We start from the raw sequence: 113,655 nt of genomic DNA on the forward strand, positions 1-113,655 counted from the left end.
TGTCGAGGCGGCGCTGGCTGGCGGCGAAGTCGGCGGCCCCGCCTCCCTCTATGCCGAGGCAGTGCTGCGAGGTGACGAAGTCGGCGGTGGTGCCACCCGTCGTACCGAGGCGGCGCCGGGTGGCGGCGATATCGGCTCCGGCCCTGCGACTCAGCGCCCGCCTGCTCCCGACGACCGAACACCCATTACCAGCGTCGCGCAGATCGCCGAGATCGCGGCCCGGGCCGAAATCCCGATACTCGAACTGTCCGCCGGCCATGTAATGCAGTTCGGCCCAGTCGAACTGACGGTCCTCTCACCCTCCGCCACGCACCCCCGCCCAAGACAACCCGCCGACGAACCCAACGACCGCTCCCTCGTCCTCACCGCCACCACCCCCGCCGGTCGAATCCTCCTCACCGGCGACATCGAGGCCCCAGCCCAACTCCGCCTACTCCGCAACCCACCCGCCTTGCGCGCCGACATCCTGAAAGTCCCCCACCACGGATCCCAAACCACCACAAAAGAATTCCTCACCGCCGTCCACCCCCGCCTAGCCATCATCAGCTCCGGCGCGAACAACACCTTCGGCCACCCCCACCCCAAAATCCTCACCACCCTCCACGCCCTCGGCACCACCATCGCCCGCACCGACCACCACGGCGACATCCTCATCACCGGCACCCCACCCCACCTGCACATCCTCACCCGCCGCCCGGGTTGATGCCGAATCGTCCACGGCGGCTGTATTCGGCTAGGGCACTCGGTCGGCCGCTTCCTCCCATCGCCGTCCGGATGCCGCGGTTCAGCGGGCGGTATCCGATTTGCATCGGCTCGATTGGATTCCGTAGAACTGCGTGGTCGCACTCGTAATCTGCGCCCTGCCAAGGCATCAGGAGGTCCGGTGGCGTCGGTTGGTCCCAGGAGAGCGGATATCGCTCGTTTTCGCGAGTACCGCGAGTACGAGGCTCGCAAGATCGATGCGAACAATGCGATGATGGCGCTGCTGGCCGGTGCCCAGCTGGCCGCCCACCTCCTGAAGCTGACCGAGGGCTCGGATCACCTACTGCCGCAGGTGTTCCCGGGTGTCGAGCACATCAAGCGTTTCAACCTGAGAACCGCGCAGGCTACCGAAATCCTTCTCGCCGCCGACCCACACTTGGGCATGATGGGCGTGCCCTACGTCCTCGCCCTGCACGAAGACTATTTGCGGACGTGTGTACGGTTGCTCGCAGGGGAAGGATTGTGCCGGGCGAAGGATGTGAAGGCCAACCTCGTAGACCTGCACGGAATCATCGAAATCACCACGGGCTACAAGTATTCGGCCGACCTTATCGCCTACATCGACACGTTACGGCTGATGCGCAATTGCGTCATCCACAACGGAGGGCTGCTGAGTCAACCCCTATACGACCAGCTGAAGTCCTGGACGCCCGCGCAGGAGCTGGGCTGGGAAGCGGTCGCCGTTCGAAACCCGCGGCATCTTCGGCTGGGCGACCGCCTCCTGCTCGGTCACGGAGAGATGCTTGCGGCGTTGGCTTTCACCAAGCGGCTCGACCGCGAAACCAATCTCGGCTTACAGCTGGCGCTGCCGCGCAGCTGCTGGGCAAAGCTGGTAGTCGACGAGGTTGCGGGTCAGCATCCGTCGTTGGTCAAGGATCGGAACCAGGCCCTGCGTAAGGCGCGGGGAGTGGCTCGACATCACTACGGGGTGCTGAAACTGACCGACGCAGAACTCCAGTCGGAAATCAGTCTGCGCTAAAAATGGCGGGCACCTTCGAAGGTGCCCGCCATTTCGGAGATAACAAAGCGGGGCTCTACTGCTTGAGCTATCGGTTCGGCGAGCCGAACCGATCGGGATGTGAACCCCGAATCTCCACGCTTCTGTGGAACGTCCGGTTGCGAACCGGTAGGACCAAGTCCCGCTCCTGTCGAAAACAGTATCAGATCAGCACGTGGGCGGGGGTGTCGGTGGAGGGACGTAGGATCGGGCGCGTGAGCGAACGGAGTGAGCGAACCATGACTCAGCGCGCTTCGCGCACGCCGGAGCTGAGCGCTAGCGAGGCGCAGGCGTGAGCGAACGGACCGCGGCGGTGCATCTCGTCCTCGGGGAGGAAGAGTTGTTGATCGAGCGCGCGGTGGCGGGGATTACCGCGCAGGTCAGGGCGGGGGCGCCGGATCCGGAGGCGGTGCCGGTGGATCGGATGCGGGCGGGGGACGCGAGTACTGCGGAGTTGGCGGAGCTGTTGAGTCCGTCGCTGTTCGCGGAGGACCGGGTGATCGTTCTGGAGTCGGCGGCGGAGGCGGGGAAGGACGCCGTCGCGGTGATCACGGAGGCCGCCGCGGATCCGCCCGACGGTGTGGTGCTGGTGGTGCTGCACTCGGGTGGGGGACGGGCCAAGGCGCTGGCGCCCGCGTTGCAGAAGGCCGGGGCGACGGTGCACAACTGTGCGAAGCTGACCAAGGCCGCCGAGCGGGTGGAGTTCGTGCGCGGCGAGTTCCGTGCCGCGGGGGTGCGGGTCGCGGGGGACGTCGTGCAGGTGGTGTTGGAGGCGGTCGGCTCGGATCTGCGCGAATTGGCCGCCGCCTGTTCGCAATTGGCGGCCGACACCGGCGGCAAGATCGATGTCGCCGCGGTGCGGCAGTACTACTCGGGCAAGGCGGAGGTGTCGGGGTTCGACGTGGCGGAGCTCGCCGTCGCGGGTGACCGGCCCGGCGCGATGGAGGCGCTGCGGTGGGCGAACGACCGCGGTGTTCCGCACGTGCTGCTCGCCGACGCGCTGGCGGATTCGGTGCACACCATCGCGCGGGTCGGTTCGGCGGGGCGCGGCGACCCGTTCAAGCTCGCCCAGCAGTTGGGCATGCCGCCGTGGAAGGTGAAGAAGGCGCAGGCCCAGGCGCGCGGCTGGACCCCGGCCACCATCGGCTCGGCCATGCAAGTGGTCGCGACCTTGAACGCCGACGTGAAGGGCGGCGCGGCGGACTCCAGCTACGCCCTGGAGCACGCTCTCATGAGCATTCTCGACCTGCACGGCGCGGGCTGATCATGACTGGACCCATTCCAGGCAAATAGCTAGTTGCCCGATCCGTGTCAAACTGGATTGGGTGGACGAGCCAACCGCGCGAGTTCCCCGCACCGATGTTTCCGGACGCTCCGGACGACGTCGTGCGATCGGTGGCGCGCACCGGCTACCGACGCCGCGCCGCGACATCGGCCGCACCGTGGCGAAGGTGGTCGCTGGCGGACTGTCGGCGCTCGTCCTCGCGGGCACCGCGGCGGGCTGGACCGCCGAGAACGGCTTCGACGACGGCTTCGGCCGCTCCCACGCGCTGGGTGACGACGCGCCGCGATCGCTGGACGGCGCGCTGAACATCCTGCTGATCGGCCTCGATACCCGGAAAGACCAGAACGGCAACGACCTCCCGCAAGAAGTTCTCGATCAGCTGCACGCGGGCGACAGCGATCAGGGCGGCTACAACGCCAACACGCTGATCCTGGTGCACATCCCCGCCGACCTGAAGAAGATCACCGCAGTCTCCATCCCGCGCGACAACTACGTGGCGGTCTCCGGCATCCCGGGCTACACCCACATGAAGATCAAGGAGGCGTACGGGCTGAAGAAGGCGGTGGTGCAGGAGCGACTGGAGGCCAGGGGCGTGACCGATCGAGCGAAGCTGGAACGCGCGGGCCGGGAGGCGGGCCGCGCCGCCATCGTGCAGGCCGTGCGCAATCTGACCGGTGTCCCGATCGACCGGTTCGCCGAAATCACCCTCGCCGGTTTCTACGATCTGGCCAAGGCGCTCAACGGCGTCGACGTGTGTCTGCGCAAGCCGGTCCAAGATCTCGAATACTCCGGCGCCGATTTCCCCGCCGGTCGTCAGCGCTTGGATCCTGCTCAGTCGCTGGCCTTCGTCCGGCAACGTCACGGGCTGGAGAACGGCGATCTGGACCGCACCCATCGCCAGCAGGCGTTCCTCACCTCGGTCGCCAAGGAGCTGCGCAACGCGGGGACGTTCACCGACGTCGGCAAGCTCTCGGCTCTGATGGACGTCGCGCACCGCAACATCGTGCTGTCCGACGGCTGGAACCTCGTCGACTTCCTGCGCACCGTCGGCTCCGCCGCCAGCCCCAGCGTCGAGTTCCGCACCCTGCCGGTGCTGCGCTACGACGTGATCAACGGGCAGGACGTGAACATCATCGACCCGGTTGCCATCCGCCGCGAGGTGCGCCGCGCCTTCGGCGAGCCCGAGCCGACCACGCCGCAGCGGCCGTCCAGCACGGTCGACGTGTTCGACGCCGGAAGCGAAGACGGTTACACCGCAAGGGTTTCCACCGCGCTGGCGGGCCGCGGCTACCGCAAGGGGACGGTCGGCCACGCCGCCTCCTCGGACGGCTGGACCTCGGCCGTGTACTACGGCCCTGGCGACGAGACCGAAGCCGCCCGTCTCGCCGACACCCTCGGCCTCCCCGCCATCGAGTCCGTGACCGTGCCCGAGGGCCGCATCAGGGTCGTCCTCGGCTCGGACTTCACCATGCCCCCGGCCCTGACCGGCGCATCGACAACCGGCACGGCCCCGCCGACCACCAGGCTCACCCCGACCACCCAGGCTCCGACCTCGACGCCGGACGTCGGCAAACCACTCGATGCCACGATCAGCGGCGACGACATCCCCTGCGTGAATTAGCCACCGCCGCAGGAGTTCTCGCTACCGCCGGTCCGGCCCGCCGCGGCCGACCGGAACGCATCGCGGCGCGAAAGGAGACCCTCAGACCCGCTCCTCGATCTTCACATCACCGAAGGTGACGCTCCTGACCATCGGCCGGGCCAGGAACTCGTGCGGAAAGCCGAGGTCGACGGCCGTGGCGCGCCCCAGGCGGTCGATCTGCTCCGCGTCGAACTCGATGTCGAGCGCGCCGAGGTTGTCCTCCAGTTGCGCGGCCGTGCGCGCACCGACGATCGGCGAGGTGACGCCCGGGTTGCGCAGCGTCCAGGCGATGGCTACCTGGGACGGTGTCCTTCCGAGCTGCGCCGCGACCTCTTTCACCACGTCGGCGATGGCGAGGCCGCGTTCGGTGAGCGCGCCGCCTGCGGCGGCCACGTTCTTGCGGGTGCCCGCGGGGGACGCCTCGACCTGCTCGCCCAGGTCAGCGCGCCGGTACTTGCCGGTGAGCACGCCGCTGCCCAGCGGCGACCACGGGATGACGCCGAGACCCAGCTCTCGCGCCATCGGGATGAGATCGCGCTCCACGGTCCGCTCGATGAGGTTGTACTCGATCTGCAACGCGATCAGCGGCGACCAGCCGCGCAGGTCGGCGATGGTCTGCATGCGGGAGATCTGCCAGGCGGGCGCGTCGGAGATGCCGACGTAGAGCACCTTGCCGGAGCGGACAAGGTCGTCCATGCCGCGCAGGATCTCCTCGACCGGGGTCAGGAAGTCCCAGGCGTGTAGGTAGAGCAGGTCGATGTAGTCGGTGTTCAGCCGCCGCAGGCTGGCTTCCACCGAGGCGAACATGCTCTTGCGGTGATTGCCGCCGGAGTTGGGGTCGCCCGGCCTGCGTAGCATGGTGTACTTCGTTGCGAGCACCAGGCTCTCGCGGTTGTCCGCGGTGAACTCGCCGAGCAGCCGTTCGGAGGTGCCGTCGGTGTACTGGTTGGCGGTGTCGATGAAGTTGCCGCCGCGGTCGACGTAGGTGTCGAAGATCTTGCGGGCCTCGTCCCGGTCCGCGCCCCAGCCCCAGTCGGCGCCGAAAGTCATGGTGCCCAGCGAGAGCGGGGACACCCGCAGGCCCGAGCGGCCGAGCAGGCGGTAGGTGTCGAGGGTCCGTGTTGCGGACATGATCGCTCCTGTCGTGATGCTTCGTTGTCGTCGAAACACAGTCTGGAGCGGGCCGAATGCCGCGGTAAGGGAAGGAATTTCCTGGGAAGGCCAGTCCCACCCTGGCCGTACCATCGAAGACGATGACCCGCACCGTGAACGCGACCCAGGAACTTGCAGCTTTCTTGCGCAGCCGCCGCGCGCGCTTGCACCCCGACGACGTGGGCTTGCCGGTGCGTCGGCAGGTTCGCCGCACGCCGGGGTTGCGCCGCGAGGAGGTGGCCGAGCTGGCCGGTGTCAGCACCGACTACATCGTCCGGCTGGAACAAGGTCGCGGACTGCGCCCGTCCGCCGAGGTCGTCGAGGCGCTGTCGCGGGCATTGCGGTTGAACGCCGACGAACGCGCCTACCTGTTCGACCTGGCCAGGCAGCGGATGCCCGACAACGGCGCCCCGGCCACCGTGCCCGCTCCTGCGCTGACCATGCTGGTCGAGCAGCTGTCCCCGCTGCCCGCCATGCTGGTCGACCACCGCTACGACATCCTGGCCTGGAATCGCGAAATGGCCTGTCTCATCACGGATTTCGAAGCACTACCGGAACACCGGCGCAATTCCATGTGGCTGTGCCTGCTGGATCCGGCGCTGCACGAGTTCTTCGCGGAGCGCGAGCGCGTCATCCGGGAGGGCGTCGCGGACCTGCGCGCGGCATGGGCGGCGCATCCCGAGGACCAGCGACTGGCCGACCTGATCGGCGAGTTCACGGCGCTCAGCGAGGAGTTCGCGCGCGCCTGGGACCGGCACGACGTGAAGGTGCAGGGACGCGGGAACAAGCCGCTGTGTCATCCCGAGGTCGGGCCGCTGGTCGTCACCTACGAGGTGCTGATGCCCGTGCAGGATCCCGACCAGCGGATCATCATCTATCGGGCCGCCGACGCCGACTCGCAGGGGGCGCTGAACCGCCTGGCGGCCGGAATCGCGGCGAGGAAGCCGCGCGCGGCGGAACTGAGCCCGCCGAGCTGAGCCTGTGGAAACGAAGAGAACTCGAGCGTCGTCCGTACGGACGAACGCTCAGTCCGCCGAGCTGAGCAGCAGCTCTTCGTCGTCCTCGTCCGACTCCTCGAATCGGCCTTCCCATTCGTCGTACACGGGAACTTCGTCTTCCCGGGTCACGATCCACTCCAGCGAGTAACCACCGTCGTCGTCGGGGACCATGACGTTCTCGATCTTCAGGCCGAGCCCGAGCACCTCGGCGGCGCGGATGACCTCCGGCAGGTCCTCGCCTCTGACCACGGTCTGATTCGCGTACACGGTTACCATGCGCGGAATCGTAGCCCCCGACACCGACATCTCGGCTACGGTCCGGTGAACTCGTCGACGAAGCTCGGATTCGAAGCGGACACGACAAAAGCCGCCGTGGTCGTCGAGGCCGCGGCGGCTGGCGTCAGAAGAATCGGTCCCGGATACCGGGAACCGGCGAATCAGCCGAGCTTGTTGTAGGCCAGCGCGAGCGCCGACTTCTTGTTGGCGGCCTGGTTGGCGTGGATGACGCCCTTCGAGGCGGCCTTGTCCAGCTTGCGGCTTGCGAACTGGAGACGCTCGCCGGCCTGCTCCTTGTCACCGGCGGCAGCGGCTTCCCGGAAGCTGCGGATCGCGGTGCGCAGCGCGGACTTGACCGACTGGTTGCGCTTGCGCGCCGCCTCGTTGGTACGGATCCGCTTCATCTGGGACTTGATGTTGGCCACGCCTGTTTCCTCGTGTTCCTGTCGCTGATTGGTATGTACTGAGAAGTCTTGCGCGTGCGACACGCCCGGTGTAAACGGGTATCGCGACGCCGAAGATCGAGGGTACCAGCCGCCGCGCGGCACACGAAATCGCCGCGTCGGGGGTCGGTTCACGGTACCGAACGCGAACGGGCCGCGGGGGTGCGTCGACGACCACGGCCGAGCAACCAAGGGGCATCCCTTCGCGCTGTCCGGTCGGAAGCGCCCGTCGAGCGTCCAGGACCTGCGAGTCGCGCGGATGCGAAGTCGTTGTAGAGACAGGCCGTCTGGCGTAGCGTCCCCACTGCAAGCACCGTTTGATCTTGAATGGTCTGATTTCGCGGCAATACCTCGTCTACCGGTAGCTCGAGATGGCGGAAGGTGTTTCTGTATGTCTCCCACGGCGCAGGAAGTCGTCGAAGAACTGGCCGAGGAAAGGCCGATTCCCGACGTGAAGAAATGGGCGGCCGAGGCGCTCGGCACGTTCGTTCTGGTGATGGGCGGTGTCGGCACCGCGGTGCTGGCCGGTGAGCGGGTCGGCGCGCTCGGGGTGGCGCTCGCCTTCGGTCTCACGCTGATGTTCCTGGTCTACGCGATCGGGCCGATCTCGGGCTGCCACGTCAACCCGGCGGTCACCCTCGGCCAGCTCATCATGGGCAGGCTGACCCCGCTCAGCGCGGGCGTCTACGTGGTCGCCCAGCTGATCGGCGCGTTCATCGCAGGCCTCGTGCTGTTCGCGATCGCGAAGAATCTGCCCTCCTACGACCGCAGGGTAGACGGGCTCGGCGCCAACGGCTGGGGCGCGCACAGCCCGTCGGCCAAGACCGGGCCGCTCGGCGAGGTCGTCGTACAGAACGGCTACGGCATGGCCGCGATGATCATCATCGAGGTGATGCTGACCGCGCTGCTGGTCTTCGTGGTGCTCGCCTCCACCGACCAGATCTCCGACGTGCCGCTGGCCGGTCTGTCCATCGGCGTCACCCTCGCGGTGATCCACCTGATCTCCATCCCGGTGGACAACACCTCGGTGAACCCCGCGCGCAGCCTCGGCGTCGCGTTCTATCAGGAGGGAGCGGCCGGGCAGGTGTGGGCGTTCATCGTCTTCCCGCTGATCGGCGGCGTGCTCGGCGCGCTGATCTACGGCCTGCTGTACGGCAGGAGCCGGGAAATGATCAGCTGAGTTCGACTTCTGCGTCCCGGAGACGGGACGCCTGATGGTCTATCGGACGAGTGGCCCCGATTCCGGCGTGTGCGGGCATCGGGGCCGCTTCGTCAGCTCCAGTGGTACTCGACGACGAGCCGATGGGCGACCAGATCGAAGGTCTTGCGGGCGAGGATGGCGCCCTCGCGGCGAATGCCCGCCTCGGGAACGTCGAGCACCCGGTCCAGGCGCACCCAGCTCGGCCTGCCGTCGTGGTCCCAGCTCCCGCTTCCGATGCCGATCCAGTTGCGGTCGTGTGCGCGTTCGGGATTCGACGAGAGCATCAGCCCGAGCAGGGTGCGGCGATCGCGGCCGACCACGAGCACCGGACGGTCCTTGCCGTTGCTCGGGTCCTCCTCGTAGGGCACCCAGGTCCACACGATCTCGCCGGGATCGGCACGTCCGTCCAGGTGCGGGCAGTAGACGATCTGCCTGGCCCGCTGCGCGGTGGGCACCGGCGTCGACGCGACGGGACGCACGGAGACGCCCCCGTTGCGGCGCTGCGCGAGCGAGCCGACCAGCCGATCCACCAGTCGAGGTCCCTGCTGCCGGACGATCTTGGGACCCTGCTCCTTCGCGATCAGGCTCAACTGCTTGCCGAGAGAGTTCCAACTTCGGGCCATCACTGGAGGATAACGGTGCGGTGACGACTTCTCATCGGACCAGTGGACCGCGCCTCTGCGGACCCATGGGACGATAGAAGGCAGTTTGCCGATACCCAGCTGAGGAGTGGAGTGCCCGCCAGCTTCGCCGACACGACGTTCACCGATCCGTCCCGGATCCGGAACTTCTGCATCATCGCGCACATCGACCACGGCAAGTCGACGCTGGCCGATCGGATGCTGCAGCTCACCGGTGTGGTCGAGGAGCGGGCGATGCGCGCCCAGTACCTGGACCGGATGGACATCGAGCGCGAACGCGGCATCACCATCAAGGCGCAGAACGTGCGGCTGCCGTGGCAGGTCGACGACACCGAGTACGTGCTGCACCTCATCGACACCCCGGGCCACGTCGACTTCACCTACGAGGTGTCGCGTGCGTTGGAGGCCTGTGAGGGCGCGATCCTGCTGGTCGACGCCGCGCAGGGAATCGAGGCGCAGACCTTGGCCAACCTGTACCTGGCCATGGAACGGGATCTGACCATCATCCCGGTGCTGAACAAGATCGACCTACCCGCCGCCGATCCGGATCGCTACGCCGCCGAGCTCGCCCACATCGTGGGTTGTGAGCCGGAGGACGTGTTGCGCGTCTCGGGCAAGACCGGAGTGGGCGTTCCCGAGCTGCTGAACAAGGTGATCGAGCAGGTACCGCCTCCGGTCGGCCAGGCCGACGCGCCCGCGCGCGCCCTGATCTTCGACTCGGTCTACGACACCTACCGCGGCGTGGTCACCTACGTGCGTGTGGTCGACGGCAAGCTGACCCCGCGCCAGAAGATCAAGATGATGTCCACCGGCGCCACCCATGAGCTGCTGGAGATCGGCATCGTCTCGCCCGAGCCCAAGCCCACCCAGGGCCTCGGCGTCGGCGAGGTGGGTTATCTGATCACCGGCGTGAAGGACGTGCGTCAGTCCAAGGTCGGTGACACGGTCACCACCGCGCGCGAGGGCGCGACCGAGGCGCTGACCGGCTATCGCGAACCGCGGCCGATGGTCTACTCCGGTTTGTACCCCGTCGACGGCTCGGACTACCCGGACCTGCGTGACGCCCTGGACAAGCTGCAGCTCAACGACGCCGCGCTGACCTACGTCCCGGAGACCTCGGTGGCGCTTGGCTTCGGCTTCCGCTGCGGGTTCCTCGGTCTGCTGCACATGGAGATCACCCGCGAGCGCTTGCAGCGCGAGTTCGGCTTGGACCTGATCTCCACCGCGCCCAACGTGATCTACCGCGTGGTCATGGAAGACGGGCGCGAGCACATCGTCACCAACCCCTCGTACTGGCCGGAAGGCAAGGTGCGCCAAGCCTTCGAGCCGGTCACCAAGTGCACCGTCATCGCGCCGAGCGAGTTCATCGGCACCATCATGGAGCTGTGCCAGTCGCGGCGCGGTGAGCTGCTCGGCATGGACTACCTGTCCGAGACCCGCGTCGAGATGCGCTACATGCTGCCGATGGCGGAGATCATCTTCGACTTCTTCGACTCGCTGAAGTCGCGCACCCGCGGCTACGCCAGCCTCGATTACGAAGAGGCGGGCGAGCAGGAGGCCGCGCTGGTGAAGGTGGACATCCTGCTGCAGGGTGAGGCGGTGGACGCGTTCAGCGCCATCGTGCACAAGGACGCGGCCCAGGCCTACGGCAACAAGATGACCACCAAGCTGCGCGAGCTGATCCCGCGTCAGCAGTTCGAGGTGCCGATCCAGGCGGCGATCGGTTCGAAGATCATTGCCCGCGAGAACATTCGGGCCATCCGCAAGGACGTGCTCGCCAAGTGCTACGGCGGTGACATCAGCCGTAAGCGCAAGCTGCTGGAGAAGCAGAAGGAGGGCAAGAAGCGCATGAAGACCATCGGTCGCGTGGACGTCCCCCAGGAAGCCTTCGTCGCGGCGCTCTCCTCGGATGCACAGTCGGACAAGCCAAAAGACAAGAAGTAAGGGGTTTCTCGGGCACGAGCCGACTGGATGTCCAGTCCGCTGTGCCCGGGAAAAGGGGGCTTCCGTTCCGGTTGGCAGGATGGCAAGGTTGTTGTGCTCGTCACCGTCATGCGCTCCGCTGTCCTGGAGAATGTGACAACTGGGTTTTCCGGAAATACTGTTGTGTGATCTTCACTCGGTCTTCCCGGTGTGGTGAGGATTGCTGGAAACCCGAGATGTGGAGCTTGCATGACGCGTGACCTGCCTTTCGACGACGACACCGAGGTTGGCGAGCCCGAGGGGGACACCGCGTACCGTGTGGCGACCGGCGTCGCGCGCGTCGCGCGGGCCGGAGCGTACGTGACCGGTGGCGCGCTGATCGCCTCCAACGGCGGCGGGGTTCCCGCCCAACCGGACGGGCAGCGGCTGGACAGCTGGAACGCGGGCTGGGCGCACACCACGGACCCGGATCCCGATGTGCCGAGCCCGGTGGTCACCTTCCCGGATCCGGACCCCGACGCGCTGCCGCCCGCGCTGCCGTTCACCGCGGGGCCACCCAACGCCGTCACCGCGCCCCTGCCGTCGGCGCCCGGGTTCGACCTCGGGCCCGCGCCCAAGCCCTCCGAGGACTACTGGACCGACAACCGCCCCGGCGAAACGGAGACCGAGTCGCCGTACGACTGGTGGGACAGTCAGGGCGCCCCCGGCCAGGGCTTCGCCCCGACGCAGGGGTTCTCCGAGACTCCGGAGTACGGGGAGTGGAACCAGAGCCCGAGCGCGCCCGCCGAGTCCGCGCCCGGTTCGGCGTCGCCGTACGAGTGGTGGGACCAACAGGGTTTCGGCCTGCCGGGACATGGGCTCGGCCAGGCGGGGCACGGTTTCGGAATGCCGGGTAGTGACGGCTTCCTCGCGCCGGGTTCCAATCCGTTCACGATGCCGAAGGTGCCCTCGGCCAAGGAGGCGAGCGACAGCGCGTCCGCCGGTGCGAGCACCTCGCCCGCCGACAACCTGTTCCGCACCGGCGACATGTTCGACGGGGTGGGGACCGCGCCGGGGGACTTCGGCGTGTACCTGGGCGTCGACGCGAGCGCGGAGATCTGGACCCACCTGGACGTCGATTTCGGCGTCACCCCCGAAGGCGTGTACCTGACCACCGATCTGCGGGTCGACGCGTCCGCGGGACTCACCGTGAAGTCGGCGGCGGGCACCAACATCGGCGACCAGCTCGACAACTTCTCGGACTGGCTGGAGGGTTCGCGCCCGGAGAGCGGCGCCGCGCGCGGTGCCGACCAGCAGCAGCCCGGTGCGACGGCCGGAGGCACCGGTCTCGCGAGCGGTCTGTCGACTTCTGCCGCGCCCGCGCCCGCGCCGGTCGCGCACGCGGCTCCCGCACTCGCGGCGCCCCAGCCGGTTGCTCCGGCGGTGGCCGCGGCTCCCGTCGCGCCCGTGGCTCATGTCGCGGCGCCCGCGCCCGTTGCTCCCGCGGTGGCCGCGCCCGCGGCCGTCGCCGCGCCCGCCGCCGTCGCGGCTCCCGTGGCGGCCACGCCGCTGCAGACCACCATCCAGCCGGAGGCCGCGACGACGCCCATCGCGAACGTCTTCGGCACGCCGGCGGGTCCGTCCCCGCTGACCGCGCCCGCGGCCGCGGTGCCCGCGCTGTTCGATCAGCAGGTGCGGCCGACCACCGGCGCGACGCCGGTGACCGACCTCCCGAAGCCGACCGACACCTACCCGGGAACAACCGCACCGACCACGATCACCGACACGGTGCCGACACCGGGCGTTCCGACACCGACCAAGCCGGACACCGGCACCGTGCCGACCCTGGAACCGGGCGTCACCAAGCTCCCGGGTGCGACCGTGGTGCCGACGCCGGGCACCGGGACCGACGTGATCACCAAGACGCCCGGCGTCACGGTGACCCCGAAGCCGTCGACGCCGGACGTCGACGTGACCACCCCGGGCGGCGGCACCGGAACCACCGGCGGAAGCACCGGGACCACCGGCGGAAGCACCGGAACGACCGGCGGCAGCACGGGGACCACGGGCGGCAACACCGGCGGCGGGACAGGGACGGGCGGCACCGGAACCGACACCGGCGGCACGACCAACCCGGGAACGACCTACCCGACCGGCGGCCACAGCACCCCCGACGTCCCCACGGTTTCGGTGCCTTCGCAGCCCCCGACGTACGACGCGCCGACGCAGGCGCCTACCGTTCCTTCCGTCGATGTCGACGCGCCGTCGGTCGTCGTGCCGACGCCGGTCACGCCGGTCAAGCCGCCGGTACTGGTCGAGCCGCCGAAGACGCGCCCGATCAGCGACGAACTCGACCACGCGAGCTACCACCAGGTGGTCGCGCAGATGCCGATCGAGCACGGCGGACTTGGTGCGGGACTGCTGCCGGGGACCACCATGACCGAGACACACCACCCGCTCGCGGGTCCGGACGTGACACTGGTCTGACCCGGATAAGCGGTCCGGGCGCACGCACGCCGCATTCGTCGAGCGCGAGAACGAGGAGTTAGGAGGAGGCTTGTCTGCCGCAGCCGGACTGGAGTCCGCGACGGTGAAACACCCGGACGCGATGGCACCGCTCATCCGGGTACTTGACGAACTGCGGGAGATGGCTCGCTCCGCGGGTCGCGACGACCTCGGCGGTCGGCTGAGCATGGTTCGCGCCAGGATCGGCGACCCGCGGGTCCGTCTCGTCGTCGTCGGCGATCCGAAGAGCGGCATGAGCACGCTGGTCAACAGCTTGGTCGGGGCGCAGGTGAGTGCGACGGAGACCGCGCTGAGCGCACCGGTGATCGTGGAGTACGGCCCCGAGCCGACCGCCACGCTGGTCAGGTCGACCGGGTCGGGCCGCACCGAGCGCCAGCCGGTGGACCCGCTGAATCCCGGCCCCGCGCTGGCCGCGCACGGCGTGATCCGGGCCGAATTCACCGAGCCGAGTTCGTTGCTCGCCGACGGCATCGTCCTGATGGACGCGCCCGGCTCCGGCGACGAGCACACCCGCTGGTCGATGATCGCGGCCGCCGACGCGGTGCTCTACGTCGCCGAGGCGTCCGCCGAACTGACCCCGGCCCAGCTCGAGTATCTGCAGCGGGTGCAGCAGCTCTGTCCGACGGTCATCTGTGTGCTCAACAAGATCGACGTGCACCCGCAGTGGTCGCACGTGCAGCAGCGCAACCGCGATCTGCTCGACGCGGCCGGTCTCGGCTTCGCCGTCGCGCCGGTCTCCGCGCTGCTGCACCGCCAGGCGGGCAACTACCAGCGCGACATCGAGTCCGGGGTGCCGCAGCTGATCGACCACCTGCGCGACTACGTGGTGGCCCGCGCCGACGCGGTGGCGCGGGACGCGGCGCTGCGCGACATCCGGCTGGTGGCCGACCATCTCGCGGTCACCCTGTACACCGAGGCCGAGGCGCTGCGCGATCCGCGCCGCCGCGCCCAGATCACCGAGCAGCTGATGGTGGCGCGTGACGAGGCCGATCAGCTGCGCCAGCGCACCGCCAACTGGCAGGTCGCCCTTGCCGACGGCGCCGCCGAGCTGATGGCCGATATCGAGCACGACCTACGTCACCGGCTACGCAGCCTGGTGCGCGACGCCGAGGCCGAGATCGCGCAGACCGATCCGGCGCGTGGCTGGAAGGATTTCGGCGCCGATCTCGACGCGCGCATCTGTGAGGCCGTCGAGGAGAACTTCGTCATGGCGCACTACCGGTCGGTGGAGCTGTGCGAGCAGGTGGCCGCGAAGTTCCCCGCCGACAACCGCACCCCACCGCTGCCCGACCTACGCCTGACCAATCCGGGCGAGGTGCTGGAGCAGGTGGCCCCGCTGGAGTCGCTGGACAGCGCGAAAGGCGGTGTGACCGAACAGGTTCTGTCCGGCCTGCGGGGTTCCTACGGCGGTATCCTGATGGTCGGTCTCGCCACAAGCCTGCTCGGCATGTCGCTGGTGAACTGGTATTCGGCGGGCGCGGGCGTGCTGCTCGGCGTCAACGCGATCTGGGACGACCGCAAGAACCGCAAGCTGCGCCGCCGTGCCGAGGCCAAGGTCGCGGTGGCCAGGCTGATGGACGACGTGATCTTCCAGGTGAGCAAGGAATCGCGAAACCGGTTGCGCGCCATGCAGCGAACGCTGCGCGACCACTTCACCGACATCGCCACGGACGCGTTGCGCACGGCCGACGAGGCGCTGCGCGTCGCGGAGGACGCCTACGGCAAGTACGGCGACCGTCGCGAGGACCGCATCGCCGAGCTCGACAGCAGTCTCGGCAGGCTGCGGGCCGTCCGCGACCGCGCCGATTCCCTCGCCGCCTGACGCGGTCCGCCGACGTTCTCGGGCGGGTAGAGCCGCTCAGACCGGGCCGATCGGCGGGGTATGGGCGGGCTGGAACTGTCCCGCCTCGCGCCGCTCCTCGGCCCTGATCACGTGCGTCACCGCGTTGATCAGCGCCAGATGGGTGAACGCCTGCGGATAGTTGCCCAGATGCCGTCCGCTGCGCGGGTCGATCTCCTCGGCGTAGAGGCGCAGCGGGCTGGCGAAGCCGAGCAGACGCTCGCACAGGTGCCTGGCCCGCTGCAGTTCGCCGATCTCGACCAGCGCGGAGACCAGCCAGAACGAGCAGATCGTGAAGGTGCCCTCCTCGCCCGACAGCCCGTCGTCGGTGGTCTCGGTGCGATAGCGCAGCACCAGACCGTTGTCGGTGAGCCGGTCGGCGATGGCGAGCACGGTGGCCCGCACGCGATGATCGTCGGGCGGCAGGAACCGGGTCAGCACCACCAGCAGCAGCGAGGCGTCCAAGGTGTTCCCGCCGTAGGTCTGGGTGAAGACGCCTCCGCTGGTCACACCGTTGGCGAGAACGTCGTCCCTGATCTCCTCGGCGATCGCGTACCACTCGGTGGCGCGCTGGAACTGGCCGTGCATCTCGGCGAGTTTGGCGCCGCGATCCAGCGCCACCCAGCACATCACCTTCGAGGACGTGAAGTGCTGCGGTTCCCCGCGCACCTCCCAAATGCCCCGGTCGGGCTCGCGCCAGTGCGCGATGGCGGCGTTGACCTGCCGCTCCAGCAGCGGCCACAGCGTTTCCGGTACCTGCTGGCGCGACTTCACATACAGGTACACCGTGTCGAGCATGGTGCCCCAGATGTCGTGCTGGTCCTGGTTGAAGGCGGCATTGCCGATGCGGACCGGCTGGGCGCCGTCGTAGCCCTTCAGGTAGTCCAGTTCGTACTCGACGATGTCGCGTTCGCCACCGATGCCGTAGAGCACTTGCAGCTCGACGGGTTCGCCGTGCGCACCGGTGGTCGCGTCGTTGAGGAAGCAGAAGAAGTCGTCGGCCTCGCGGTCCAGTCCGAGCGTGTACAGGCCCCACAGCGCGAAACTGGAGTCGCGCACCCAGCTGTAGCGGTAGTCCCAATTGCGTTCGCCGCCGGGGGTTTCCGGTAGCGACGTGGTGGCGGCGGCCATCAGCGCTCCGGTCGGCGCGTAGGTCAGGCCCTTGAGCGTCAACGCACTGCGCTGTAAGTAGTTGCGCCACGGGTGATCCGGGAAATTGCCGAGGGTGATCCACTGCCGCCAGCATTCGATGGTGGCCCACATCTTCTGCGCCGCTTCCTCGAACGTCCTTGGCGCGGGCAGATCCGACCAGGTGAGCGCGACGAAGATCTGATCGCCTTCCTTCATCCTGGTGCGCGCGCGTGCTTCGCGCCCCTCGAGTCCGAGGCGCAGATCGGTGGTGAGCACCAGGCTCGGGCCGCCGCTCGGGTCGATGGTGCGCACCGCGGTGGCCTCTTCGTAGACCTTGCCGGTGTACTCCCAGCGTGCGGTGTCGCGGTGGTAGTCGAAGGAAGGCTGGCAGCTCATCTCCAGCTCGGCGGTGCCGTTCACGCATTTCACCGTGCGCAGCAGCACGTGCTCGGCGTCCCAGTCCATCGGGGTGCGCCGGTAGGTCTTGCTGCGCTGATCGTTGTTGTGCCACGGGCCGAGCACCAGTGCGTCGCGCACGATGAGCCAGCCGGTCTCGGTCTGCCAGGTGGTCTCGAGGATCATGCCGCCGGGCAGGTAGCGGCGCGCGGCGGGCACGTTGACGCCGTACGGGCCGATCCGGAAGTGCCCGGCGCTGCGATCGAGCATCGCGCCGAAGATGCTGGGGGAGTCCGGGCGGGGCACGCACATCCACTCGATCGCGCCGTTGCTCGCGACCAGGCAGTTGGTCTCGCAGTCGGAGAGGAAGGCGTAGTCGTCGATGGGCGGATGAGCGCCGCGGTGCCTGCTCGGGGACAGCGCACTCAGCACTGGAAGGTCGTCGGGCTCGTCGATGCTCGGATCATCCGTTGACGCCATACCCCATGATGTGTGCCACGCGCGCCCGCCGTCCACCGAATGCGCCGGTCGGTTGCTCGGCTCGGGCCAGTAGGCTGGTATTCGTGCATCGCGTTGCAGGTTGGTGGGACGGTTTCGAGCTGTGGGTCGCGGGATTGCCGTTCATCCCGCAGTTCCTCGTGGTCCTCGTGGGCATGGTCCCGGTGAGCTTCGCCATCGCGTACCTGCTCGATCGCGCGCTGCGCGCCACGCTTCAGCTGCTCGGGCGCGACAGCCGGGTCGCCGAACTCGCCGACGCCGCGGTGCTCGCCGAGCCCGCCCCGATCCTGGTCGAGGAGCCGACCGCCGACCGCAGGCCCGTGCAGAGCGGAGCGCGTTGATGCCGCGCTCCCGGGTCCAGCTGGCCCTGCTCGCCCTGCTCGTGCTCGTCGTCGTCGCTTGGTTCTTCACCCGCTGACACTTCCGAGGTTTTTCGACACCTCGCAGGTCGTCCAGGCGTACCTCCGTCTGCGCTCCGGCCATGTGCGGATTGCGTCCGGCTGTGTCGTCCAGGTCTGCGAGGCGTGAAAAGGCCCACCAGGCCGGCGCTCAGTTCTGTCCGTCGCCGTTGCGCCAGTCGGCCAGCCGCTTGCCGATCTTGGACACGGTCTCGCCGACCTCTTGGCCGACCGTGCCGACGGCCGCGCCCACATCGCGGCCGAGGTTGCGCACCGTGCGGACGAGCGGATCCTCGGACTGGTCGAAGTTCTGCCGGTAGGCGCGCGCCGCCTCCTTGATCTCCGCGCTGATGCTGGCGTTCCTGTCGTGCTCGCGGCGCGGGTAGTCGCCCGCCAGCACGCGGTTGTACTCGCCGCTCTGGATCCAGCGGCGCAGTTCGGCGGCGCGCAGCACCGAGAACGGATGCGACTGGAGTTCCAGGTTCAGCAGCTTGAGCACGCCGTCGCGCAGGTCGCCGGAACGCTCGTAGTCGTCGGCCTGGGCCAGGAACGCACCGTGGTTCATCTCCCGCACCCACGCGCCGCCCGCGGTCTTCATGTGCACCCGCACCGACGCCTCGACGTCCTGACCGCACAGCAGTCCCGCCCGATCGCCGGACAACTCCGACTTGCGGCTCCACTCCATCAGCGCGGCCACGATGGCGCGCAACGCCCAGCCGCCGACCGGCATCCAGCCGACGCTCGCGCTGAGGCGAAGCAGGTGCATGAGCATGGTGCGGTACACCGCGTGGCCGGACAGCGCGTGCCCGAGTTCGTGGCCGACCACGAAGCGCAGCTCCTCGGTGTCCATCAGGTCGATCAGCGCCGTGGTCAACACGATGAACGGGCGGTCCATGCCGATGGTGAAGGCGTTGACGTGCGGGCTCTGCAGCACGAACATCTCCGGCGTGGTGCGCGCGTCCAGGATCTCCACGCAGTCGGTGCGCAGGTCGTGCAGCGTGCGGAACTGGCGCTCGTCGACCCGCACCGCGGTGGCCAGGTAGAGCAACCGGTGCTGGCGCTCTTGGAGCAAACCGGACAGGGTCCGCAAGACGGTGTCGAATCCCGCCAGCGAGCGCAGCGCCACCAGGGCGGTGCGGTCGGCGGGATGCTCCCACGCGCGGGTGCTGATGCCGGGCAGCCGCGTGCGGACCCGATCCGGGCTGATCGTCATGGGATGAAACCCCCCTCTGTTCAGTAACTCTACGATTCGAACTCGTGCGCTGAGCTCTGCTACAGTCTGCCCGTGTCTTCGAGTGCCGTCCCGCAGGTCCGCCATGAATTGGCGTTGATCGCTGTCGGCAATCTCGCGGTCGCGGACATTCTCTGTCGTTGATCGGTGACCGGGCACGTCCGCGCGTCCCTGCCCCGTAGACTGGCGTGCAATTTTTCGCAGACGTCCCCGACCCTCCCGTCGGCCGTTCCCGGCCGGTAGCCGCGCCACTGCCGCGTAATTCGGCGGCAGGTCTACCCGATCGACACGAATTCTCGACCGCCACGGTTCCTTTCGATCCGTGTGGCGGTCCGCAGGAAAGGTCCCACCCCGATGTCTCGCAACACTTGGCTGTCCTCGCGCCGACGCTATGCCGCCGCCGCACTCACCGCGGTGGCGGCGGTCGTGCTCACCGCCTGCGGCGGCGGAGCCAGCGACGTCGCGGGCGGGGGTGGAGCCGACGGCAGCGGCGGCAAGCTGAACCTGTACGCCTACGCCGTCCCGAAGCCCGGTTTCGACAAGGTCGTTCCCGAGTTCAACAAGACCGAGGCGGGCAAGGGCGTGCAGATCCAGCCGTCCTACGGCGCCTCGGGCGACCAGTCCCGCAAGGTCAAGGACGGCGCCGAGGCCGACGTGGTGAACTTCTCGGTGGAGCCCGACATCACCCGCCTCGTCGACGCGGGCCTGGTCGACGCCAACTGGAATGCCGACGCCAACAAGGGAATTCCGTTCGGCTCCGTGGTCGCGATCGTGGTGCGTCCCGGCAACCCGAAGGGCATCAAGGACTGGGACGACCTGCTGAAGCCGGGCGTCGAGGTGGTCACCCCCAACCCGTTCAGCTCCGGCTCGGCCAAGTGGAACCTGCTCGCGCCCTACGCGGCGAAGTCCGACGGCGGCAAGAACCCGCAGGCCGGTCTGGACTACCTGAGCCAGTTGATCTCCCCCGAGCACATCAAGGTGCAGCCGAAGTCGGGCAGGGAAGCCACCGAGACATTCCTCCAGGGCACCGGTGACGTGCTGCTCAGCTACGAGAACGAGGCGATCTTCTCCGAGCGCAAGGGCGACCCGATCGAGCACATCATCCCGCCGACCACCTTCAAGATCGAGAACCCGGTCGCGGTGCTGAAGAACAGCAAGAACCCGGAGAAGGCCGTCGCCTTCCGCGACTTCCTGTTCACCCCGGCCGGTCAGAAGGCGTGGGCCGAGGCCGGTTTCCGTCCGGTCGACCCGCAGGTCGCCAGTGAGTTCGCCAAGGACTTCCCGACGCCGCAGAAGTTGTGGACGATCGACGACCTCGGCGGCTGGAAGACCGTGGACAAGGAATTGTTCGCCCCCAACTCGGGCAGCGTCGCGGTCATCTACGACAACGCCACCAAGTAGCCGGGTGACCCAGAGCACACGGGATACTGGACGATTGTGACTGACAGCAGTACCGCCGAGACCGGGGCCGCCCCCGGTCCCGGCGTAACCAAGAAACCGGCACGTCCCGGGCGCTCGCCCTGGTCGTGGCTGCGGGTGAGCGGGTCGGTCGGCCCGCTCGGCATCGCGACCACGGTGCTGTGGCTCAGCATCATCGTGCTGCTGCCGCTCGCCGCGCTGACCGTGACCTCCTTCGAGGAGGGCTGGTCCGGCTTCTGGGACGCGATCACCGCGCCCGCCGCGCTCGACTCGCTGCGCATCACCGTCTTCGTCTCGGTGGTCGTCGCGCTGATCAACGTGGTGATGGGCACCCTGATCGCCTGGGTGCTGGTGCGTGACGACTTCCCCGGCAAGGGCTTCGTCAACGCGCTGATCGACCTGCCGTTCGCGCTGCCGACCATCGTCGCCAGCATCGTGCTGCTGTCGCTGTACGGCCCGCAGAGCCCGATCGACATCCACCTGAACGCCACCCAGCCCGGTCTGGTGGTGGCGCTGGCGTTCGTCACGCTGCCGTTCGTGGTGCGTTCGGTGCAGCCGGTGCTGATGGAGGCCGACCGCGAGGTCGAGCAGGCCGCGCTCTCGCTGGGCGCCGACAACTGGACGACGTTTCGCAGGATCGTCCTTCCGACGCTGACGCCCGCGATCATCAGCGGCGGCGGCCTCGCCTTCGCCCGCGCGATCGGCGAGTACGGCTCGGTGGTCCTGATCGGCGGCGCCATCCCGCGCAAGACCGAGATGGCGTCGCAGTACATCCAGAAGCAGATCGAGATCGACCGGCCGGTGAACGCCGCGGCCGTGTCGGTGGCGCTGCTGGCGATCTCGTTCGTGACACTGCTCGTGCTGCGTCTGCTCGCGGACCGCAGCGCGCGTAAGGAGCAGGCGAGCCGATGAAACCGTCCGCCCTGACCCGCATCTCGTTGCGGACGGTGGCACTGGGCTACCTGTTCGTCCTGCTGCTGCTTCCGCTGATCATCATTCTGTGGCGCACCTTCGAGAACGGCATCGGCGCGTTCATCGAGTCGATCACCACGCCCGCGGCCATCTCGGCCTTCCAGCTGTCGCTGCTCATCGTGGTGATCGTGGTGCCGGTGAACGTGGTCTTCGGTGTGGTCACCGCCATCGCGCTGGTGCGCGGCCGCTTTCCCGGCCGCAATCTGGTGCAGGGCATCGTCGACCTGCCGTTCGCGGTCTCGCCGGTCGTCGTCGGTGTCGCGCTGATCCTGTTCTGGGGCGCGGGCGGCTGGCTCGGCGGTATCGAGGACTTGGGCCTGAAGGTGATCTTCAACTTGCCCGGCATGGTGATCGCCACCATCTTCGTGACGCTGCCGTTCGTGGTGCGCGAGGTTGAGCCGGTGCTGCACGAGATCGGCGACGACCAGGAACAGGCGGCGGCCACCCTGGGCGCGTCGCGGTGGCAGACTTTCTGGCGGATCACGCTGCCCGCGATCCGCTGGGGCCTGACCTACGGCGTCGTGCTCACCGTCGCGCGTGCGCTCGGCGAGTTCGGCGCGGTCATCATGGTGTCCTCGGCGCTGCCCGGCCAGTCGCTGACGCTGACGCTGCTTGTGCACGGCCGCTACATCAACGACCACAACAGCTTCGGCGCCTACTGCGCCGCGACTCTGCTGATGGGCATGGCCCTCGTCGTTCTTCTGCTCATGACCCTTCTCGAACGCAAGCGGGACGCCAAATGATCACCGTGACCAACGCTCGAAAGAACTACGGCAGCTTCGCCGCGCTGGACGACGTCACCATCGACATCCCGTCCGGCGAGCTGACCGCGCTGCTCGGTCCGTCCGGTTCCGGCAAGTCGACGCTGTTGCGCTCCATCGCCGGGCTGGAGTCGCTGGACTCCGGCGTCGTCACCATCGCGGGCAACGACGTCACCCGGGTGCCGCCGCAGAAGCGCGACATCGGCTTCGTCTTCCAGCACTACGCCGCGTTCAAGCACATGACCGTGCGCGACAACGTGGCCTTCGGCCTGAAGATCCGCAAGCGCCCCAAGGCCGAGATCGCGAAGCGGGTGGACGAGCTGCTCGGCATCGTCGGCTTGGACGGTTTCCAGCACCGCTACCCGGCGCAGCTGTCCGGCGGCCAGCGCCAGCGCATGGCCCTGGCCCGCGCGCTCGCGGTGGACCCGCAGGTGCTGCTGCTCGACGAGCCGTTCGGCGCGCTGGACGCCAAGGTCCGCGCCGATCTGCGCACCTGGCTGCGCCGCCTGCACGAGGAGGTCCATGTGACGACCGTGCTGGTGACCCACGACCAAGAGGAGGCGCTCGACGTCGCCGACCGCATCGCCGTGATGAACAAGGGCCGCATCGAACAGATCGGCACCCCCGAGGACGTCTACGACCGGCCGTCCAACGAGTTCGTCATGTCCTTCCTCGGCGATGTCGCGCGCCTGAACGGACACCTGGTGCGCCCGCACGACATTCGCGTCGGCCGCGACTCGAGCATGGCGCTCGCCGCGCACGAGGGCACCGCGGAATCGGCGGGCGTCACTCGCGCGACCGTCGAGCGGGTCGTGCATTTGGGCTTCGAGGTGCGGGTGGAGATGCGCAACGCGGCCACCGGCGACCACTTCGCCGCGCAGGTCACCCGTGGTGACGCCGAGGCGCTGCGGTTGTCCGAGGGCGAGACGGTCTACGCCCGCGCCACTCGGATCCCGGAGCTGCCCGAAAGCTGAACCCAGCGCGACCGGTCTGTTCAGGTCCTCGCAGCCCTTCCAGCACGCTTCGCAGACCGCACAGGCCCTGCGAAGCGTGCGACGTTGAGTGCGGACACCGGGTTGGTGCGGTGCGGAAGACGCTGTCCGGGAACGGGTTCGGGGCCGGGCGGGTGAGTTACTGTGGGCTGCTGTGGTTTTGCTGACGTAGCCGGCACGCGCGATGACGCGATCAGGGCTTGGTCGAGTCGCCTGTCGCCCGGCAAACGCCGACCGGCGAGCGGCGGATCGCGACACGCCCGGTAAGCCGGGCATTTCCTGCGTGTCTCAGGGGAGATCGGGCAGGTCGCATGCCATCGGGGCCGGGGCGTCGGGCAGCGCGTCGCGGGCGGCGGGGTGCGGACAACCGGCTGTCCGGTGGTTGGCACGGCGGTCGCGGGGTGGTTGCGTGGTCGGTGTTCGAAGCACATCGGCTCGTCGATCGGGTGAATCGCGATGGCAGTTGGTCTTGGTTTGAGCATCGGCACGGTCAATTCGGTGACCGCGCTGGCGGACACGGCCTCGGCCAAGGCGCCGCCGGGTCTGCTCGGTCACCGACGGCACGCGCGGCCAACGCCCTCCGTCACCCGACGCACCACCTTGAGCTTCGACAGCACCGGTTCGGCGCGCGTCGGCCTGATTCCCCGGCACGGCCGAGCCATCACTGAATTCGCCGACCTCGGCCGCCGCGACGGCACCACGGCGAGGGTCGGACACCGCACGCTCCGGCCCGCCGATCTCGTCGCGGTGGTGACCGACTGCCTCATCACCGAGGCGATGAGCGACCGGAGGGCGGTCGGGGCGGAGGTCGCGCTGACCCACCCGGCGAACTACGGGCCGGACGAGCTGGCCGAGCTGCGCGGCGCGCTGGACGCGATCGGCCTGCACCACGTCGCGCTGGTCGCCGAGCCGGTCGCGGCGGCGGCCTGGCTGGAGGAGGAACGCGGTCCGCTGATGCCCGGCCTCGCCCTGGTCTACGACCTCGGCGGCGCGAGCCTGGATGTCACGCTGGTCCGGGTCGGTGCTGGCAGGCCGCGCGATCCGATCGTCGGGGTCCCGCTGCGCTCCGCGGACTTCGGCGGACGGGCCTTCGGTGCGCTGCTCGCGGCGCGGGGGAGCGGCGCGTCCTCGATGGCGGGAAGCGCGAACGAGCTCGCCGACGAGTCGCGCGCCGAGCACGCACGCGCCTCGCTGGAATTGGTCTACCGCTGCCTGCGCACGGCCGACGTCACCATGGCCGACGTCGACTGCGTGCTTGTGGTGGGCGGTGCGGCCCGGCCGCCGGAGGTCTCCGGCGTGCTCGCCGCGCAATTGGCGCGACCGGTGGTGGTCGCGCCCGATCCGGAACGCACGACCGCCGACGGCGCCGCGCTGCTCGCGCGGACGGCGGCGTTCGCGGCGGAGTCCGCGCAGCGCAGGAACAAGGGCCTGCTGCGCACGCGGCGCAAGCTGACCAGGGTGGCGTCCGCCGCGGCATTGTCCGCAGGTGGTGTCGCGCTCGCTTTCGCGCCGACCGCAGACGGTGCGGTCGCGGGCTCGGCACCCCTCGGGCTGTTCTAGCCCTGGTCCCACGGCGGCGGTCGGGTGCGTCACCCGGCCGCCGCCGTTTCGTCTCCGGAGACGACTTCCGGGGGTGCGAGTTGACGTCACTCGTCGTAGGTGTAACTATGGGGTACAGGTAATACGTCCCCCGAGGAAGGCAGTGACGACGATGTCGACAGCCGAGAAGCACGCTATCGATCCCGATCTCGAGCAGGCGCAGAAATACGCCGCGAAGCTGCTGCTGCTGTCCGAGGGCTCGGTGAACAAGCACTTCGACCCGTTCGAGGACATCGACTGGGACAACCCCGACTACGCCGCCGACGCGGGCGAAGAGCGCTGGATCCTGCCGCGGTCGGCCGACCCGCTCGGCCGCCACCCCTGGTACCTGGCCCTGCCGAAGCACAAGCAGATCGAGCTCGGCAAGTACCGCCAGGCCAACGTGGCCAAGGTCGGTCTGCAGTTCGAGTCGATCCTGATCAGCGGCATGGTCATCCACAACTTCGGACTGCCCAACGGTTCGCCCGAGTTCCGGTACTGCTCCCACGAGATGATCGAGGAGCACAACCACACCCTGATGTTCCAGGAGATGGTGAACCGGATCGGCATCGACGTGCCAGGCATGGGCCCGCTGGTGAGCATGTTCAAGTACCTCGCCGCGCCGGTCGCCGCCAAGATGCCGAACCTGTTCTTCATGGCCGTGCTCGCCGGCGAGGAGCCGATCGACCACATCCAGAAGGAGATCCTGCGCTCCGGCGAAGAGGTCCACCCGATCATGCTCGGCGTGATGGCCATCCACGTCGCCGAGGAGGCGCGCCACATCTCCTTCGCGCACGAGTTCCTCAAGAACCACGTGCCCGAGCAGGGCAAGCTCAACCGGTTCGTGCTGTCGATCGCGATGCCGATCATCATGTGGATCCTCGGCCGTTCCATCGCGACCCCGCCGAAGACGTTCTTCGAGGAGTTCGACATCCCGGACAAGGTCCGCAAGGAGCTGTTCTACGGTTCCAAGGAGGCCAAGCAGGTCTTCGCCGACTACTTCGTGGACGTGCGGGCGCTGGCCAAGGACCTCGGCCTGATCAACCCGATCTCCAAGCGGGTGTGGAAGCTGCTCGGCATCGACGGCCCGATGAGCCGCTACCGCTCGGAGCCGCTGCGCGTCGTGCACGCGAGCTGAGCGGCGGACCACCATGCCCTACGTCGTCACCCAATCCTGTTGCAGCGACGCGTCTTGCGTGTACGCCTGCCCGGTCAACTGCATCCATCCGACGCCCGACGAGCCGGACTTCCTGACGGCGGAGATGCTGTACGTCGACCCGAAGGCCTGCGTGGACTGCGGCGCGTGCGCCACGGCCTGCCCGGTCGACGCCATCACCTCGTCGAAGAAGCTGACCGAGGAGCAGAAGCCCTTCATCGAGATCAACGCCGACTTCTACCGGCAGTCCCGGCCGCGTCCGCTGCTTGCCCGGCCGGTGCCCGCGGCGGAGATTCGCGCGGAGCGCGCGCCGCTGCGGGTGGCGATCGTCGGTTCGGGGCCGTCAGCGATGTACGCCGCGGACGAGCTGCTGACCCAGCCGAACGTGTCCGTCACCGTGTTCGATCGGCTGCCGGTGCCCTACGGTCTTGCCCGGCACGGCGTCGCGCCGGACCACGCCAAGACCAGGCAGGTCAGCAGGCTGTTCGACGTGATCTCGGCGCAGCCCGGCTTCGGTTCGTACCTGAATGTCGAGGTCGGTTCGCACGTGACGCACGAGGAACTGCTCGGTCACTTCCACGCGGTGGTCTACGCCGTCGGCGCGTCCTCGGACCGCAAGCTCGGCATCCCCGGTGAGGGCCAGGCGGGCAACGTCTCGGCCACCGACTTCGTCGCCTGGTACAACGGTCATCCCGATCACGTCGACGCCCGGTTCGATCTGTCGCAGAAGCGCGCGGTGATCGTCGGCAACGGCAATGTCGCGCTGGACGTGGCCCGCATTCTCGCCAGCGATCCGGAGACGCTCGTCGGCACCGACATCGCGCCGCACGCGCTGCGGGCGTTGCGCGAGAGCAAGATCGAAGAGGTGGTCGTGCTCGGCCGCCGCGGTCCGTCCGAATCCGCGTTCACCGTCCCGGAATTCGTGGGTCTGCTCGGCTCCGACGTGGACATCGCGGTCGAGGGCGAGCTGCCGGAGATCACCGCGGACCTGCCGTACAAGATCGAGCAGAAGCTGCGCCTGCTGCACAGCGTCGCCGATCGGCCGTTCGGCGAGCGGAAGCGAATCGTGTTCCGCTACCTGGCCGCACCCACCGCCGTGCTCGGCGACGACCGGGTGACCGGTCTTGAGATCGGCCGCAACGAGCTCGTCACCGACGCCGACGGGCGCGCCAAGGCAGTCGCCACCGGCGAGACCGAACGGATCGAGGCCGGGCTCGTGCTCACCTCGGTCGGCTACCGCGGCGTGCCGCTGCGCGGGCTGCCCTTCGACGAGCGGGCGGGTGTTATCCCGAACGAGAACGGCAGGGTGCTCGGCGAAGCGGGTGGCGCGGTGCTGCCCGGCGCCTACGTCACCGGCTGGATCAAGCGCGGTCCCACCGGCTTCATCGGCACCAACAAGTCCTGCGCGCAAGAGACCGTGCGGCAGCTGGCCGACGACTACAACGCGGGTCGCCTGCCCGAACCCGCGGGTGGCGCCGCCGATTTCGATCGGCTGGTGCGTGGACGCAGGCCCGAGGTCGTCGCGGGTGGCACTGTGGTTCCGCAGCAGAAGCCGTTGCGCAAGCTGCTCGCCCGGGTATGAGAATCCGCGGTCTCGGTCGCTGAAGAGTACGTCCGGCAGACGCCGGTAGGGCCGAGTCGAGTTTCCGTCGAACGCCACGGAGATGCGTTGTGCATCCTCGTGGCGTTCGGCGTTCGGCGTTCGGCTTTGCCCGTTGTCGCGTTCGGGCGTCGCCGTTAGGCGTCGGCGTTGCGCGTTGCCCGCTGCGCGTCGTGCGTTCAGCGTGCGGTGAAACCGCCGTCGATCGCGAGGGCCGCGCCGGTGACGAAGCTCGCCTCGCTGCTGAGCAAGTACGCGCAGAACGAGGCGATCTCGTCCGGCGCGGCGACCCGGCCGATCGGATGCAGCGCCACGACAGCCGCCTCGCCTTCGGGCGTCGCGCCCATCGAATTCCGAAACGCCGGGGTGTCCACCGCGCCGGACACCAGGGCGTTCACCCGAACGCCCTGCTCGGCGGACTCCAGCGCGACGGCCTTGGTCAGCCCGACGACGCCGTGCTTGGCGGCCACGTAGGGCGCCACCGACGCCATGCCGACCACGCCCAGGTTCGACGCGTTGTTCAGGATCGCGCCGCCACCCGAGGCGGCGAGCGCAGGAACCTGGTGGCGCAGGCCGTAGAACACGGCCGTGAGGTTGAGTTCCAGGTCCGCGCGCCAGCCCGCCTCGTCGATCTCGGCCACCGGACCGAACGCCCGGACCGCGCCCGCGTTGTTGAACGCCATGTCCAGACGGCCGTATTCGCCGACGGCGGCCTCGGTGAGCCTTGCGACGTCGGCCTCCACCGTGACGTCGGTCGGGACGAACAGCGCGCGCCCGCCCGCCTCGCGAATCTCCTCGGCGACCCCCTCACCGGCGTCCTTGCCGCGCGACCCCAGAACCACCGCGGCGCCCTCGGCGGCCAATCGCATCGCCACCGCTTTGCCGATGCCCGAGCCTGCGCCCGTGATCACCGCGACCTGCTCCGCGAACCGTGTCGACATCTGTGCCACTTTCCTTCCCGTTCTTGCCTTTTCGGTGTGGCGGACGTTGCCGCCGTATTCAGTCAACCGAGTGCGCTGCGGCATCGCTGGCGGTAATCGGACTCGGCATTTGATGTGTCATCTATTCGGCCACGATGCGGTGTTTCACGGAATCCGTGACTCTGGCTAAATATTGGTTACCGACCAGTCGGTGTGTGCTGACCGATATGCCGGTCGCGCCCGATGGCTCGTTTCAGCTACCCGCGGACGGGGAAGCGAAGTCGCTGCGCGGTAGCGGAAGCGGGTGCCCCGCAGGTGTTCTCCGGCGTGTCGAGGGGGCTGAACCGCGTCCTATGGCACGATCTACCAGGTCATTCGAAGCATTGTTGCCGAAATCCAAACGTTCCATATCAATTCGGCATCCGGAAAGTGCTAGCAGCAGCTAACCTGTGGGGGCTGTTTGGAAGACGACCGCGGCCACACGGCTCGACTGTGTGCTGGACGTGGTCACGGTGCGTTGACGGGATAGCAAATGACTACATGTCTGGGCTTCAGCATCGGTTCAGTGAACTCCATAGCGGCTTCCGTGACCGAAGGTCTGATTCGACCCACGGTGCGCACCAGGCGCACGGCACTCACGTTCGACAACGCGGGCGGCGCCCGCATCGGCGGCATTCCCCAGTTCAGCTCGGCCATCACCGATTTCGCCGACCTGGCGCGCGACCCGGAACCCCTGGTCGTCGGCGGCAGGATCTTCTCACCGGCGAACCTCGTCGCCGCGGTGGTGACCGGATTGCTGGAGGCGGCCGAGCCCAGCGCCGGCGTGGTGGCCACCTACCCGGCGATCTACACCGACAAACAGCTCGCTCTACTACGTCAGGCGCTCGACCTCAACGGCGCCCGACACGTCATGCTGATACCCGAGCCGGTGGCCGCGGCCGAATGGCTCGAATACGAGCATGGTCCGCTGGAGACCGGTTTCGTCCTGGTCTACGACCTCGGCGGCACCAGCCTCGACGTGTCCGTCGTGCGCGTCGGTTCGGACTGGGCCAACCATCCGATCGTCGGAAAGCCCCAGCGCTCCTACGATTTCGGCGGTCGCCCGCTCGGCGACATGATCGCGCGATACGCCCGCGTACCCGCCGCCACGGTCTCGATGACGTCCATCGTCGACGTCGACGGCCTGCGCGCCGAACACATCAGGGACTCCTTCGAAGTGGTGCGCGCCTGTTTGCGTCCCACCGGTCTCAGCCTCTCCGACATCGGACGCGTCCTCGTCGTCGGTGGCGCGTCCCGGCCCGGCGAGGTGGCCGGGACACTGGCCGAACTCGGCCGTCCGGTGGTGCGGTCGGCCGATCCTGGCCAGGTGATCGCCGTCGGGGCCGCGCGGTTCGCCGCCCGCACCTTCGCCCCGGCGAGCACCGGGGAACGACCCGCACCGCGCGTGGCCGTATTCTCCAGCGCCGCAGTGGCTTCGGCGCTCGCCATGTCGGCGGCCACCGTCTTCGGCGGCTCCGGCGACACCGGTCTGCTCCCGGTGCTCGACCGCTTCCCTGTCGCCTCGCCGCTGCCCGGCGACACGCTGCTCTACGAGCCCAACGGCGGGACCGCCTTCGACCGAGCCGTGCGGCAGGGGCTGCCGGTGCCCGCGGCCCAGTACGCCTTCTCCGGCGGTGGTTACGACCGGTTCGTCTCTTCGGTCGGCCGCAGCGCGCCGCTCGGACCGTCGATCGATGAATCACGCGGCGGGTCGCACAACGACTCCCGAACCTGCTGCGGCGACGGACGATACGCGGGGACGCAGTATGCCAACCCCGCCCAGTTCACCAACCCGCTGCCCTTCACCAAGCGCGTGCCGCGGGTCAGCCTTCCGTCGTGGGAGCGGCTCAACCCGTCGCTCCCGGGCATCGGCCTGCCGTCGGAACCCAACACCAACCCGGCCCCGAATCCGCCCGCTCCGAATCCTTCGGCGCCGGTGGATCCCTCGGCCCCCGGCAACACTCAGCCCGGCTCGGGTACGCCATCCGCGCCCGGCTCGAACACCGGTGGCGCGACGACACCCGGTGGTACCGATACGCCGACGGGCGGTGCCGGTTCCGATGGGACGGGCGGAAATTCGACACCGGGCGGAGATGCGTCCGGCGGCACGGGTGGGGCGCCTTCGGGTGGAACGTCCGGCGGCACCGGTGGCGCGTCGGACGGCGCAGGCGGTGCGGCGGGTGGCGGTGCCGACGGTAGCTCCGGCGGTTCATCGTCGGGTGGGTCGTCCGGTGACGGTGATTCGAGCGGCGGTTCTTCCGACGGCGGTTCTTCCGGTGGCGGGGGAGCATCGTCCGGCGGTGACTCTTCCGGGGGCGGCGCATCGTCCGGAGGTGGCGCGTCCTCGGGTGGCGGTGCTTCCGCTGGCGGAGGCGGTGATTCGTCCGGCGGCGCGTCTTCCGGCGGTAGCGGTGCGTCCGGTGGAGCTTCCTCGGGCGGCGGCGCCTCCTCCGGTGGTGGTGCGTCGTCCGGCGGTGCCTCCTCGGGTGGCGGCAATTCCACCGGCGGTGGCACCACGTCCGGCGGTGCGTCTTCACATGGTGGCGCCTCCTCCGGCGGCGGCACCTCCTCCGGCGGAGCCTCGTCCTCCGGCCGCTCGGGCGGAACCTCCTCCGGCGGTTCGACTTCCGGCGGCTCCGGCGGAGCGGGCGGTGGCTCGAAGGTCGGCGGCGGCTCGAAGGTCGGCGGCGGCGCAGGCGGCGGTGGTGGTGCCGGTGGCGGCGCAGGCGGCGGGGGCGCGCGCCGCTGAGCAGCTCGGGCCGCCACGACCAGCCGATGTCGTTGTGAGCGGGCGAAATACCGGGCTGCGGTGTCGATGGGGCCAGCTGGTGCCGTCGATCAGCCGGGGCGGCCACCGCGAGGCGTTGTCGTCGCCATCGGCCGAAATAGCTGTCGGCGGGGTCGATGAGGCCTGATAAAGCGAGTCGGCTCTCGGTCCGGCGGCGGCTCAGGTGGTTCCGGCGATGGCTGGTGCCGTCCATCAGCCGGGGCGGCCATGACGAGGCGTTGTCGTCGCCATCGGCCGAAGTACCAGTCGCCGGAAACGACGGGACTGTTCCCACCGTGTGTGGCCTTGCGTGGCAACGGCTGTCGCCGTGTCGTCGCGGACCGGCGGGCGTCCGACCGTGCTCGAACCGCGAACGGGCGGTCGGCCCACGGGGCACAATGGGCAGGTGAAAGCGCTTGGGGGAGGGCCGCGGCTGATCGCGTTGGATGTGGACGGCACGCTGCTCGAGACAGGAGAGCCGATCAGTGCGCGAGTGGCCGCGGCGGTGGCGGCGGCCGTCGCGGCCGGGGCGCACGTCGTGGTGACGACCGGACGCACGCTGCTGACGACGCGTCCGGTGCTCGCCGAACTCGGACTGGTCGAGGGGCACGCGCTGTGCTCCAACGGCGCGGTGCACATCGATGTGGCCAAAGGTGTGCCGGTGGCGGTGCAGGCGTTCGATCCGGCGCCCGCGGTCGCCGCGTTGCGCGCCCTGTTCCCGGAGATGATCTTCGCCGTGGAAAAGGTCGGCGTCGGCACCTGGGCGACCGGTGACAGCCCCGGCGAATTCTCCATCGGCGAATACCTTCTCGTCGATCACGGCGCGCTCAGCAGCGAGCCGACGCCGCGCCTCAACGGCTGGTGGCCGGACGGAACGCTTGACGAGATGCTGGCGCTGTTGCGGACCTTCCAGGTACCCGACGCGAGTTGGGTGCACGGGGAGTTCGGCCCGTGGCTGACGGTGTCGCGGCGCGGGGTCTCCAAGGGCTGGGCGCTGGAACGACTGCGCGTGTCCCTCGGCATTCCGCACGCCGCGACACTGGCCATCGGCGACGGCTACAACGACCGCGAAATGCTGCGCTGGGCCGGGTATTCCGTCGCCATGGCCAATGCGGCGGACGAGGTTCGCGCGCTGGCCGACGAGGTGACCGGCGACGTCGCCGCAGACGGTGTCGCCACCGTGCTGGAGCGCTGGTTCCGCTGACCTACACGCCGCCGGTCTTCGCGACGACCTCGCGGTAGTGCGGGTTCGACATGATCCCGATGATGTTGCCGAACGGGTCGACCACCGCGGCGGTGACGAAACCTTCGCCGTTGCCGCGCGGGGTGATCGGGTCGTACTCCTCGGCGCCGAGCTCGAGCAGCCGCTGGAAGGTGGCTTCCAGATCGTCGACGTGCCAGTTCAGGATGCCGCCGCCGCCCGGCTCGTTGCGCGCGCCCCGCGGCGCGTATGCCCGGTTCACGATGCCGAGCTCGGCTTGGTAATCGCCGATGCGGAACTCGTAGTACCCGTTCGGCACGTGGTAGTACGGCGCGACGCCGAGGAATTCGGCGTACCAGTCCTTGGCGGCCTCGAGGTCGTCGGCGTAGTAGGTGACGGTGGCCATTCCGCGCAACATGTCGGTGCTCCTTCGGTTCGGGCGTTTGTGTTCTTGCTGGTGAAACCATTCTCGCGGTCAAAGTGCTCACCAACTGAGCACTTTTTGCGGCAGAATTTCCGGTATGCGAGCGGATCGTCTGGTGGCCACATTGCTGCTCATGCAGGCCCGCGGCCGGGTGACCGCCGCCGAGGTCGCCGAGGAGTTGGAGGTCTCGGTGGCGACGGCGCGGCGCGATCTCGAGGCGCTGTCGGCGGCGGGCATCCCGGTCTATCCGCAGCCGGGTCGGGGCGGCGGCTGGTCGCTGATCGGCGGTGCGCGCACGGATCTCAGCGGTCTGTCCGAACCCGAGGCGCGGGCGCTGTTCCTGCTGGCGGGCGCGTCGGCGAGCGCGAACCCGGAGGTGAAATCCGCGCTGCGCAAGCTCGTTCGGGCCCTCCCGCAGACCTTCCGCGCCGACGCCGAGGCGGCGGCCGACGCGGTGATCATCGATCCCGCGCGGTGGGGGCAGCGCGACCGGAACCGGCCCGGCGTGGTGGATTTGTTGCAGCGCGCGGTCGTTCAGCGGCGTCGGGTGCGGCTGGAGTACGAGCGGGCGGGCACGCGCACCACTCGGATGGTCGACCCGTGGGGTTTGGTCGACAAGGACGCCATCTGGTACCTGATCGCGGGCACCGAGCGGGGCAGCAGGACCTTCCGGGTCGACCGGATCGTGAACGCGACCCGCACCGACGAAACCTTCGACCGCCCGGCCGATTTCGACCTGTCCGGTGCATGGGAGGAGGTCGTCGGGGAGATGGAGCAGCGGCGCGCGGCCACCGCGGCGACGGCCCTCATCGCGCCCGTGCTGCTCCCGGTGCTGCGTGATCAGCAGGGCAGGCACTGCGAAGTCGACGGTCCGGTGTCCGACGGGCGGGTCCGGGTTCGGGTCACCGCGCCGACGCCGCGAATGATCGCCCAGCAGCTGGCGGGGTGGGGTGCGGACATCGAGGTCCTCGGGCCGCCGGAGGTGTGCGAGGAGCTCGCGCTGATCGGTGCGGAGTTGGTTCGGCGATACGGGGCGACGCGGTAGCCGAAACCGCTTGCAGCCGAGTGCTTTCAGGCAAAGCCATCGCTGCGATGGGCAACCCGCCGAGGCGCACTAGGGGCCCCGCCGTTCGGTCACTCGGCGCAGGTACGGGCGCTCGCGCCGGTCGTCGGGCGGATCGCCGACCCGGTGCGGTTCGTCGCGACACCGCGTGCCGCCTTCGTCGGCGACTCGCCGTTGCTGTACGGTTACCAGCGCTGCACCGATCGATTGCGTGCCCTCCGCACACGCCGAAGACGATCCGCGGTCGTTGTGCGAGTTCGTTTGTGAAAGTTCCGTTTCGATGACGTTCGACTGGAGCACGATGAACCGCAAGCATTCACATGTCCTGGCTGGAATCACCGCGGTGATGATGGCCGTCGCCAGTGCTTTCGCCGTTTCCGGCAGCGCGGCCCACGCCGAACCGGGGGAAGCCAGCGGAGGCGGGATGCGGCTGGTCGCGTCGGTGGACACCAATGCCGTCGTGTCCACCGGTGATCTCGCCTTGGGCGTGCCCTTCGCGCATTCCGCCAAGGTCTCGGGAAACTTCACGGCCACCCTCGACGGAGCCTCGTCGCTGCGCGGCGGGCTGCTCGTGGCCGGATACCTGGTCGGCTGCGCGGTCGACATCTCCGAAGGCATCGATATCAGCATCGCTGCGGCCACCGGCGCCAACGTCGAGGTGACGCCCGAGCTTCTCGGTCTCGGTGTCGGTCTCGGCCTCGACCTGGACATGCCGCCCGGTGTAGCTGTCGATCTCGCTCTCGATCTCGGTGGGGACGTCACCTTCGGGGTCTTCGGGGAAGTCGGCGGTGAGATCACCGTGAGCATCAACCCGGGCAGCGTGACCGTCGTGGCGATCGCCGAGGCGGAGCTGGACGAGGATTCGATTTTCCCCTTCACCTTCGCGCACTCCAACACCGCGCTGAATGTGAACGGATGTCTCTCCCCGGCATCGGCCATACCGTTCCTCACCGTTCGCGCCGACGCCCGCAACGGCATCGTGCAAACGACAGGCTACGGCCCGCACTTCGTGTTCTGAGCCGCCTCGGCTCGGGTCGTATTCACCGAAAGTGGCTATCCCTAAACCTCCCCCAATTGTGATCTGCGCCACTGTTTTTGCGCTCCCGAGATCACAGCGAGAAGGATGATCTTGCTCCGCCTCGACTCTCGTCGAGGCGGAGCGGTCATGTACCGCAATGACATTCGATGAATATCGGGGGTCGGGGAGAGATGGGAACCAATATGGTCCGTGGGACCTTCAAGAACGCAGGCCGCAAACTGATCGCCGGTGTGCTGCCGTTCGCGGCCGCCGTCGCACTCGTCGGGGTCGCCGCCCCCGCGCAGGCGGCTCCGGTCCAGGCGCCCGCTCCGGTCGTGCAGCAGGTTGCCGAGCCGGTGCAGGTCGTCGCGGTGGGTACGGGCATTTCGCTCGAGGAGATCGCGACGAACCCGGAGGCGAAGAACTCCGATCCGCTGGCCAACGGCGCGGCCGCCGGCGCCGCCGCCGGTGCGGCGGGTTCGGGTGTGCTCGCCGCGGCGTCGTGCCTGCCGGGCTTCCTCGTTCTCGCGGTGCCGTGCGGCATCGCGGGCGCGATCAACGGTGCGATCATCGGCACGGTCGTTGGCCTGCTCGTCGGCGCCATCGCGCCGGAGTCGGTGCCGCAGGTGCTGCCCTGATCCGGGGCTGACGGCGGTTCCACCGGAACCGGGTAGACCACTGGGCCGTGTCCCGGGGCGTAAAGCCCCTGGGGCACGGCCCAGTTCGTTGTCCCGGGATCAGTTCGCGGCCGCGTCGGCGAGGACGCGGGCGCTCAGCGCGCGCACCATTTCCGTGGCGACCACCGCGTGGCCGCTCGTGCTGAAGTGGATCAGGTCGGCGCTCATCAGCTGCGGTCGCAGCCGCAGCGGGTGGTCCCAGAAGTCGACGAGTATCGCGTCGTAGCGGTCGGCCACCTCCCGGATGACGTCGTTGAGCGCGGCCATCCGCTCCCGCATCGGCCGCATCGGCGCCATCCGCTCGACATCCCAGACATCGGCGAGAGTGAACGTCGAGACCTGCGCGCCGCCGCGGCTCACAGCGGCGAACAACCCGTCGAGGTTCGCCCGCACCTGGCCGAGATCACCGCCGGGCAGGAACAGATCGTTGCCGCCGCAGCTCACGTGCACCAGATCCGGCTCGAAAGCCAAGACCCGATGGAGTTGTTCGTCGCGCACCTGGGCCGTCGTCGCGCCGATGCGTCCGGTGTTGAGGTAGGCGAGACCGGGCCGCACGGAGGTGAGCAGGGCGGCGAGGCGATCGGCCCAGCCCATGACTTCGTAGCCGGGACTCGGATCGCCGACGCCCTGGGCGATGGAGTCGCCGAGTACGGCGAAACGGCGCCACGGCACGTTCGCGAGCAACTCGCGTGCGGCGTCGTGGCTCAGCAGCATCGGGTCGTCGGCTTCGGTGTGAATGTCGTTGTGCGTCATGAGGACTCCTAGTTGGCAGGGACGGCTGTTGCGGTTGGATCGGGCTGCCGGGTCGGTACCGCGCACAGAAAGGCCGCCACCAGCGCGATGCCGGCGCAGACCGCGAAGAGGGTGTGGAACCCGGCGAGCGCGTCACCGGGATGGGCGGCGAACACCGCCGCGAGCACGGCGACGCCCAGCGCGCCGCCGACCTGCCGCGCCGTCAGGTTCATGCCGATGCCCGCCGCGAACTGTTGCGGCGGAAGCGAACTCGCGGCTGCGGTGCCCAGCGTCGTCACCACGATGCCGACCGCGCCGCCGCCGAGCAGTCCGGCGGGGATCCACGCCGACCACAGCGCGGGAGCGGGCCCGAACGCGTCGGTACTCATCCAGACGAGGCTCGCGGTGAACATCAACGCCCCGAGCACCCCGACCCAGCGGCGCGCGGCGGGCGCGGTGACTCGTCCGGCCAGCGTGGCGCTGACCATCGACGCGACGGCGCCGACGGTCAGCGCGGTGGCCGAGCCGAGCACCGAATAGCCCCAGATCCCGTCCAGGAACAGCGGTCCGGCCAGCAGCCAGGCGAACATCGCCGCGCCGAAGACGAACGACGCGGCATTGGCCAGCGCGTACGGCCTGCTCTGCCAGAGTTCGACCGCGATCGCCGGATTGTGGTGCCGCGCCGAACGAACCAGCGCGGCGGCGAGCAGCGCCGCACCGACGCCCAGTGCGGCCAACGTGCCCGGCGAGGTCCAGCCCCACCGCTGACCTTCGGTGACACCGGCGACCAGTCCGCCGAATCCGAGCGCGACGGCCATGGTGCCGAGGGGGTCCGGCAGCGCGCTGCCGACGGGCCGCGGATCGGACACCGGAATGCGCAGCCCCGCCAGGACGAGCGCGAGGGCGACAGGCACGTTGATCACGAAGACCGAGCGCCAGCCGAACGCCTCGACCAGGCCGCCGCCGATCGCCGGGCCGACGACCGCGGCGAATCCGCCCGCGGCCGACCACGCGCCGATGGCCGCGCCGATTCGCTCGCGCGGGGTCACGCTCAGGACCAAGCCAAGCGCCGCGGGCACCATGAGCGCGGCCGTCGCGCCCTGGAGCAGACGTCCGGCGATGAGCCACGCCGCGTTCGGCGCCAACCCGCACAGCAGCGAGGTGAGCGCGAAACCGGCAAGCGCGACGAGGAAGAGCCTGTGCCGCCCGAGTGCGTCGGCGAACCGGCCGCCGGGGGTGAGCAGCGCGGCGAACGCGACGGCGTAACCGCTGACGACCCAGGTCAGCGTGGTCGCGGCGGTCCCCGAATAGTCGCGCGCGATGGCGGGGAAGGCGATGTTGACCACGGAGAGATCGAGAAAGGCGATGAACGCCGCGCCGCACGCGATCAGCAGCGTGGCTTTGGCGCTCGTCGCCGGGGGACTGGCGGTCCGTGCGGACACCTCGGTCATGGGAAATCCTTCTGGAAGCGGAACAAAACGTACGACCGTTCGTGCAATAAAAATACGACCGACCGTTCGTATTTGCAAGACCGCGGTGGAAGAATGGGCCCATGGCCGAGACGACAACCGATCAGCGCCTGGTCAAAGGCGCCCGCTCCCGTGCATCGATCGCCAGGCACGCCGCCGATGTGGCGTCGGTCGAAGGGCTCAACGGTGTGAGCATCGGGCGACTCGCCGCCGACCTCGGCATCAGCAAGAGCGGTATCGCCACGCTCTTCGGGTCGAAGGAATCCCTGCAGCTCGCCGCGGTGGAGGCCGCGCGCGAGGTGTTCGTCGGCCGGGTGATCGAGCCGAGCCTCGCCGAGCCGCGCGGCCTACCGCGGCTGCGCGCCCTGATCGACAACTGGTTCGCGCACGTGACCGAGCCGGTCTTCCCCGGCGGCTGCTTCCGCACCGCCACGCTTGTCGAATTCGACAGCAGGCCGGGCCCGGTGCGCGACGCGGTCGCCGCCGACCACGACGACTGGATGACGTTCCTGACCGCCGAGATTCGCAAAGCCCAGGAACAGGGCGACCTCACCGGCCGAGACGCGGACGCGCTCGCCTTCGAATTCGACGCCGTCATCAGCGCGGTCAGCACGGCACGTCAACTCGGCGACGAGACCAAAGTGCACACCGCGCGCGCGATCGTCGACCGCCTCCTGTCGTGAAGCTGTTCGCGGGCAACGAAATTCGGTAGAGCGCAGGCTCGGCGGGTCGTACGCCAAGACCTGTTGCTTGCCGGTTCCAGATGCGGTGCGAGAGAGAACTCAGGCGGACAGCGGCAGGGCGTCGGCCCACGCGGCGTCGTAGCGGTCCCAGACGATTTCGGTCATGGCGGGGTGCGCCCCGATGACGTTCGCGTGCGGGAGGTCGGGGGCCGCGGTCGCCAAGCGGTCGGTGAGAAGACCGGGGGCGAGGAACCACGGGGCCAGCAGGACGTGATCGGCGCCGCGGGCGCGCAGGCGGGAAATGGCCTCGTGGACAGTGGGTTCCGTGGTGGCGAAGCAGATCTCGGTGGGCCAGCCGGTCAGTGCGGACAGCTGCCGGGCGACGTCCGCGCTGCGCGCGTTGGCGGCGGCGGACGAGGAGCCGACGGCCGCTACGGCGACTCCGAGGCGAGCGCCGCCGACGTCCGAGGGATTCGGAACAGCGGGCGCCACGCGGGCGCTGCGAGCGGGCAGTGCCACGTGGTGCCCGGGGTCGGCGGGTGCCACAGTCGTGCGGGAAGCTGCGGTCGAGTCGCCGTCGTTCGGATCGGCGAGCTGTGGACGGCTGTCTGGAATCGCGGTCGCGACGAGGTCGACCGGCACAGCCGTCGCACCGAGCACGTCCAGCACTCGGTCCCGCAGCGCTTCGATCAACCGTGGATCGGGACCGAGGACATCGGCCTGGGTCAGCCGAAGATGGGGGTGCCTGGCTCGGCACTCGTCGAGCAGGCCGGGTAGGTCGACCCGCGCGTGAAAGGCACTGCCCAGCAGCAGGGGCACCACGATCGCATGGGTATGACCTTGCGCCGCAACGACGTCCACCACCTGCTCGACCGAGGGCGCGCTCAGATCGAGGAAGGCGAGGTGGACGTCGAGATCGGGCCGGGCGGCGGCGATCTCGGCGACCACCGCTGCCATGGTGGTTGCCGAGCGTGGATCGCGGCTGCCGTGCGCGACCGCGATCAACGCCGGAGCCATCGCGGTTTGCGTCGGCGCGGTGGCGATCCGCCCGGACGCGATGAATCGACGGTCGCCGCGTACCGGCACCGGCGCGCCGATGCCGTGCGCGGCGAACACGTCGATCATCCTCAGGCTCCGGTGCCGACCTCGACCGCGGTCAGCACATCGCCGACCAGGCCCGCGCCGAGCGTGTTGCCGCCCGCCGGGTCGATCAGCAGGAAGCTGCCGGTGTGCCGGTTGGCTCGGTAGTCGTCGGCCGCGATCGGCTCGGCGACCCGCACCGAGATGCGTCCGATGTCGTTGAGCTCCAACGCTTCCGGGTTCGGGTCCGCGGCGAGCCGCTGCTCGTCGAAGCGTTCGATGAGCGCGCCGACGATGGCCTGGGTGGTGCGGGTGCCGTGCTTGAGCAGCAGCCGGGCGCCGGGGCGCAGCGGCTTGTCGCCCAGCCAGCAGACCGTCGCGTCGAAGCTGTCGATCGGTTCCGGCGCGTCGTCGACGGCGGCGATGATGTCGCCGCGGGAGATGTCGACCTCGTCGGTCAGGATCAGCGTCACGCTGCGCCCGGCCTGCGCGACGGCCAGCTCGCCGTCCGGGGTGTCGATGCGCTCCACGGTCGTGCGCACGCCGGAGGGCAGCACCACGATCTCGTCGCCGGGCGCCACCGAACCGGCCGCGATCTGACCCGCGTAGCCGCGGTAGTCGGGGTATTCGGCGGTGCGCGGGCGGATCACGTACTGCACGGGGAACCGCAGACCAAGCGAGTGCGCGCCGGTGTTGTCGGCGTCGACCGGCACCGACTCCAGGTGCTCGATGAGCGAAGGACCGTCGTAGTACGGCGTGTTCTCGGAGCGGCTGGCGATGTTGTCGCCGTGCAGCGCCGAGACCGGGATCTCCAGCACGTCCTCGGCCGCCCAGCCCAGAGTGCTGGTGAGCTTGTTGAACTCGGCGGAGATCTCGGCGAACACGCTCGCTGCGTCGTCGACGAGATCGATCTTGTTCACCGCGAGCACCAGCTTCGGCACGCCCAGCAGCGCGAGCACCGCCGCGTGCCTGCGGGTCTGCTCGATGACGCCCTTGCGCGCGTCGACGAGCAGGATCACCAGCTGCGCGGTGGACGCGCCGGAGACGGTGTTGCGGGTGTACTGCACGTGCCCCGGGGTGTCCGCGAGCACGAAAGACCGCTTGGGCGTTGCGAAGTAGCGGTAGGCGACATCGATGGTGATGCCCTGCTCCCGCTCGGCGCGCAGCCCGTCCACGAGCAGCGAGAGGTCCGGGGTGGCCAGACCCTTGTCCACCGACGCGCGGGTGACGGCGTCGATCTGGTCGGCGAGCACGGACTTCGTGTCGTAGAGCAGCCGTCCGACCAAGGTGGACTTGCCGTCGTCGACAGAACCGGCGGTGGCCAGCCTCAATAGGTCGGACATGTCAGAAATAACCCTCTCGCTTGCGGTCTTCCATCGCGGCCTCGGAAACCCGGTCGTCGCCGCGGGTGGCGCCACGTTCGGTCAATCGGGACGCGGCCACCTCGGCGAGGATCGCCTCGTTGTCGGCAGCGTCGGAAATGATGGCGCCGGTGGTGGATCCGTCACCGACGGTGCGGTACCGGACCGAGCGGGTCTCCAGCACCTCGCCCTCACGCGGGCCGCCCCAGACGCCCGGCGTCATCCACATGCCGTCGCGCTGGTACACCGGGCGCTCGTGCGCGTAGTAGATGGTCGCGAGTTCGACGTTCTCCCTGGCGATGTAGCGCCAGATGTCGAGCTCGGTCCAGTTGCTCAGCGGGAACACCCGCACGTGCTCGCCCGGTGCGTGCCTGCCGTTGTACAGGTTCCACAGTTCGGGACGCTGCCGCTTCGGGTCCCACTGGCCGAAGGCGTTGCGCAGCGAGAAGATTCGCTCCTTGGCGCGGGAGCGCTCCTCGTCGCGGCGGCCGCCGCCGAACACCGCGTCGAAGCGGTTCTCGGAGATGGCGTCCAGCAGCGGCACGGTCTGCAGCGGGTTGCGGATGCCGTCCGGGCGCTCGGTGAGCCTGCCGTCGGCCAGGTAGTCCTCGACGCTCGCGACGTGCAGGCGCAGCCCGTACTTCTCGACCACCTTGTCGCGGAACTCCAGCACCTCGGGCAGGTTGTGGCCGGTGTCCACGTGCAGCAGCGCGAAGGGCAGCGGCGCGGGCCAGAAGGCCTTGAGCGCCAAATGCAGCAGCACGGTGGAGTCCTTGCCGCCGGAGAACAGGATCACCGGCCGCTCGAATTCGCCCGCTACCTCGCGGAAGATGTGGATGGCCTCCGACTCCAACGCCGCGAGGGTGTCGAAGTCGGAAATGCCGAGGGAGCGTTCACTGATGGTCTCGGTCATGATTGATGCAACCCGCATTCGGTCTTGGCGAGGCCGGCCCAACGGCCGCTTCGCGGATCGGATCCCGGCTCCGGCTTCCGTGTGCACGGAGCGCAGCCGATGGACGGATATCCCTCCTCCACCAGGGGATTGACGAGGATGCCGTGCTGTTCGATGTAGGCATGCATCTCGTCGTCGGACCACGGTGCGATCGGATTGATCTTCACCAGGCCGAAGGCTTCGTCGTAGGAGATCAGCGGCGCGTTGGCGCGGGTGGGAGCCTCCACCCGGCGGATGCCGGTGACCCAGGCGTTGTAGCCGGTCAGCGACTTCTTCAGTGGCACAACCTTGCGCAGGCGGCAGCACTCGCCCGCATCGCGCGCGAACAGGTCCTTGCCAAGCAGCTCGTCCTGCTCGGCGACGGTGTGCTCCGGGCGGACGTTGATCACGTTGACCCCGTACACGGCCTCGACCGCGTCCCGGGTGCCGATGGTCTCGGCGAAGTGATAGCCCGTGTCGAGGAACAGCACGTCGACGCCGGAACGGACCTGCGCCGCGAGGTGCACGAGCACGCCGTCCTGCATGTTGGAGGCGACGATGTAGCCGCCGCTAGTGACCGCTTGCGGGTCACTCGAAACAGCACGGCCGAAGGTCTCCTCGGTCCAGCGCAGCAGGTCGAGCGCCGAGGCGTCGGGGCCGAGTTCGGCCGCGCCGCGTTCGGCGATCGCCCGCAGCTCGTCTTCGGCGAGCTTGTCGGCGAGTTTCGTTGTCACAGTTGATCTCCCGTCAGCCGAGTCACGATCGTGCTCATCGCAGGTCGGCCTCGTCGGCGCGGACCGCCCACTGGGCGAACCGCTCGTCCGCGTTCCGGTTCTTGACGAAGTTGCGCACCACGCGCTCGATGTAGTCGCCGAGTTCGGCGCTGGTCACCTTGTGCTGGCGCAGCTTTCGGCCGAAGCCGCTGTCGAGTCCGAGGCTGCCACCGAGGTGAACCTGGAAGCCCTCGACCTGATTCCCCTCGCCGTCGTCCACCAGCTGGCCCTTGAAGCCGATGTCGGCGATCTGGGACCGGCCGCAGGAGTTCGGGCAGCCGTTGATGTTCACCGTGATCGGCACGTCCAGCTGGGCGTTGACGTCGGCGAGCCGCTGCTCGAGCTCCGGCGCGAGCACCTGGGAGCGCTTGCGTGTCTCGACGAACGAGAGCTTGCAGAACTCGATGCCACTGCAGGCCAGCAGGTTTCGCCGCCAGATGGACGGACGGGCCTGCAGTCCGAGCGGTTCCAGCTCGGTGATGAGCTGCTCGACCTTGTCGTCGGCGACGTCGAGGACGATCAGCTTCTGGTACGGGGTGAAGCGAATCCGGTCGGCGCCGATCTTCTCGACCGCGTCGGCCACCTTGGTCAGCACGGTGCCCGAGACGCGACCGGCGATGGGGGAGAAGCCGACAGCGTTGAGACCGTTGCGCAGTCGCTGCACGCCGACGTGGTCGATCGGCTTGGCGGGCTGTTCCGGCGCGGGGCCGTCGATCAGCTTGCGCTTCAGGTACTCGTCCTCGAGCACCTGGCGGAACTTCTCGATGCCCCAGTCCTTGATCAGGAACTTCAGCCGCGCCTTGGTGCGCAGGCGGCGGTAGCCGTAGTCGCGGTACAGGGAGACGACGGCTTCCCACACGTCGGGCACCTCGTCCAGCGGGACCCAGGCGCCGACGCGCTGCGCGAGCATCGGATTGGTGGACAGGCCGCCGCCGACCCACAGGTCGAGGCCGGGGCCGTGCTCGGGGTGCTCGACGCCGACGAACGCGACGTCGTTGATCTCGTGCACCACGTCCTGCTGACCCGAGATGGCGGTCTTGAACTTGCGCGGCAGGTTCGAGTACTTCTTGTCGCCGATGTAGCGGCGCACGATCTCCTCGATCGCGGGCGTGGTGTCGATGATCTCGTCCAGCGATTCACCGGCCAGCGGCGAGCCGAGCACGACGCGGGGGCAGTCGCCGCACGCCTCGGTGGTCTGCAGGCCGACCTCTTCGAGCCGGCGCCAGATCTCCGGCACGTTCTCGATCTCGATCCAGTGGTACTGGACGTTCTCGCGGTCGGACAGGTCGGCGGTGTCGCGGCCGAACTCGGTGGAGATCTGGCCGAGCGTGCGCAGCTGCGCGACGTTCAGCGCGCCGCCGTCGCAGCGCACCCGCATCATGAAGTACTTGGCCTCGAGCAGGTCGATGTTCTCGTCGCCGGTGAAGGTGCCGTCGTAGCCCTGCTCGCGCTGGGTGTAGAGGCCCCACCAGCGGAACCGGCCGCGCAGGTCGGCCTTGTCGATGCTGTCGAATCCGCCCTTGGCGTAGATGTTCTCGATGCGGGCGCGGACGTTGAGCGGGTTGTCGTCCTTCTTGCTCTGCTCGTTCGGGTTGAGCGGTTCCCGGTAGCCGAGGGCCCACTGACCTTCGGACTTGCGGCGCACGGGCTTGCCGGTGCGGGCGCGCGGCGCCGTCGACGCCTCGGGACGCGGGCGGTCCGGCCGTACGCGGCGCTCGGTGGCCGGGCGTTCGGGACGCTGTGTCGGCTGATCGCTGGGACCGGCGTCGGTACTCGACGTCATTAGGTCGCTCCTGCTGGGTGGGTGGTACATCTGTGCTGAGGGCGCGAGGGGCTGACTCGCGTCCGCGGTATCAGCGGACCGATGCGAATGGGATCGCCGGGAGACCGGAAGAAGGGCGCCGCTGAGCTACCGGTGAGAACCGGGCAGACAGCAGGCGCTGCAGACGCGCTTGTAGTCGACGTGGCGACGTGCCACAAGTCGTACTCCCGATGCGCGCATGAGGCCTATTGTGCCATGTCAGCAAGGGCGTTCCGACCGTCATTCCGGTATTCCCCGCGAAACAGGGGGAAATTCCCTGGACCGCGGGGTCTATTTGTGATGGTCGTCATATTTCCCGGCGCGAATGTGGCCGGTGATTCGTCCGAAGTGTCCGATGTGAACCGCGGCACGCGCTATTGACCTCCACTTAGGTCGAGGTCCGAGTGTGTGTCCCATGAGTACCGCACCTGTCGACGCAGAAGTCGAAGTAGCCGCCATCCGCCAGATCGTCGCCACCGTGGAGCACGTGCAGCAGCACGAGCTCGTCGACGAATTCGTGGCGCTGTTCCGCGCGGACGCCATCTGGACCACCGGCCACGGCAAGCGCCTGTTCGGCCGCGACGCCATCGCCGAGTTCACCGCCGCGGTGCTGCCCGGCGCGACCGCGCACGGCAAGGCGACCTACGAGGTCGAGCACGTGCTCTTCATCCGCCCCGATGTGGCCGCGGTCAAGGTGCGCCAGCGGTACTTCACCAACGAGGGCGTTCTGGAGAGCGAGGGCACCCCGATGTATGTGATGGCCAAGGAGGACGGCCGCTGGCTGCTCACCGCGAACCAGAACACGCCGATCGTCGCGGACTGAGTGAGGATGGCCTGCGGCCGCTGGGGTCGGGCGGCCGTCGGCCATCCGGCGGTCTATCGAGGTGACCGCACGGCGGTGGAGATCGTCGACACGTGTGGGGCGCCCGACGGTCCCCGGGCGGAGGGCGTCGCTGTTCGGCGGGCACACTGGATGGGTGAGTTCCGCCGTACCCCTCTCGGAGATCGACGCCGACGCGCCCGTGCTGCGCGACTTCGGCGGCGGCCCGTTCGGCGTGTACGTGCACGTGCCGTTCTGCGCGACGCGCTGCGGCTACTGCGACTTCAACACCTACACCGCCGGTGAGCTTGGCAGTTCCGCCTCGCCGCAGTCGTGGCTCGCGGCGCTGCGCGGTGAGTTGACCGAAGCCGCCGAGCAGTTCGGCGGGCTGCCATCGGCCACGCCCGAGGTCTCGACCGTCTTCGTTGGCGGCGGCACGCCGTCGCTGCTCGGCGGCGACGGTCTGGCCGAGGTGCTCGACGCAGTGCGCTCGGCGTTCACCCTCGCGCCCGACGCCGAGGTGACCACCGAATCGAATCCGGAATCCACGTCGCCGGAGTTCTTCGCGCGCATCAGGGCGGCCGGGTACACCCGCGTCTCGCTGGGGATGCAGTCGGCCGCGCGGCACGTGCTCGCCGTGCTGGACCGCACCCACACGCCGGGCCGCGCGGTCGCCGCCGCCCGCGAGGCGCGCGCCGCGGGCTTCGAACACGTCAACCTGGATCTGATCTACGGAACGCCCGGCGAGCGCGACGCCGATCTCGACGCCAGCCTGGACGCGGTGCTGGAGGCCGGGGTCGATCACGTCTCCGCGTATTCGCTCATCGTCGAGGACGGCACCGCGCTGGCGCGCAAGGTGCGCAGGGGCGAACTGCCCGCGCCCGACGAGGACGTGCTCGCCGCCCGCTACGAACGCATCGACTCCCGCCTCACCGCCGCCGGACTCGGCTGGTACGAGGTATCCAATTGGGCGGCAAACGATTCCGCTCGGTGCAGGCACAACCTCGGCTACTGGGACGGCGGCGACTGGCTCGGCGCGGGCCCCGGCGCGCACAGCCACCTCGGCGGGGTGCGCTGGTGGAACATCAAGCACCCGGCCAGGTACGCCGAGCGCGTCGCCCGCGGCGGCCTGCCCGCCGCGGGCTGGGAATCGCTCACCGACGACGAGCGCTACTTCGAGCGCGTCATGTTGACGATGCGCCTTCGCACCGGCCTCCCTCTCGCCGACCTCGCTCCCTCCGCCGCCCCCGCGGTCGACCGCGTCATCGCCGGCGGCCTGGCATTCCGGTCCGACGACCACCTGGTCCTCACTGACCGCGGCCGCCTCCTCGCCGACGGTGTGGTGCGCGACCTCCTCGGCTGAACCCACACGCCCGCAACATCTTTCGCCGCACGCGGCGCGCCGACGAAATAGACGGGAGCCGAAGGGCGGCTGTCGAAGACCGGAACACCAATGGCCGCAGTGCTTTCCGCGGCGACTAACGCTTCGGGTACTTGCGGTCGAGCCATTCGTCGAACGTCGGCCCTGCCAGGATCGCGTTGGGGCCGGGGAGCAGCGCGCCCGCGGCCTGGAGTTCGTGGTTCGGGTCCTCGGTGTCCACGATCTCCTCGACGCGGGACGGCTTGCCGAGGCGCGCGGCGAGTTTCGCCACCGAGGCGGCGAGGTTCAGCTCTTCCGGTCCCGCGAGCTCGACCACGTCGGCCGCCTCGTCGGCGAGGGCGAGCGTGGCCAGCTCTTCGGCGGCGACGCGGGCCGCGACGAGCTGGGTGCGGTAGCGCGGCACGTAGGCCGTGTCGTCGCGGGTGGTCCAGTCGAGCATCATCTCGGTGAACTCGTGGAACTGCGCCGCGCGCAGGACACGCACCGGCACCGGACCTTCGCGGTAGGCCGCCTCGTGCGCCAGCTTCCCGGCGTAGTGCCCCGCGGTGAACGGATCGATGCCGATGATCGAGACGACCGCGATCCGCCGCACGCCCGCCGCGGCCGCCTCCCGCTGCAGGTTGCGCGCGATGGTGCGGAAGTAGTCCGTCACGGCCGCGGTCTCGGTGGTGTTCGCGTTGACCGCGTCGATCACGATGTCCACCCCGGCCAGCGCCCCGTCCAGTCCCGCGCCGGTGTAGACGTCCACGCCCGCACCACGACTGATCGCCACCACCTCGTGGCCCTGGTTTCTCAGCACGTCGACCACCTCGTGGCCGATCCGCCCGCTCGCGCCGACTACTGCGATTCGCATCCGGTGACTCCTCCATGTCGATAGCTACGCCGAGACGACGATGCGGTGACCCGAGGTGTGACACGTGTCCGGGAACGTCCTGTTGTGAACGAGCGGCAGCGAGCGAACCATAGACACAGCCGCCAGTGCGCACGACGGAGCCGAGCGCCAGCGAGGCGGAGTGGTGCGCACTATCGCAGACTCGAGATCCCGCGTAGGCTCCGGCTCGACACCGAGGAGTCCTATGCCACAGGCACGAGACATCGATCAATTTCCGGTTCACGGCGAATTCGCCGAGGCCAGGGCCGCCGAAAAGGCGGAAAACGCACGCCAGCACGCCATCGCAGCGCGCACGGTCGCCGGATACGCCCACGATGCCGCCGATTGCGAGTCCCTGCTCGCCATGCTCGGGCTCGACGCCTTGGCGGGCAAGCGCGCCAGAGGCTTCGACAGCCGCTGACGGCTGCGAACCGGGTGGCGCTCGCCGCCCGATGCCCGGCGCGGGTGCCCGGGCGGATCGGCCGTGCCCGTTGCGGTTCGCGACATCTTCGCCGAGAATGCCTGCCTGCGACCCTGTCACGCGCCCGAGGGACGGGCGATTGGCGGGTCGGCAACTAAACTGGATACTCAGACGACCGGGCGGCCGCGGCGTTTCACGCGCCCCCGAATGCGTCGGCGGGCCCGCGGCATATCTAGAAGGCGAGGAGGTGGGGCCGATGTCGAGCACCGAGGATCGGCGCTTCGAGGTCCTGCGCGCGATCGTCGCGGACTACGTCGCCACCAAGGAACCGATCGGCTCGAAAACCCTGGTGGAGCGGCACAATCTGGGTGTCTCCAGCGCGACGGTCCGCAACGACATGGCGGTGCTCGAGGCAGAGGGCTACATCACCCAGCCGCACACCAGCTCCGGGCGCATCCCCACCGACAAGGGCTACCGGCAGTTCGTCGACCGGATCTCCGAAGTGAAGCCGCTCTCGCCCGCCGAGCGGCGCGCGATCATGGAGTTCCTGGAGTCCGGCGTCGATCTCGACGACGTGCTGCGCCGCGGCGTGCGGTTGCTCGCCCAGCTGACGAGGCAGGTCGCGGTGGTGCAGTACCCGACGGTGTCGGCGTCGACGGTGCGCCACATCGAGGTCGTCGCGCTGAATCCCGCGCGGCTGCTGCTCGTGGTGATCACCGACACCGGCCGGGTCGATCAGCGCCTGGTCGAGCTCGGCGCGGTGATCGACGACGAGGACCTGGCCGCGCTGCGCGCCATGCTCGGCGGCGCGATGGACGGCAAGCGCCTGGCCGCCGCCTCGGCCGCGGTCGCCGAACTCCCCGAGCGCGCCCCGCTCCAGCTGCGCGACGTACTGATCCGGGTGTCGACCGTGCTGGTGGAGACCCTGGTCGAACATCCAGAGGAGCGGCTGGTGCTCGGCGGCACCGCGAACCTCACCCGCAACGCCGCCGATTTCGGTCTGCCCGGCTCGCTGCGTCAGGTGCTCGAGGCGCTGGAGGAGCAGGTGATCGTGCTCAAACTGCTTGCGGCGGCGCAGCACCCCGGCACGGTGACGGTGCGGATCGGCGAGGAGACCCAGGTCGAGCAGATGCGCAGTACATCGGTGGTCTCCACCGGCTACGGCGTCGAGGGCGCGGTGCTCGGCGGCATGGGCGTGCTCGGCCCGACCCGGATGGACTATCCGGGCACCATCGCCTCGGTCGCGGCCGTTGCGCGCTACATCGGCGAGGTGCTGGCCGAGCGCTGACGCCGAACCGTGCCAACGGCGCTGCTACCCTCGAACCTCTGGCCGGATAAAGTTGAGTGCATCCGACTAATGCCGACGGTGTCGTCATTCGGTTGGAGCGGCACAGGCGAGTCACAGCGACCAAGGACTAGAGAACTCAAGTGGCACGGGACTACTACGGACTGCTCGGCGTCGCGAAGAACGCGACCGACCAGGAGATCAAGCGCGCCTACCGCAAGCTGGCCCGCGAACTCCACCCGGACGTCAACCCCGACGAGGCCGCCCAGGCCAAGTTCAAGGACGTGTCGGCGGCCTACGAGGTGCTCTCCGATCCGGAGAAGCGCCGGATCGTCGACATGGGCGGCGACCCGCTCGAGTCCGCGGGGGCGGGCGGCGCAGGCTTCTCCGGCGCGGGCTTCGGCGGCCTCGGCGACGTGTTCGAGGCGTTCTTCGGCGGCATGAGCGGCGCGGGCAGCGGTCAGCGCAAGCCGCGCGGCCGGGTGCAGCCCGGCGCCGACTCGCTGCTGCGCACCCGCCTCAGCCTCGCCGAGTGCGCGGTGGGCGTGACCAAGCACCTGACCGTCGACACCGCCATCCTCTGTGACAACTGCCACGGCGCGGGCACCAACGGCAACTCCAAGCCGGTGCGCTGCGAAACCTGCGGCGGCGCAGGCGAAGTCCAGTCCGTGCAGCGCTCGTTCCTCGGCCAGGTGCTCACCTCGCGGCCGTGCCCGACCTGTCGCGGCGCGGGCGAGACCATCCCCGACCCGTGCCACAAGTGCGGCGGCGACGGCCGGGTTCGCGCCCGCCGCGAGATCGCCGCGCCCATCCCGGCGGGCGTCGCCAACGGCATGCGCGTCCGGCTCGCGGCGCAGGGCGAGGTCGGTCCCGGCGGCGGCCACGCGGGCGATCTGTACGTGGAGATCGTGGAGCAGCCGCACGACGTGTTCGTCCGCGACGGCGACGACCTGCACTGCACCATCCGGGTGCCGATGGTGGACGCCGCGCTCGGCACGACCGTGGTCATCGACACGATCCTGGACGGCCCGACCGAGCTGACCATCGCCCCCGGCACCCAGCCCAACGAAGTCTCCGTGCTGCGCGGCCACGGCATGCCTCGGCTGCGCTCGGGCGCCCGCGGCGACCTGATCGCGCACCTGGACATCGTGGTGCCGACCAAGTTGGACGGCAAGCAGACCGAACTGCTTCGCAAGTACAAGGGCCTGCGCGAGCGCGACCGCGCCGAGGTGATGACGGCGCAGTCCGAGCACAACAGCGGCCTGTTCGCGCGGCTGCGCGCCTCGTTCAGCGGGCGCTGAGTCGTTGGCCGCCACGGTCTTCTACCTCGACGACATTCCCGAGCCCGGCGCGATCGCGGTGCTCGACGGTCCGGAGGGACGGCACGCCGCCACCGTGCGGCGCATCCGGGTCGGCGAGCCGATCACCCTGTCCGACGGACGCGGTGTGCTCGCCGAATCGGAGGTCGTCGCAGCCAAGCGCGACCGGCTCGACCTGAAAGTGCTCGGCAAGACCGTGGCGCAACCGGTTTCGCCGCGCGTCACGGTGGTGCAGGCGCTGCCGAAGTCGGACCGCTCCGAGCTGGCCGTCGAGCTGATGACCGAGGCGGGCGCCGATGCCATCGTGCCGTGGCAGGCCGCGCGTTGTGTGGCCAACTGGGAGGGCAAGGCCGCCAAGGCCGTCGACAAGTGGCGTGCGGCGGCACGCTCAGCGGCTCGCCAGTCCCGCCGCGCCTACATTCCCGAGGTCGCCGATCTGCACCGCACCCGCGATCTGCTCGAGCTGGTCAGAAAGGCCAAGGCCGAGGGCGCGATCGTCGCGGCGCTGCACGAATCCGGCGGCGGCCGTTTCACCGAGCTGCCGTTCGGGGAGGCGCCGGAGGTGGTGCTGATCGTGGGTCCGGAAGGCGGACTCGACGATGCCGAGCTCACCGAACTCGCCACGGCGGGAGCCGATGTCGTGCTGCTCGGACCGACCGTGCTGCGGACGTCGACGGCGGCCGCGGTCGCGCTCGGCGCGCTCGGCGCGTTGACGCCGCGCTGGTAGCCGACCGCTACCCGGCGGACGGAACGCCGTCGCGCGAGCGGATCGACGCGACGGCGAACAGGATCGCCCCCGCCGCGAGCAACGCACCGACGGTTCCGACCAGGCCCACCCAGCCCGCGTGCGCGAAGGCCAGACCGGACAGCCCGCCGACGACCGCGCTGCCGAGGTAGTAGAAGAACAGATACAGCGACGAGGCCGCCCCGCGGTTGCCGCGGGCCAGCGTGCCGACCCACGCGCTCGCGACCGTATGCGCGGCGAAAAAGCCCGCGGTGTAGAGCAATACGCCCGCGACGACGCAGCCGAGCCGATCCGGCACGCTCACCGCCAGTCCGACGCCCATCACCGCCATCGACGCGGTCAGCATCCGCTGCCTGCCGACGCGGTCGGCGAGGCGACCGCCCCAAGCCGAGGTCACGGTGCCCGCCAAATACAGCAGGAACACCGAACCCGCCACCGCCGCGGGCAATTCGAACGGGTGCTGGGTGAGCCGGTAGCCGAGGAAGTTGTAGATCGAGACGAAGCCGCCCATCAGGACGAAGGCCAAGCCGAACAGCGCGAGCAATCGGCGGTGTCGCAGCTGCTGCCCGAGATCGCCGAGGACCGTGCGCAATCCGGCGGGCCGTGCGACGAAACCGCGCGAGGGCGGCAGCAGCCGGACGAACCACACCGTGCATGCCGCTGCGGCAACGCCGACCGCCGCCGCTGCCCAGCGCCAGGACGCCACGTCGAGCGTGAACGAGGGAATCAGGCGCCCGGCCAGGCCGCCGATCGTGGTGCCCGCGACGTACACGCCCATCGCGGCGCCGAGCCCTTCGGCGCCGATCTCCTCGGCCAGATACGCCATCGCCACCGCGGGCACCCCGGCCAGCGCGACGCCCTGCAACGCCCGCCCGGCGAGCAGCGCGTCGAGCGAGGGACTGAACGGAATCAGCAGGCCGACGACAGCGGAGGCCGCCGCCGAACCGATCATCACCTTGGTCCTGCCGATCCGGCTGGACAGCGCGCTCACCGGCACGATGGCCAGCGCGAGACAGCCGGTGGTGAGCGAGACCGCCAGCGCCGCGCGGGCGGGAGTCGCGCCGAACGCCGCGGACAGGCTGGGCAGCAGCGCCTGCGCGTTGTACATCGAGGCGAAGGTGGTGAGCCCGGCCGCGAACAGCGCAACGGTGATCCGGCGGTCGTGTGCCGCGTCGCTCGTGCGTCGCTCGATGGTGCTTGCCGTGCCGGTCATGGCTACCTCCTGTTCTCAGCATTGCCACCGCCACTTCCGAAAGGAAATGAATAATGAACAGGGACTTGATGCAGTAGATGCATATAGGGAGGCAGCGAGGTGCTCGGCGAAGATTTGCAGTGGTTCACGACACTCGCGGAACTGGAACGGATGAGCGCGGCCGCGGAACGCCTGCACATCGCCCAGCCGACGCTCTCGCGGATGCTCGCCAGGCTGGAGCGCAGGCTCGGTGCGGAATTGTTCGACCGGCGCGGAAAGCGGATCGCGCTCAACGAATTCGGCCGCGTCTATTACGAACACGCGCGCCGCGCGCAGGCCGAACTCGACGCCGCGGGCCAAGCCGTCGCCGATCTCGCCAATCCCGCGCGCGGCGTGGTGCGGCTGTCGTTCCTGCATTCCTTCGGCGGCTGGCTGGTGCCGCAGTTGATCGCCGGTTTCCGGCGCAACGCGGGCCGGGTCACCGTGACGTTGCGCCAGGGCGCCGCCGAGAAGATCACCCGCCAAGTGCTCGACGGCGCGGCCGACCTCGCCGTCGTCTCGCCGCGCCCGTCCGCGCCCGGCCTCGGCTGGCGCGGCCTGCTGCGCCAGCCGCTGGTCCTCGCCGTGCCCGCCGAGCATCGGCTGGCCGGGCGCAGACAGGTTCGCCTCGCCGACCTCGGCGGCGCCGAGTTCATCACCATGCATCCCGGGTTCGGCATGCGGCGCATCTTCGACGAACTCTGCGCGGCCGCGGACATCCGCCCGCGCGTCGCCTTCGAGGCGAGCGACCTGGTCACCGTCACCGGACTGGTCTCGGCGGGGCTCGGCGTCGCGTTGCTCCCGCTGGCGGATCCCGCACCCTCCGCCGCGCGCTCGGGCCTGGCGCTGGTTCCGCTGGCCGACGAGGGCGCGCGGCGCGAGGTGGGGCTGATCTGGTCGGCCGCCGCGGCGCCGTCGGACGCGGTGCGACGCTTCCGTGACTTCGCCGAGGATTGGTCCGACGGCCACGGGGGAATATCCAGCACACGGCGGGAATGGCCGCCGCATCGGTAGCCGTTTATTCACTGTGCGCTGTCGGTGGGGCGCGTTAAACTTTTGTCATTCCCCAGGCAGTCGAGACCGGAAAGCAGGCTGTAACCACTTTTGCGAACACAAGGCGAGATCGGCGACCCGACCAACCCCACAGCAGGCATTGGCGCCCGCGACAACGGCTCGGGCCCCGCAGCGCGCACAGTGCGCTCCAGCATCGAACTCGCTCCCGAATCCGTGTTCCCCTTCCTCGGTTCGGCCGACCAGAATCTGCGTGAGCTCGAGCAGTTGCTCGACGCGGACATTCACGTTCGCGGCAATTCCGTGACCCTCACCGGCAAGGCGGCCGACGTCGCCCTCGCCGAGCGGGTCATCGAACAGCTCATCGCGCTGACCGGCCGCAACAGGGTGGTGACGCCGGAGGCGGTGCGGCACACGGTGTCGATGCTGACCGAAGGTTCCTCGGATTCCCCCGCGGAAGTGCTGAGCCTGGACATTCTGTCCCGGCGCGGCAAGACCATCCGCCCCAAGACGCTGAACCAGAAGCGCTACGTCGACGCGATCGACGCCAACACCATCGTGTTCGGCATCGGTCCCGCGGGTACCGGCAAGACCTACCTGGCCATGGCCAAGGCCGTGCAGGCGTTGCAGACCAAGTCGGTCAACCGGATCATCCTGACCCGTCCCGCCGTCGAGGCGGGCGAGCGGCTCGGCTTCCTGCCCGGCACGCTCAACGAGAAGATCGACCCGTATCTGCGGCCGCTCTACGACGCGCTGCACGACATGATGGACCCCGAGGCGATCCCGAAGCTGATGGCCGCGGGCGTCATCGAGGTCGCGCCGCTGGCGTACATGCGCGGGCGCACGCTGAACGACTCCTTCATCATTCTCGACGAGGCGCAGAACACCACCGCCGAGCAGATGAAGATGTTCCTGACGCGTCTCGGCTTCGGCTCCAAGATCGTGGTCACCGGCGACATCACCCAGGTCGACCTGCCCACCGGCGCCCGCTCGGGCCTGCGTGCCGCGTCGGAGATCCTCACCGAGATCGAGGACATCCACTTCGCGGAGCTCACCAGCAGCGACGTCGTCCGGCACCGCCTTGTCTCCGACATCGTCGACGCCTACGACCGCTGGGAGGCCACCCGGCCGCAGGTCACTCCGCACTACCCGGGCAACCGCGCCCAGCGCCGCGCCGCCAGCCGCGACCGCCGCTGACCGTCGCACACACCCCAGCCGATCGCACCGGCCGCCGACCTTCATCGGCGGCCGGTCACGTCAGTCGGCCCACACACAGGTCGGATGAAGGTCGCCTTCGGTTGGTCTGGCGGGATGACGGTGGCCTTCGGTCGGCGCTGGTCCGCCTTCGCTCCGGCCATGCGCGGGGCTGCGGACGGACTGCGTCCGGCTGCGTCTAATAGGCTGTTCAGGTGAGCATCGAGATCGCCAACGAGTCGGGTATCGACGTACCCGAAGAAGACCTGGTCAGTGTTGCGCGGTTCGTGATCGCCCGGATGGACGTCCATCCGGCGGCCGAGCTGTCGATGGTGCTCGTCGATCTCGACACCATGGCCGACCTGCACATGCGCTGGATGGACCTGCCAGGTCCCACCGATGTGATGTCCTTCCCGATGGACGAGCTCGAGCCGGGCGGCCGGCCGGACAGCCCGGAGCCGGGCCCGTCGATGCTCGGCGACATCGTGCTGTGTCCGGAGTTCGCGGCGGCGCAGGCGCGCAAGGCGGGGCATTCGCTCGAGCACGAGCTCGCGTTGCTCACCGTGCACGGCGTGCTGCACCTGCTCGGCTACGACCACGCGGAGCCGGAGGAGGAGAAGGAGATGTTCGCGCTCCAGGCCCGCCTGCTCGAGGAGTGGTACGAGAGCCTGCGCGAGGCACGGCGGCGCGCCGAACTCGCCGAGCGCGACGCCCGCCTGCTCGGCAAGGCCGGCTTCACCGGACCCGGAGACGCGCTGGGTCCGGCGTGAGTTCACCGACCCTGATCCTGCTCGCCGTCTTGCTGGTGCCCGCGGGCGGCCTGTTCGCCGGCGTGGACGCGGCGCTGAACACGATCTCCCCGGCCCGCCTCGGCGACATGGTGCGCGCCGATCGGCCGGGCGCCGCGCGGTTGACCCGCATCATCGCCGACCGCGCCCGCTACGTGAACCTGATGGTGCTGCTGCGCGTGCTGTGCGAGATCGGCGCGACGGTGCTGCTCGCCGCGGCGCTCATCGGGATATGGAACGACAACTGGGCGCTGGTGATCACCGCCGTGGTGATGGTGCTCGTCGACTACGTGGTGATCGGTGTCGGCCCGCGCACCCTCGGCCGTCAGCACGCCTACTCGCTGGCGTTGGCCGCCGCGCTGCCGCTGCAATTCATCGGCGCGCTGCTCGGCCCGATCAGCAGGCTGCTGATCCTGATCGGTAACGCGATCACCCCCGGTAAGGGTTTCCGCAACGGTCCCTTCGCCTCGGAGATCGAGCTGCGCGAGGTCGTCGAGATGGCCAGCGAGCGCGGCGTGGTGGCCGACGACGAACGCCGCATGATCCAGTCGGTGTTCGAACTCGGCGACACCGCCGCCCGCGCGGTGATGGTGCCGCGCACCGAGATGGTGTGGATCGAGGCGGACAAGACGGCGGCGCAGGCCATGTCGCTCGCGGTGCGCAGCGGCCACTCCCGCATCCCGGTGGTCGGCGAGAACGTCGACGACATCCTCGGCGTTGTCTACCTGAAAGATCTTGTGCCGTACGCGGATCGCAGCCGCAAGGTGCGGGTGCGCGACGTGATGCGCACCGCGGTGTTCATGCCCGACTCCAAGCCGCTGGACGACCTGCTCGACGAGATGCAGCGCCGCCGCAACCACATGGCGCTGCTCGTCGACGAATACGGCGGCATCGCGGGCCTGGTGACCATCGAGGACGTGCTCGAGGAGATCGTCGGCGAGATCGCCGACGAATACGACATCGACGAGACACCGCCGGTCGAGGAACTCGGCGAGGGTCGCTTCCGGGTGTCGGCGCGGTTGTCGGTGGAGGATCTCGGCGAGCTCTACGGCATGGAGATCGAGGACGAGGACGTCGACACCGTGGGCGGTTTGCTCGCGCACGAACTCGGCAGGGTGCCGCTGCCCGGTTCGAAGATCGTGGTGCACGGGCTGGTGCTGCGCGCCGAAGGCGGACCGGATTCGCGCGGCCGGATGCGGGTCAACACGGTCCTGGTGCGCAAGGCGGCGGAGAAATCCGAGAAAGCGGGCGCAGCGGTGGCCGAGGGCGCAAAATCCAACGGCGGCAAGCGCAATGGCAACAAGGACGAGGACGGAGCAACCGATGACTGAACTGGACGCCGAGGACACCAAACTGCTGACCCTCGCGCGCGGCGCGATGGGCCGCACCGGCGGGACGGGCGGCGCGGCGATCCGCGACGCCGACGGCCGCACCTACGCGGCGGGCGAGGTGGATCTGCACGCGCTGCGGCTGACCGCGTTGCAGGCCGCGGTCGCTGCCGCGATCTCCAGCGGCGCTGAGGGTTTCGAGGCGGCCGTGGTGGTCGGTGGCCGGTTCTCCGACGCCGGTGTCGCCGCGGTGCGCGAGGTCTCCGGCGAGGCGCGGATCATCTTCACCGATCGCGCGGGCGCGGTGTTCGACATCGTCGACGACGCGGCGGGTGTCGAGGTGCAGGGTGGCTGACAACTCCGGCTCCACCGAATTCCGTTCCGGTTTCGTCTGTTTCGTCGGCAGGCCGAACACCGGCAAGTCGACGCTGACCAACGCGCTCGTCGGCGCGAAGATCGCGATCACCTCCTCGCGACCGCAGACCACCCGCCACACCATCCGCGGCATCGTGCACCGCGACCACGCGCAGCTGATCCTGGTCGACACGCCGGGTCTGCACCGACCGAGGACGCTGCTCGGGCAGCGGCTCAACGACCTCGTGCGGGATACCTATTCCGAGGTCGACGTGATCGCGATCTGTATCCCCGCCGACGAGAAGATCGGACCGGGTGACCGCTGGATCGTGCAGCAGATCAAGCAGATGGCGCCGAAGACCACGGTGCTCGGCGTGGTCACCAAGATCGACAAGGTGGGTCGCGAGCAGGTCGCCGCGCAGCTGCTCGCCGTCTCCGAGCTGCTCGGTCCGGAGGCCGAAGTGGTGCCGGTGTCGGCGGTCAAGGGCGAGCAGGTCGAGGTCCTCGTCGACGTGATCGCCTCGAAAATGCCGGAGGGCCCGGCCTTCTACCCCGACGGCGAACTCACCGACGAGCCCGAGGAAACCCTCATGGCCGAGCTCATCCGCGAGGCCGCGCTGGAGGGCGTGCGCGACGAGCTGCCGCACTCGCTCGCCGTGGTGATCGAGGAGGTTCTCCCGCGCGAGGAGAACGAGGAGATGCTGGACGTGCACGCGCTGCTGTACGTCGAACGTCCCAGCCAGAAGGCCATCGTCATCGGCAAGGGCGGCAGCCGCCTCAAGGAGGTCGGCACCAACGCGCGCAAGCAGATCGAGCACATCCTCGGCGTGCGGATCTATCTGCACCTACACGTCAAGGTCGCCAAGGACTGGCAGCGCGATCCGAAACAGCTGGGCAAGCTGGGCTTCTGAGCAAACGGTCCGTTCGCGGACCGCGAACTCGAGCGAACAACCCGCCCGAGTCCGATTTGTACCGGTACAGTCCCGTTTGACGCCCGGGTGTGCGTCGCAGCAACGCATTCCACGGGGGAGGCCGTCGAATTGACCGATACCGCCAACGATGTCCCCAAGCTGCTCGAGCTGCTACGCGCGCTCGAGGTGCCCGACGCGAAGCCGCGGGTGTTCCGCACACTGCTGCGGCGCAGGCGTCCGCTGCCGCGCCCGGTCGTCGGTCTGGTCGGCGCGGGCGCGGGCGGCGCGTTGCTCGTCGAGATCTACCGTTGGCTCGGGGAATCCGGTGGCAGGCGGGCGACGCCGCGGGCGCGGGTCGATCTCCAAGCGGCGGATCTGCCGCCCGACGCGCTCACGCCGGACCCGAACGCGACGGGTGAGGAGATCCAGGGGCACTGCCTGCCCATCGTGCAGCGGCTGGTCGAGGGCTTCTCCACCGATGACACGGCGATGGGACCGATCAAGTTCCCGCGCTACCGCACCGCGGATTGGCTGACCCGCCAACGTGTTACGAGCGACGAGACCGAGGCCACGGTCGAACTGCGTTCGCGGCTGCCGCGCCTGCTGCGCAGCGGTTCCCCTACCGACCGCTCCGATACCGCCGAGGGCGTCAGCGGCGACACCATCTCCCGGCTGGTGTTCGGTGTGCTCGCGCTGTGGCCGGTCCTGCGGCTGTGGCTGTGGATCAGCGGGCGCATCCCCGGCATGTCGAAGGTCACCCGCTGGTTCATGCGCCAGCGCTACCTCGCACCCGAATTGTCCGACAGCTTCCTGGGTTTCGCGACCCGGCTGACCGCGTCGCGGCGCAGCGACGAGGACGAGAAGCAGGTCGCCAAGCTGCTGGTGCACGCCTTTCTCGAGGACATGCGCGACGCCTACCGCAAACGGTTGTGGCGGCCGTCGAGTTGGCGGCGCACCGCGTATCCGGTGGCGCTGCTCGGTGGCGTCGAGCGCGACAGCGACGCGGAGCGGCTGATCGGCTGGATCAACGACATCCGCAACGAGACCGGGCATTTCGATCCGCTGGTCGTTCTCGCCTGCCTGGCGTACGACCCCGGCCAGACCGCCGACACCGCCGAATCGTCGACGCCGGAACTGGCACTGATCGGCGACCTCCAGCACCTCGACACTCTCGAAAGTCTCGTCGACCGACCGTATTCCGGGCAGCAGCCGGATCCGTTGCTGCGCTGGCTGCGCGACATCGACAACATGCGCACCAACCGGTCCGAGCACGCGTGGTTCCTTCCGCTGCGAGTGCGGCTGCCCGATCCGCTCGACGGCCGCGTCCGCGACCCCAACCTGGCGCACCTCGCGGTGCCGCCCGCGCCGCCGCTCGCGGCACGTAAGTGGTTCGTCGCGATGTGCGTGCTGATTCCGATCGCGCTGCTGGTGGCCGCCGCGCTGGTCTACATTCCGCCGCTGCGCGGCGCGCCGTGTGCGCACTGGCCGTGGACGCCGGGTATCGCGGTGCAGCAACGCGACGGCGAGTGCGTCGGCTACAGCGACAACGCCGACCAAGTCTTCACCGACGACCCGGAACTGACGGCGATGCAGCGCGAGGTCTTCCGGCTCAACGTCGCCGCCGCCGACGCGCGCCGCGACAACCCGCGACGGCCGATCATCACGCTGATCTACTTCTCCGGGCTCAGCTACGTGGACACGAACGTGCGCTACCCGCACGCGCAGGTCGAGGAGCTCGCCGGACTCGCCGTGCAGCAGCGTCGCGCGCTGCTCGCCTCCGACGAGTCCGAACCGCTGCTGCGCGTCGTCGTCGCCAACGGCGGCTCCGATATGCGGCACGCGACCTGGGTGGTGGACCACCAGCTGCGGGGTCTGCTGAACGATGAACCCGGCATCCTCGGGGTGGTCGGCATGGATCGCAGCAACGCCGAAACCCGCCGTGCCATCGGACGACTCGGCGAACTCGGTGTTCCGGTGGTCGCGACGACGCTCTCCGCCGACGGACTGGAGAAGTCCTCGCCGCTGTATTTCCAAGCGGCGCCGAGCAATACGACGCAGGCGCGACTGATCGCGGACTACGTGCAGGGCGCGCGCCATCCGGCGGGCGCGCCGCGGGCGGGTCAGCCGCGCTACAACCAGGTCGCCATCTACCACCCCAAGGCGGACGGCGACATCTACGTCGAGACTCTCGTCGAGGATCTGCGCGGCGAACTGGAGCGCCGCGGCGTGCCGTATCGCCGCATGGAGTGGACCGAACAGCAGGAGCTGAATCGCTTCCCCGCCCCCTGCGAGACAACGGATTTCGATCGCGGCACCCTGCTGTTCTTCGCGGGACGCAACGACGATTTCGCGACCTTCGCCAAATCGGTCAGCCGCGGCTGCCTGACCGGTGAGTCGCCCGCCATCCTCGGCAACGACACGGTGACCCGGCTGATCACCGATCAGAAGGCGATGGCCGCGCTGCCCGCCAATCTGTCGGTCCGCTACGTCGCCAAGGCGGCGCCGGTGATGCTCGGCGGCGCCGAATGTATCCGCGGCAACGGCGAACTCGGCGACGAGCCGGTCGCGTTCGACTACCAGCAGCTGTGCGCCGAGCTGGCCGTGCTGATCGACGACCTGCGCGCCTACCCGCAGATGGCCGACTATCAGCCGTCGTGGCCCGGTGATCGAACCGGTCTCGCCTACGACGTGGTCGGGCTGTTCCTGCGCGCGGTGCGCACCGGGCCGCAACACACCGACGGTTCGATCAACCGCACCGCCGTGGCGATGCAGTTGCGCGAGATGGACTATCGCGGTGTCACCGGCACACTCGGCTTCTCGACCAGCCGGGTCGCGGACGGGTCGTCGATCGCGGTGCTCGTCACCGCGGGCGTCGGGCAGCCGGGTCCGCAGCAATGCCTGGTGATGTCGCCGCGGCCCGCCGAAGGGGACGGGTGTCCGTCGGGCACGAAGAGCGCGTCGGAGGACTGGTCGCCGCCGCGGCGTTGAGCACGCCGTTGCGGCTCGGTGGGATGGTCCGCCGGGCGGTGCGTGTCATTCAGTGAAAACGGATCGGTGACCGCGCGGAGCTCACGTCCGCGCGAAGCTGACCAACCGCCCTGGCCGAGCGACCAGCTCGGTCCGGGCGCTCACCACCACGGTTCGGGCCGGTGGCGGTCCCAGCGCAGCTCGGACTCCAGTTGCGCCGCAACGGAAATCAGCAGCGGTTCGGTGGCCGCGGTGCCCATCAGCTGGGCGCCGACCGGCAAGCCCGCCTCGGTGAAACCGGCGGGCACGTTCACGCTCGGCCATCCGAGCACGTTCCACGGCCAGGTGTAGGGGCAGGCGGCGGTGATGAGGTTGTTGGTGGCGTTGACGCCGATGCCGTCGATCTCCTCGGCGCGCGGCGGGGGAGTGGCGGTGGTGGGCGCGAGCACCAGGTCGTAGTCGTTGAAGAAGGTGCCGATGCGCTTGTGCAGCAACGGTTCCGCCTGCCGTGCGGCGAAGAGGGCGGGCCCGCCGAGCACCCGGCCGAAGCGGACGTTGGCGCGGGTGCGTGGGTCCACCTCCGCGCCCGGCATCCGGTCGTGCATGGAGCGAATGCCCGCCATCGAGCGCGGCAGGAACGAGGCGCCGATGAGCAGTCCGTAGTGCAGGTCGGCGACGGTGACCGAATGCCCGAGCTTGCGCAAGGCCGAGGCGATGCCCCGCACCGCGGCGCGCACCTCCGGGTGCAGCGTCGTCTTGGTCGCGGTGAACGGAATACGCAGGGACAGTGCGATTCTCAGTCGTCCAGGGTCACGGCCGACGGCGTCGGAGGCGCGAATCGGTTCGGGGGTGTGGCGGTCGCCCTTGTGCGGTCCCGCCGCCGCGTCCAGCAGCAGGGCCGCGTCGGCCACCGTGCGTGCCAGCGGCCCGTTCACCGTGAGGCCCTGGAACGCTTCGGCTTCCGGCCACGTGGAGATGCGGCCGCGCTGGGGTTTGATGCCGACGAGGTTGGTCCACGCCGCCGGGATGCGGATCGAGCCCGCGCCGTCGGAACCCAGTGCGGCGGGCACCAATCCGGCCGCCACCGCGGCCGAGGAGCCGCCAGAGGAACCGCCAGGGGTGTGCTCGCGGTGCCACGGGTTGCGGGTGTGCCCGAAGGCCGCGCCGCTGGTGAACGGCAGCTGGCCGAGCTCGCAGGTGTTGGTCTTGCCGACGATCACCGCGCCCGCCGCGCGTAGTCGCCGAACCGACTCGGCGTCTTCGGTTTTCGGCGTGAAGCTGCCGCCGCAGCCGAATGCCGTCGGCTCACCGGCGATGTCGGTGTCGTCCTTGACGGCGATCGGCACGCCGAGCAGCGGAAGGCGCTCGCCCGCGGCCAGTCGACGGTCGGCCTCGGCCGCCTCCGCCAGCGCGCGGTCCCTGCGGACCACCCGGAACGCGTTGAGCGTCGGCTGGCTCGCCTCGATCCGGTCGAGCACCGCGGCCACGGCCGCGGTGGAGCTGACCGTGCCCGCCGCGAGCGCGCCGGCCAACTCGGCGAGACCGGGATCGCCCTCGGGCGTCGCACCCGCGGTGGGTTCCGGTTCGTCGGCAGGCCTGAGCGCTCGTTTCGGCACCGTCATGTGAGCTCCCTCTCTTCGGTCGTCCGGTGTGAACCGTAGCGCTGTATTGGACGACCGTCCACATGGGTTATCGCAGCGCGGCCCCGAAGCGCATCACCGCAGGGCATGGCTGTTTCCGCTGTAGACATACATACGGTATGTATGTAACAGTGGACGGGACGCCCGACCTCTGGAGGAAGCCATGGGAATCAGCCCGTCACTCGGTCCAGCGCACGAAATCGACCTGCCCGGCGGCCGCGTCCGCTACCACGAGACCGGCACCGGCGCGCCCGTCGTCTTCGTGCACGGCCTGCTCGTCAACGCCGACCTCTGGCGCGCGGTGGTGCCCGCCGTCGCCGCCGAGGGGTACCGCTGCCTGACACCCGACTGGCCGCTCGGCTCGCACTCGATCCCGGTGCCCGAGGCGGACCTGACGCCGACGGGCGTGGCCGACCTGATCGCCGCCTTCCTGGAGCGGCTCGACCTGACCGACGTCACCCTGGTCGCCAACGACACCGGCGGCGCCATCACCCAGGTGTTGCTGGCGCGGAACACCGCACGCATCGGCCGCGTGGTGCTCGCCTCGGTGGACAGTCACGAGAACTTCCTGCCGCGGCCGTTCACCCTGCTGCCGCTGCTGGCCAGGGTGCCGGGTTCGATGCGCCCGCTCACCGAGACGTTGCGCCTGCGCGCGCTGCACCGGCTGCCGCTCGCCTTCGGCTGGGTGAGCAAGCGACCGGTGCCCGCCGAGTTCGTCGACTCGTATCTGTTGCCGAGCCGTCGCTCCGGCGCCATTCGAAAAGACCTGCGGCGCTTCCTGAAATCCGCGCACCGCCGCTACACGCTTGACGCCGCGACCCGGTTCGGGAACGTCCGGCTGCCGGTGCTGATCGTGTGGGCACGCGAGGACAAGCTGTTCCCCGTCACCTACGCCGAGCGGCTGGCGCGCGAGTTCCCCTACGCCACCCTCGAACTCGTCGACGACTCCTACACCTTCCTGCCCGAGGATCAGCCCGAGTTGCTCACCCAGCGGATTCTGGAGTTCACTCGGCTGCATGCCACGCCGTAGCCAGGAGGACCGCTCCCGCACGACAAGGGCCGCCCTGGAAGAGGCGGGGCGGCGCCTGTTCGCCGAACGCGGTTTCGCGGCGACCTCCGCCGAGCAGTTGGTGACCGAAGCGGGCGTCACCCGCGGCGCGCTGCACCACCACTACGGCGACAAGCGCGGGCTGTTCCGCGCGGTGCTCGAACGGCTCGAGTCGGACAGCACCGCGGAGATCCGCGCGGCCATCGCCGCCCTCGATCCCGACGACATCCTCACCTCGATGGCCGTCGGCATGAACGTCTTCCTCGACATCTGCCAGCGCCCCGAGATGATCCGCATCGCGCTCTACGACGCGCCTGCCGTGCTCGGCTGGGAGGAGTGGCGGGCTTTCGAGGCGCGGCACGGGCTCGGCTTGATCGTCGCCGAGCTGGAGCGGGCCCGCGCCGCCGAACTCATCGCCGACGCGCCCGTCGACATCCTGGCCCGGCTGCTGCTCAGCGCCGTGACCGAGGCGGGGTTGATCGTCGCGCATGCCGAGGACAAGGAAGCCGCACGCGCGCAGGCCCAGCAGTCGCTGCTGTTGCTGGTCGCGGGTTTGTTGCGTACCTGACCCGCGCGGCAGGTACGTCTTCGCCGGGGCGAGGCGGCCGCGGGCTGTCGCCGGTCCGTGGGAGGATGAGCACGTGCGTTTGTATCGGGATGAGGCGGTCGTGGTGCGCCAGCACAAGCTGGGTGAGGCGGACCGCATCGTCACGCTGCTGACGCGTCAGCACGGCCTGGTCCGGGCGGTCGCCAAGGGGGTGCGGCGGACCAAGTCCCGGTTCGGCGCCCGGTTGGAGCCGTTCTCCTACATCGACGTGCAGCTGCATCCCGGCCGCACGCTCGACACCGTCACCCAGGTGCACACCGTCGAATCCTTCGCCGCCGACATCATCGACGACTACGGCCGCTACACCACCGCCTGCGCGGTGCTGGAGACCGCCGAACGCCTCGCGGGCGAGGAACGCGCGCCCGCACCGCGCCTGCACGCGCTGACCGCGAGCGCACTGCGCGCCATCGCCGCCAAACAGCGCCCGCACGAACTCATCCTCGACGCGTTCCTGTTGCGCGCCATGGGATTCGCGGGCTGGGCGCCCGCGCTGGACGAATGCGCCAAGTGCGCGACACCCGGCCCGCACCGCGCCTTCCACGTGGCGGCGGGCGGCGCGGTGTGCGTGCACTGCCGCCCGCCCGGCGCGGCCACCCCGGCTCCCGGCGTGCTGGATCTGCTCGTCGCCCTGTTGAAAGGGGAGTGGGACTACATCGCGACGGTGCCCGATTCGGTCCGCCGCCAGGCCAGCGGACTGGTCGCCGCCCATCTGCAATGGCATCTGGAGCGCCAGCTGCGGACGTTGCCCCTGATCGAGCGCACCAAGACGCCGACGCCCGCCGGACACGTCGGCTGAGCTTTCGCCCTGATCGCGGGCGTGCTCGCCGGGTCGACCGGGCGATCCGCGGAGGTCTTCGCTGCTCCCGAGCCGGATCAGGCAGGATGGAGGCCGTGATCCTCCGTCGAGACTCCTCCACCGCGACAAGGCCGAGCAGCGGGCAGCAGAACCGCGTCGTCCGCCCGCCGTCGCCGCACCCCTCGGGCGCTCGGCCGCCGCAGCTGCCCCCGGAACTGGTTCCCAACCACGTGGCGCTGGTGATGGACGGCAACGGCCGGTGGGCGCAGGAGCGCGGACTGCCGCGCACCGCGGGGCACGAGCGCGGCGAGGCGGTGCTGATGGACACCGTCGAGGGCTGTATCGAGATCGGCGTGAAGTGGCTCTCGGCCTATGCCTTCTCCACCGAGAACTGGCGGCGCAGCCCCGACGAGGTGCGCTTCCTGATGGGCTTCAACCGCGACGTGATCCGCCGCCGACGCGACGAGATGCACGAGATGGGTGTGCGGGTGCGCTGGGCGGGACGGCGCCCGCGCCTGTGGCGCAGCGTGATCAAGGAGCTGGAGACCGCGGAGGAGCTCACCAAGGACAACACCACGATGACGCTGACGATGTGCGTCAACTACGGCGGTCGCGCCGAAATCGCCGACGCGGCAAGGGAAATCGCGCGACGCGTGGCGGCGGGCGAGATCGATCCGGAGAAGGTCACCGAGGCCACCGTCGCGCAGTTCCTCGACGAGCCCGACATGCCCGACGTCGACTTGTTCCTGCGGCCGTCCGGCGAGTTCCGCAGCTCGAACTTCCTCATCTGGCAGTCGGCCTACGCCGAATACGTGTACCAGGACACCCTGTTTCCCGACTTCGACAGGCGCAACCTGTGGGAGGCCTGCCTCCAGTACGCTTCGCGTGACCGCCGCTTCGGCGGCACCAAGTGAACGGCGGCACGGAGATGGACGCGGCGGTCACCCCCGATCAGGAACTCCAGGCGCGGGCGGGCGCGTGCCTGGACCAGTACGACATCGACGTGCGCGTCGACCCGGAGGGTTCGCTCGGCTTCGAGTACGAGGGCGCGCTGTGCTCGCTGCGCGCGGTGAACCTGGCTCCCGGCCTCGACGTGGTGTCCATGACCTGCGTGCTTGCCTGGGATCGTCCGCTGAAACCGCAGCTGCACAAGCGAGTCGCGGAGCGCAACAACAACTTGCAGTTCGGCTCGCTCACCGTGATCGGTCACGGCAAACTCGCCGATGTCATCCTGCGCTACACCTTCCCCGCCGCGGGCCTCGACGACCAGGCGCTGACCACCATGCTGCTGCTCGTCCTGTCCGGCGCGGGCCGGGCGCGCCAGGGTTTGCTGCCCTGACCTTCCCGGCCGCGACTTCGGTACTACGCCCTGGCGCGGGCGTCTGATCGGCGAATGCTGTGCAGTCGCTGTCGCGCCGATGGCAGGATCGGGGGATGCGCACCGAGGAGGGCTCTGGTCTCGCGGCACGCTCCGACGACGGACGGTCGTTCGTCGTCGCCGACGCGGGCGGCAGCGCGTTCGTCGCCGGTTCGCTGGTGGTCGTGGTCGCCGAAGGTCGCCGCCAATTGGCGCTGGTCGAGGAGCGATCCGAGACCACCCCCGCACGGTTGCGCGGCAGGCTGATCGGGGAACTCCACGACGAGGGCATCGATACCAGGTCGAGTCACGCCTTCGAGCGCGGACAGCTCGCCGCCGCGGACGCGCGGACCGTCGAGACCTTGCACGAGACCACCGGCGCCCGGCTCGAGGTCGGCGTGAACCTGACCGCGCCGGGCGGTCCGGCGCGGCTGTTGCCGAAGCGGTTCAACCGGCACACCTTCTGGTGCGGACAGAGCGGCTCGGGCAAGACCTACGCGCTGGGCGTCGTGCTCGAACAGCTGATCGCGCACACCGCGGTGCCGGTGGTGATCTTCGATCCGAACGCCGACTTCGTCCGGCTCGGCGAGCTACGGCCCGGCGCCGCGGGTCCCACCGCGGAAGCCTTGCGGGAGCGCGAGATTCGGGTATTGCGCCCGAATGCGGAGACCGGCAAACTGCGCGTCCGGTTCCGCGAGCTGCCGATCGCGTCCAAGGCCGCCGTGCTGCGCGTCGACCCGATCGCGGACCGGGAAGAGTTCAACGAGCTGCTGCACCTCGGGACGGTGCTGGAATCCGGTGAGCTGGGCCAGATCCTGCCGCGGCTGCGTGCCGACGGGTCGGCCGTGCAGCAGCGCCTCGCGATGCGAATCGAGAACCTGGGCCTGCTGGACTGGGAGGTGTGGGCCTGGGGTGACGCCGCCGTCACCGAGGTCGTCGCCGCCCGGCCGGACGTCACGGTGCTCGACCTCGGCGGCTTCTCGACGCCCGAGCAGTACCTCGTCGTCGCGCTGTCCCTGCTCGACGATCTGTGGGCGCGCCGCGAGGAGCGCCGCCCGGTGCTGCTCGTCATCGACGAGGCGCACAATCTGGCCTCGCCGCGCCTTGATTCGCCGATCGCGGTCGCGGTGCGTGAACGCCTGATCCAGATCGCCGCCGAGGGTCGCAAGTACGGGCTGTGGCTGCTGCTGTCGACCCAGCGTCCCTCGAAGGTACATCCCGGAATCCTGTCCCAGTGCGACAACCTCGCGCTGATGAAGACGACCTCCCCTGTCGACCTCGCCGAACTCGGCACGTATTTCGGGTACGCGCCGACCGCCCTGCTCGAGCGGTCGCCGTGGTTCCGGCAGGGCGAGGCGCTGTTCGCGGGCGGGTTCGTCCCCGCGCCCTCGCTGGCGAAGGTCCGCGCCCGGCTCACGCCCGAGGGCGGCGGCGATGTGGAAGTGCCGCTGCGCTGAGTGGATTCGGCACCCGCGCGGAGCGCCCTCAGCGGGCGACGGGCTTGCCGACCGGGATGAGCAGGTCGACGCCGCGGGCGAGGGTGTCGGGGTCGAGGTCTTCCAGGATCAGGTGTTGCAGGATGAAGCCGGGCAGGAAGCCGATGATCGCCTTGGCAACGGCGTCGGTGTCGGCGTCCTGCGGTAGCCAGCCCTGCTCGCACATGCGCACCGCGTAGTCGCGCCAGAGGTCGCGCATCGCATGCATGGTCTCGCGCACGGGCTCGGCCGCCCCGTCGTGCACCAAGGCCAGCGCCCACGCCTGCGGCGCCAGGCGCACCGGGCCGTCGGGTCCGCTCCGCCGGACCACTTCCTCGGCGATGCCGCGCACCAGCTGCGCCGGCGTCGGCAGCGGGTCGGTGCGCACCGCCTCCGCTATCGCGGCCCGCAAGTCGACGGTGGTCTGGGTGGCCAACGCCGCGATGATCTCGTTCTTGCTCTTGAAGTAGCGGTAGACCGCGCCGGCCGAGAGCCCCGATTCGGTGAACACGTCCTGCATCGAGGTTTCGAAGAAACCCTTGCGGGCGAAGCACAGCCGCGCGGCGTCGAGGATCTGCTGTCTGCGGCGTTCCAGGTGTTCTTCGCTGACTCGGGGCATGAGCCCAAAGTAAAACGAATATCCGTTCTTGACAAGCCGCCGGGGCCGTGCGACGGTAAGGGCATCGAAAGAGAACGAGCATTCGATTTATTGGGAGAACGTCATGAAAACCATGCAGCGAGCGGTCGCCCTTGGCCTCGGCGCGGCCCTGCTCCAGGCGCTGATGCTGATCGCCTTCGCATGGCCCGCGGCCAATATCGCGCCGCGTGACCTGCCCATCGCCGTCGCCGGTCCGCAGGCCGCCGTAGTCGCCGAACGGCTCGGGCAGCGCGACCCCGACGCCTTCGAGATCACCACCTCGGCCGATGCCGCGGCCGCGCGCGCCGCCATCGAGGACCGCGAGGTCTACGGCGCGATCGTCACCGGTGGGGGAGCGCCGACGGTACTTGTCGCCTCCGGTGCGAGCCCCGCGGTGGCGCAGCAGCTCACCGCCATCGCCCAGCAGCTCGCCGGGACGCCGGTTGCCCCGGTCGAGGATGTCGTCGCCTCCGATCCGGACGACCCGCGCGGCGCCGCCTTCGGCGCGATGGTGCTGCCGCTGGTGATGGCGGGCATCGCGGCGGGCGTCCTGCTGAGCCTGCTGATCCCGTCGGTCGGCGCGAAGGTCGCGGGCCTGGTGAGCTTCGGTCTGTTCGGCGGACTGCTGAGCATGGCGATCGCCCAGGGCTGGATGTCGGTGCTGCCGGGCGATTACCTGACGCTGTCGTCGGTCGCCGGGCTGGTGTCCTTCACGGTCGCCGGTGCGGTGGTCGGGCTCGCCGCGGTCCTCGGTCGTCCCGGCATCGGCGTCGCGGCGCTGACCATGCTGCTGGTCGGCAACCCGTTCTCGGCCGCCACCTCCGCGCCGGAGCTGCTGCCGCAGCCGTGGGGCGCCATCGGCCAGCTGCTGCCGCCGGGCGCCGCTGCCTCGCTGCTCCGCTCGGTCGCCTTCTTCGACGGTGCCGGAGCCGGGAAACCGCTTGCGGTGCTGGTGATCTGGGCCGCGGCGGCGCTCGTCCTGCTCGGTGTGGCCGCGCTGCGCGGCCGGGCCGCGGCCGCGCCGGTACCCGCGCAGGCGGCCGAACCCGTTCCCGCCTGATCCGGCAACGAAGAAGGCCACCCGCTTCCTCGGAAGCGGGTGGCCTTCTGCTGTGCGGCCCTGATCCGTCGACGTCGCTCGTCAGTCGCGGGAAGCCTTGGCGCAGCTCCGGCAGGTGCCGAAGACCTCGATGGTGTGGCTCACCTCGGTGAAGCCGTGATCGCACGCGATGGCCTCGGCCCACGCCTCCACCGTCGGTCCCTCGACCTCGACGGTGCGGCCGCAGTGCCTGCAGACCAGGTGGTGATGATGTCCCGTGGAGCACTGCCGGTAGACCGACTCGCCGGAGTCGGTGCGCAGCACGTCGACCAGGCCCGCGTCGGCCAGCGACTGCAAGGTCCGGTAGACCGTGGTGAGCCCGATGCCCTCGCCGCGCTTGCGCAGCTCGTCGTGCAGTTCCTGGGCGGAGCGGAACTCGTCGATGTCACCGAGCAGCGCGGCGATCGCGCTGCGCTGGCGCGTGCTGCGGATGCCGACCGACTTCTGCGGATCCAACGTCTTCTCCTGCACGGATCACCCTTCCTCGGCGTGCGCGACGGCATCGACCACGATATGCGCCAAGTGGTCGTCGACGAGTTCGTAGAGCACCTCGCGGCCGGACCGCTCGCCGTGCACGACGCCCGCCGACTTGAGGATGCGCAGATGCTGGCTCACCAACGGCTGGGTCACGCCGAGCGCGTCCACCAGCTCGTGCACGCAGCGCGGCGACTCGCGTAGCTGTAGCACGATCGCGATGCGCACGGGCGCGGCAAGGGCGCGGAGCAGCTCGCCTGCGTCCTCCAGGACGGTGCGCGCGGGCACCGGCGCGGGTCCGGGGGAGCGATACGGTGTGTGCGAATGCGCGGCGGCCGTCTCGGCGGTCATCGGGAACCAACTCCTTATTGGAAAGCGATCCCATTTTGATATGCACAGGTGCGCATGTCAAACGCGGCCCGCCGGGGGACTACGGACAACCGTCCTCGTTCGGCATCGGAATGTTCGGGTCGAAGTACTCCTCGCTGCGGCGCGCGGGCGGCGTCGCCGACCCCGTCCCGGGAGGGTTGCTATAGGACGGTGCGAGCAAGCCCAGGTGCAACTGCGCGCAGCCGACCGAGTAGTTGAAGCCGTCCACCTCGCCGTACCAGATGCCCATCGAGTCGGCAGCGTACTTCGGGTCGTCGATCCAGCGGAATTCGATCTCCTGGCGGACCAACGCCACGATGTCCATCGGGCCGTCCAGCTTCGCCGGATCGGGTGCCTCGAACGCGTAGGCGACCAGGTAGTTGGTCCGTATGGCCAGCTCGTCCTTGTCGTTGATCGTCGGCGTCATCGATCCGATGACGCGCGGTTGTACGGGCAGCAGCCGGAAGTCCGGCGCGATGCGTTCGGCCACGTACCACGACTCGCGCTCGTGGCCCGGCGCTAGCTCCTCCGCCAGTCGCTCGACCATATGGGGCGCGAGCAACGCGAGCACCGGGCTCAGGTCGCCGGTCTCCAGCACCGTGCGGTCCAGTCGCGCGGTGATGATCAGCTGACGCACCCGCTCCATGAACTGGCCGACCTGCTCGGCGGAGTATCGGCCGACGGGATACGCGGGCGGCGGCTCGATACCGCCCGCACCCTCGCGCCACATGGCGGCGGGGGTGTCGGCGAACGGCCTGGTCGGATCGATATCGGCGTTCTTCCGCAGCGGCGCGGTGGACGTGCTCGAGGTGGTCGCGGCCGGCGCGCTCGCGCTCGGCGCGGTCCCGTCCAGAAAGGTGAAGCCCGCCCACAGCAGCACCACTGCGAGGCTGAGCGCGAGCGTCGACAGCAGCGCGCCGCGGCTGGGCCTGATCAAACGGCGGGCCTTGTGCGCCCTGGTCGCACGCCGGTGATCGCGCAGCGCACGGCGCTCGGCTTCGCGCGCCCAGTCGGCATCGAACAGATCCGGTGGCAGATCGGCCACGGCCCACCCCTGTGTACTACCCGCCGAATCGTTCGGAGCTCAGCGCTCCATCCCGCCCCGGTCGTCTTCGGCAAAAACGTTGGCGCCGGGGCATTCCCGGCGGTCCGTCGGAACATGATCGCACCCACCGGACGATCGCGCGTCCCGGGGTCCGCGGGATGGATGCGCGTACCTTCGCCTCCGCTCCGGTCGTGCGCGGACCACGTCCGCCGGTGCCGATCGGGACGGCTCGCGTGAGCGGGCGTCCGGCACGCGATCCGGTGCAGGTGGCTGGCGGTGCAAACTCGATTGCGCGATGCCGATAGTCTGGAGGTCGGCAATAGGCTTTCGTATAAGCAATTGGCTGTATCGAAATCAATCCGACTCGCAGTGGATGGAGAAATCTCGCGTGGCACCCAAGTCGAAGGTGGACACCGTTGCCAACCTCGCCAAGCGCCGGGGTCTGGTGTACCCGTGCGGTGAGATCTACGGAGGCACCAAGTCGGCATGGGACTACGGTCCGCTCGGTGTCGAGCTGAAGGAGAACATCAAGCGGCAGTGGTGGCGCGCCATGGTCACCAGCCGCGAGGACGTCGTCGGCCTCGACTCGTCGGTGATCCTGCCGCGCCAGGTCTGGGAGGCCTCTGGCCACGTCGAGACCTTCACCGACCCGCTGGTCGAATCGCTCATCACGCACAAGCGCTACCGTGCCGACCACCTGCTCGAGGCGTACGAGGAGAAGCACGGCCACCCGCCCGCCAACGGCCTCGCCGACATCCGCGACCCCGAGACCGGCGACCCCGGCCAGTGGACCGAGCCGCGCAACTTCTCCGGTCTGCTCAAGACCTTCCTCGGTCCGGTGGACGACGAGGAGGGCCTGCACTACCTACGCCCGGAGACCGCGCAGGGCATCTTCGTCAACTACAAGAACGTCGAGACCACCGCGCGCAAGAAGCCGCCGTTCGGTATCGCCCAGATCGGCAAGAGCTTCCGCAACGAGATCACGCCGGGCAACTTCATCTTCCGCACCCGCGAGTTCGAGCAGATGGAGATGGAGTTCTTCGTCAAGCCGGGCGAGGACGAGCAGTGGCACCAGTACTGGATCGACACCCGCATGGCCTGGTACACCGACCTCGGTATCGACCCGGAGAACCTGCGACTCTACGAGCACCCGAAGGACAAGCTGTCGCACTACTCGACGCGCACCGTCGACATCGAGTACCGCTTCCGCTTCCAGGGCAGCGAGTGGGGTGAGCTGGAGGGCGTCGCCAACCGCACCGACTACGACCTCAAGACGCATTCGGAGCACTCCGGCACCGAGCTCAGCTACTTCGACCAGGCGAGTAACGAGCGCTACATCCCGTACGTCATCGAGCCTGCCGCGGGTTTGACGCGTTCGTTGATGGCGTTCCTGGTGGACGCCTACGCCGAGGACGAGGCGCCGAACGCCAAGGGCGGTGTGGACGTTCGCACCGTGCTGCGCTTGGACCGCAGGCTCGCGCCGGTCAAGGCCGCCGTGCTGCCGCTGTCCCGCAACGCCGACCTGACCCCGAAGGCCAAGGACCTCGCCGCCCAGCTGCGCAAGCACTGGAACGTGGAGTTCGACGACGCGGGCGCGATCGGCCGCCGCTACCGCCGCCAGGACGAGATCGGCACCCCGTTCTGCATCACCGTCGACTTCGACACCCTCGAGGACCAGGCGGTCACCATCCGCGAGCGCGACTCGATGGCGCAGGAGCGGATCGCGCTGGACAAGGTCGAGGGCTACCTGGCCCAGCACCTCATCGGCGTCTGAGTTCTGTAGCGACGACCCGCGACCGCCTGCCGGTCGCGGGTCGTCGCGTTTCCGCTCCACTATCATGGGCAACGTATGGTGGGGGTACCATAACCATATGGGTTTGAAGAAGACAACGGTCATGGTCGACGAGACGGACCTGGAGTTGATCAAACAGGCTGCAGCTCGGGAAGGGCGGCCGGAGTCCGAGTTCTTCCGAGAAGCGTTCCACCTCGCGGCGATTCGGAGCCGACGCTGGCAGAACGACTGGGACATTCCGGTCGTCGATCTCGGTCGATCGCTTACCGCCGAAGAGGTTCACCAGAACGTGCAGGATGCGATAACCGACGCCGAAGACCGGTGATCGATGATCCTGATCGGCGATACCTCAGGTCTTGTCGCGGCGTTCAACGCCTCCGATCCCGATCATGAACCGGCACGCACAGTCCTGCAGCAAGCCGCGCTCACCTGTGTTTCTCCGTTGGTGCTGCTCGAGATCGAACACGTGCTCACTCGTAATGTGAACCGCGATGCGGCCTACGGTGTCAACGACTGGTTGCTTGCCCAGGAGCGGACGGGGCGCATCGAGATTCCCGAGGTTACGGCAGCCGTGCTTCGGACAGCGCGCAAAGTGCAGCATCAATACATCGCGCTGCGGCTCGACTTGACCGGAGCTACGAATATCGCGCTCGCGGAGCGGTATGAGACGCCGGATGTGCTGACACTGGATCGGCGCGACTTCCGAGCGGTCACACCGCTGACGTGCCATGACGCGTTTCGGGTGCTGCCCGATGATTTTCGAGTGAGCCCGAGCGGCAAACAGCGTGGTGCACCGCCCGGTTCACGTAGATAGACCGAACCGGCGCGCGGAATTCATCGGTGCACCGCCAACCCCGGCTATCGGCCCGCATCGCGTGGCCGACTGAATGTCACCTCCACCCTGTCCAGGTCGGTCGCGGTGACATTCAGTCGGTCGATTTCACGGGAACATCCCAAAATGCCAGCTCGTGCCGCATGCCTTCGCGGAAGAGGAGTTCGGCGCGTGCGGGGTCGACGCCGGATTCGTCGAGCATCTCGGCGCAGCGGCGGGTCAGCGCGGCGAAGCCCGGATCGGCGTAGGTGTCGACCCAGCGCCGGTAGCGTGGCTCGGCGGGCGGGTCGATGGCGAGCTGCGCGCCGAGGGTCGAGTACCCCCACATGCACGGGTAGAGCGCGGCGAGACCTTCGCCGTAGTTCGCGGCCGAGTCCAACAGGAAGGCGGTGTAGTTCGCGCACGGTTCGCCCTTGGTCGCGCCGTCGAGGTCGGCGCCGAACTCCGCGGCCAGCGAGCGGTGCAGGGCCAGTTCGTCGTGAAAGGTGGCGTGCGCCAAGTCGACCAGATCGCCGAGGTGCGCGGCGGGCGCCTGCCAGGCCAGCCTGCTGAACACCCGCACGTAGTCGAGCAGGAACAGGTAGTCCTGCTCCAGCCACGAACGGAATACCGGCTCGGGCAGATCGCCCGCGGCGATGCCCGCCACGGTTGGATGCGCGCGCTGTTCGGCGACCAACGGACGGCCGATTTCCTCCAGATGTGCGGCGAGACTCATGTCCGTCAGTCTTCCGTACTGCCCGGTTTGCGCAGAACCCGGCGTTGCCGCACCCTGGGCGTTGTGTGGTGGACAGCGGACGATACGGTGCGGGAGCTCGCGCCGTCCGAGCAGCGTTTCGTGCGGCACGCGACCTATACCGGTCGCTCCGTTCTGGTCGAGGGCGAACTCGACATCCCGGCTTTGCGAAGCGCTTTCGAGGCACTGCTGCGCGCCCACCCGATCCTCCGCTGCCGCATCGGCGAGGACGCCGCCGGGACCGGCCACCTGTTGCGCCCGGCGGGGAGCGCGGTGGGCGCGTGGGTGCGCACCGGCGACACCGCGACCGTCCGGCTGCCGGAGGAGTCGCTCGATCCGTCGGTCCAGCTCGCCTACCTCGACGTGGTGACCGAGAACGACCGCGCCCGAGTGACGTTCTACGCCCACCACTCCGTCGCCGACGCGGGCCACTGCGTCGCGCTGCTGGCCAGGCTGTGGGACCGCTACACCGGCGAGGTATCCGGCGTCGTGGAAGATGCTGCGCCGCAGGAATATCCGCGTCCCCTGGAGTGGTACGCCGCCCGGCACGGCATTCCCAGGTCGGCGGTGTCCGGCCTTGAGTCCGCGTCGCGACCGCTGGCGCACCCGCCGGTCCTGCCGCCCGATCCGCCGACGCCCGCGCCCGCCGCGCTGGCCCGGCCGGAACGGACGATCCTCTCACCGGAGGCGACGGCACGGATCGTGGAACTCGGGCGGCGGCACGGCGTCACCGTCAACGCGCTGCTCACCGCCGCGCTGCTGCGGGCGTACGCGGGCGAAATCGGCTTGGAGCCAGGGGATTCCGCTCGCGATGGTGCGTGGCGGCACGGTGCGGGTGTTGGCGAGCCCGGGGATCGCCACGCTGCGGAACGGCGGGATCCGCATTCGTGCGATGTGGGTCGTGGTGATGTCGAGCAGCAGCGTGCTTCGGGGCAGTGCGGTGCGGTATCTGGCGAGCCGGGGGGTCGGTGGGTTGCGGAATGGCGCGATCCGCATTCGCGCGGGGTGGGCCCCGGCGACGCAGAGTCACGAAATCAGCACGGTGCGGGGCCCGGCGAACCGGACGATGAGCGGGATTCGGGGCGGCGCGACTCGTACTCGCACGATGCGCGGCCGGGCGACTCCGTACCGCTGCGCTGTGTGTACCCCGTGGATATGCGCGCACGACTGAACCCGCCGATCGCCGCCGCCGACGGCACCAACATGGCCGGGCTGGCCGCCTTCGCCGCCGACGTCACCACCGCCACCGACGTAATCGAACTGGCGCAACGCATTTCGGCGCGGCTTCGCCACGACCTCGCCGAGGGCATCGTTCAGCAGTCGGTGCTGCACTTCCCGGAGTTCTTCGGGCCCACCGCGATCCACTCGCTGGCCGGACACATCGCGGTGACCAACACCGGCAGGGTGCCGTACTTCCGCACGCCGCCCGGACTCACACTCACCGACTACGAGATCGTCTACCTCTCCGCCCACCCGCGCCCGTCCGCGGGACCGTCGGCGGCCGTCACCTTCCTCGTCTACACCTTCGCCGACCGCCTGTGCGTCGGCGTGCTCGGCGGCGGCCCGCTCGCGGCCCGCTTGCCGTCCGCCGTCGGCCGGGAACTCGCCGATCTGGCAGCGGTCTGCATCGACGTCTGAGCGCCCCGTCGTCCGCATGCTGTCACGCGGCCCGACCGCGGTGGTGACCACCTACGCGGCCATTCTCGACGCGCTCACGGCCGAGTGACGGTGCGGCCACCCGATCGGGGATCGGCTGTCGCGCAAAGGACCTGGCTATGCCCGCTGATTCGTGGACAATGCTGGGGAGACCACGTAGGCGATGAGGCGGAAGCGGGTGTTTCGGCGGTGCGGACGAACGAAGAGAGCGGGGGCCTCGGGGCGGCCGCGGTGGGTGTCGCCGCACTGGGGTTGGGGGAGGCGATCGCCGCGGCCAAGGGCGGATCCCTGATCGACACCGTCGGCCGGGCCATGATCGATACCGCGCCGGTTCCGGTGGTGGAGGCCACCGTCGTGCTGTCGGGCAGGCACGACAAGGCGGTCACCCGGCTCGGTGTCGGCGCGGGCGTGATCGCCTCGAGCGCCGCGGCAGGCGCGCTGCCGCCTCGACTGCGCACACCGGCCGCGCTGACGTTCGGCGCCGGTGCGGCGGCGTTGGCGCTGCGCGAGTCGACGAGGTCCGCGTCCACGGTCGCGGGTGCGTCGGCGGCCGCAGCGGTGCTGGCGGCCGGTTTGCGCAGGCGGCCGCGCGGACTGCTCGGCAAACTGGCGTGGACGGCGGCGGGCGCGGGACTGCTCGCCGCGGCGCGGAAGCTGAACCGCGATCACGATCTCGCACAGGACGGCGTGATTCGGCGCATCGGCCCGTTCGGCGGCATCGGCCTCGTGCCGGACGACGGGCTCGAGGAGCCGGGCCTCTCCCCGCTGATCACCACGGCGGGCCGGTTCTACGTCGCCGACGTGAACCTGCGCCCGCCGCGCATCGACCCGGACCGCTGGCGGCTGGCCGTCACCGGCAAGGTGGCGCACCCGCTGCGCCTGTCGCTGACCGAATTGGCTGCCGACGCAGTCGAGTTCGACGCCGTCGTGGTCTGCGTGCACAACCGGGCGGGCCAGGGCAGGGCGGGCAACGCGCGCTGGTTCGGCGTGCCGCTCGCGCACCTGCTGAAGCACGCGATCCCGGAGCCCGGCGCCACCCGGCTGGTGACCCGCGCCGTCGACGGCTACACCATCTCGCTGCCCGTCGAACCGCTGCGCTCCGGCGAACTGCCCGGCTACCTGGTGATCGGCATGAACGGCGAACCGCTGCCGCCCGAGCACGGTTTCCCGGCCCGCGTCCTCGTGCCCGGACTCTACGGCCAGTACACCGGCGCGAAATGGCTGTCCGAACTGGAACTGACCGACGACAGCCACGCCGACTACTGGGTCCAGCGCGGCTGGCCCGACGAGCTGCTGTGGGTGGAGCCGCACGCCCGCATCGACACGACCGCCCCCGGCCGCACCGTCGCGGGCACACTCACCGTCGCAGGCGTCGCCTGGGCGCCGCCGCACGGCGTCACGCAGGTGGAACTCAGCGTCGACGACGGCGATTGGCGCCCTGTCGATCTCGGCACCGAACTGGCCCCCGCCGCCTGGCGACGCTGGCGCACCACGCTCGAACTCCCGCCCGGCCCGCATACCCTGCGCGCCCGCGCCACCAGCCGCTCCGGGCACGTACAGGAAAGCGCCACCCGCGCGCCATTCCCGTTGGGCCCGACCGGAATCCACGCCATCACCGTGCAGGTCTGAGCATCCATCCAGATTCCGTCTTCGCACAGGCTTCACTCGCTTCGCAGAGGTTCTGACGTCTGTGAAGCGTGCGAAAGGCGTGCGAGGTCGAGACGCCGCGGAGCCGTTCAGCGGCGGACGATCGGTTCCTGGAGTTCGGTGACCCAGCCGTTGGGGTCCTCGGTGTACTCCAGGGTGACTTCGCGCGCCAGGCCCTGCGAGCGGTAGCCGTTGGCGTCGATCCAGCGGCCGAGCGCCTGCCACGGTTCCAGCACCTCGTTCATGCTGCCGCGGTGCACCACGGTGGCGGCCTGCTCGACGGCGGGCAGGTCGACGATCGAGAAGTCCTGTCCCGGAGCGGGTTCCGTGGCGACCGGCAATGCCGCGTGCACCCGCACCGATCCGTCGGCGCGTTCGTCGTAGTAGGCGATGGCCGGGCCGACGGGCGTGACACCTGCGCGCTCCAATCGCACGCACAGCTCCTCGAACAGCGGACTCACCACGGGCCCGATCGACTTCGGCTCGAAATCGGCTGCCTCGCCGGTCAATTCGGCGACCCGGACGGCCGGAACGGATTTGACGACCACCTCGTGCGCGGGCATGGCGCCCTCCTTCTCGATGACGCGGAGTCTCGTCTCGACCTGGAAGAGCCGTTCCCGGTCCGCCGCGACGCGCTGCTCCAGTTCCGCGTGGCGCAGGGTGAGCATGCCGCGCAGTTCCGCGCCGCTCACCTCCTCGTCGAGTATCCGGCGCACCTGTTCCAGGGTGAAGCCGAGTTCCTTCAGCGCGACGATGCGGTTGAGCCGGGCGAGCTGGCCCGCCGCGTACAGCCGATAGCCGGTGGCCGGGTCCACCACGTCGGGCCGCAGCAGCCCGATGCCGTCGTAGTGACGCAGCATGCGCACCGACACCCGTCCGTGCCTGGCGAAATCTCCGATGCTGAACATGTCGCTCTCCGGTCTACGGCCTCACACGGTGTCAGGGTCAAGGGCTCAGAACCGCCCGCCCCTGCTGACTCGTCGTGACCCGCTGGAACCGCCGTAGGAGCCGGGCCGGTACCCGCCGCCGGAGCGATACCCGCCCGCCGCGCCACGCAGCAAACCCTCCAACAGGATGCCGCCGAGTACCGCGCCCGCCTGCGCCCCACCCGAGGGCGTCCTGCTCGCCTCCCACGCACGCACGCTGGCCTGCGCCTCTTGCAGAGCGCGGCCCGCAAGATCGGCCGCGGCCTGCGCGTGCCGCAGCGCCTGACCGGGGTCGGTGCCGCGGAGCCGTTGCGCCGCATCGAGATTCCGCTGCGCCTCGGAGAGCCGGGTGCGGGCGTTCGCGTCGATGCCGCCGCGCCGGGTGGTGAGGTAGTCGGACGCGGCTGCCGCCCGGGCGCCGGCGTCGGTGAGCGCATGATCGAGGCGGCGGCGCAGGTCCTCGGCGGCGAGTTTGCGGTCGGTGGCGGCGGCGATGGCGCGATCCAGATCGCCGTCGGCGGCCACCGCGTCGTGGAAGGCGCTCAGCGGGTCGGCGTCGGCCGCGGCGGATGCCTTGTCCAGGGCTTGGCGGGCCGAAGCGGTGGCGGTTTCCAGCTCGGGGCCGCCGAACGTGACGAGCTCGGTGGCGGCGTCGATGTCCTTGCGCAGTTCGTCCAGCGCGGCGGGCAGGCCGTCGCGGGCTTGCTGGATCGTGGTCGCCGCGTTGTCGACCGCGTCCAGCAGCGTGCGCGCCTGGCCGATGGCGCCCTCGGCGGCCCGGATCGCGCCGACGGCCGCGCCCTGTTCGCCGACCGGCCGCGTCAGCGCGGTGCGTCCGGCGTCGACGTTCTGTTCGGCGAAGGCGATGCGTTCGCGTGCCATCGCCGTGTTGTCCCGGATCGGAGCGAGCACGCTGGGCGGATGCGCGGCGGTCAGCCGGGACAGCTCGGCTTCCGAGGCGGGCACCCGGCCGGTGAGGTCGACCAAATCCCTTGTCAGCGCGTCCAATCGGGCGGGCGCGTCGATCAGCAGGTCGCGCATCGCGTCGAATTCGGCGACCCGCCCGTCGAGTTCGCGATCCGCGCGGCCGACGATGCCGATCAATTCGATCAGCAGGCGGCGCTGGTCGTCGGTGGTCTCCGGGATGTCGTCGTCGAGCCGCTGGCGGAGGGCGAATGCCTTGGCGGCGGCGGTTTTCGCGTTGTTCAGCGCGGTGGTGAACGGCGTCGCGGCGGTCGCGCCGAACTCGCCGATGGCCAATTCCAGTTCCTCGGCGCTGGTGCGCACCGCGTTGTCGAGTTCGACGAGCACCTCGCGAGAGCGTGCGTGCAGCGCCTCCAACGGGAGCGCGGCGAGGGCGGCGCTGTCGTCGGGGTCCACCTTTCGCGCAGCGTCCAACTCGGCGCGGTTTCGATCGCGGCGGCGTTTGCGCGTGTAGAGCAGCAGCCCGCCGAGTGCCACGGCGACGACGAGGGCCGGGATCAGCAGCGTGCGCAGGCTGACGCCGCCCGCGCCCATCGCCGAGTTCAGTCCGTCGGCGGTCGCGATGCCCGCGGCAGCCCAGTCGCTGTCGCGCAGCGCGGGCTCGACCTCGTTGGTCAGTAGCTGATCCAGCTCGCCGTCGCTGACGCCCTCCGGCATGTCGCCGTAGAACCAGTAGTCGCGGGAGCCGGTGGCGACCGCCAGCAGCAGATCGCGGGTGCCGAAACCCGAAGCGGCGGCGGTGCGTTCGGCCCACGCCTCGGCGCCGAGCCCGTCGAAATCCTGGACGTAGGTGATCCACAGGCGGACCCGCCGGTCGTCGTAGAGGCGGTCCACCGCCGCTTGGACGCGGTCCTGCTCGCCGCCGTCCAACACGCCCGCGCTGTCCACGACATAGCTGTCCATTCGGCTCGGCGGTTCCGCCGCGGCGGTCGGCGCGCCGATCAGCACCGTGGCCAGCAGTAGGAGACCGCCCACGAGGGCGGACCAGCGGACGCGACGTTTCGGCAGCGACGGCATCCCACGAATGTATCCCCGGTTCCCGGCGAATCAGTGGATAGCATCGTGGCGTGATCACGATCGACCGCCCCTACACCGGCCACGTGTCCGCGGGCTCGAACCCGCAGCAGCGCGACCTCGACGGCGCGCGCATCATCAAGATGTCCGTCGGCGCGATGGACAACAACGTCTACCTCGTGCAGTGCGCGGCCACCGGCGCCGCGCTGCTCATCGACGCCGCCAACGAACCCGACCGCATTCTCGAGCTCGTCGCCCAGGAAGCGCCCGGCAAGGTCCGGCTGATCGTCACCACCCACCAGCATCCCGACCACTGGTGGGCGCTGAAGGAGGTCGCCGCCGAGCTCGACGTCCCCACCGCTGCGCACCGCCTCGACGCCGACCCGCTGCCCGTCACCCCGGACCGCCTCCTCGACGACGGCGACACGGTCGAGATCGGCGACCTCACCCTCACCGTCATCCACCTCAGCGGCCACACCCCCGGCTCGATCGCCCTCGCCCTCCCCGAGGAACCCGGCCGCATCCACCACTTCACCGGCGACAGCCTCTTCCCCGGCGGCGTCGGCAAAACCCACAGCCCCGAAGACTTCGACACCCTCTACACCGACGTCACCACCAAACTCTTCGACCGCTACGACGACGACACCGTCGTCTACCCGGGCCACGGCGACGACACCACCCTCGGCACCGAACGCCCCCACCTCGCGGAGTGGCGCGAGCGCGGCTGGTGACACGTGATGTAGGCCGCGTTCCGCTCTTTCGTGAATTCTGTTGCCGGTAACTGCGATCCCGCGTTTCGGGGCGTGTGAGAGGTATTCGCGCCTCGCGGGCGACCGCCGCGCTCAGGACTTGGTCGCGGCGGCCGATGCAGCGCTCTAGACGGGTCGGACGGGCGGGTGCAGGCTTTCGAACACGCGCTCCGAGCTCTGCTTGCCGTAACCCGCGGCGACTTGGCGGTCGACGAGATCGCGGACCGCGCCGATGATGTCGAGGTCGACGCCCGCGTCGCGGCTGGCCGAGACGATGGCGTCCAGCGCCGCCTTGGTGAAATCGAGCGGCTGCCCGACTCGGGTGTAGTCACCCGAGTCGATCTGCGCGCCCGCCAACGGAAAGGACGCCGTCATCGCGGAAAGCCATGCGGCCGAACGGTGTCCGAATTCTTCGGCGGTCATGCCGATCGAGCGCACCATGGCCGCGCCGTGGTAGAAGCCCGCGTGCATGACGTACATCCCGGACAGCAGCGCGAAATCCACCAGCGAGGCGCGTCCGGCGTCCGCGCCGAAATACTCGGAAGCACCGAGTAATTCGAGGGCGGAGCGATGGATGTCGAACACCGTGCGCGAACCGCTGTAGAGTACGGCCGAACCCGGCTGTCCGATCATCGACGGCACGGCCATGATGCCGCCGTCCAGATACTCGATACCGTGCTCGGCTGCCCACGCCGCGAGCTCGCGAGCGCCGCTTGGTTCCGTGCTCGTCAGGTTCACCAGCGCCGTTCCGGCCAGCTCCGCCGCCACCGGATCGAGCACCTCGTGCACCGACGCGTGGTCGAGCAGGCAGGCCACCACGAGGTCGCTGCCCGCGATCGCCTCGGCCGCCGTCGCCGCGCTCCTCGCCCCGGCACCGACGAGTTCCGCGTCCCGCCCGTGGCTGCGATTCCAGACTTTGGTCGGGTGCCCGCCGCGCAGGAACGCCGCGGCCAGCGCCTGACCCATCGCGCCGAGGCCGAGCACCGTGATCGATGTGTGCGGAGAATCCGCCATAACAGTCCACTCCTCGGTGATTCGAGATCCTTCAGTGTGGCGCGCCGAGATCATTCTCCGGCGCGACGCGGATTCGCCACAAGTACCTACTATTTTGTCCAGTACTTACCCGGAAGTGCGTACCGCACGGCAACCGGTTTCGACCGTCTCACGGGATACCTCGCCGAGAGCCGCTACTTGACCCCGACCCGAATACGCACGGCCCCTTCGGGTTCGGTGGCTGCCAAAGCCTGCGTGATCAGCGCGCTCAGGTCGACCTGGGGCGCGCTGTGTGCCGCCGCGTCGGCGAGGGGTTGGAGCATCGGCGCGAGGGGCTTCACTTCAGGACCCACCGTGGCGATCCACTCGGTGAGCCGAGTCAGGAAGGGCACCAGCCCGTTTCCCTCCAGGTACATGGCGGGTGTATCGCCGGTCCGCGCCAGGCGGCCCACCGCCTCGGCGATCTGATCGACCCGTTGACCGAACTCGATGAAACTCGGTGCGGCCGTGGCGAAGGACGGCCCGGTCCAGTCCATGTCCGGCGCGATGGATTGCAGATCGGTCATGATGGTGCCGATCTGCGGTGACCGGCTCATGATGGCCGCGGCCAGCAGGTCGGTGGATCTGGTGAGGCCGGGCGTCACCGATTCGGTGCCCTCCATGGCGATGCCGAGGGTGTCGATGAACTCGCCGATCGCGTTCGGGTCGAGCTGGTTCATCACCTGGGTGACCAGGCGCGCGACCTCCGGTGTCGAGAGTGGCGTGCGCACCCGAAGGCCCTCCAGCACTTGGCCTTCGGCGAGGTACGGGCCGTCGTCGGTGTTCGGGGTGAACTCCACGTACGGTTCGCCGAGCGCCGACAGTCCCTCGATGACGACGGTGCTGTCCACGGGCAACCGGTAGCGCCGATCGAGATCGAAGTCGGCCTCCACCCGCCCGCGCCCGCGCCGCAGCGCGGTGACCTCGCCGACCTCGACCCCGCGCAGCAGGATCGGCGAACCCACTTCCAGCCCACCGGAATTGCCCACCACGAGGGTGGCCCGAAGGCTTTCGCGCATCGGCTCCACCCGCACCACGCCGAAGGTGAGATACCCGATGCCGAGCACCGTGATCACGGCGATCCCACCCAAGGAAAACAGCGAACCGACCCTCATCGCACCGCTCCGATCATGCGCAGCGCCCGGACGACCTGCTCGACTTGGTCGTCGGACGAGGCCTCGCCGGAATCCACAGTCACACCAACGATGTTCACCTTCGGGCCTCGCTCGACGAACGGGATGATCCGATCGCGAATCAACGCCACGAGGGCATTCAGATTCGACGGCGCGCTGAGATCGAGCGGTCGCGACGTGAACGCCAGCGGGACGAACGCGCGGGCCGCCGCATCACCCGACTTCGCCAGCGGAGCCAGCCACACCATCGAATGCGAGACACTGCCCAGCGCACCGAGCACCCCGACGACATCGACGATGGACGCGACCGACGCCGAAACCTGTTCCACGGCGGGCTCGGTCAGCAGTTCGGCGACTTGCGGGCCCATCTCCTTCACCACGGCGGAATCGGCGGTGAGCGCGTCGAGGAAGATGTCGACCTCACGCAGATGCTCGGCCAGATCGATCGCGTTGGCGCCCACCGCTTCCGAGATCCGCGCCGTCTCGGCGGGATCGGCGGGCAGCACCGTGTTCAGCCGGTCGACGATCTCCTGGAACTGACCGACCGCCCCGCCCTGCACGAAGGTCGCGACGCCCGCCATGGTGTCCTCGATCTGCGTGGCCGGGACCGTCTGGGCGCGCGGGATGGTTCCGCCCGCCGCCAGGATCGAGCCGAAGCCGTCGGGCGGGGTGGCGAGGGCGATGTGGATGTCGCCGAGCACCGTGTTCTGCCGCAGCTGGGCGAGGGTGCTGGTCGGAATCCGCACCGACTTCTCGATCTCCGCCTCGACGACGACGTAACCGCCGCCGCCGTTGGTCGCGGCCGGATCGACCACGGTCACCCCCGTGACGTTGCCGACCTGAGCGCCGTTGGCCATGACCTTGGCCCGCGCGGGCAGGTTCAGCGCGTTGGCGAACTCGATGCGGATCGGATACGTCGGCCCCGACACCGAGGCACCCGGCACCGGGACCGACGCCGGATCGAACGCGCAGCCGCCGAGCAGCGTGGCCGCGAGCAGCGCGGCGAGCAGGCCGCGGCGAACCCTCGAAGCCATCACCGTGCTCCCGCCATGCCGAGGACCCAGTGCACCAGGTCGACCTGCGGTTTGCCGTCCGCCGACGCGCCGCAGCGCCCGGGCGAGATCGCGTTGATCGCGGCACACACCTGTTCCGCATCCTGTTCGGGTAGAGCCACTTTCGGGGGCAGGTAGGCGAGGCCGTTCGCCGTCACGGTGCCGATCGCCGCGGTGAGCGCGGGGACCTTGGTGACGATGTCGCGCAGGCTGTCCACGTTGTCGCGCAGCAACCGCACCAACGGCACGGTGGCGTCCAACACTCGGAAGATCGGATCGCCGAACATGCTCGTGATCTCGTTGAGCATCGGCAGCAACCGCTGGAAGCTGTCGATGATCTCGACGGTTCGGCCGAACAGCTCGTTGTTCACCTGGCCGAGCACGTCGGAGAGGCGCAGCAGCATCGACTTGATGTCGCCCCAGCGGGCCGCCACGCTGCCCGACAGCGAGGACAGCGCGTCGATGAGTCCCGCCAGGTGGCCGATGGCGGCATCGGGGGAGTTCAGCGCGCCGCCCAGCTTGCGGACGATCTCGTTGAGCTGCGGGCCGGTGCCCGCCGTCGCCGCGTTCAACGCGCTGATGCCGCGGGCCAACTCGTTCTGCTCACCGCCTTCGGGACCCAATGCCTCGCTGGACAATTCGGCCAGCGCTCCCAGGGTTTCCGTCATGCTCTTGGGAGTCAGCGTTTTGGTCAGGCACTGCGCGGAATCCCAACGCTCCGACGTCTTCCCGGTATTCACCAGCGCGAGTTCGCGATCGGCGACGATCGTGTCGGAAACCGTTGTGGCCGCTGCCCCTGCCAGCAGGGGATGGTCGGCGTCGACGGTGAACTCCACCCGCACCGAGGTCGGCGACGGCTCGATCGCGGTCACCTCGCCGACCGGCAGACCGCGCATGGTGACGTGATTGCCGACGTACAGACCGATCGTGTCGGGCATCAGGGCGCAGTAGGTTTCGGTCCTCTTGAAGGGATCCGCGGCCACCACGTACGCGGCCGCCGCCACCGCCGCGATCACCAAAGCTCCGGCGACGGACATGAATCCGCGCGAGGCAAGGACTTTCATCAGCATCAGCAGACCCTCCCCGCGACCGGCACGCAGATCGGTTCGGCGGGCGGCGCTTGGACGGTGGTGTTCGAATGATCGATCACGACCTCGCCCTCGCGCGGCATGAGCTGCCCGAGACGCCGGCCGAGCGCGTGCACATCGTCGATGACCGGTTGCAGACGTTCGCCGAGCCGCTCCAGTTCCGGCACCGCTGCGGCGAGCTGTTCGGCCATCGGCCGGAGCGTGCCGCCCCAGGCGGACTGCAGCGCGCCGAGCCTACTGATCACCCGGTCCAGCGCCTCCACGGCCGTGCGTACCTCGGTGCGTTTGTCGGCAAGCAGTGTCTCCAGCAGGTTGATCTTCTCCACCAGCCGTCCCAGCTCGCCCTTCGCGGCACCGACGGCGGTGAGGTATTCGTCCGCGATGCCAATGGCTTTCGAGACATCGGCCCGCTGCTGGTCGAGGACATCGACGAAATGTTCGACTCCGTCGAGCGTACGGCGCAGGCTGTCCGGGCTCGCCTCGAGCGAGTCCGCCATCGCGGCCAAGTTGTCGCGCAGGCCGCCGCCGTCGATACGGCGGATCGGTTCGACGGCGTCCTGGAATGCCTGAATCAGGCTGTAGGGGAGCCGAACTCGATCCGAGGGGATGGTTCGCGAGCCGAGCGGGACGTTTCCGGCGGGAAAAAGCGCCACGTAGTGGCCGCCGACGATCGTCAGCATGCGAATGTCGAGCGAGGTCTCCTTGCCGACGAAGACCGAGGAGTCGACGGTGAACGTCATCAGCACCCGATCCTGTTGCAGCTCCAGCGATTCGACGCTGCCGACGGAGATACCCGCCAGTCGCACGTCGTCGCCGGGACGCACCGACTGGGCCTCGGTGAGCTCGGCCGTGTAGGTGCGCTTACCGAACGGCACCGCGTACAGCACCGCGACTGCCGCCATGGCCAGCGCGACGAGCAGCACGCCGAGCACGCCGAGGCGCAGGTCGCGCCTGCGGGTGGCGGCCTCGTCGCGGCGCGGCCGGTTCCGGTCGAACCAGCGCTGAACTCGCGTCATCCCTTGCATATCGCCACCTTCTGGCCCGCGATCAGCACGTCGAGCGCGCCGGGTACCTCGGCCTCGCCGCGACTGCATGTCAGCGCGGTGTTCGAGGCGGTAGCCGGAAGCGCCTCGCGCAGCCCGGCCAGCAGGGCGGGCAGTCTGCCGAGCAGGTCGACGAAGACCTTCGGGTCCGGGAAGAGGGTGTGCACGATGGTGTCCAGATCTGGGTTGGCGTCCTCGGTGAGCCCGAGCGTGGCGAGCAGCGAGTCGACCGGATCGAGGACCGGCGGCGCGGTCAGCGCGAAATCGATCAGTCCGGTGATCTTGATCTGCAACGAGGTGAAGACGTCGGCCAGCTTGCTCAGCAGCGTCACCAAATGCGGTGAGCGCCCGCCGATTTGGTCGGAGATCTGCGACAGGTTCCGTATCAACGTCGAGATCACCTGCTGCCGGTCGGTCGCGTACCTGCTGAGGGTTCCGATGGCGTCGAGCGCGGGACCGATGCCGTTGCCGTTGCCCTCGATCACCGCGAGCATGCTCTCGCTGAACTGGTTCACCGCCTCGGGCGAGAGGGTGGCCAGCACCGGCTTCAGCCCGTTGAACAGGCTGGTCACGTCGAACGATGGCACCGTGCGGTCGGTTCCGATCGTCGAGCCCGGCGCGGTCCGGCCGCTCGGCGTGTTCTGCTGCTGCAGATCCACGTACCGCTGTCCGGTCAGATTCTGGTAGCGGATCGCGAACCTCGAGTTGTCGTACACCGGCGAGGCGCGGCGCACCGTGATGCCGATCTCGGCCTGATTCCCGTGCAGGGCAATGGTTTCGACCTTGCCCACCTGCACGCCGAACATGCGCACGTCGTCACCGGTCTTCAGACCGTTGGCATCGGTGAAGATCACCCGGTAGCTGTCGGTATCGCCGGAGACAGGCCGCTGGATCGCGGTGATCACCAGCGCCAGCACCGCCGCCATCGCGCCCGCGAACAGCGCGAGCCGCAGACCCGCCGCGCGGACCGAGATCATCGCTGACCTCCCGCGTCGCCGAGCAGCGGCGCGAGGACCGGCACCGTGCGCACGTCGATGTCGACGTTCAGGACGGGGCCCTCCGTCGTCTCCGGCATGGCCGAGCGCAACCGATCGAGCAGTTCGCGCAGTTCGGCACTGGACTGCTCGGGCGTCGACACCATCCCGGCGGCAGCCGCGAGAACGGGCGTCAACATCGCCGCGTACTCGGCGAACTCGTCACCCGCGCGATACATCGTTCCTTCGAAGGCGGGGAAGAGCTGCTCGACAACCATGTCGATCGTCGCGTCGAAGCGTTCGCGGTCCGTGCGCAGCACCGGAATTCGATAGACCTGATCGATCACCTGCAGTGTCGCGCCGACGAACGGGGCCGCGCCACCCAGCGCCGAACCGAACTGGCCGAGCTGATACGACAGCGGCAACGTCTGCGTGTCGGCGACCGTGCGGGCCAGCACCACCATCGACTGCAGCAGCGGCGTGAACGCCCGGATGTCACCGGCGAGCTGGGCAAGCACCGAGGTCAGCTGCGCGGTGAGCACCTCGTTGCTCACCCGGGAGACGCTGCGCAGCAGGCTGCCCATCGTCGCGTCGTAGGCGTGCGAGGCGTTCGAACCGGTCAGGTCGATCACCGTGCCCGGCCGCAGCGGCGCACCGCCCGGTCCGGCGCGCAGCGCGAGTTCGCTGATGCCGAAGACGTTTCCGGTGGCGTAGTCGACGCGCAAGCTGTCGTCGAGGCCGTCCAGGCGAGAGTCGTCCAGCCGCAACGTGATCCGCTGGGTGCCCGCCTCGTCGGGCGCGATCTCGGCGACCTCGCCGACCAGCACGCCGTCGGCCTTGACCTGCGTGCCAGCGACCACCCCGTCGCCGATCTGCTCGGTGTGCAACGAGATTCGCAGGCCGTCCTCCGCGCCGACGCCGTCGTAGACGCGCCAACTCGCGCCGACGCACACGACCGCCGCCAGCAAGACCGCCCCGGTTCGTATCGACATCTTGCGGTCGATCGCGACACCGGGCATTCCGTAATTCGGCATTCCTACCCCGTGAAACTGATGGCGGCGTTGAAGCCCCACAAGACGATGGACAAGACCATGTCGACGGCGATGATGGCCACGAAGCTCGCGCGCACCGCGCGGCCGGACGCGACACCGACGCCTTCCGGGCCGCCGGTGGCGAAAAACCCGTAGTAGCAATGGATCAGGATGACAACCGTGCCGAAGATCGCGACCTTGAGCACCGCGGCGATCACGTCGAATCCGGACACGAACTGGAAGAAGTAGTGGTCGTAGACGCCCGCGGATTGGCCGTGTACCAGCGTGATGAGGCCGCGGCAGGCGAGATAGGACAGGATCAGCGCGATCAGGAAGGTCGGCACGATCGCGATGGCGCCCGCGATCACCCGCGTCGTCACCACGAACGGCACCGAGCGAAGGCCGAGCGCCTCCAGCGCATCGATCTCCTCGGAGATGCGCATCGAACCGATCTCGGCCGTCATCCGGCAGCCCGCCTGCGCGGCGAAGCCGATCGCTGCGGCGATCGGGGCCAGTTCCCGGGTCGTTGCGAAGGCCGAGATCAGCCCCGTGACCGGCCCCATACCGAGCATGTCCAGGGTGGCGAAGGATTCCACGCCGACCGACGCGCCCATCGCGGCACCGAGCACGATCATCATCGGCACCGTCCCACCGCCGACGATCACCGAGCCGCGGCCCCAGGTCATATTGGTGATGGCGCGCATGGTCTCCGCGCGATAGTGCGTGACCGTCAGCGGGATGGAACTCAGTGCCTGCCAAACGAATCCGGCCGCGAAGCCGAGGGCCTCCAGCGGATGCAACGGCCGCGTGGCACGCAGTCGGCGGGTCAGCCTGCCGAGGCCGGCGGGGACGTAGGACGACGCGGTCATCAGGCCAGCCTCGTGGGGAGGAACATCGCGGTCACCTGCGTCAACAACAGATTCACACACACGATCGACACCACCGACAACACCACCGCCGCGTTCACCGCATCAGCAACACCCCGCGGACCACCCTTGGCCTCCAACCCCCGCTGACACGCGATGACCACCACCAAAAACCCGAAGATCAACGCCTTCACCAACGACACCCACACATCCGCCGTCGTCGTGAACGACCCGAACGTCGCCCAATACGACCCAGGCGTCACCCCCTGCCCACCGATCGCCACCGCATACCCGGCCAAAACACCGACGAAAATGATCAACACGTTCAACAACGGCGCCACCATCAACATCGCCACCATCCGCGGAATCACCAACCGATGAATCGGCGAGATCCCCATCGTGTGCAACGCATCGATCTCCTCCCGAATCGTGCGCGCCCCCAAATCCGCCGCGATCGCCGCCGCCCCCGCACCACCCAACAGGAACCCGGTCGCCATCGGCGCACCCTGCTTGATCACCCCGAGACCACCGGTCGCACCCAACAACGAATCCGCACCCAACGTGTGGATCAGATTGCCCACCTGGATCGACACGATCACCCCGAACGGAATCGCCATCAAGATCGCGGGCACCGTCGTCACCGTGATCAACCGCCACGCCTGCAACACCGCCTCACGCCACTGAAACTCCCGACGCGCGACATCACCAACCGCCCCGACCACCGACTCCTGCGCGATACCCACCGCACGACCGAAAGTCCGCAACGACGACACCACCGTGTCCGAGAAATTCTCGCGAACTGTGCGCAACATCGCCGGACCACCCCCGTCGGCCGCGGCCGCTCGCGAAATCTCTCGGAAGGTCCCCACCAAGTTCGCCGCTTCCTTTCCGCCCTGCTCGGATTGTGACTCGAGCCATAGCCCGGCCGGTGTCCGAATCTAGGGGTCTGTCGCGATGCTTGTCACTGCACATCGGCGAGAAGATCGACCATGCCGATTCGTTTCGAGAGACTAAGTGCCCCAAATCCGCAACGCATCGCTCCAGCTCACCGACGGGCGAGGGGAGCCGATTCGCGCCGCACCGCGCCGCGCTTCGGTGCGTGAGCCGATCTCCGCCGTCGGGGAACTTGCAGCAACATCGGGTCGCGGTCAAAATGCCGCAATGCCCGCAGTGCAGTCACCGCTCTCGATCGACGCTCCGATCATCACCCGGCTCCTTCCCCGCCTCACCGATCTGTTCACCGAGTTGCTCGATGCCGGAATCGCGGCGATTCCGGGCGCCGAGGCGTTGCCCGCGGGGCATTTCAACGACGAGGTCGTTCCGGCGATCGTCGCTGGGGCCGGGGCCTTCCTCGCGGCGCTCGAAGAGAAGCGGTCCTGCACTCCCGAGGAAGTCGCCGAGTGGGTCGCTCCGGTGGTGCAGCGGCATGCCGAAGACCGAATTCCGTTGCGCGCGTTGATCCAAGCGCTGTTCGGATCGGTGCGGCATCTGTGGGCCGAGGCGGGGACGCTCGCCGAACCGGACGACCTGCGTGACCTGCTCGCCTTCTCCGATCTGCTGCTGGAGCTGCTCGCCAACATGACCATCTCCATGGCCGAGACGCACGGCGACGTGGAGCAGTCGATCTACGGCAGCGAACGGGAGGCCCGCAGGCTGCTGTGCGCCGCCATGCTTCGCGGCGTCGAGACCGCCGAACTGGCCGCACGCGCCGACATCGCACTGGCGGATCGCTACGACGTGCTCGCCATCCAGGTCGTCCCGTTCAACCAGGCGGATCCGCGGGTCGACACGGTGGTGGCCCGCCGCCGAATCCGGGTGGTGCAGCAGACGCTCGACACGCTCGCCGCGACCACGGCGCTGAACACCTTCGACGGCACGACCGGTATCGCGCTGCTGCCGACGGCCGCCGACCCGTCGATCGACCCACCCTACGAGGATCTGGGCGCGGTGCTCGCGGCTCGGCTGGGCAGTTCGGTCGTCGTCATCGACGCCGGATCGGTACCGCGCGGCGAACTGGTGTCGGCCGCGAGCGAAGCCACCGAGCTCGGCGAGCTCGCCAGGGCGCTCGGTCGCCCGACGGGCACCTACGTCCTGGACGACCTGATGCTGGAGTATCAGCTGACCCGTCCGGGACGGTCCCGAGAACGATTGGCGCAGCGCATCGTTCCGCTCGAACCGTACCCGCATCTGCTGGAGGCGCTGGACGCGCACATGCGGCACGGCGCCGATCGCAAGGCGGCGGCGGCCGAAGTGCACCTGCACCCCAACAGCTTCAGCTACCGCCTGCGTCGCGTCGCCGAACTCACCGGCTTCGACCCCTCCGATCCCACCGAATCCCGGCTGCTCGCGGCGGCATTGATGGTGTACCGCCTCTACCCGCCGACCGCCCCGGCGGCGGATCCGATCTGACCGCGATTCGTTCCGCGTGACTAACGCGGCAGGCCGTATTCTCGTATCGATGCAGTGACACCGACTCAGACGGTTGCCGATACTTGTGCCAGGATCACAACGCGGGTCGTCGGCGTTGCGCGGGCTCGAAGCGCTCGCGCGGGCGGGGGACCCAGGACGAGAAGGGCTGCCACCATGAATTCGGTCGACGTGGACCGTTCCGCCTCACGCCCCCAAGCGAATCCGCTGCGAACGGACTTCGCGGGCGGCAGTTTCCGCTCCCGCGTTCTCGACGCGGCGATCCGGTACACCGTGCGGCCGTTCATCGCCCTCTGGTCGCGCTACCCGGATCTGCCGTGGCCGTACGGCGCGATCGACCATCTGGGACGGGTGCTGCGCACCGCGCCGGGGCTGAGCCGTCAACGTATCGCGTTGCCGCACTGCGGAGCCGAGCTCACCACGCCACGGACCGTCGACGAATCCCGGTTCGTGCTCTACCTGCACGGCGGGGCGTTCCTCGTCGGGAACCGGACACTGCACCGCCAGATGGTCGGACGCTTCGCCGACATGCTCGCGGCGCGCATCCTCGCGATCGGCTATCGCAAGATGCCCAAATACGGTATCGCCGAGGCGGTCTCGGACTGTGTTGACGGGTACCGGCACGCGCTCGAGATGGGCGTCGCGCCGGAGAACATCACCCTGATGGGCGATTCCGCCGGCGGGTACCTCGTCTTCGCGACCGCGTTGGAGATCCGGCGGCAGGGGCTGCCGATGCCCGCCGCGATCGTCGCCATGTCGCCGCTCACCGACTGGGATCACTCCGCGAAGCTCGCCGCGCCCACCGGCGGCGTCTGCGCGGTCTTCCCGGTCCGCGCCGTGCCGATCTTCGGTGCGCTCGCCGAGCGGACATGCGGGACAACACCTTTGGTGTCGCCCGCGCATGCCGACCTGACCGGCTTGCCGCCCACGCTGATTCAGGCCAGCTCCAGCGAATTCGTCTACCCCGACGCCGAACTCATGGCGGAACGCCTCGCCGCCCACGGCGTGCCCTGCGAACTCCAGATCTGGCCGGGACAGGTGCACGTCTTCCAGGCGGCGGCCTCGATCGTGCCGGAAGCCGCCGAGGCGGTGCGCGAGATCGGCGGCTTCCTCGACCGCACGCTCTGGCAACCCGCCGAGCGCCGGACCGCTTGACCGCGAATAGCCCTGCTAGTCAACCTCTTTCGACACCAAGGAGCCTCGACCGGGATGACCGATCCGAAATGTGAGCTGCTCGCCGGACTGGCGGAGCCGCGCGAGATCATCGACCAGCTCACCGACGAGGAGGCGGCGACACTGTCGACCCTCCTGCGCCGCGCCGAACAACAGCAGCGACACAGCCTCGACGCGGCCATCGACGCCTCGCTCGAGGTGCTGCCGCGGCTCGTGCGCATCCCGGCCCGCAAGATCCTGTTCGGAAAGTAGGCGAGACGATGACCGATCTGCTGACCCGCGGCCAGCTGGAGATGCTGGCGCAGACGCTGAACGCCGACCCCGCCGAGCTCGCGAGCCTCACCCGGCTGGGCGCGCAGAACCTGCGCGAACTGCGCGAGCGTATCTCCGACCGGCTCTTCGACGCGCACACGGCCACTTTCGCCAGGGTGAGCAAGCTCGCACCGCTGGTGCCCAACGCGCTCGCCGCCAAGGTGGTGCTGAAAGCCGTGCCCGCCGAGGTCGGCGGCCGGGCAGGGGGAGCCGTCGGGATCGATCACCCGGACCGGGCCGCCGGGCTGCTCGGCGAACTCACACCGGAGTACATGGCCGACGCCGCGCCCTATCTCGATCCCAGGGCCATCCCGGTGCTCGCCCCGCGAATGCCCGCTGAGGTATTGGTCCCTGCCGCGAACGAGCTGCTGCGCCGCCGCGACTACGTCACCTCCGCGCGTTTCGTCGAGCACGCCACCGACGACTTGATCCGTGGTTTCGAACGCGGCATCGCTGACGACGAAGGGCTGTTGCGCACCGCGGCGCTGACGCCGTCGGCCGACCGGCTCAACGACGTCGTCCGGGTGCTGCCCGCCGCGCGCCGCAGCGCCATCGTTCGTGCGGCGACGGCGAGTTCGGACGAGACGTTGATCGCCGGTATCTCGGTGCTGTCCCGGCTGGAGCCAGGCCTGCGCCGCGAACTGGGCGGTGAGTTCCTCGACGGACTCGACGAAGCCGGACTCGACCGGCTGCTCGGCGTCGCCGCCGACGGCGAAGCCGTGGTGGAACTGCTCACAGTGCTGGCCGCCGTGGACGAACGCCACTTGCGGCCCATCGCCGAGCGTGTGAGCCGAGGCGACGGCGTCCTCGCCGACACGCTGCTCGACCAGGCGACCACCCCGGCGACCCGCCGCACGCTGCACGCCATCGGCGAGCTGCTCGAGCCGCCGGAGCGCGATCGCTTCGCTCGCCTGCGGGAAGGGGCCGAGTGAAGGGCGCCGTCTCCTCCGGCGCGCCATTCCGTCGGTTCGGGTGACCTGTCCGGTGCCAGAGCCGATTCGATCCCGGCGCGGCCACGGCGTGCGCGCAGGTCCGCGCGGGGTCGGGGTCACCTGGCACACTTGGTTGGGTGATTTCGGCACCCCAGCGCAGCACACCGGCCTCGGCGCACGAATCCGGCCTCGCGCGCGGGGTCGGCGCCGGAATGCTGCGCTGGACACGAAGGATCCTGATCGCCGCGGTGCTGACGGCCATGGTGCTGATCGGCGGCACGGCTTTTCGAGTCTGGCAGGTCGCGCGGATCGACGACTACACCAAGGCCGACGCGATCGTCGTGCTCGGCGCCGCGCAGTACTCCGGCACGCCGTCCTCGGTTTTCGAGGCCCGTCTCGACCAGGCGTATCGGCTGTTCCGGGCCGGGGTCGCCCCGCGCGTCATCACCGTGGGTGGCAAGCAGGAGGGCGATCTCTACACCGAGGCCGCCTCCGGCAAGAACTATCTGCAGCGGCGCGGCGTACCGGCCGACCGGATCCTTGCCGTCGAGACGGGTTCGGACACGCTGCGCAGCGTCGAGGCCGTCGCCCTCGCCATGAAGGCGCGCGACATGTCCTCCGCCGTGCTGGTCAGCGACCCGTGGCACTCGCTGCGCACCCGCACCATGGCGCGCGACGCCGGGCTGCACGCCTGGACCGCGCCGACCCGCACCGGCCCCGCCGTCTACACCCGCGAATCCCAGGCACACGGCATCGCGAGGGAGACCTTCGCGCTGCTGTGGTACCAGCTGACGCACTTCTCCGCCGACTTCTCCTACACCGCCGGGCAGTGACGCCGATGGACAGCTACACCGACCACGACCGGGAACGGATGGCCGCCGAGCGCGCCAAGACCGCGGGCCTCGCCCCGCCGCGCAGCGAGTTCGAGAACGGCCACCGCACCGAGTTCGCCCGCGACCGGGCCCGCGTGCTGCATTCCGCGGCGCTGCGCAGGCTCGCCGACAAGACCCAGGTGATGGGCCCGCGCGACGGCGACACCCCGCGCACCCGGCTGACCCATTCGCTGGAGGTCGCCCAGATCGGCCGCAGCATCGCCGACGGACTGCGCTGCGACCCCGACCTCGTCGACCTGGCCGGGCTCGCCCACGACATCGGCCACCCGCCCTACGGCCACAACGGCGAGACGGCCCTCGACCAGTTCGCCGACCGGCACGGCGGTTTCGAGGGCAACGCCCAGAACCTGCGCATCCTCACCCGGCTCGAACCCAAGGTGCTCACCCCCGACGGCACGAGCGCCGGGCTGAACCTCACCCGCGCCGCCCTCGACGCGGCGATCAAATACCCCTGGGGCAGAACGGGTTCCGGCACCAAGTTCGGCGCCTACGACGTCGATGTGGATCGGCTGGCCTGGATACGCAAGGGCGCGCCCGACCGCAGGCGCAGCCTGGAGTGCCAGATCATGGACTGGTCCGACGACGTCGCCTACTCGGTGCACGACGTCGAGGACGGCATCATCGCGGGCCGCATCGACCTGCGCGCCCTCGCCGACCCGTCCGAACAGCGGGAACTGGCGCGCATGGGCCACGCCCAGCACCCCACCCTCACCGTCGACGACCTCGTCCAGGCCGCCCAGCGTCTCTCCGAACTGCCGGTGGTCGCCGGGGTCTTCCGCTACGACGGCACGCTCACCGCCTCGGTCGCGCTGAAACGTCTCACCAGCGAGCTCGTCGGCCGCTTCGCCACGGCCGCCATCATGGCCACCCGCACCATCGCGGGCGCCAAGCCGCTGTCCCGCTACGCCGCCGACCTGGAGATCCCGCCCGTCGCCGCCGCCGAAGTCGCCATGCTCAAGACCGTCGCCCTGCGCTACGTCATGTCCGACCCCGACCACCGCCGCCGACAGGCCGCCCAGCGCGAACGCATCCTCGCCGTAGCCACCCGCCTACACGCCGAAGCCCCCCGCCACCTCGACCCCCAACTCCTCCCGTGGTGGGACGCCGCCACCACCCCCACCGCCCAGATCCGCGTCGTCGTCGACCAGATCGCCTCCTACACCGAAAGCCGCCTCGAACGCCTCGCCACCTACTTCGGCGTTTGACGTAATCGCGGCGCCGATACATCGTCGGATCGTGCTGTTCCCGACGCCGCTGTCGACGAGCGAAGACCTGGAAGTTCTGAGCCAGGTCGATCGCATGCACGAGGAACTCCGGCATCGCCTGTCCGGAGCCTCGATGAAGTGGATCCGCAGCCTCCGGAGGTTTCTGATCGCCGACGCGGTCGCGGCATCGAACTCGATCGAAGGGTTCCGGGTTTCCACCGTCGATGTCGAGGACCTGATGGCCGGCGAGCGGGATGTCGACGTCTCCGACGAGAACCGCGCCGAGACGCTGGCCTATCAGCAGATGATGACCTACATCCAGACGCTGCACGACGTCGACGACTTCTCCTACAGCAAAGGCTTGCTGAACGGACTGCACTGGATGTTGCAGGGGCATCGGCATACGTCGCGTAAACCCGCCGGGCAGTGGCGTCGTGGACCGGTCTACGTCACCGACGCTCGCGACCCGAGCATCGCCGCCTACACGGCGCCCGACGCCGAGGACGTGCCCGCCCTGATCTCCGAACTCGTCGACTGGCTCAACTCCGACGAGGACGGTCATCCTCTGGTCCGTGCCGCCATGGCGCATTTGCACCTGGTCTCGATCCACCCTTGGGCCGACGGCAATGGGCGCATGTCGCGCTCGTTGCAGACACTCATGATCGCCCGCGACGGCGTGCTCGCTCCCGAGTTCTCCTCGATCGAGGCGTGGCTCGGCCGTCCCGGCAACACCTGGGAGTACTACCGCGAACTCGCGGCGCGCGGCAGTGAGTACCAGCCGGATCAGGACGTGGGGGAGTGGATCCGGTTCAACCTCACCGCCTATCACCAGCAGGCGCAGACGGTGCACCTACGGTTCGAGCGGTCTGGACGAGTGTGGACGGAGCTCGCCGAGTTCACCCGCGGCCTGCGGATGGACGAAAGGGTGGTCAGCGCCCTGCACGATGTCGCGCTGTCCGGACGCGTGCGACGTTCCCGCTACGAGCAGGCCGAAGGCTTGAACACGCAGCAGGCGCAGCGAGATCTGCGCGATCTGACGACCGCGGGAGTGCTGGAACCGGTCGGTCGAACGCGCGCACGCTATTACGTAGCCGGGCCGCGCTTCCCCGAACCGGTGCTCGATATCGCCCGTACGCCGATGACCCTGACCGACCCGTACCGTGCGCTGGCCTGACAGTCGATGCCGGTGCCTCGAACCCGGCCGGACTGGCTAGACTCGTCGCGTGGCCGGACGACTCCCTGATCGCGATATCGCGGCAATACGCGAACGCGTCCGGATCGAAGACGTGGTGGGGGAGTACGTCGCGCTGAAGCGGGCGGGTGCGGACTCCATGAAGGGGCTGTGTCCGTTCCACGACGAGAAGTCGCCGTCGTTCCACGTGCGGCCCAACCACGGCCTGTTCCACTGCTTCGGCTGCGGCGAGGGCGGGGACGTCTACAAGTTCCTGCAGAAGATCGAGCACATCGGCTTCGTCGAGGCCGTCGAGCAGATGGCCGACCGGATCGGCTACCAGATCAACTACGAGGGCGGCGGCACCTCGGTGCAGCGCGACCGCGGCACCCGCGCCCGCCTTGTCGCCGCCAATGCCGCCGCGCACGAGTTCTACATGGCGAGGCTGCGCGAGCCGGAGGCCGAGGCGGCGCGCAAGTTCCTCACCGACCGCAACTTCGACGGCAACGCGGCCCTCCAGTTCGGCTGCGGCTACGCACCCGACGGCTGGGACACGCTCACCAAGTACCTGCTCCGCAAAGGCTTCGATTTCAAGGAGCTGGAGGCGGCGGGCCTGTCCAAGCAGGGCAAGCGCGGCCCCATCGACCGCTTCCACCGCCGCCTGCTGTGGCCGATCCGCAACCTCGGCGGCGAGGTCATCGGCTTCGGCGCCCGCAAGCTCTTCGACGACGACACCATGCCCGGCAAGTACGTGAACACGCCGGAAACGTTGCTGTACAAGAAGTCCCAGGTGCTGTTCGGCCTCGATCACGCCAAGCGCGAGATCGCCAAGGGTCGCCAAGCCGTCGTCGTCGAGGGCTACACCGACGTGATGGCCATGCACCTGGCGGGCGTGAAGACCGCCGTCGCCTCCTGCGGCACCGCCTTCGGCGACGAGCACATGGCGATCCTGCGCCGCCTGCTGATGGACGACAACTTCTGGCGCGGCGAGATCATCTACACCTTCGACGGCGACGCGGCGGGCCAGGCGGCGGCGCTGAAGGCCTTCGCGGGCGACCAGAAGCTCGCGGGCCAGACCTACATCGCCATCGCCCCCGACGGTCAGGATCCCTGCGAGCTACGTCAGCGCTCCGGCGACGGCGCGGTCCGCGACCTGATCGCGCGGCGAACCCCCCTGTACGAGTTCGTGATTCGCGGACTGCTCGCCGAACACAACCTGGACCAAGTCGAGGGGCAGGTGGAGGCGTTGCGCCGCGCGGTCCCCGTGGTCGCGCAGATCAAGGACAACGCCACCCGCAAGGCCTACGCCACCCGCCTCGCAGGCTGGGTCGGCTGGGACGACATCCAGACGGTCGTGCGCCGCGTCGGCGAGGAAGCCAAACGCAACCGCCTCGGCGGTCCGCGCCGCGCCGAGACGCCCGCGCCGAGCACCAAGGTCACCGAGCAACCCGCCGCCCGCCCCAACCCGAACGACCCGGTGCTGCTTCCGCAACGCCAAGTCCTCTGCGCCGCTTTGCAATACCCGGCGATCGCGGGCACGGTGTTCGACGCGCTGGAGACCGAGGCGTTCACCCATCCCGCCTACGTCGCCGTGCGCACCATGATCGCCGAAGCGGGCGGCGCGTCCGCGGGACTGGGCGGCGCGGAGTGGGTCAACGCCGTCGCCGACTGCACCGACGACCTCACCCTGCGCGCCATGGTCTCCGAACTCGCCAACGCGCCGCTGCCGGTGAAATCCGTCGACGACATCCCGCGCTTCATCACCGGAGTGCTCGCCCGCGCCCAGGAGGCGTGGGTCGGCCGTCAGATCGCGACGCTCAAGTCCAAGCTGCAGCGGCTCTCCGCGACCGAGCAGCCCGACGCGTATATGGCGCTGTTCGGGGATCTGGTGGCGCTGGAGCAGTATCGGAAGAGTCTGGAGGCCCAGGCGATGGGTAACTCCGACGATTTCGCGCCTGCTTGAGGGGTGCTGGCTGGTCGGCGGTGTCGGCTACCGGTTGGCGGATGCGGCGCTGTTCGGGTCGATTCGGTTCGGATCCGTTGTGGTGCAGCAGTTCACGTTCCAGGACGTTCAACGGCGTAGCTGAGCCCCGTTCTCGGCGAGCACTGTCTGGACCGCTCAGTGGCACGACCAAGGTTGTTCGGCGCGCGACTGAGTGGCGCGACTGCTCGGGCGCGGGATCGCGCAGCGGCGCAACCTGGTCGATGCCCACAGCTGACCGCGGTCCGAAGCGCTGAGCCGGGTAGGTTTCGCGCTCGGAGAAGTCAGCGGCGCAGCTGATCGTGCGGAACCAGCACGGTGGTGCGCTCGTCCAGCGGCACCATCGGCTCCAGCTGCGGCCGCGTGCTCAACTTGTCCGACAGCTTCTGCCGCCCCACCTGGACAAGCTTGCGGGTCACCGGGCTCGAGGTGACGGCGCGGGTCGCCGCGCTGATCTGCTCGTAGCGAGCCCGCCCGGCCTTACTGCCGAGCACATAACCGGCCGCGACGCCGATGATCAACCGCAGCATTCCTCTGAGCTCCTCCCAATCGCCTGTGCGCGGCTACCATCCTGCCCGACGCGTGGTCCACCTGTCGATCCGGATCCGAGTTACCCCTGAGACAACTGAGACAACACCGGCCTCACGGGCACCCCGCATCACCCCAGGTAGAAGCGCGATTTGGGAACCCGCCCAGCTATACGCTAAAGTTTCTCCTCGGCCCGCCCAGTACGGGAGAGCCACCCAGAATAGTCCCCTATAGCTCAATTGGCAGAGCAGCCGACTGTTAATCGGCAGGTTTCTGGTTCGAGTCCAGATGGGGGAGCCACCATTAGGCTCTCTACCAGCCCAAACACTCCGGGATAGGAATCCCGAGGATGGGCACTGTAGCTTACGCTGTAGCTTACGAAGCTCCGGCAGGCGCACGATGAGCGCCAATCGATCGCGGCAGGCACGTCAGCTTGCGACCATGCTGACCGAGCGCGCCGGCGTCAAGGTCACTCTCGACTATCACGACACCGTCCACATCCGCGGCCGTGCGTGGCACATCCACTGGACCGACGGCCCAACGTGGCGGCAGATGGTCACGCTCGCGGCCGGGCTCGCCGACCGCTTCCCGTCACTCGACATCGCCCAGATGTGTCCGGCGCGTTCGCACACTGCCCTGGGTGAAGCTGCGGCTGTCCTTGTCTGGCTGCATCTCGATCCCGCGAACGCGGAGATGTACCCCTCCGTGTGGCCTCAATACGCCTGCGACGCCATCAGCTACCCGGAAAGCAGCGCTACCGTGTGGCTCCGCCGCGCCGAAGCGCTCTTGTCTATGGCCGCCGGTCGGATCGACTCCGAAGTGTGCAATGCGGTCGACGCCAGACTTCGATCCGACGGCTGGGCCGGAGTGTTGGAATGGCTTGACGAGATCGCTTCGGGCGGGCGGCGATTGCGAGCGGTCCAGTGACCTCACGTTCCCGCCAGGCTGGCCAACTCGCCTACCGTCTCTGCCAACGCACCGGCTGTCATGTCGAATGCAACTACCTCGGACCGCGACGCGACTCGTACGGCGGATGGCGCATCGAATGGTGCGACGGCCCCACCGAAGTCGAGATGCGCCAGCACGTCGCCGATCTCGCAGCGCCGCTGCCCGCCATCGCTACCGCCGATCTGCGATACGGCCGGGGCGACACCGACCAGGCGCGAGCGGTGGCGCTGCTGCTGTGGCTCGACGAGCACCGCGCCGACGCACGACACCTGGGTTGGAACCTGGCCTACGAGGTGTACCGCGAAACGAGCTACCCGAACCGCGCCGACGACATCTGGCAGGCCCGCGCCAAGACGCTGCTGCGCGCTACTCGGCATGGCGTGATGTCAGACGAAGCTCTCGCTCTGTTGCGCGAGCACGCGACGGTCGGATGGGACAGCACGTTGGCGTGGCTGGACTCTCCGACGGACGGAGCCCGGCATCTGCGAGTCGTCCAATGAGCACCGTCGTACTGCGATTCGACGTTCCTGACGAGCTGCGACACATCTTCGACCACGAGTTGGACCTTGTGCTGAATACGGCAGAGCCCTTGTTGAACTGGTTGAGAAGCAATGGCGGTGGATTGGACTGTGAGGGTGCGACGGGGACCGCGGCCGTGCGTGAAGCGTCCAAGCCCGTATGACTCACGACATCACGCAGTCCGCTGGCTGACCGCTTCAGTGATGAGGGAGCGTGCGGCCTGGCCGATCACAGCCTGTGCCGCCAACGCCTCAAACGCCTTCTCGTACACAGCGATCTCGCGCGGCTGCGTGATGTTCAGCGCGGCGCCGATTCCCTCGACCAGCACCTGACGTTGGTCGTAGATCACGAAGTTCATGGCGGAGACTTGATAGGGAGCCATCCGCGGGACGATGCCCAGTAGCACACGCGGCAACGTCATGGCGGTCAGTAAGCGGTCGAGCTGGCCAAGCATCACGTCGTCGTCGCCGACGGTGGTGTAGAGCGACTGTTCGGCGATCAGGTAGTGGACCTTGTGGTCGCCGCGGTACAGGAACTGCTGTTGCCGTTCCATGCGGGCTGCGACCGCTCCTTCCACGTCGTTGGGGACCTGGTTGAATTCGATGACCTGCCGAAGGATCGCTTCGGCGTACTCGGGTGTGTGCAGCAGACCGGGGATGAGGGCGGGGTCATAGCCGCGGATCAATCGGGTTTCCGACTCGACTGTTGAGGCGTGCCGTTGTCGCCGTCGGACTCCGGTGTTGAGGATCCGGCGCCACTCCAGATACGCGGCATCGATATTGCGCAGACTCGCAACGAGGTCAGGGACGTGATGCTCGGCAGCAGTGTGCGAGCACCAGATACGGACGTCGTCTTCGGTGGGTGTCTGCTTCCCGTATTCGATCTTCGACACCTTGGACGGATGCCAGCCCGCCAGGGTTGCGAGCTGGCTTCCGCTGAGACCGGCATCCTTGCGCAGGTCTCGTAACTGCTGTCCGAAGGCATGGCGCGCTTCTTGGACTGTGGCCACGGCGCGACGTTAGTCCTCGATGTAGTCGGCGTGCGGGATAGCCTGCCGCCAAACGGCGTCCCGGATGTCGGTACAGCGCCGAACGATCACCGGGTCCGTCGTCACCGCTGCGCCCGCCGCAGCGCCGCTGGGCGTGAACAATGTGAAGGCAACCATCTCGTCGTCGAACAACCAGTAGTCGTCAGCGGGGATCTCGTCTGCGTTGGCGAGATGGCGTGGCAGATACCGGATGTCCTCGCCCGCCTCGATGTTCAGGGCGGCGACGAGCAAACCCCACCTGGTGTAGTCCACGTGCGGTTCGGTGACCACGCGCGCTCGTGTGAAGTTCACGCCGCGGTCGGTTCCCGCCTTCACAACGTCAGTCCAGGGGCGCATCCACTCGTAGTCGTCATGCTCGCCGGCGAGGAACCTGCGAAACGGTTCGGACTCTTCGGGGATTCCGTAGCTGTCCTGCACCTCCAGGTGAAAGGCAGACTGGCGGCACGTTCGGAACAGGTTGGTGAAGTCGCTACCGGTCAGATGGTGCATCGCGGCGGATTTCCTTTCCCCTGGCGACCTCCACGCACGACTCATAGTCGGGAATGTCCATCTGCCCCAACGCCTCCGGGTCGCTGACTTCGGTGCCCGTCAGGGTGAAGGTGCCGTGTCCGGTGTCGGTCAGCAGCGTGCCCAGGCATGTGCCAGGTTCCAGATAGGCGAGCAGCGGATGGGGAATCTCGATCAGTTCGGGATGGTCCGGCACGCGCCATCCCTGAACCACGTAGGTGTCCCTGTCGCTGGCGTACAGGGTCGGCGAGTGCTCGCCCTGGGTGTTCTTGCCGAGGAATCGCAGACGCATGATCTCGCTCCGTCTCTGAAGGGAAGTGGCACTTCGATTGTCGCAAAGCTCGGTGCCGCACGTGGCGAAATCTGACGCACAGACGCATGAATTGCGAGCAATCTCAAGCAATTTCCTGGCTTGCGTGCGCGTTGCTTCTTTACCTTTCGAAGGTGGGCGCCCGGAGCCGGTGCCGCCGCCCCGGCTCCGGGTTAGCCCTCCCAGTCTCGTGAGGGGAAGGCGGCAGGACAGATGACAATTACGGAAGCGCGGGTGATGGCTGCGGTGAAGCAGCACGGCCCGCAGTCGATCGCGGAAGTCGCAGCCAATACCGGACTCAGCCCGAGATCCGTCCGGGGCGCGGTTGATGAACTGGCATACCGTGGCTGGCTCCGACGCAGTGGCGACCACTGGGACTTCACCGAGAACGGGCGCGCCTACATCAACACCCCGCGCGGTCGTAACGCGCTCGACGTGCCGCCGTTGAAGGCGCAGGCACGCTGATGTCCGATACGGAACTATTCGAGTTCGACATCGCGATCTTCGACCACGGAGGTTGCAGCAGCACGACCTACGCGGTGTCCAGTTTGGCTGCGGCGCACTCAACGATGCAGGTTCATCGCAACTGCCGCGTCGGCGAGTGCGTGGCGAAGACTTCCGCGCACTCGGTACTGAAGGAAGCTGGACGCCTCACCCCTGATTCCGGGCGGGTGCGGACATGAGGATCGACGACCTCGAATCATTTGGCGGCGAGCGGATTATCGCGTGGCGCTCGTACAACAACGAGACCTGGGCGGCGCTCTACGCCGACGGTACGGAGTCCGAACCCTTCCCGGTACCTCAAGCCTTTCGCGGACGTGCCGTAGTGGACTGCGGCTTCTCCCTGCACGTAGTGCCCTGAACAGCAACGACGCTGAGGAAGGAGGTGAGCATGAGCGAAATTTATCGCCCTGGACCCGACGGCAACGCCGGGGATCTCTGGAACGAGCGGCCGAACCGTGACGACGACGGGCAGGACGGAGCCCGGCCGACGATGAAGCAGTAGTGCAAACACGAAAGGCGCCCGACCCTCCAGGGGTCGGGCGCTTTGCTGAACGCAGAGACAAGAGACGAGGGCGATGACCTTCGACAACGAAAAGCGGATCATGCACCTGCTCGGCGTGATCGCCGGCTGTTCCTACCTTCTGCTGCTGACCTTGCTGGCGTGGCGGCAAGCCTTCGAACCGAGCCTCATTCTGTTCAGCTTCTGGGTGATCAGCTACTCCAAAGGTGTCGTCGAGTATTACCGCGAAACCTAGAGCGCTTCTGTAGCGTCGCCCGATCCGCGAACGACATGGCCGGTGGACGAGTACCGTCTTGACCGGTCGAACGAGGGGAATCCAATGAGAGCTGCCGCCGTCCTGTTCGGAGTCGCCACCGCCGCGGCCGTGCTGTCCGGTTGCGGGTCGAACGACCCAGCGCCGAAAGACGCCGGCGCGACGACCTCAGCCGAGCCCGCAAGCGACCTCGGTAAGACCTACACGATCAGCAAGGCCGAAGGCGGCACGAGCATCGGCAGCGTGCGCTTCGTCGAAACCGTGGAGATTCCGTCCGAGTGTTTGCAGGATCCGGCGCCGGCGGGAACCCAATCCATTGCGGTGCGCGTCGAGGTGGTGAACGACAGCGCGTTGGAGATCTCTCGCCCTGGCAGTGACCTGTTGCAGGTCAACGACTCCGGAGGCTTCAGCCAGACCGTTGAGGAACCGCTGATCGACATGGATTGCCGCAGTCGATTCCCCGAGTTGGCGGTTGCACCAACGCCAGGCAAAGCCGCTGGCTGGGTTTTCATCCAGTCACCGGTGACCAACCCGTCCGCTCTGGTGTACACGCCGCTGGTATGGGCTGAGGATGCTTCGATCGACAACCTCGACGTCGTCCGCACCAAACCGACGAACGTCGTGGTGCGGCTGCTGCCGATCGCTCCGGCGGCCCAGACCACCGCTACACCAACAACTTCCGAGGATCCGGCACCGACGACAGAGGTCGAGCCACCTCCGCCGACGCGCGCTCCGGTGACCACGCGGACCGCCGCACCCGCAGCCCCGATCGCTGGAGCGCCGTGCTCCCCGGTCAACAAGTGGGCGAAGGACTCCGCCGGTCAGCAGTTGCTGTGTGCCTACGCTGGCGGCCCAACCCTGAAGTGGGTGGAGTCGCTTCCGCTGATCGGCAATCGTGCGGTCGGGTCACCGTGCGAAGGCTACGACTATGTCGCCCAGTCACCGTCCGGGCAGCCGTTGCTGTGTCTCGACGACACCTGGCAGCCCGGTCCCTGATTGTCCATCAGGTGATGGTGCAGGTGCCGCCCGCGCTGACCGTGCCCGAGGAAGACCCTGCGGTGCTGTGCATCTGAACGCGGACGTTGGTGATCGATGTCAGGTCGACACTGTTGGCGGTGACGGTGCACGTGCCCGAGGTGCCGCCGATGCCTGTGCCAGTGGCGATGACGTTGTTGGCTTGGTCGATCAAGCGGATCGTGTGCGTGCCACCGAGCGCGCCGGTGAAGCTGACGCTGGCCGCGATGGTGGCACCGGTCTTCGTTCCCTGAACGTTCAGGCCGTCGCTGGTCACCGAACTGCCGGGGTAGGTACCGGTGTTCGGCGTCCAGCTGGTGATCGTCGTCCAGATGCTGCCATTAGCCCACGGTTCTGTGCCGGACTTCGTCATGCCGGACGGCGTGAACGACTGGCCGCCGCCGACGAACACGAGGGGCATTACAGCGTCACCCCTTTGATGTTGGCGACGAGGTAGGTGCCGGGTGTGCTGCCGACGCTGGCAACGTGAACGGAAAGGATGTCGCCCTCCGCGAAGTCCCAGGTACCCGAGGCGGTGGCGTTCGCACCGCCCGCAGTCTGGTCGGCCGCCGCAATCGTGAGGTTCGTGCCCGAGATCTGAGAGCCGTTCTTGCGCAGTTCGACCACCAGGCTGCCGCTCGCGTCAGCGGTGTTGCCGCGGTAGATGACCCGGTTGAATCGAACCGGCCGGTCGAGCTTGTGCCCCTGCGGCAGAACGTTTCCAGCGCCGGTGGTGCGGGTGCCGGTCTGCGCGACGAAAGCGACGTCGTACACCTGCCCAGCCGCCGTAGGCGTGCGTGCATCGGACAAGCGCGCGTCGTTGCCGACACAGGCTGTCGACGATGTCGTGCCGAAAGCGGCAGCGTTGAACGCTGGTGCCGCCGCGGTGCCAGCGAGCACACCTGCCAACTGGACGATGCCCTTGCTGGTGGTGGTCGCATCCGGAGGAGATCCGGCCGGACCGACGTCGCCGCGCGGGATGGTCATGCTCAGCACCTGCGACGGCGGGGTACCGGTGATGCTGGCCGATGCAGCCGATCCCGGAGCGCCGGTGGTAACCGTGCCGATACTCAAGGAGTTCGCGGGGCCAGTGTCGCCGATCGGTCCTTCGTCGCCCTGGGGGCCGCGGATGACGACACCCTGTCCGTTCGGCATCCAGCCGTCGCCAGTGCGGTACACGTACAGCAGGCGATCCGCTACGACCACGTACTGCGCGCCGTCACCCTCTGGCGGAGTGGCGGGCAGATCTCCATAGGTCGCAACCTGCCGGTCGATTTGTAGGCCCTCACCACGTTCGCCTCGGACGACCGCGTTGCCAGGCGATGCCGGAACCGGCGACACCAGAGTGAGATCCACCAAGCCGACCGAGCCGGTATCGGGATCCTCGGGGTCCGGTCCTTCGATGTACTCCGGCACGGTGAAGCTGAACGCGTCCAGCGGCACCCGTTCGCCTTCGTAGTACAGCTCGAACGAAACCCGCCACGTCCATTCGGACGGGTTGGTGTCTGCGTTCGCGGCGACGAGACGCACTCCGCGGCTACCACGCCAGGTGATGTAGCCGAACTCGTCGAGGCTGCATTCGTAGTGCTTGCTCAGCTGGACATAGGTCGCTGGATCGGGAACACCGTTGGCCACCAAGACTTTCGGTGCCTCGGCGGCAAAGGTCAGTGTGCCGGTCAGCGGCGGGAATTCCGGTGTCGTACCGATATCGGGACCGTCAGCAACGTTCGCTAGGAACCGACCGACGACCTTGCCGTACTTGAGGGGTGGCAGATCAGCCATATCAGATTTCGTCCTCCAACTCAGGCGGGATGGTGACAGGGTTGGCCGGCGGTTCCTGACCGGCGTTGCGCATGACCATCCACAACTGGTCGATGTAGACGAGCAAGCCCCGGATCACCGTCATGGCGCTACGGAACCGACCGCGCTCTGCTTCCATCTGGGATTCGAGTTCGGCGACACGGTTTTTCAATTCGGACACTTGCTTCTGCTGCCACATGGTGAGAGCGCCGATCACTGCCACGATCGCCCCGCCGATGGCCTGAATCACTTCGGGACTCATTACGCCGCCTTCGGTTCGGTGGGCAGCTTCTCGGCGAGGATCTTCACCGCGTCGGCGAGAGTGTCGAGCTTGCGGTGCGCGTCCGCGAGGGAGTCGACAACCGTCTTGTCGCCGAGCTGCTTCCAACCCTTGAACGGGACGGGGCCGCCGAGCTGTTCGCGGATCTCGTTGACGTACTTGTCCAGGTGGTAAACGGCGGTTTCGAGCTTGACCGTCTGGCCCTTGTAGTTGGTGAAAGTCTCTTGCAGCGCGGGCATTTCCGAGCCTCCGTTGTCGATGATTTCTTGTACGTCGCGGCGGAAGGCGTCCATGTCGATGCCGAAAGGGTCGATTTTGCCTTCGCTGCTGTATTCCTTGTGGCCTACGCAGTCGTCGGAGGTGCGGCCGATGTGGCGCAGGATCGCGGCGCAGCCACGTTTGTAGGCGTCGAGCTGGACGGCAGGCCACTCTTGGCCGCGCCCGTTGTTGACCGCCTCGATGCCGATGGTGTGGAAGTTCGCGTTGTTGGTCGGCCAACCGGACCACGCGCCGCGACCGGCATGCCAGCAGACACCCGCTGCGATCACGCGATATGTGCCGTCCCGCTCCAGAACCAATTGGGCCAGTGGGCCAGGCAGGTCGGAGCGCCCGTTCTGTACGATGCTCCAGTCATTGGCACCTCCACCTGCGGTGTGATGGCAAATGACTCCGCGAATGTCGGCGAAGTCGCCGTGCCCACGACCAAGCCAGCCATCGTGCTCGACGACCTTCAAGCCTGCGGCTCTGAGAACATCCGCCAACCAGACGGGGTCACCCCTCCACGCCATCGCGTGCCTCCTTGATCTTGGTGCGGATCTTCTCGACGAGACCCGCGTACGCTTCGGATTTCGTCGGCGCCTGGAAAGCCAGCCCGCGCGGATGCGCCGCAGCCCAAGTACCGTCTTCGAGCTGGCGAACATCGATGTCGTCGATGTCGTAGAACTCTTCGGGGTCCGGCATCGGCCATTCCCCGTTCTCGTCGGGGGTGACGTGCAGGCCGGTGTCATACGGGCCGGGCGGCCCGCCGGGAGTAGGTACCCAGCGGATCTGTTCGAGTTCGGGATGATGCCGCCAGCCACGCTGAAACAGGTAGTCAGCCAGACGAGGCGCGCCCTTGATACTGGTCACAGTCGGGTCGGCCAACTTCCTGCCCGCAGGATTGCGCCACTCCGGTAGGTGAACAACAGTCAATTCCTCAGCGAGGTATCGGATTTGGGGATCGGCTTCGGCAACCTCACCGAGTTCCGGCAGGCGCCCATGAAGCGCCTGCTGCATGAACGCAATGAACTTGTCGGTGACGCCGATCCCATTGATGTCGCGATATCGCGGGGCTTCGCTGGTCACTGCGTCGGCGGCGGGAAAACTGACGGACTCGACGATCTCGGGTTCTTCACTCATCAGGGCTGCACTTTCAAGGGTTGGGCCATCACAACCAGCTGCGCACCCTGATTCACGATCGTGTAGGCGCGCACACCAGAGACGCGTCGTGCGACGACGTAAAGAGTGGCGGTCTGGTTCGGGGCGACGGTGGCGTGCGTGCTGTCGGGAGTGATGGGCACCTCCCAACGCGGGCACATCAGCACCTCGCCGTTGTTGGTGGTCGAGATCGCTTGCCCGTAGCCGATTAGTGGTCCGGTTGCCGAGCCGAGGCGGACTTCAAGGATGACGCGCGTGTCGTCGTGCGCTGCGACGTGCACGCGCACGGTGAGATGCCCGGAGATAACGATCGGCCGCCACGCGACCGGTTGCGCCGGGATCGTCATTGTCGCAACGGTTTTCATCTCCGCGTTGATGTTCGACGCTGCGGAGAACTGGCCGGACGCGACGGCCCAAGGTCCTGCGAGCTTTGGGTTCGGCACGCCCTTCCATCGCGAGGCCGCGGCATCCCAAGCGAGCACGGATCCGTCTCGCGCCTCGGTGAGGTCGGCGACGTCGGCGGCTGCGGCGATCGCGCCAGCGGATCCGGGGTCACCGGGGTCGCCGGTCTGACCGCGCGGCAGGGTGATCGACAGAGTCTGATTCGGTGCGGTGCCGGTGATCGACGCGGCGGCAGAGGATCCGGTTGCCCCAGCGGTGGCGCTGCCGGTGAGCACGGTCGGCGGGCCTTGCGGACCCGGCGCCTGGAAGGCGTTCGCGAAGCGGATCCAGTCGACGCCGGTCCAGAAGTAGACGGCATTCTCGGCGACGACGCGCCACGCCTTGCGGGCGTCGGCTTGGCCGAGGCCGAGTGCGGTCAGCGCGGCGAAGTTGGTGATGTCGCCTTGCCAGATCCACGGCCACGCGGGCTCACCTTGGGGGCCGGGTGCGCCAGGTGGGCCTTGCCGGATCTCGATCAGCGCCTCACGGTCGGCGAGTTCGAAGGGGTTGACCGTGAAGGGCAGGCCAACGGAATCCTCGACGCCGCGCATGGTGATCTGAATGTCGGCGTCGTACACAGTGGGCACTACGGGGCTCCTGTCACGGGAACCGCCCAGACCGCGACATGTGCGCGCAGGCGGGAATAGCTGAAGGTGTCAGACCCTGCGTTGCGGCGCATCACCAGATGAATCGCGGCAGGCGCGCCGGCGGCGATCACGCCGGTCGACGAGGCGGGGGTGACCGCGCTGGTGGCGAAGGTGGGAAGTAGCTGGTTGAACCACCACACCACCTCCGACAGACCCGAGCCGACCGAGACAACTTGGCCCGCCGCAGAGCCGATGCACGCTTCGAGATCGACGCGTGTACCTGAGCCGCCGGAACGCACTTGCGCACCGCCGAGCACCATCGGCCGCCACGCCACATCCTGGGCGGGCACATTGACGATCGCGACCGTCAATGGACTGGTGTTGGTGTTGGACGCGTCGGCGGCGAACCCTACGCCGCCGTCCCATGCTGTGGCCTCGCTGATCGTCCAGGGACCGCGCCACCCAGGCGATGGTGTGGGCGTCCATTTGCTCGTCGCGGCGGACCACATCGGCACCGCACCGTCGACGGGCGCGCTGGTGTTGTCGTAGTCGCTCGCACCGGTGATCGGGCCGGGCCCGCCGGGGTCGCCCTTGAGACCCTTCACGCCGCGCGGAACGGTGATGTTCACCGTCTGGGCGGGCGGGGCACCGGTGACGGTGACTTCTACGTCGCCGCCGACGGCACCGGTGGTGACGGTGCCGATGCTGAGGGTATTCGCCTCGCCGATCGGGCCGTGCGCGCCGAACGCGTCGGTGGACGCATCGAACGACGAACCGTTCCAGATCATCAGCGCGTTCGTGCTCAGCACGCGCCACGCCTTGCCTGCCTGCGCAGGCCCGAGCCGGGTCGCCAGCGCTGCGAGCGCGGTGGGGTCGGCGATGTCGCCCTCCCATCGGAATGGCGCGGCGGCGGGGCCTTGCTCGCCAGCGGGTCCGGCCACGCCGACCGGTAGTTCGAGGGAGCCATCGGCCGGGGTGCCTTGCATGGCCTGCACGACACCGGGTGTGCCGATGCCCTCGTTGATGCCGCGTATGCGGGTGGCTGCGAAATACTCCCCTACTGTGGACAACTCGACCTCCTCATGCGACGGGTTGTGCCCACACGGTGAGCCAGGCATTGGCGCGCTGATATCCGATTGAGCCGCCGGTCGACTGGCCGACCCGCTCGACGGTCACGACGATGGCGGTTTCGGTGTAGGCGGGCACCGTGGCCACCGTGCTCGTTGGTGAGATCGGTTTCGTGGTGCTGTCGCCGAATGCGGGCGTGATGCTGGTCGCGAAATAGGCGCCGTCTCCGCGGATGCCCCCGCCGGAGGCGACCATCGCGCCCGTTTCCGACCCGATGCGCACCCGGAGTTCGCCATCGTTCTGAAAGCCCGATTGGCAGAAGATCGCCATGCGCCCCCAGCACATCGGCCGCCACGCGAACGGCAGCGCCGGGATGACGAAAGTGCCCGCGACCAGCTGCTCGACGGTTTGCTGGGCGTCGGCGTTGAAGTCGTTGCCGTACCAGGCCCACAACCCGAAACCATTCGGCGGTGGCTGCACCTTCCACTTCCGCGACCCAGCACCCAATGCGAAGGTACTTCGCTGCGTCGGCCCTACGGACTGGTCGAAATCGGTTGCCGTACTGATCGCCCCGCTTGCACCGGCTGGTCCTTTCGGGCCTTGCAATCCGGCCGGGGCGGTGACCGCAAGCGTCAACTCAGGGCCAGTGCCGGTGACGCGGACTGCGGGCACGGTGTACGCCGGGTCATGGGTGGTGTTCGTGGTGATCACGGCCGCAGGGGCGACCGGACCTTGCGCGCCGACCGCGCCGGGCGAATGCTGCCACCCGGCACCGGTCCACACGTCCATGCCGTTGGTGTCGAGACGATGCCACCACTTCCCACGATCCTCAACGCCGAGGGCGTTCGGCCGTGCAGCGGCATCGGGGATCTCGCCCATTTTGCGGAAGGTGGTGCGCGGCCCGCCGCGCGGTCCGGGTGGCCCAGCCGGACCGGCAGGCAGCGGCAGTGCGGCGGACTCGTTCGCCGGGGCGATGTCGGCGGTCAGCATTGGCAGGCCGTCAAGATCGGGGGTCTCGGTGACGGTGATATGGGCGGGGAATGAGATGTCCACGCCGTCTCCTAACCGATCGCGTCAGGGGTGTAGCTCAGCGTGGCCCCGTCCCAGATGTACAGGTCGCGTCCCGTTGACCACGCCTTGCCGCGGTCGGCAGCTGACAGGGTCGCAACGAGGTGCGTCGGGTGGCTGGATGTTTGGCCTTGGTGCAGGATGTCCACTGCGCCTCCTAGAAGATGATGAGATCGAGGTCGGCGCCGACGTCGGTCGCGAGAACGCGGATGGCCTGCGCGAATTGGGCCATGCGGTCCCAGCCTTTGACGACCGAGTCCTCTTCGTCGGCGCCGTCGCCGATGGTCAG

113 protein-coding genes and 1 tRNA gene (1 of these 114 only partly in view) are annotated in these 113,655 nt (G+C 68.9%); 66 read left to right on the forward strand and 48 right to left on the reverse strand.

The window, feature by feature from the left end; genetic code table 11:
* The 4 genes from CRP45_RS33860 to CRP45_RS16095 form a co-directional block, all read left to right on the forward strand.
* Positions 1-703, forward strand: a 703-nt coding sequence (locus tag CRP45_RS33860) for a ComEC/Rec2 family competence protein (RefSeq protein WP_425436939.1), incomplete at its 5' end; no start/stop codon positions are given.
* A 180-nt stretch (positions 704-883) separates the two neighbouring features.
* Positions 884-1,741 carry a hypothetical protein gene (locus CRP45_RS16085; protein WP_143861448.1) on the forward strand — a complete coding sequence of 286 codons (858 nt, stop codon included), beginning with the start codon at positions 884-886 and terminating at the stop codon, positions 1,739-1,741.
* Positions 1,742-2,051: 310 nt separating this feature from the next.
* On the forward strand, positions 2,052-3,023 hold the full coding sequence (gene holA, locus CRP45_RS16090; RefSeq protein ID WP_097245741.1) for a DNA polymerase III subunit delta: 972 nt from the start codon (positions 2,052-2,054) through the stop codon (positions 3,021-3,023).
* A 127-nt stretch (positions 3,024-3,150) separates the two neighbouring features.
* Positions 3,151-4,665 (forward strand): LCP family protein, encoded by a 1,515-nt coding sequence (locus CRP45_RS16095; RefSeq protein ID WP_245910210.1) that lies wholly within the window; start codon positions 3,151-3,153, stop codon positions 4,663-4,665.
* A gap of 81 nt (positions 4,666-4,746) precedes the next feature.
* Here CRP45_RS16095 and CRP45_RS16100 read toward each other — a convergent pair whose 3' ends face one another.
* Positions 4,747-5,817: an aldo/keto reductase gene (locus tag CRP45_RS16100; RefSeq protein WP_097245743.1), complete on the reverse strand. Its 1,071-nt coding sequence runs from the start codon at positions 5,815-5,817 to the stop codon at positions 4,747-4,749.
* A 122-nt stretch (positions 5,818-5,939) separates the two neighbouring features.
* Here CRP45_RS16100 and CRP45_RS16105 point away from each other — a divergent pair, with 122 nt between their 5' ends.
* Positions 5,940-6,815 carry a helix-turn-helix domain-containing protein gene (locus CRP45_RS16105; RefSeq protein WP_097245744.1) on the forward strand — a complete coding sequence of 292 codons (876 nt, stop codon included), beginning with the start codon at positions 5,940-5,942 and terminating at the stop codon, positions 6,813-6,815.
* A gap of 48 nt (positions 6,816-6,863) precedes the next feature.
* On the opposite strand, the gene CRP45_RS16110 is transcribed toward CRP45_RS16105, so the two are convergent.
* Both CRP45_RS16110 and rpsT read right to left on the reverse strand, forming a co-directional pair.
* Positions 6,864-7,112, reverse strand: coding sequence for a hypothetical protein (locus CRP45_RS16110; RefSeq protein WP_067787289.1), 249 nt, complete (start codon positions 7,110-7,112; stop codon positions 6,864-6,866).
* Positions 7,113-7,273: 161 nt separating this feature from the next.
* Entirely contained in the window at positions 7,274-7,537 is a 264-nt protein-coding gene (gene rpsT, locus CRP45_RS16115; RefSeq protein WP_067787340.1) for a 30S ribosomal protein S20, read from the reverse strand.
* A gap of 409 nt (positions 7,538-7,946) precedes the next feature.
* Between rpsT and CRP45_RS16120 the strand changes: the two genes are divergently transcribed.
* Positions 7,947-8,735: an aquaporin gene (locus tag CRP45_RS16120; protein WP_097245745.1), complete on the forward strand. Its 789-nt coding sequence runs from the start codon at positions 7,947-7,949 to the stop codon at positions 8,733-8,735.
* Between the two features lie 92 nt (positions 8,736-8,827).
* Here the strand turns inward: CRP45_RS16120 and CRP45_RS16125 are convergent, their stop codons facing one another.
* Positions 8,828-9,379 carry a type II toxin-antitoxin system PemK/MazF family toxin gene (locus tag CRP45_RS16125; RefSeq protein ID WP_097245746.1) on the reverse strand — a complete coding sequence of 184 codons (552 nt, stop codon included), beginning with the start codon at positions 9,377-9,379 and terminating at the stop codon, positions 8,828-8,830.
* A 111-nt stretch (positions 9,380-9,490) separates the two neighbouring features.
* Here CRP45_RS16125 and lepA point away from each other — a divergent pair, with 111 nt between their 5' ends.
* The 3 genes from lepA to CRP45_RS16150 all read left to right on the forward strand — a co-directional run bounded on the left by lepA (position 9,491) and on the right by CRP45_RS16150 (position 15,647).
* Complete coding sequence (lepA, locus tag CRP45_RS16130; protein ID WP_067787284.1) at positions 9,491-11,341, forward strand: translation elongation factor 4; 1,851 nt, start codon at positions 9,491-9,493, stop codon at positions 11,339-11,341.
* Positions 11,342-11,569: 228 nt separating this feature from the next.
* Positions 11,570-13,786 carry a hypothetical protein gene (locus CRP45_RS33865; protein ID WP_179830892.1) on the forward strand — a complete coding sequence of 739 codons (2,217 nt, stop codon included), beginning with the start codon at positions 11,570-11,572 and terminating at the stop codon, positions 13,784-13,786.
* Between the two features lie 70 nt (positions 13,787-13,856).
* Positions 13,857-15,647: a dynamin family protein gene (locus CRP45_RS16150; protein ID WP_097245750.1), complete on the forward strand. Its 1,791-nt coding sequence runs from the start codon at positions 13,857-13,859 to the stop codon at positions 15,645-15,647.
* Between the two features lie 36 nt (positions 15,648-15,683).
* Here the strand turns inward: CRP45_RS16150 and CRP45_RS16155 are convergent, their stop codons facing one another.
* Positions 15,684-17,672, reverse strand: a complete 1,989-nt coding sequence (locus tag CRP45_RS16155) for a glycoside hydrolase family 15 protein (RefSeq protein WP_097245751.1) — start codon at positions 17,670-17,672, stop codon at positions 15,684-15,686.
* Positions 17,673-17,755: 83 nt separating this feature from the next.
* Here CRP45_RS16155 and CRP45_RS16160 point away from each other — a divergent pair, with 83 nt between their 5' ends.
* Positions 17,756-18,031, forward strand: a complete 276-nt coding sequence (locus tag CRP45_RS16160) for a hypothetical protein (protein ID WP_097245752.1) — start codon at positions 17,756-17,758, stop codon at positions 18,029-18,031.
* Between the two features lie 208 nt (positions 18,032-18,239).
* On the opposite strand, the gene CRP45_RS16165 is transcribed toward CRP45_RS16160, so the two are convergent.
* Complete coding sequence (locus tag CRP45_RS16165) at positions 18,240-19,301, reverse strand: M48 family metallopeptidase (protein ID WP_097245753.1); 1,062 nt, start codon at positions 19,299-19,301, stop codon at positions 18,240-18,242.
* 72 nt (positions 19,302-19,373) lie between these two features.
* On the opposite strand from CRP45_RS16165, the gene CRP45_RS35125 reads away from it, so the two are divergent.
* From CRP45_RS35125 to CRP45_RS16200, 8 genes are all read left to right on the forward strand, one after another.
* Positions 19,374-19,463, forward strand: coding sequence for an Ms4533A family Cys-rich leader peptide (locus tag CRP45_RS35125; protein ID WP_309546086.1), 90 nt, complete (start codon positions 19,374-19,376; stop codon positions 19,461-19,463).
* Between the two features lie 210 nt (positions 19,464-19,673).
* Positions 19,674-20,720 (forward strand): sulfate ABC transporter substrate-binding protein, encoded by a 1,047-nt coding sequence (locus tag CRP45_RS16170; RefSeq protein WP_097245754.1) that lies wholly within the window; start codon positions 19,674-19,676, stop codon positions 20,718-20,720.
* A 36-nt stretch (positions 20,721-20,756) separates the two neighbouring features.
* Positions 20,757-21,650, forward strand: coding sequence for a sulfate ABC transporter permease subunit CysT (gene cysT, locus CRP45_RS16175; protein ID WP_097245755.1), 894 nt, complete (start codon positions 20,757-20,759; stop codon positions 21,648-21,650).
* Complete coding sequence (cysW, locus tag CRP45_RS16180) at positions 21,647-22,453, forward strand: sulfate ABC transporter permease subunit CysW (RefSeq protein WP_097245756.1); 807 nt, start codon at positions 21,647-21,649, stop codon at positions 22,451-22,453. Before cysT ends, cysW begins: the two co-directional genes overlap by 4 nt.
* The gene (locus tag CRP45_RS16185; protein ID WP_097245757.1) at positions 22,450-23,445 is read left to right on the forward strand and encodes a sulfate/molybdate ABC transporter ATP-binding protein; all 996 of its coding nucleotides are present in this window, start codon (positions 22,450-22,452) and stop codon (positions 23,443-23,445) included. The genes cysW and CRP45_RS16185 overlap by 4 nt, the downstream gene beginning before the upstream one ends.
* A 474-nt stretch (positions 23,446-23,919) precedes the next feature.
* Complete coding sequence (locus CRP45_RS16190) at positions 23,920-25,023, forward strand: Hsp70 family protein (RefSeq protein ID WP_097245758.1); 1,104 nt, start codon at positions 23,920-23,922, stop codon at positions 25,021-25,023.
* Positions 25,024-25,165: 142 nt separating this feature from the next.
* Entirely contained in the window at positions 25,166-26,179 is a 1,014-nt protein-coding gene (locus CRP45_RS16195) for an AurF N-oxygenase family protein (RefSeq protein ID WP_372509832.1), read from the forward strand.
* 13 nt (positions 26,180-26,192) lie between these two features.
* Positions 26,193-27,779, forward strand: a complete 1,587-nt coding sequence (locus tag CRP45_RS16200) for an FAD-dependent oxidoreductase (protein ID WP_101750188.1) — start codon at positions 26,193-26,195, stop codon at positions 27,777-27,779.
* Positions 27,780-27,976: 197 nt separating this feature from the next.
* On the opposite strand, the gene CRP45_RS16205 is transcribed toward CRP45_RS16200, so the two are convergent.
* The gene (locus CRP45_RS16205) at positions 27,977-28,738 is read right to left on the reverse strand and encodes an SDR family NAD(P)-dependent oxidoreductase (RefSeq protein ID WP_097245759.1); all 762 of its coding nucleotides are present in this window, start codon (positions 28,736-28,738) and stop codon (positions 27,977-27,979) included.
* Between the two features lie 565 nt (positions 28,739-29,303).
* Between CRP45_RS16205 and CRP45_RS34950 the strand changes: the two genes are divergently transcribed.
* Together CRP45_RS34950 and CRP45_RS16215 are read left to right on the forward strand one after the other, a co-directional pair.
* Positions 29,304-31,505, forward strand: a complete 2,202-nt coding sequence (locus CRP45_RS34950) for an Hsp70 family protein (protein WP_097245760.1) — start codon at positions 29,304-29,306, stop codon at positions 31,503-31,505.
* Positions 31,506-31,929: 424 nt separating this feature from the next.
* Positions 31,930-32,727: an HAD family hydrolase gene (locus tag CRP45_RS16215; protein WP_245910168.1), complete on the forward strand. Its 798-nt coding sequence runs from the start codon at positions 31,930-31,932 to the stop codon at positions 32,725-32,727.
* Position 32,728: 1 nt separating this feature from the next.
* Here the strand turns inward: CRP45_RS16215 and CRP45_RS16220 are convergent, their stop codons facing one another.
* A complete protein-coding gene (locus CRP45_RS16220) occupies positions 32,729-33,142 on the reverse strand; it encodes a VOC family protein (protein ID WP_097245762.1) in 414 nt (137 codons plus the stop codon).
* A 103-nt stretch (positions 33,143-33,245) separates the two neighbouring features.
* Between CRP45_RS16220 and CRP45_RS16225 the strand changes: the two genes are divergently transcribed.
* From CRP45_RS16225 to CRP45_RS16235, 3 genes are all read left to right on the forward strand, one after another.
* Complete coding sequence (locus CRP45_RS16225; protein ID WP_097245763.1) at positions 33,246-34,193, forward strand: helix-turn-helix transcriptional regulator; 948 nt, start codon at positions 33,246-33,248, stop codon at positions 34,191-34,193.
* Between the two features lie 298 nt (positions 34,194-34,491).
* The gene (locus CRP45_RS16230; RefSeq protein WP_097245764.1) at positions 34,492-35,229 is read left to right on the forward strand and encodes an MspA family porin; all 738 of its coding nucleotides are present in this window, start codon (positions 34,492-34,494) and stop codon (positions 35,227-35,229) included.
* Positions 35,230-35,432: 203 nt separating this feature from the next.
* Entirely contained in the window at positions 35,433-35,867 is a 435-nt protein-coding gene (locus CRP45_RS16235) for a hypothetical protein (RefSeq protein WP_179830893.1), read from the forward strand.
* A 99-nt stretch (positions 35,868-35,966) separates the two neighbouring features.
* Here the strand turns inward: CRP45_RS16235 and CRP45_RS16240 are convergent, their stop codons facing one another.
* Positions 35,967-36,659 (reverse strand): SGNH/GDSL hydrolase family protein, encoded by a 693-nt coding sequence (locus CRP45_RS16240; protein ID WP_097245766.1) that lies wholly within the window; start codon positions 36,657-36,659, stop codon positions 35,967-35,969.
* Between the two features lie 8 nt (positions 36,660-36,667).
* Positions 36,668-38,089, reverse strand: a complete 1,422-nt coding sequence (locus CRP45_RS16245) for an MFS transporter (protein WP_097245767.1) — start codon at positions 38,087-38,089, stop codon at positions 36,668-36,670.
* A gap of 101 nt (positions 38,090-38,190) precedes the next feature.
* Here CRP45_RS16245 and CRP45_RS16250 point away from each other — a divergent pair, with 101 nt between their 5' ends.
* The gene (locus CRP45_RS16250) at positions 38,191-38,790 is read left to right on the forward strand and encodes a TetR/AcrR family transcriptional regulator (protein ID WP_097245768.1); all 600 of its coding nucleotides are present in this window, start codon (positions 38,191-38,193) and stop codon (positions 38,788-38,790) included.
* Between the two features lie 99 nt (positions 38,791-38,889).
* Here CRP45_RS16250 and CRP45_RS16255 read toward each other — a convergent pair whose 3' ends face one another.
* From CRP45_RS16255 to CRP45_RS35290, 6 genes are all read right to left on the reverse strand, one after another.
* Positions 38,890-39,807, reverse strand: a complete 918-nt coding sequence (locus tag CRP45_RS16255; protein ID WP_097246104.1) for a sirohydrochlorin chelatase — start codon at positions 39,805-39,807, stop codon at positions 38,890-38,892.
* 110 nt (positions 39,808-39,917) lie between these two features.
* Entirely contained in the window at positions 39,918-41,213 is a 1,296-nt protein-coding gene (locus CRP45_RS16260; RefSeq protein ID WP_067787249.1) for a sulfate adenylyltransferase subunit 1, read from the reverse strand.
* Position 41,214: 1 nt separating this feature from the next.
* Positions 41,215-42,162 carry a sulfate adenylyltransferase subunit CysD gene (gene cysD / locus CRP45_RS16265; protein WP_179830894.1) on the reverse strand — a complete coding sequence of 316 codons (948 nt, stop codon included), beginning with the start codon at positions 42,160-42,162 and terminating at the stop codon, positions 41,215-41,217.
* Positions 42,141-42,896 carry a phosphoadenylyl-sulfate reductase gene (locus CRP45_RS16270; protein ID WP_097245769.1) on the reverse strand — a complete coding sequence of 252 codons (756 nt, stop codon included), beginning with the start codon at positions 42,894-42,896 and terminating at the stop codon, positions 42,141-42,143. The genes cysD and CRP45_RS16270 overlap by 22 nt, the downstream gene beginning before the upstream one ends.
* 34 nt (positions 42,897-42,930) lie before the next feature.
* The gene (locus CRP45_RS16275; protein WP_084483082.1) at positions 42,931-44,718 is read right to left on the reverse strand and encodes a nitrite/sulfite reductase; all 1,788 of its coding nucleotides are present in this window, start codon (positions 44,716-44,718) and stop codon (positions 42,931-42,933) included.
* A gap of 126 nt (positions 44,719-44,844) precedes the next feature.
* Positions 44,845-44,937, reverse strand: coding sequence for an Ms4527A family Cys-rich leader peptide (locus tag CRP45_RS35290; RefSeq protein WP_355000761.1), 93 nt, complete (start codon positions 44,935-44,937; stop codon positions 44,845-44,847).
* A 214-nt stretch (positions 44,938-45,151) separates the two neighbouring features.
* Here CRP45_RS35290 and CRP45_RS16280 point away from each other — a divergent pair, with 214 nt between their 5' ends.
* Together CRP45_RS16280 and hemW are read left to right on the forward strand one after the other, a co-directional pair.
* On the forward strand, positions 45,152-45,559 hold the full coding sequence (locus CRP45_RS16280; RefSeq protein WP_097245770.1) for an SgcJ/EcaC family oxidoreductase: 408 nt from the start codon (positions 45,152-45,154) through the stop codon (positions 45,557-45,559).
* Positions 45,560-45,713: 154 nt separating this feature from the next.
* The gene (gene hemW / locus CRP45_RS16285; protein WP_097245771.1) at positions 45,714-46,919 is read left to right on the forward strand and encodes a radical SAM family heme chaperone HemW; all 1,206 of its coding nucleotides are present in this window, start codon (positions 45,714-45,716) and stop codon (positions 46,917-46,919) included.
* Positions 46,920-47,034: 115 nt separating this feature from the next.
* Here hemW and CRP45_RS16290 read toward each other — a convergent pair whose 3' ends face one another.
* A complete protein-coding gene (locus CRP45_RS16290; RefSeq protein WP_097245772.1) occupies positions 47,035-47,790 on the reverse strand; it encodes an SDR family oxidoreductase in 756 nt (251 codons plus the stop codon).
* A 223-nt stretch (positions 47,791-48,013) separates the two neighbouring features.
* On the opposite strand from CRP45_RS16290, the gene CRP45_RS16295 reads away from it, so the two are divergent.
* From CRP45_RS16295 to CRP45_RS16310, 4 genes are all read left to right on the forward strand, one after another.
* Positions 48,014-48,229 (forward strand): hypothetical protein, encoded by a 216-nt coding sequence (locus CRP45_RS16295; RefSeq protein ID WP_067787241.1) that lies wholly within the window; start codon positions 48,014-48,016, stop codon positions 48,227-48,229.
* 256 nt (positions 48,230-48,485) lie between these two features.
* Positions 48,486-49,517 (forward strand): heat-inducible transcriptional repressor HrcA, encoded by a 1,032-nt coding sequence (hrcA, locus tag CRP45_RS16300; protein WP_067787327.1) that lies wholly within the window; start codon positions 48,486-48,488, stop codon positions 49,515-49,517.
* Positions 49,518-49,657: 140 nt separating this feature from the next.
* The gene (gene dnaJ / locus CRP45_RS16305; protein ID WP_097245773.1) at positions 49,658-50,815 is read left to right on the forward strand and encodes a molecular chaperone DnaJ; all 1,158 of its coding nucleotides are present in this window, start codon (positions 49,658-49,660) and stop codon (positions 50,813-50,815) included.
* A gap of 4 nt (positions 50,816-50,819) precedes the next feature.
* Positions 50,820-51,560, forward strand: a complete 741-nt coding sequence (locus CRP45_RS16310) for a 16S rRNA (uracil(1498)-N(3))-methyltransferase (RefSeq protein WP_097245774.1) — start codon at positions 50,820-50,822, stop codon at positions 51,558-51,560.
* Between the two features lie 7 nt (positions 51,561-51,567).
* On the opposite strand, the gene CRP45_RS16315 is transcribed toward CRP45_RS16310, so the two are convergent.
* Complete coding sequence (locus CRP45_RS16315) at positions 51,568-52,791, reverse strand: MFS transporter (RefSeq protein WP_067787236.1); 1,224 nt, start codon at positions 52,789-52,791, stop codon at positions 51,568-51,570.
* Between the two features lie 99 nt (positions 52,792-52,890).
* Here CRP45_RS16315 and CRP45_RS16320 point away from each other — a divergent pair, with 99 nt between their 5' ends.
* The 7 genes from CRP45_RS16320 to CRP45_RS16350 all read left to right on the forward strand — a co-directional run bounded on the left by CRP45_RS16320 (position 52,891) and on the right by CRP45_RS16350 (position 61,383).
* Positions 52,891-53,823, forward strand: a complete 933-nt coding sequence (locus CRP45_RS16320; RefSeq protein ID WP_097245775.1) for a LysR family transcriptional regulator — start codon at positions 52,891-52,893, stop codon at positions 53,821-53,823.
* Between the two features lie 138 nt (positions 53,824-53,961).
* The gene (locus tag CRP45_RS16325; protein WP_097246105.1) at positions 53,962-55,017 is read left to right on the forward strand and encodes a PhoH family protein; all 1,056 of its coding nucleotides are present in this window, start codon (positions 53,962-53,964) and stop codon (positions 55,015-55,017) included.
* Between the two features lie 212 nt (positions 55,018-55,229).
* Positions 55,230-55,784, forward strand: a complete 555-nt coding sequence (ybeY, locus tag CRP45_RS16330; protein ID WP_067787232.1) for an rRNA maturation RNase YbeY — start codon at positions 55,230-55,232, stop codon at positions 55,782-55,784.
* The gene (locus tag CRP45_RS16335; protein ID WP_097245776.1) at positions 55,781-57,133 is read left to right on the forward strand and encodes a hemolysin family protein; all 1,353 of its coding nucleotides are present in this window, start codon (positions 55,781-55,783) and stop codon (positions 57,131-57,133) included. The genes ybeY and CRP45_RS16335 overlap by 4 nt, the downstream gene beginning before the upstream one ends.
* On the forward strand, positions 57,126-57,485 hold the full coding sequence (locus CRP45_RS16340; protein ID WP_097245777.1) for a cytidine deaminase: 360 nt from the start codon (positions 57,126-57,128) through the stop codon (positions 57,483-57,485). The genes CRP45_RS16335 and CRP45_RS16340 overlap by 8 nt, the downstream gene beginning before the upstream one ends.
* Positions 57,478-58,395, forward strand: coding sequence for a GTPase Era (gene era, locus CRP45_RS16345; protein WP_067787227.1), 918 nt, complete (start codon positions 57,478-57,480; stop codon positions 58,393-58,395). The genes CRP45_RS16340 and era overlap by 8 nt, the downstream gene beginning before the upstream one ends.
* A 129-nt stretch (positions 58,396-58,524) precedes the next feature.
* Complete coding sequence (locus tag CRP45_RS16350; protein ID WP_097245778.1) at positions 58,525-61,383, forward strand: type 1 periplasmic-binding domain-containing protein; 2,859 nt, start codon at positions 58,525-58,527, stop codon at positions 61,381-61,383.
* A 140-nt stretch (positions 61,384-61,523) separates the two neighbouring features.
* On the opposite strand, the gene CRP45_RS16355 is transcribed toward CRP45_RS16350, so the two are convergent.
* A complete protein-coding gene (locus CRP45_RS16355) occupies positions 61,524-62,984 on the reverse strand; it encodes an amidase (RefSeq protein WP_097245779.1) in 1,461 nt (486 codons plus the stop codon).
* Between the two features lie 181 nt (positions 62,985-63,165).
* Here CRP45_RS16355 and CRP45_RS16360 point away from each other — a divergent pair, with 181 nt between their 5' ends.
* The 6 genes from CRP45_RS16360 to CRP45_RS16385 all read left to right on the forward strand — a co-directional run bounded on the left by CRP45_RS16360 (position 63,166) and on the right by CRP45_RS16385 (position 68,267).
* Positions 63,166-64,032 carry an alpha/beta fold hydrolase gene (locus CRP45_RS16360; RefSeq protein ID WP_097245780.1) on the forward strand — a complete coding sequence of 289 codons (867 nt, stop codon included), beginning with the start codon at positions 63,166-63,168 and terminating at the stop codon, positions 64,030-64,032.
* Positions 64,019-64,618 carry a TetR/AcrR family transcriptional regulator gene (locus CRP45_RS16365; protein WP_097245781.1) on the forward strand — a complete coding sequence of 200 codons (600 nt, stop codon included), beginning with the start codon at positions 64,019-64,021 and terminating at the stop codon, positions 64,616-64,618. Before CRP45_RS16360 ends, CRP45_RS16365 begins: the two co-directional genes overlap by 14 nt.
* Positions 64,619-64,691: 73 nt before the next feature.
* Positions 64,692-65,453 carry a DNA repair protein RecO gene (gene recO, locus CRP45_RS16370; RefSeq protein ID WP_067787217.1) on the forward strand — a complete coding sequence of 254 codons (762 nt, stop codon included), beginning with the start codon at positions 64,692-64,694 and terminating at the stop codon, positions 65,451-65,453.
* Positions 65,454-65,539: 86 nt separating this feature from the next.
* Complete coding sequence (locus CRP45_RS16375) at positions 65,540-66,367, forward strand: isoprenyl transferase (protein WP_097245782.1); 828 nt, start codon at positions 65,540-65,542, stop codon at positions 66,365-66,367.
* A 14-nt stretch (positions 66,368-66,381) separates the two neighbouring features.
* Complete coding sequence (locus CRP45_RS16380; RefSeq protein ID WP_097246106.1) at positions 66,382-66,792, forward strand: YbjN domain-containing protein; 411 nt, start codon at positions 66,382-66,384, stop codon at positions 66,790-66,792.
* Between the two features lie 95 nt (positions 66,793-66,887).
* Positions 66,888-68,267, forward strand: coding sequence for an ATP-binding protein (locus tag CRP45_RS16385; RefSeq protein ID WP_097245783.1), 1,380 nt, complete (start codon positions 66,888-66,890; stop codon positions 68,265-68,267).
* A 28-nt stretch (positions 68,268-68,295) separates the two neighbouring features.
* Here the strand turns inward: CRP45_RS16385 and CRP45_RS16390 are convergent, their stop codons facing one another.
* Complete coding sequence (locus tag CRP45_RS16390) at positions 68,296-68,904, reverse strand: TetR/AcrR family transcriptional regulator (RefSeq protein WP_067787214.1); 609 nt, start codon at positions 68,902-68,904, stop codon at positions 68,296-68,298.
* Positions 68,905-69,007: 103 nt separating this feature from the next.
* On the opposite strand from CRP45_RS16390, the gene CRP45_RS16395 reads away from it, so the two are divergent.
* Positions 69,008-69,982 carry a hypothetical protein gene (locus tag CRP45_RS16395; RefSeq protein WP_097245784.1) on the forward strand — a complete coding sequence of 325 codons (975 nt, stop codon included), beginning with the start codon at positions 69,008-69,010 and terminating at the stop codon, positions 69,980-69,982.
* A gap of 81 nt (positions 69,983-70,063) precedes the next feature.
* Here the strand turns inward: CRP45_RS16395 and CRP45_RS16400 are convergent, their stop codons facing one another.
* The 3 genes from CRP45_RS16400 to CRP45_RS16410 all read right to left on the reverse strand — a co-directional run bounded on the left by CRP45_RS16400 (position 70,064) and on the right by CRP45_RS16410 (position 71,909).
* Positions 70,064-70,492 (reverse strand): Fur family transcriptional regulator, encoded by a 429-nt coding sequence (locus CRP45_RS16400; protein ID WP_097245785.1) that lies wholly within the window; start codon positions 70,490-70,492, stop codon positions 70,064-70,066.
* A gap of 3 nt (positions 70,493-70,495) precedes the next feature.
* The gene (locus CRP45_RS16405) at positions 70,496-70,846 is read right to left on the reverse strand and encodes an ArsR/SmtB family transcription factor (protein WP_067787209.1); all 351 of its coding nucleotides are present in this window, start codon (positions 70,844-70,846) and stop codon (positions 70,496-70,498) included.
* A 79-nt stretch (positions 70,847-70,925) separates the two neighbouring features.
* Positions 70,926-71,909, reverse strand: coding sequence for a hypothetical protein (locus CRP45_RS16410; RefSeq protein WP_097245786.1), 984 nt, complete (start codon positions 71,907-71,909; stop codon positions 70,926-70,928).
* Positions 71,910-72,282: 373 nt separating this feature from the next.
* Between CRP45_RS16410 and CRP45_RS16415 the strand changes: the two genes are divergently transcribed.
* The 3 genes from CRP45_RS16415 to CRP45_RS16425 all read left to right on the forward strand — a co-directional run bounded on the left by CRP45_RS16415 (position 72,283) and on the right by CRP45_RS16425 (position 74,515).
* The gene (locus CRP45_RS16415) at positions 72,283-73,683 is read left to right on the forward strand and encodes a glycine--tRNA ligase (protein WP_179830896.1); all 1,401 of its coding nucleotides are present in this window, start codon (positions 72,283-72,285) and stop codon (positions 73,681-73,683) included.
* A 97-nt stretch (positions 73,684-73,780) separates the two neighbouring features.
* Positions 73,781-74,026 carry a ribbon-helix-helix protein, CopG family gene (locus CRP45_RS16420; protein WP_067787317.1) on the forward strand — a complete coding sequence of 82 codons (246 nt, stop codon included), beginning with the start codon at positions 73,781-73,783 and terminating at the stop codon, positions 74,024-74,026.
* A 3-nt stretch (positions 74,027-74,029) separates the two neighbouring features.
* On the forward strand, positions 74,030-74,515 hold the full coding sequence (locus CRP45_RS16425; protein WP_097245787.1) for a type II toxin-antitoxin system VapC family toxin: 486 nt from the start codon (positions 74,030-74,032) through the stop codon (positions 74,513-74,515).
* A gap of 112 nt (positions 74,516-74,627) precedes the next feature.
* On the opposite strand, the gene CRP45_RS16430 is transcribed toward CRP45_RS16425, so the two are convergent.
* Positions 74,628-75,248, reverse strand: coding sequence for a TenA family protein (locus CRP45_RS16430; protein ID WP_097245788.1), 621 nt, complete (start codon positions 75,246-75,248; stop codon positions 74,628-74,630).
* Positions 75,249-75,311: 63 nt separating this feature from the next.
* Here CRP45_RS16430 and CRP45_RS34635 point away from each other — a divergent pair, with 63 nt between their 5' ends.
* The gene (locus CRP45_RS34635) at positions 75,312-76,904 is read left to right on the forward strand and encodes a phthiocerol/phthiodiolone dimycocerosyl transferase family protein (protein WP_245910169.1); all 1,593 of its coding nucleotides are present in this window, start codon (positions 75,312-75,314) and stop codon (positions 76,902-76,904) included.
* 207 nt (positions 76,905-77,111) lie between these two features.
* Positions 77,112-78,551, forward strand: coding sequence for a molybdopterin-dependent oxidoreductase (locus CRP45_RS16440; protein ID WP_143861453.1), 1,440 nt, complete (start codon positions 77,112-77,114; stop codon positions 78,549-78,551).
* Positions 78,552-78,658: 107 nt separating this feature from the next.
* Here CRP45_RS16440 and CRP45_RS16445 read toward each other — a convergent pair whose 3' ends face one another.
* Together CRP45_RS16445 and CRP45_RS16450 are read right to left on the reverse strand one after the other, a co-directional pair.
* A complete protein-coding gene (locus CRP45_RS16445) occupies positions 78,659-79,477 on the reverse strand; it encodes a MerR family transcriptional regulator (RefSeq protein ID WP_097245790.1) in 819 nt (272 codons plus the stop codon).
* Between the two features lie 45 nt (positions 79,478-79,522).
* Complete coding sequence (locus CRP45_RS16450) at positions 79,523-81,496, reverse strand: TPM domain-containing protein (protein ID WP_097245791.1); 1,974 nt, start codon at positions 81,494-81,496, stop codon at positions 79,523-79,525.
* Between the two features lie 50 nt (positions 81,497-81,546).
* On the opposite strand from CRP45_RS16450, the gene CRP45_RS16455 reads away from it, so the two are divergent.
* Positions 81,547-82,224 (forward strand): MBL fold metallo-hydrolase, encoded by a 678-nt coding sequence (locus tag CRP45_RS16455; RefSeq protein ID WP_097245792.1) that lies wholly within the window; start codon positions 81,547-81,549, stop codon positions 82,222-82,224.
* Between the two features lie 144 nt (positions 82,225-82,368).
* Here CRP45_RS16455 and CRP45_RS16460 read toward each other — a convergent pair whose 3' ends face one another.
* The 9 genes from CRP45_RS16460 to CRP45_RS16500 form a co-directional block, all read right to left on the reverse strand.
* Positions 82,369-83,256, reverse strand: coding sequence for an NAD(P)-dependent oxidoreductase (locus CRP45_RS16460; protein WP_097245793.1), 888 nt, complete (start codon positions 83,254-83,256; stop codon positions 82,369-82,371).
* A gap of 173 nt (positions 83,257-83,429) precedes the next feature.
* On the reverse strand, positions 83,430-84,365 hold the full coding sequence (locus tag CRP45_RS16465) for an MlaD family protein (protein WP_245910170.1): 936 nt from the start codon (positions 84,363-84,365) through the stop codon (positions 83,430-83,432).
* Positions 84,366-84,385: 20 nt separating this feature from the next.
* Positions 84,386-85,441 carry an MlaD family protein gene (locus CRP45_RS16470; RefSeq protein WP_097245795.1) on the reverse strand — a complete coding sequence of 352 codons (1,056 nt, stop codon included), beginning with the start codon at positions 85,439-85,441 and terminating at the stop codon, positions 84,386-84,388.
* Positions 85,441-86,529, reverse strand: coding sequence for an MlaD family protein (locus CRP45_RS16475; RefSeq protein ID WP_097245796.1), 1,089 nt, complete (start codon positions 86,527-86,529; stop codon positions 85,441-85,443). Before CRP45_RS16475 ends, CRP45_RS16470 begins: the two co-directional genes overlap by 1 nt.
* Entirely contained in the window at positions 86,529-87,572 is a 1,044-nt protein-coding gene (locus tag CRP45_RS16480; protein WP_097245797.1) for an MCE family protein, read from the reverse strand. The genes CRP45_RS16475 and CRP45_RS16480 overlap by 1 nt, the downstream gene beginning before the upstream one ends.
* Positions 87,560-88,567 (reverse strand): MCE family protein, encoded by a 1,008-nt coding sequence (locus CRP45_RS16485; protein WP_301315883.1) that lies wholly within the window; start codon positions 88,565-88,567, stop codon positions 87,560-87,562. The genes CRP45_RS16480 and CRP45_RS16485 overlap by 13 nt, the downstream gene beginning before the upstream one ends.
* A complete protein-coding gene (locus tag CRP45_RS16490) occupies positions 88,564-89,598 on the reverse strand; it encodes an MlaD family protein (protein WP_097245798.1) in 1,035 nt (344 codons plus the stop codon). Before CRP45_RS16490 ends, CRP45_RS16485 begins: the two co-directional genes overlap by 4 nt.
* Positions 89,599-89,600: 2 nt before the next feature.
* Entirely contained in the window at positions 89,601-90,464 is an 864-nt protein-coding gene (locus CRP45_RS16495; RefSeq protein ID WP_067787183.1) for an ABC transporter permease, read from the reverse strand.
* Positions 90,464-91,273, reverse strand: coding sequence for an ABC transporter permease (locus CRP45_RS16500; RefSeq protein ID WP_067787181.1), 810 nt, complete (start codon positions 91,271-91,273; stop codon positions 90,464-90,466). The genes CRP45_RS16495 and CRP45_RS16500 overlap by 1 nt, the downstream gene beginning before the upstream one ends.
* Before the next feature lie 349 nt (positions 91,274-91,622).
* On the opposite strand from CRP45_RS16500, the gene CRP45_RS16505 reads away from it, so the two are divergent.
* The 8 genes from CRP45_RS16505 to dnaG all read left to right on the forward strand — a co-directional run bounded on the left by CRP45_RS16505 (position 91,623) and on the right by dnaG (position 100,537).
* Positions 91,623-92,870: a PucR family transcriptional regulator gene (locus CRP45_RS16505; RefSeq protein ID WP_097245799.1), complete on the forward strand. Its 1,248-nt coding sequence runs from the start codon at positions 91,623-91,625 to the stop codon at positions 92,868-92,870.
* Positions 92,871-93,044: 174 nt separating this feature from the next.
* A complete protein-coding gene (locus CRP45_RS16510) occupies positions 93,045-94,043 on the forward strand; it encodes an alpha/beta hydrolase (protein ID WP_097245800.1) in 999 nt (332 codons plus the stop codon).
* A gap of 54 nt (positions 94,044-94,097) precedes the next feature.
* Positions 94,098-94,313: a hypothetical protein gene (locus CRP45_RS16515; protein ID WP_097245801.1), complete on the forward strand. Its 216-nt coding sequence runs from the start codon at positions 94,098-94,100 to the stop codon at positions 94,311-94,313.
* An 8-nt stretch (positions 94,314-94,321) separates the two neighbouring features.
* A complete protein-coding gene (locus CRP45_RS16520; RefSeq protein WP_097245802.1) occupies positions 94,322-95,305 on the forward strand; it encodes a hypothetical protein in 984 nt (327 codons plus the stop codon).
* A gap of 212 nt (positions 95,306-95,517) precedes the next feature.
* A complete protein-coding gene (locus CRP45_RS16525; protein ID WP_084483092.1) occupies positions 95,518-96,138 on the forward strand; it encodes a YdcF family protein in 621 nt (206 codons plus the stop codon).
* A 5-nt stretch (positions 96,139-96,143) separates the two neighbouring features.
* Positions 96,144-97,403, forward strand: coding sequence for a deoxyguanosinetriphosphate triphosphohydrolase (locus CRP45_RS16530; RefSeq protein ID WP_097245803.1), 1,260 nt, complete (start codon positions 96,144-96,146; stop codon positions 97,401-97,403).
* A 31-nt stretch (positions 97,404-97,434) separates the two neighbouring features.
* Positions 97,435-98,577, forward strand: coding sequence for a Fic family protein (locus tag CRP45_RS16535; protein ID WP_097245804.1), 1,143 nt, complete (start codon positions 97,435-97,437; stop codon positions 98,575-98,577).
* A gap of 49 nt (positions 98,578-98,626) precedes the next feature.
* On the forward strand, positions 98,627-100,537 hold the full coding sequence (gene dnaG / locus CRP45_RS16540) for a DNA primase (RefSeq protein ID WP_097245805.1): 1,911 nt from the start codon (positions 98,627-98,629) through the stop codon (positions 100,535-100,537).
* A gap of 302 nt (positions 100,538-100,839) precedes the next feature.
* On the opposite strand, the gene CRP45_RS16545 is transcribed toward dnaG, so the two are convergent.
* Positions 100,840-101,085 (reverse strand): hypothetical protein, encoded by a 246-nt coding sequence (locus CRP45_RS16545; RefSeq protein WP_067787169.1) that lies wholly within the window; start codon positions 101,083-101,085, stop codon positions 100,840-100,842.
* Positions 101,086-101,307: 222 nt separating this feature from the next.
* Here CRP45_RS16545 and CRP45_RS16550 point away from each other — a divergent pair.
* The 3 genes from CRP45_RS16550 (at position 101,308) to CRP45_RS16560 (ending at position 102,531) form a co-directional block, all read left to right on the forward strand.
* Positions 101,308-101,383, forward strand: a tRNA-Asn gene (locus tag CRP45_RS16550).
* A 99-nt stretch (positions 101,384-101,482) separates the two neighbouring features.
* Positions 101,483-102,010 (forward strand): hypothetical protein, encoded by a 528-nt coding sequence (locus CRP45_RS16555; protein WP_143861454.1) that lies wholly within the window; start codon positions 101,483-101,485, stop codon positions 102,008-102,010.
* Positions 102,007-102,531, forward strand: a complete 525-nt coding sequence (locus CRP45_RS16560; RefSeq protein WP_097245807.1) for a hypothetical protein — start codon at positions 102,007-102,009, stop codon at positions 102,529-102,531. The genes CRP45_RS16555 and CRP45_RS16560 overlap by 4 nt, the downstream gene beginning before the upstream one ends.
* Before the next feature lie 191 nt (positions 102,532-102,722).
* Here the strand turns inward: CRP45_RS16560 and CRP45_RS16570 are convergent, their stop codons facing one another.
* The 3 genes from CRP45_RS16570 to CRP45_RS16580 are packed head-to-tail and all read right to left on the reverse strand — an operon-like array spanning position 102,723 to position 104,397.
* Positions 102,723-103,559: a helix-turn-helix domain-containing protein gene (locus CRP45_RS16570; RefSeq protein WP_097245809.1), complete on the reverse strand. Its 837-nt coding sequence runs from the start codon at positions 103,557-103,559 to the stop codon at positions 102,723-102,725.
* Positions 103,560-103,568: 9 nt separating this feature from the next.
* Positions 103,569-104,087, reverse strand: coding sequence for a DUF6879 family protein (locus CRP45_RS16575; protein ID WP_097245810.1), 519 nt, complete (start codon positions 104,085-104,087; stop codon positions 103,569-103,571).
* Positions 104,068-104,397, reverse strand: coding sequence for a hypothetical protein (locus tag CRP45_RS16580; protein WP_097245811.1), 330 nt, complete (start codon positions 104,395-104,397; stop codon positions 104,068-104,070). Before CRP45_RS16580 ends, CRP45_RS16575 begins: the two co-directional genes overlap by 20 nt.
* Before the next feature lie 231 nt (positions 104,398-104,628).
* On the opposite strand from CRP45_RS16580, the gene CRP45_RS16585 reads away from it, so the two are divergent.
* From CRP45_RS16585 to CRP45_RS16600, 5 genes are all read left to right on the forward strand, one after another.
* Positions 104,629-104,880 carry a MarR family transcriptional regulator gene (locus CRP45_RS16585; protein WP_097245812.1) on the forward strand — a complete coding sequence of 84 codons (252 nt, stop codon included), beginning with the start codon at positions 104,629-104,631 and terminating at the stop codon, positions 104,878-104,880.
* Positions 104,880-105,098 (forward strand): hypothetical protein, encoded by a 219-nt coding sequence (locus CRP45_RS16590; RefSeq protein WP_097245813.1) that lies wholly within the window; start codon positions 104,880-104,882, stop codon positions 105,096-105,098. Before CRP45_RS16585 ends, CRP45_RS16590 begins: the two co-directional genes overlap by 1 nt.
* On the forward strand, positions 105,095-105,277 hold the full coding sequence (locus CRP45_RS33355; protein WP_143861455.1) for a hypothetical protein: 183 nt from the start codon (positions 105,095-105,097) through the stop codon (positions 105,275-105,277). Before CRP45_RS16590 ends, CRP45_RS33355 begins: the two co-directional genes overlap by 4 nt.
* A 217-nt stretch (positions 105,278-105,494) precedes the next feature.
* Positions 105,495-105,674, forward strand: coding sequence for a hypothetical protein (locus CRP45_RS16595; RefSeq protein ID WP_097245814.1), 180 nt, complete (start codon positions 105,495-105,497; stop codon positions 105,672-105,674).
* A gap of 42 nt (positions 105,675-105,716) precedes the next feature.
* Positions 105,717-106,688, forward strand: coding sequence for a hypothetical protein (locus CRP45_RS16600; protein ID WP_143861456.1), 972 nt, complete (start codon positions 105,717-105,719; stop codon positions 106,686-106,688).
* A 7-nt stretch (positions 106,689-106,695) separates the two neighbouring features.
* On the opposite strand, the gene CRP45_RS16605 is transcribed toward CRP45_RS16600, so the two are convergent.
* The 9 genes from CRP45_RS16605 to CRP45_RS16645 all read right to left on the reverse strand — a co-directional run.
* A complete protein-coding gene (locus tag CRP45_RS16605) occupies positions 106,696-107,118 on the reverse strand; it encodes a hypothetical protein (RefSeq protein ID WP_143861457.1) in 423 nt (140 codons plus the stop codon).
* Positions 107,119-107,126: 8 nt separating this feature from the next.
* On the reverse strand, positions 107,127-108,236 hold the full coding sequence (locus CRP45_RS16610) for a hypothetical protein (RefSeq protein WP_143861458.1): 1,110 nt from the start codon (positions 108,234-108,236) through the stop codon (positions 107,127-107,129).
* 253 nt (positions 108,237-108,489) lie between these two features.
* The gene (locus CRP45_RS16615; RefSeq protein WP_097245818.1) at positions 108,490-108,768 is read right to left on the reverse strand and encodes a hypothetical protein; all 279 of its coding nucleotides are present in this window, start codon (positions 108,766-108,768) and stop codon (positions 108,490-108,492) included.
* A complete protein-coding gene (locus tag CRP45_RS16620) occupies positions 108,768-109,520 on the reverse strand; it encodes a peptidoglycan recognition protein family protein (protein ID WP_245910171.1) in 753 nt (250 codons plus the stop codon). The genes CRP45_RS16615 and CRP45_RS16620 overlap by 1 nt, the downstream gene beginning before the upstream one ends.
* Positions 109,521-109,557: 37 nt before the next feature.
* The gene (locus tag CRP45_RS16625) at positions 109,558-110,184 is read right to left on the reverse strand and encodes a hypothetical protein (RefSeq protein WP_097245820.1); all 627 of its coding nucleotides are present in this window, start codon (positions 110,182-110,184) and stop codon (positions 109,558-109,560) included.
* The gene (locus tag CRP45_RS16630) at positions 110,184-111,230 is read right to left on the reverse strand and encodes a hypothetical protein (protein ID WP_097245821.1); all 1,047 of its coding nucleotides are present in this window, start codon (positions 111,228-111,230) and stop codon (positions 110,184-110,186) included. Before CRP45_RS16630 ends, CRP45_RS16625 begins: the two co-directional genes overlap by 1 nt.
* Complete coding sequence (locus CRP45_RS16635; protein ID WP_097245822.1) at positions 111,230-112,300, reverse strand: hypothetical protein; 1,071 nt, start codon at positions 112,298-112,300, stop codon at positions 111,230-111,232. Before CRP45_RS16635 ends, CRP45_RS16630 begins: the two co-directional genes overlap by 1 nt.
* Positions 112,301-112,310: 10 nt before the next feature.
* Positions 112,311-113,351 carry a hypothetical protein gene (locus tag CRP45_RS16640; RefSeq protein ID WP_097245823.1) on the reverse strand — a complete coding sequence of 347 codons (1,041 nt, stop codon included), beginning with the start codon at positions 113,349-113,351 and terminating at the stop codon, positions 112,311-112,313.
* Positions 113,352-113,523: 172 nt separating this feature from the next.
* On the reverse strand, positions 113,524-113,655 hold the 3' end of the coding sequence (locus CRP45_RS16645) for a Gp37-like protein (protein WP_097245824.1). The gene runs 1,503 nt beyond the window's last position; only the last 132 of its 1,635 coding nucleotides appear in the window; its start codon lies beyond the right edge, outside the window — the gene reads right to left on this strand; it ends in the stop codon at positions 113,524-113,526.

Origin of the sequence: Nocardia amikacinitolerans (assembly GCF_900215415.1) — a bacterium.
In the GTDB taxonomy this organism is placed as follows: domain Bacteria; phylum Actinomycetota; class Actinomycetes; order Mycobacteriales; family Mycobacteriaceae; genus Nocardia; species Nocardia amikacinitolerans.

Coding starts and splice junctions, on each gene's coding strand:
- CRP45_RS16170 (WP_097245754.1), top strand. CDS start 19,674: ATGTCTCGCAACACTTGGCTGTCCTCGCGCCGACGCTATGCCGCCGCC.
- CRP45_RS16530 (WP_097245803.1), top strand. CDS start 96,144: ATGGACAGCTACACCGACCACGACCGGGAACGGATGGCCGCCGAGCGC.
- CRP45_RS16555 (WP_143861454.1), top strand. CDS start 101,483: ATGAGCGCCAATCGATCGCGGCAGGCACGTCAGCTTGCGACCATGCTG.
- CRP45_RS16165 (WP_097245753.1), bottom strand. CDS start 19,301: ATGACGATCAGCCCGGATCGGGTCCGCACGCGGCTGCCCGGCATCAGC.
- CRP45_RS16230 (WP_097245764.1), top strand. CDS start 34,492: ATGACGTTCGACTGGAGCACGATGAACCGCAAGCATTCACATGTCCTG.
- CRP45_RS16220 (WP_097245762.1), bottom strand. CDS start 33,142: ATGTTGCGCGGAATGGCCACCGTCACCTACTACGCCGACGACCTCGAG.
- CRP45_RS16315 (WP_067787236.1), bottom strand. CDS start 52,791: ATGACCGGCACGGCAAGCACCATCGAGCGACGCACGAGCGACGCGGCA.
- CRP45_RS16585 (WP_097245812.1), top strand. CDS start 104,629: ATGACAATTACGGAAGCGCGGGTGATGGCTGCGGTGAAGCAGCACGGC.
- CRP45_RS16480 (WP_097245797.1), bottom strand. CDS start 87,572: ATGCAAGGGATGACGCGAGTTCAGCGCTGGTTCGACCGGAACCGGCCG.
- CRP45_RS16235 (WP_179830893.1), top strand. CDS start 35,433: ATGGTCCGTGGGACCTTCAAGAACGCAGGCCGCAAACTGATCGCCGGT.
- CRP45_RS16490 (WP_097245798.1), bottom strand. CDS start 89,598: ATGCCGAATTACGGAATGCCCGGTGTCGCGATCGACCGCAAGATGTCG.
- CRP45_RS16105 (WP_097245744.1), top strand. CDS start 5,940: ATGACCCGCACCGTGAACGCGACCCAGGAACTTGCAGCTTTCTTGCGC.
- CRP45_RS16425 (WP_097245787.1), top strand. CDS start 74,030: ATGATCCTGATCGGCGATACCTCAGGTCTTGTCGCGGCGTTCAACGCC.
- CRP45_RS16275 (WP_084483082.1), bottom strand. CDS start 44,718: ATGACGTCGAGTACCGACGCCGGTCCCAGCGATCAGCCGACACAGCGT.
- CRP45_RS16580 (WP_097245811.1), bottom strand. CDS start 104,397: ATGCGTCTGCGATTCCTCGGCAAGAACACCCAGGGCGAGCACTCGCCG.
- cysD (WP_179830894.1), bottom strand. CDS start 42,162: ATGCGGGTTGCATCAATCATGACCGAGACCATCAGTGAACGCTCCCTC.
- CRP45_RS16395 (WP_097245784.1), top strand. CDS start 69,008: ATGAAAACCATGCAGCGAGCGGTCGCCCTTGGCCTCGGCGCGGCCCTG.
- CRP45_RS16340 (WP_097245777.1), top strand. CDS start 57,126: ATGACTGAACTGGACGCCGAGGACACCAAACTGCTGACCCTCGCGCGC.
- CRP45_RS16295 (WP_067787241.1), top strand. CDS start 48,014: ATGCCACAGGCACGAGACATCGATCAATTTCCGGTTCACGGCGAATTC.
- CRP45_RS16445 (WP_097245790.1), bottom strand. CDS start 79,477: ATGTTCAGCATCGGAGATTTCGCCAGGCACGGACGGGTGTCGGTGCGC.
- CRP45_RS16255 (WP_097246104.1), bottom strand. CDS start 39,807: ATGGCTCCGGCGTTGATCGCGGTCGCGCACGGCAGCCGCGATCCACGC.
- CRP45_RS16110 (WP_067787289.1), bottom strand. CDS start 7,112: ATGGTAACCGTGTACGCGAATCAGACCGTGGTCAGAGGCGAGGACCTG.
- CRP45_RS16545 (WP_067787169.1), bottom strand. CDS start 101,085: ATGCTGCGGTTGATCATCGGCGTCGCGGCCGGTTATGTGCTCGGCAGT.
- CRP45_RS16120 (WP_097245745.1), top strand. CDS start 7,947: ATGTCTCCCACGGCGCAGGAAGTCGTCGAAGAACTGGCCGAGGAAAGG.
- CRP45_RS16385 (WP_097245783.1), top strand. CDS start 66,888: ATGCGCACCGAGGAGGGCTCTGGTCTCGCGGCACGCTCCGACGACGGA.
- CRP45_RS16250 (WP_097245768.1), top strand. CDS start 38,191: ATGGCCGAGACGACAACCGATCAGCGCCTGGTCAAAGGCGCCCGCTCC.
- CRP45_RS16430 (WP_097245788.1), bottom strand. CDS start 75,248: ATGAGTCTCGCCGCACATCTGGAGGAAATCGGCCGTCCGTTGGTCGCC.
- cysW (WP_097245756.1), top strand. CDS start 21,647: ATGAAACCGTCCGCCCTGACCCGCATCTCGTTGCGGACGGTGGCACTG.
- CRP45_RS16355 (WP_097245779.1), bottom strand. CDS start 62,984: ATGACGGTGCCGAAACGAGCGCTCAGGCCTGCCGACGAACCGGAACCC.
- CRP45_RS16495 (WP_067787183.1), bottom strand. CDS start 90,464: ATGACCGCGTCGTCCTACGTCCCCGCCGGCCTCGGCAGGCTGACCCGC.
- CRP45_RS16420 (WP_067787317.1), top strand. CDS start 73,781: ATGGGTTTGAAGAAGACAACGGTCATGGTCGACGAGACGGACCTGGAG.
- hrcA (WP_067787327.1), top strand. CDS start 48,486: ATGTCGAGCACCGAGGATCGGCGCTTCGAGGTCCTGCGCGCGATCGTC.
- CRP45_RS16470 (WP_097245795.1), bottom strand. CDS start 85,441: ATGGCTTCGAGGGTTCGCCGCGGCCTGCTCGCCGCGCTGCTCGCGGCC.
- CRP45_RS16485 (WP_301315883.1), bottom strand. CDS start 88,567: ATGATCTCGGTCCGCGCGGCGGGTCTGCGGCTCGCGCTGTTCGCGGGC.
- CRP45_RS16205 (WP_097245759.1), bottom strand. CDS start 28,738: ATGTCGACACGGTTCGCGGAGCAGGTCGCGGTGATCACGGGCGCAGGC.
- CRP45_RS16415 (WP_179830896.1), top strand. CDS start 72,283: ATGGAGAAATCTCGCGTGGCACCCAAGTCGAAGGTGGACACCGTTGCC.
- CRP45_RS16625 (WP_097245820.1), bottom strand. CDS start 110,184: ATGAGTGAAGAACCCGAGATCGTCGAGTCCGTCAGTTTTCCCGCCGCC.
- CRP45_RS16515 (WP_097245801.1), top strand. CDS start 94,098: ATGACCGATCCGAAATGTGAGCTGCTCGCCGGACTGGCGGAGCCGCGC.
- CRP45_RS16405 (WP_067787209.1), bottom strand. CDS start 70,846: ATGACCGCCGAGACGGCCGCCGCGCATTCGCACACACCGTATCGCTCC.
- CRP45_RS16525 (WP_084483092.1), top strand. CDS start 95,518: ATGCTGCGCTGGACACGAAGGATCCTGATCGCCGCGGTGCTGACGGCC.
- CRP45_RS16615 (WP_097245818.1), bottom strand. CDS start 108,768: ATGAGTCCCGAAGTGATTCAGGCCATCGGCGGGGCGATCGTGGCAGTG.
- CRP45_RS16575 (WP_097245810.1), bottom strand. CDS start 104,087: ATGCACCATCTGACCGGTAGCGACTTCACCAACCTGTTCCGAACGTGC.
- CRP45_RS16155 (WP_097245751.1), bottom strand. CDS start 17,672: ATGGCGTCAACGGATGATCCGAGCATCGACGAGCCCGACGACCTTCCA.
- CRP45_RS16390 (WP_067787214.1), bottom strand. CDS start 68,904: ATGCCCCGAGTCAGCGAAGAACACCTGGAACGCCGCAGACAGCAGATC.
- CRP45_RS16125 (WP_097245746.1), bottom strand. CDS start 9,379: ATGGCCCGAAGTTGGAACTCTCTCGGCAAGCAGTTGAGCCTGATCGCG.
- CRP45_RS16460 (WP_097245793.1), bottom strand. CDS start 83,256: ATGGCGGATTCTCCGCACACATCGATCACGGTGCTCGGCCTCGGCGCG.
- CRP45_RS16245 (WP_097245767.1), bottom strand. CDS start 38,089: ATGACCGAGGTGTCCGCACGGACCGCCAGTCCCCCGGCGACGAGCGCC.
- CRP45_RS16450 (WP_097245791.1), bottom strand. CDS start 81,496: ATGCCGTCGCTGCCGAAACGTCGCGTCCGCTGGTCCGCCCTCGTGGGC.
- CRP45_RS16365 (WP_097245781.1), top strand. CDS start 64,019: ATGCCACGCCGTAGCCAGGAGGACCGCTCCCGCACGACAAGGGCCGCC.
- CRP45_RS16185 (WP_097245757.1), top strand. CDS start 22,450: ATGATCACCGTGACCAACGCTCGAAAGAACTACGGCAGCTTCGCCGCG.
- CRP45_RS33865 (WP_179830892.1), top strand. CDS start 11,570: ATGACGCGTGACCTGCCTTTCGACGACGACACCGAGGTTGGCGAGCCC.
- CRP45_RS16280 (WP_097245770.1), top strand. CDS start 45,152: ATGAGTACCGCACCTGTCGACGCAGAAGTCGAAGTAGCCGCCATCCGC.
- CRP45_RS16100 (WP_097245743.1), bottom strand. CDS start 5,817: ATGTCCGCAACACGGACCCTCGACACCTACCGCCTGCTCGGCCGCTCG.
- CRP45_RS16200 (WP_101750188.1), top strand. CDS start 26,193: ATGCCCTACGTCGTCACCCAATCCTGTTGCAGCGACGCGTCTTGCGTG.
- CRP45_RS16505 (WP_097245799.1), top strand. CDS start 91,623: ATGCCCGCAGTGCAGTCACCGCTCTCGATCGACGCTCCGATCATCACC.
- CRP45_RS16360 (WP_097245780.1), top strand. CDS start 63,166: ATGGGAATCAGCCCGTCACTCGGTCCAGCGCACGAAATCGACCTGCCC.
- CRP45_RS16475 (WP_097245796.1), bottom strand. CDS start 86,529: ATGCTGATGAAAGTCCTTGCCTCGCGCGGATTCATGTCCGTCGCCGGA.
- CRP45_RS35290 (WP_355000761.1), bottom strand. CDS start 44,937: ATGCGCGCATCGGGAGTACGACTTGTGGCACGTCGCCACGTCGACTAC.
- CRP45_RS16190 (WP_097245758.1), top strand. CDS start 23,920: ATGGCAGTTGGTCTTGGTTTGAGCATCGGCACGGTCAATTCGGTGACC.
- CRP45_RS16520 (WP_097245802.1), top strand. CDS start 94,322: ATGACCGATCTGCTGACCCGCGGCCAGCTGGAGATGCTGGCGCAGACG.
- CRP45_RS16510 (WP_097245800.1), top strand. CDS start 93,045: ATGAATTCGGTCGACGTGGACCGTTCCGCCTCACGCCCCCAAGCGAAT.
- CRP45_RS16240 (WP_097245766.1), bottom strand. CDS start 36,659: ATGACGCACAACGACATTCACACCGAAGCCGACGACCCGATGCTGCTG.
- CRP45_RS33355 (WP_143861455.1), top strand. CDS start 105,095: ATGAGGATCGACGACCTCGAATCATTTGGCGGCGAGCGGATTATCGCG.
- CRP45_RS16225 (WP_097245763.1), top strand. CDS start 33,246: ATGCGAGCGGATCGTCTGGTGGCCACATTGCTGCTCATGCAGGCCCGC.
- CRP45_RS16290 (WP_097245772.1), bottom strand. CDS start 47,790: ATGCGAATCGCAGTAGTCGGCGCGAGCGGGCGGATCGGCCACGAGGTG.
- CRP45_RS16380 (WP_097246106.1), top strand. CDS start 66,382: ATGGACGCGGCGGTCACCCCCGATCAGGAACTCCAGGCGCGGGCGGGC.
- CRP45_RS16375 (WP_097245782.1), top strand. CDS start 65,540: ATGGAGGCCGTGATCCTCCGTCGAGACTCCTCCACCGCGACAAGGCCG.
- CRP45_RS16260 (WP_067787249.1), bottom strand. CDS start 41,213: ATGTCCGACCTATTGAGGCTGGCCACCGCCGGTTCTGTCGACGACGGC.
- CRP45_RS16590 (WP_097245813.1), top strand. CDS start 104,880: ATGTCCGATACGGAACTATTCGAGTTCGACATCGCGATCTTCGACCAC.
- CRP45_RS16595 (WP_097245814.1), top strand. CDS start 105,495: ATGACCTTCGACAACGAAAAGCGGATCATGCACCTGCTCGGCGTGATC.
- CRP45_RS16500 (WP_067787181.1), bottom strand. CDS start 91,273: ATGTTGCGCACAGTTCGCGAGAATTTCTCGGACACGGTGGTGTCGTCG.